The 112,667-nt window shown below is 64.4% G+C and carries 98 protein-coding genes and 6 pseudogenes (1 of these 104 cut by a window edge); 46 read left to right on the top strand and 58 right to left on the bottom strand.

Annotated elements, in window-relative coordinates; translation table 11 throughout:
• Positions 1–94: 94 nt before the first annotated feature.
• Positions 95–1,114 carry a class I fructose-bisphosphate aldolase gene (locus OKW44_RS05075; RefSeq protein WP_018425134.1) on the top strand — a complete coding sequence of 340 codons (1,020 nt, stop codon included), beginning with the start codon at positions 95–97 and terminating at the stop codon, positions 1,112–1,114.
• 121 nt (positions 1,115–1,235) lie between these two features.
• Here OKW44_RS05075 and OKW44_RS05070 read toward each other — a convergent pair whose 3' ends face one another.
• Together OKW44_RS05070 and OKW44_RS05065 are read right to left on the bottom strand one after the other, a co-directional pair.
• Positions 1,236–1,517: a hypothetical protein gene (locus OKW44_RS05070; protein ID WP_018425135.1), complete on the bottom strand. Its 282-nt coding sequence runs from the start codon at positions 1,515–1,517 to the stop codon at positions 1,236–1,238.
• Positions 1,518–1,668: 151 nt separating this feature from the next.
• Entirely contained in the window at positions 1,669–3,813 is a 2,145-nt protein-coding gene (locus OKW44_RS05065; RefSeq protein WP_026226645.1) for a hybrid sensor histidine kinase/response regulator family protein, read from the bottom strand.
• A 266-nt stretch (positions 3,814–4,079) separates the two neighbouring features.
• On the opposite strand from OKW44_RS05065, the gene OKW44_RS05060 reads away from it, so the two are divergent.
• From OKW44_RS05060 to OKW44_RS05040, 5 genes are all read left to right on the top strand, one after another.
• Positions 4,080–5,705, top strand: coding sequence for an FAD-dependent oxidoreductase (locus OKW44_RS05060; RefSeq protein WP_026226646.1), 1,626 nt, complete (start codon positions 4,080–4,082; stop codon positions 5,703–5,705).
• 39 nt (positions 5,706–5,744) lie between these two features.
• Positions 5,745–5,918, top strand: coding sequence for a hypothetical protein (locus OKW44_RS05055; protein WP_018425138.1), 174 nt, complete (start codon positions 5,745–5,747; stop codon positions 5,916–5,918).
• 138 nt (positions 5,919–6,056) lie between these two features.
• Positions 6,057–7,286: an HlyD family secretion protein gene (locus OKW44_RS05050; protein WP_018425139.1), complete on the top strand. Its 1,230-nt coding sequence runs from the start codon at positions 6,057–6,059 to the stop codon at positions 7,284–7,286.
• The gene (locus OKW44_RS05045; protein WP_018425140.1) at positions 7,283–8,896 is read left to right on the top strand and encodes a DHA2 family efflux MFS transporter permease subunit; all 1,614 of its coding nucleotides are present in this window, start codon (positions 7,283–7,285) and stop codon (positions 8,894–8,896) included. Before OKW44_RS05050 ends, OKW44_RS05045 begins: the two co-directional genes overlap by 4 nt.
• Positions 8,897–8,966: 70 nt before the next feature.
• Positions 8,967–10,559 (top strand): efflux transporter outer membrane subunit, encoded by a 1,593-nt coding sequence (locus OKW44_RS05040; protein WP_084754495.1) that lies wholly within the window; start codon positions 8,967–8,969, stop codon positions 10,557–10,559.
• Positions 10,560–11,587: 1,028 nt separating this feature from the next.
• Here OKW44_RS05040 and OKW44_RS05035 read toward each other — a convergent pair.
• From OKW44_RS05035 to glgX, 3 genes and pseudogenes are all read right to left on the bottom strand, one after another.
• Positions 11,588–12,508: pseudogene (locus tag OKW44_RS05035) on the bottom strand (AI-2E family transporter); the annotation flags it as partial.
• Between the two features lie 236 nt (positions 12,509–12,744).
• Positions 12,745–12,921 (bottom strand): DUF2934 domain-containing protein, encoded by a 177-nt coding sequence (locus OKW44_RS05030; protein ID WP_018425143.1) that lies wholly within the window; start codon positions 12,919–12,921, stop codon positions 12,745–12,747.
• A 151-nt stretch (positions 12,922–13,072) separates the two neighbouring features.
• Positions 13,073–15,286: a glycogen debranching protein GlgX gene (gene glgX, locus OKW44_RS05025; protein ID WP_018425144.1), complete on the bottom strand. Its 2,214-nt coding sequence runs from the start codon at positions 15,284–15,286 to the stop codon at positions 13,073–13,075.
• Between the two features lie 296 nt (positions 15,287–15,582).
• On the opposite strand from glgX, the gene OKW44_RS05020 reads away from it, so the two are divergent.
• A complete protein-coding gene (locus tag OKW44_RS05020; protein WP_018425145.1) occupies positions 15,583–16,005 on the top strand; it encodes a PRC-barrel domain-containing protein in 423 nt (140 codons plus the stop codon).
• Between the two features lie 71 nt (positions 16,006–16,076).
• On the opposite strand, the gene OKW44_RS05015 is transcribed toward OKW44_RS05020, so the two are convergent.
• The 8 genes and pseudogenes from OKW44_RS05015 to OKW44_RS04980 form a co-directional block, all read right to left on the bottom strand.
• A complete protein-coding gene (locus OKW44_RS05015; RefSeq protein WP_018425146.1) occupies positions 16,077–18,338 on the bottom strand; it encodes a xanthine dehydrogenase family protein molybdopterin-binding subunit in 2,262 nt (753 codons plus the stop codon).
• Complete coding sequence (locus OKW44_RS05010; RefSeq protein ID WP_018425147.1) at positions 18,335–19,342, bottom strand: FAD binding domain-containing protein; 1,008 nt, start codon at positions 19,340–19,342, stop codon at positions 18,335–18,337. Before OKW44_RS05010 ends, OKW44_RS05015 begins: the two co-directional genes overlap by 4 nt.
• A complete protein-coding gene (locus OKW44_RS05005) occupies positions 19,339–19,899 on the bottom strand; it encodes a (2Fe-2S)-binding protein (RefSeq protein ID WP_018425148.1) in 561 nt (186 codons plus the stop codon). The genes OKW44_RS05010 and OKW44_RS05005 overlap by 4 nt, the downstream gene beginning before the upstream one ends.
• 155 nt (positions 19,900–20,054) lie before the next feature.
• The gene (locus OKW44_RS05000) at positions 20,055–20,369 is read right to left on the bottom strand and encodes a hypothetical protein (RefSeq protein WP_018425149.1); all 315 of its coding nucleotides are present in this window, start codon (positions 20,367–20,369) and stop codon (positions 20,055–20,057) included.
• 87 nt (positions 20,370–20,456) lie between these two features.
• Positions 20,457–21,323, bottom strand: coding sequence for a glucose 1-dehydrogenase (locus OKW44_RS04995; protein WP_018425150.1), 867 nt, complete (start codon positions 21,321–21,323; stop codon positions 20,457–20,459).
• A 270-nt stretch (positions 21,324–21,593) separates the two neighbouring features.
• Positions 21,594–22,070, bottom strand: a complete 477-nt coding sequence (locus OKW44_RS04990; RefSeq protein ID WP_018425151.1) for a response regulator — start codon at positions 22,068–22,070, stop codon at positions 21,594–21,596.
• Positions 22,071–22,514: 444 nt separating this feature from the next.
• Positions 22,515–24,188 carry an ATP-dependent DNA ligase gene (locus OKW44_RS04985; protein ID WP_018425152.1) on the bottom strand — a complete coding sequence of 558 codons (1,674 nt, stop codon included), beginning with the start codon at positions 24,186–24,188 and terminating at the stop codon, positions 22,515–22,517.
• Positions 24,189–24,198: 10 nt separating this feature from the next.
• Positions 24,199–25,282 (bottom strand): annotated as a pseudogene (locus OKW44_RS04980) (ligase-associated DNA damage response exonuclease).
• Between the two features lie 173 nt (positions 25,283–25,455).
• Here OKW44_RS04980 and OKW44_RS04975 point away from each other — a divergent pair.
• From OKW44_RS04975 to OKW44_RS04950, 6 genes and pseudogenes are all read left to right on the top strand, one after another.
• Complete coding sequence (locus tag OKW44_RS04975) at positions 25,456–26,358, top strand: YihY/virulence factor BrkB family protein (RefSeq protein WP_018425154.1); 903 nt, start codon at positions 25,456–25,458, stop codon at positions 26,356–26,358.
• A gap of 99 nt (positions 26,359–26,457) precedes the next feature.
• Entirely contained in the window at positions 26,458–28,293 is a 1,836-nt protein-coding gene (locus OKW44_RS04970) for a thiamine pyrophosphate-requiring protein (RefSeq protein WP_018425155.1), read from the top strand.
• 229 nt (positions 28,294–28,522) lie between these two features.
• Positions 28,523–29,625: pseudogene (zapE, locus tag OKW44_RS04965) on the top strand (cell division protein ZapE).
• A 224-nt stretch (positions 29,626–29,849) separates the two neighbouring features.
• A complete protein-coding gene (locus OKW44_RS04960; RefSeq protein WP_026226649.1) occupies positions 29,850–30,956 on the top strand; it encodes a hypothetical protein in 1,107 nt (368 codons plus the stop codon).
• Between the two features lie 198 nt (positions 30,957–31,154).
• The gene (locus OKW44_RS04955) at positions 31,155–31,583 is read left to right on the top strand and encodes a VOC family protein (protein ID WP_018425159.1); all 429 of its coding nucleotides are present in this window, start codon (positions 31,155–31,157) and stop codon (positions 31,581–31,583) included.
• 173 nt (positions 31,584–31,756) lie between these two features.
• On the top strand, positions 31,757–32,044 hold the full coding sequence (locus OKW44_RS04950) for a hypothetical protein (protein ID WP_018425160.1): 288 nt from the start codon (positions 31,757–31,759) through the stop codon (positions 32,042–32,044).
• A gap of 1,058 nt (positions 32,045–33,102) precedes the next feature.
• Here the strand turns inward: OKW44_RS04950 and OKW44_RS04945 are convergent.
• On the bottom strand, positions 33,103–33,798 hold the full coding sequence (locus OKW44_RS04945) for a phosphatase PAP2 family protein (protein ID WP_018425163.1): 696 nt from the start codon (positions 33,796–33,798) through the stop codon (positions 33,103–33,105).
• Positions 33,799–34,522: 724 nt separating this feature from the next.
• On the bottom strand, positions 34,523–35,434 hold the full coding sequence (locus OKW44_RS04940) for an AraC family transcriptional regulator (RefSeq protein ID WP_018425164.1): 912 nt from the start codon (positions 35,432–35,434) through the stop codon (positions 34,523–34,525).
• 154 nt (positions 35,435–35,588) lie between these two features.
• On the opposite strand from OKW44_RS04940, the gene OKW44_RS04935 reads away from it, so the two are divergent.
• Positions 35,589–36,422 carry an oxidoreductase gene (locus tag OKW44_RS04935; RefSeq protein ID WP_018425165.1) on the top strand — a complete coding sequence of 278 codons (834 nt, stop codon included), beginning with the start codon at positions 35,589–35,591 and terminating at the stop codon, positions 36,420–36,422.
• 327 nt (positions 36,423–36,749) lie between these two features.
• On the opposite strand, the gene OKW44_RS04930 is transcribed toward OKW44_RS04935, so the two are convergent.
• From OKW44_RS04930 to OKW44_RS04915, 4 genes are all read right to left on the bottom strand, one after another.
• A complete protein-coding gene (locus OKW44_RS04930) occupies positions 36,750–37,001 on the bottom strand; it encodes a DUF1488 family protein (protein ID WP_018425166.1) in 252 nt (83 codons plus the stop codon).
• Positions 37,002–37,070: 69 nt separating this feature from the next.
• A complete protein-coding gene (locus tag OKW44_RS04925; protein ID WP_018425167.1) occupies positions 37,071–37,388 on the bottom strand; it encodes a hypothetical protein in 318 nt (105 codons plus the stop codon).
• Positions 37,389–37,498: 110 nt separating this feature from the next.
• Positions 37,499–37,636: a hypothetical protein gene (locus OKW44_RS04920; RefSeq protein WP_018425168.1), complete on the bottom strand. Its 138-nt coding sequence runs from the start codon at positions 37,634–37,636 to the stop codon at positions 37,499–37,501.
• A 126-nt stretch (positions 37,637–37,762) separates the two neighbouring features.
• Entirely contained in the window at positions 37,763–38,368 is a 606-nt protein-coding gene (locus OKW44_RS04915; RefSeq protein WP_026226650.1) for a TetR/AcrR family transcriptional regulator, read from the bottom strand.
• A gap of 130 nt (positions 38,369–38,498) precedes the next feature.
• Here OKW44_RS04915 and OKW44_RS04910 point away from each other — a divergent pair, with 130 nt between their 5' ends.
• Together OKW44_RS04910 and OKW44_RS04905 are read left to right on the top strand one after the other, a co-directional pair.
• A complete protein-coding gene (locus OKW44_RS04910; protein ID WP_018425170.1) occupies positions 38,499–39,422 on the top strand; it encodes an NAD-dependent epimerase/dehydratase family protein in 924 nt (307 codons plus the stop codon).
• Positions 39,423–39,424: 2 nt separating this feature from the next.
• Positions 39,425–39,769, top strand: coding sequence for a DoxX family protein (locus tag OKW44_RS04905; protein ID WP_035471879.1), 345 nt, complete (start codon positions 39,425–39,427; stop codon positions 39,767–39,769).
• Positions 39,770–40,055: 286 nt separating this feature from the next.
• Here the strand turns inward: OKW44_RS04905 and OKW44_RS04900 are convergent, their stop codons facing one another.
• Positions 40,056–40,241: a hypothetical protein gene (locus tag OKW44_RS04900; RefSeq protein ID WP_162634108.1), complete on the bottom strand. Its 186-nt coding sequence runs from the start codon at positions 40,239–40,241 to the stop codon at positions 40,056–40,058.
• On the opposite strand from OKW44_RS04900, the gene OKW44_RS04895 reads away from it, so the two are divergent.
• On the top strand, positions 40,240–44,061 hold the full coding sequence (locus OKW44_RS04895; protein ID WP_280785278.1) for an autotransporter outer membrane beta-barrel domain-containing protein: 3,822 nt from the start codon (positions 40,240–40,242) through the stop codon (positions 44,059–44,061). The genes OKW44_RS04900 and OKW44_RS04895 overlap by 2 nt on opposite strands.
• Positions 44,062–44,557: 496 nt before the next feature.
• Here OKW44_RS04895 and OKW44_RS04890 read toward each other — a convergent pair whose 3' ends face one another.
• Both OKW44_RS04890 and OKW44_RS04885 read right to left on the bottom strand, forming a co-directional pair.
• Positions 44,558–45,706 (bottom strand): WD40/YVTN/BNR-like repeat-containing protein, encoded by a 1,149-nt coding sequence (locus tag OKW44_RS04890; RefSeq protein ID WP_018425173.1) that lies wholly within the window; start codon positions 45,704–45,706, stop codon positions 44,558–44,560.
• An 83-nt stretch (positions 45,707–45,789) separates the two neighbouring features.
• Positions 45,790–46,059, bottom strand: coding sequence for a MoaD/ThiS family protein (locus OKW44_RS04885; RefSeq protein ID WP_018425174.1), 270 nt, complete (start codon positions 46,057–46,059; stop codon positions 45,790–45,792).
• A gap of 715 nt (positions 46,060–46,774) precedes the next feature.
• Between OKW44_RS04885 and OKW44_RS04880 the strand changes: the two genes are divergently transcribed.
• The 3 genes and pseudogenes from OKW44_RS04880 (at position 46,775) to OKW44_RS04870 (ending at position 51,422) form a co-directional block, all read left to right on the top strand.
• A complete protein-coding gene (locus tag OKW44_RS04880) occupies positions 46,775–49,513 on the top strand; it encodes an autotransporter family protein (RefSeq protein ID WP_084754441.1) in 2,739 nt (912 codons plus the stop codon).
• A gap of 518 nt (positions 49,514–50,031) precedes the next feature.
• A pseudogene (locus OKW44_RS04875) lies at positions 50,032–50,406 on the top strand (EamA family transporter); the annotation flags it as partial.
• 56 nt (positions 50,407–50,462) lie between these two features.
• Positions 50,463–51,422, top strand: coding sequence for a tyrosine-type recombinase/integrase (locus OKW44_RS04870; RefSeq protein WP_239499266.1), 960 nt, complete (start codon positions 50,463–50,465; stop codon positions 51,420–51,422).
• Positions 51,423–51,630: 208 nt separating this feature from the next.
• Here OKW44_RS04870 and OKW44_RS04865 read toward each other — a convergent pair whose 3' ends face one another.
• The 6 genes from OKW44_RS04865 to OKW44_RS04840 form a co-directional block, all read right to left on the bottom strand.
• Entirely contained in the window at positions 51,631–52,266 is a 636-nt protein-coding gene (locus tag OKW44_RS04865) for a hypothetical protein (protein WP_162634110.1), read from the bottom strand.
• On the bottom strand, positions 52,244–52,780 hold the full coding sequence (locus tag OKW44_RS04860) for a hypothetical protein (RefSeq protein ID WP_162634111.1): 537 nt from the start codon (positions 52,778–52,780) through the stop codon (positions 52,244–52,246). The genes OKW44_RS04865 and OKW44_RS04860 overlap by 23 nt, the downstream gene beginning before the upstream one ends.
• 109 nt (positions 52,781–52,889) lie before the next feature.
• Positions 52,890–53,483 (bottom strand): hypothetical protein, encoded by a 594-nt coding sequence (locus OKW44_RS04855; protein ID WP_239499267.1) that lies wholly within the window; start codon positions 53,481–53,483, stop codon positions 52,890–52,892.
• A 57-nt stretch (positions 53,484–53,540) separates the two neighbouring features.
• On the bottom strand, positions 53,541–53,945 hold the full coding sequence (locus OKW44_RS04850) for a lysozyme inhibitor LprI family protein (protein WP_084754443.1): 405 nt from the start codon (positions 53,943–53,945) through the stop codon (positions 53,541–53,543).
• A gap of 89 nt (positions 53,946–54,034) precedes the next feature.
• The gene (locus tag OKW44_RS04845; protein WP_026226653.1) at positions 54,035–56,950 is read right to left on the bottom strand and encodes a hypothetical protein; all 2,916 of its coding nucleotides are present in this window, start codon (positions 56,948–56,950) and stop codon (positions 54,035–54,037) included.
• Positions 56,951–57,471: 521 nt separating this feature from the next.
• Positions 57,472–57,699 (bottom strand): hypothetical protein, encoded by a 228-nt coding sequence (locus OKW44_RS04840; RefSeq protein ID WP_026226654.1) that lies wholly within the window; start codon positions 57,697–57,699, stop codon positions 57,472–57,474.
• Positions 57,700–57,779: 80 nt separating this feature from the next.
• Between OKW44_RS04840 and OKW44_RS04835 the strand changes: the two are divergent.
• Positions 57,780–58,154, top strand: a pseudogene (locus OKW44_RS04835) (EamA family transporter); the annotation flags it as partial.
• Here OKW44_RS04835 and OKW44_RS04830 read toward each other — a convergent pair.
• The 5 genes from OKW44_RS04830 to OKW44_RS04810 all read right to left on the bottom strand — a co-directional run bounded on the left by OKW44_RS04830 (position 58,151) and on the right by OKW44_RS04810 (position 62,282).
• Positions 58,151–58,609: a ferritin-like domain-containing protein gene (locus tag OKW44_RS04830; RefSeq protein ID WP_018425186.1), complete on the bottom strand. Its 459-nt coding sequence runs from the start codon at positions 58,607–58,609 to the stop codon at positions 58,151–58,153. The pseudogene OKW44_RS04835 and the gene OKW44_RS04830 overlap by 4 nt on opposite strands.
• A 162-nt stretch (positions 58,610–58,771) precedes the next feature.
• Positions 58,772–60,853 carry a transketolase gene (gene tkt / locus OKW44_RS04825; protein WP_018425187.1) on the bottom strand — a complete coding sequence of 694 codons (2,082 nt, stop codon included), beginning with the start codon at positions 60,851–60,853 and terminating at the stop codon, positions 58,772–58,774.
• 265 nt (positions 60,854–61,118) lie between these two features.
• Positions 61,119–61,664, bottom strand: coding sequence for a cupin (locus OKW44_RS04820; RefSeq protein ID WP_018425188.1), 546 nt, complete (start codon positions 61,662–61,664; stop codon positions 61,119–61,121).
• A gap of 53 nt (positions 61,665–61,717) precedes the next feature.
• Entirely contained in the window at positions 61,718–61,894 is a 177-nt protein-coding gene (locus tag OKW44_RS04815; RefSeq protein WP_018425189.1) for a hypothetical protein, read from the bottom strand.
• 61 nt (positions 61,895–61,955) lie between these two features.
• The gene (locus tag OKW44_RS04810) at positions 61,956–62,282 is read right to left on the bottom strand and encodes a hypothetical protein (protein ID WP_026226655.1); all 327 of its coding nucleotides are present in this window, start codon (positions 62,280–62,282) and stop codon (positions 61,956–61,958) included.
• 196 nt (positions 62,283–62,478) lie between these two features.
• On the opposite strand from OKW44_RS04810, the gene OKW44_RS04805 reads away from it, so the two are divergent.
• Entirely contained in the window at positions 62,479–62,715 is a 237-nt protein-coding gene (locus OKW44_RS04805) for a hypothetical protein (protein ID WP_018425191.1), read from the top strand.
• 47 nt (positions 62,716–62,762) lie between these two features.
• Here the strand turns inward: OKW44_RS04805 and OKW44_RS04800 are convergent, their stop codons facing one another.
• The gene (locus tag OKW44_RS04800) at positions 62,763–63,008 is read right to left on the bottom strand and encodes a DUF6723 family protein (protein ID WP_026226656.1); all 246 of its coding nucleotides are present in this window, start codon (positions 63,006–63,008) and stop codon (positions 62,763–62,765) included.
• A gap of 176 nt (positions 63,009–63,184) precedes the next feature.
• Here OKW44_RS04800 and OKW44_RS04795 point away from each other — a divergent pair, with 176 nt between their 5' ends.
• The gene (locus tag OKW44_RS04795) at positions 63,185–63,553 is read left to right on the top strand and encodes a hypothetical protein (RefSeq protein ID WP_026226657.1); all 369 of its coding nucleotides are present in this window, start codon (positions 63,185–63,187) and stop codon (positions 63,551–63,553) included.
• On the opposite strand, the gene OKW44_RS04790 is transcribed toward OKW44_RS04795, so the two are convergent.
• Positions 63,470–64,147: a MarC family protein gene (locus OKW44_RS04790; RefSeq protein WP_018425193.1), complete on the bottom strand. Its 678-nt coding sequence runs from the start codon at positions 64,145–64,147 to the stop codon at positions 63,470–63,472. The genes OKW44_RS04795 and OKW44_RS04790 overlap by 84 nt on opposite strands.
• A gap of 349 nt (positions 64,148–64,496) precedes the next feature.
• Here OKW44_RS04790 and OKW44_RS04785 point away from each other — a divergent pair, with 349 nt between their 5' ends.
• The 3 genes from OKW44_RS04785 to OKW44_RS04775 all read left to right on the top strand — a co-directional run bounded on the left by OKW44_RS04785 (position 64,497) and on the right by OKW44_RS04775 (position 66,995).
• Positions 64,497–64,712 carry a DUF3311 domain-containing protein gene (locus OKW44_RS04785; RefSeq protein WP_018425194.1) on the top strand — a complete coding sequence of 72 codons (216 nt, stop codon included), beginning with the start codon at positions 64,497–64,499 and terminating at the stop codon, positions 64,710–64,712.
• Positions 64,709–66,184, top strand: a complete 1,476-nt coding sequence (locus tag OKW44_RS04780; RefSeq protein ID WP_018425195.1) for a sodium:solute symporter family protein — start codon at positions 64,709–64,711, stop codon at positions 66,182–66,184. The genes OKW44_RS04785 and OKW44_RS04780 overlap by 4 nt, the downstream gene beginning before the upstream one ends.
• A gap of 160 nt (positions 66,185–66,344) precedes the next feature.
• Entirely contained in the window at positions 66,345–66,995 is a 651-nt protein-coding gene (locus OKW44_RS04775; protein WP_018425196.1) for a glutathione S-transferase family protein, read from the top strand.
• A 12-nt stretch (positions 66,996–67,007) separates the two neighbouring features.
• On the opposite strand, the gene OKW44_RS04770 is transcribed toward OKW44_RS04775, so the two are convergent.
• Together OKW44_RS04770 and OKW44_RS04765 are read right to left on the bottom strand one after the other, a co-directional pair.
• Positions 67,008–68,204, bottom strand: coding sequence for a GGDEF domain-containing protein (locus tag OKW44_RS04770; protein WP_026226658.1), 1,197 nt, complete (start codon positions 68,202–68,204; stop codon positions 67,008–67,010).
• Positions 68,161–68,940 (bottom strand): hypothetical protein, encoded by a 780-nt coding sequence (locus OKW44_RS04765; protein WP_018425198.1) that lies wholly within the window; start codon positions 68,938–68,940, stop codon positions 68,161–68,163. The genes OKW44_RS04770 and OKW44_RS04765 overlap by 44 nt, the downstream gene beginning before the upstream one ends.
• Positions 68,941–69,522: 582 nt before the next feature.
• On the opposite strand from OKW44_RS04765, the gene OKW44_RS04760 reads away from it, so the two are divergent.
• Complete coding sequence (locus OKW44_RS04760) at positions 69,523–70,590, top strand: aromatic acid exporter family protein (RefSeq protein ID WP_026226659.1); 1,068 nt, start codon at positions 69,523–69,525, stop codon at positions 70,588–70,590.
• Positions 70,591–70,617: 27 nt separating this feature from the next.
• Here the strand turns inward: OKW44_RS04760 and OKW44_RS04755 are convergent, their stop codons facing one another.
• The 3 genes from OKW44_RS04755 to OKW44_RS04745 all read right to left on the bottom strand — a co-directional run bounded on the left by OKW44_RS04755 (position 70,618) and on the right by OKW44_RS04745 (position 73,099).
• Complete coding sequence (locus tag OKW44_RS04755; RefSeq protein WP_026226660.1) at positions 70,618–70,998, bottom strand: cupredoxin domain-containing protein; 381 nt, start codon at positions 70,996–70,998, stop codon at positions 70,618–70,620.
• 36 nt (positions 70,999–71,034) lie between these two features.
• The gene (locus OKW44_RS04750; protein WP_018425202.1) at positions 71,035–71,979 is read right to left on the bottom strand and encodes a metallophosphoesterase family protein; all 945 of its coding nucleotides are present in this window, start codon (positions 71,977–71,979) and stop codon (positions 71,035–71,037) included.
• A 160-nt stretch (positions 71,980–72,139) separates the two neighbouring features.
• On the bottom strand, positions 72,140–73,099 hold the full coding sequence (locus tag OKW44_RS04745) for an aldo/keto reductase (RefSeq protein ID WP_026226661.1): 960 nt from the start codon (positions 73,097–73,099) through the stop codon (positions 72,140–72,142).
• 22 nt (positions 73,100–73,121) lie between these two features.
• Between OKW44_RS04745 and OKW44_RS04740 the strand changes: the two genes are divergently transcribed.
• Entirely contained in the window at positions 73,122–73,292 is a 171-nt protein-coding gene (locus tag OKW44_RS04740) for a hypothetical protein (protein ID WP_162634112.1), read from the top strand.
• Between the two features lie 125 nt (positions 73,293–73,417).
• On the opposite strand, the gene OKW44_RS04735 is transcribed toward OKW44_RS04740, so the two are convergent.
• Positions 73,418–74,593, bottom strand: coding sequence for an epoxide hydrolase family protein (locus OKW44_RS04735; protein ID WP_018425204.1), 1,176 nt, complete (start codon positions 74,591–74,593; stop codon positions 73,418–73,420).
• 117 nt (positions 74,594–74,710) lie between these two features.
• Here OKW44_RS04735 and surE point away from each other — a divergent pair, with 117 nt between their 5' ends.
• Entirely contained in the window at positions 74,711–75,487 is a 777-nt protein-coding gene (surE, locus tag OKW44_RS04730) for a 5'/3'-nucleotidase SurE (RefSeq protein WP_018425205.1), read from the top strand.
• A gap of 27 nt (positions 75,488–75,514) precedes the next feature.
• On the opposite strand, the gene OKW44_RS04725 is transcribed toward surE, so the two are convergent.
• Positions 75,515–76,309, bottom strand: coding sequence for a DUF4148 domain-containing protein (locus tag OKW44_RS04725; RefSeq protein ID WP_018425206.1), 795 nt, complete (start codon positions 76,307–76,309; stop codon positions 75,515–75,517).
• A 211-nt stretch (positions 76,310–76,520) separates the two neighbouring features.
• Here OKW44_RS04725 and OKW44_RS04720 point away from each other — a divergent pair, with 211 nt between their 5' ends.
• Positions 76,521–76,904, top strand: coding sequence for a hypothetical protein (locus tag OKW44_RS04720; RefSeq protein WP_162634113.1), 384 nt, complete (start codon positions 76,521–76,523; stop codon positions 76,902–76,904).
• 47 nt (positions 76,905–76,951) lie between these two features.
• On the opposite strand, the gene OKW44_RS04715 is transcribed toward OKW44_RS04720, so the two are convergent.
• Together OKW44_RS04715 and OKW44_RS04710 are read right to left on the bottom strand one after the other, a co-directional pair.
• Positions 76,952–77,587 carry a carbonic anhydrase gene (locus OKW44_RS04715; RefSeq protein WP_018425208.1) on the bottom strand — a complete coding sequence of 212 codons (636 nt, stop codon included), beginning with the start codon at positions 77,585–77,587 and terminating at the stop codon, positions 76,952–76,954.
• Positions 77,588–77,904: 317 nt separating this feature from the next.
• Positions 77,905–78,180, bottom strand: a complete 276-nt coding sequence (locus tag OKW44_RS04710) for a DUF1488 family protein (protein WP_008923225.1) — start codon at positions 78,178–78,180, stop codon at positions 77,905–77,907.
• Here OKW44_RS04710 and OKW44_RS04705 point away from each other — a divergent pair.
• On the top strand, positions 78,179–79,879 hold the full coding sequence (locus tag OKW44_RS04705; protein WP_275426106.1) for an MDR family MFS transporter: 1,701 nt from the start codon (positions 78,179–78,181) through the stop codon (positions 79,877–79,879). The two genes, OKW44_RS04710 and OKW44_RS04705, sit on opposite strands and share 2 nt — an antisense overlap.
• A gap of 37 nt (positions 79,880–79,916) precedes the next feature.
• On the opposite strand, the gene OKW44_RS04700 is transcribed toward OKW44_RS04705, so the two are convergent.
• The 6 genes from OKW44_RS04700 to OKW44_RS04675 all read right to left on the bottom strand — a co-directional run bounded on the left by OKW44_RS04700 (position 79,917) and on the right by OKW44_RS04675 (position 86,095).
• Complete coding sequence (locus OKW44_RS04700; protein ID WP_018425210.1) at positions 79,917–81,092, bottom strand: alpha/beta hydrolase family protein; 1,176 nt, start codon at positions 81,090–81,092, stop codon at positions 79,917–79,919.
• A gap of 2 nt (positions 81,093–81,094) precedes the next feature.
• On the bottom strand, positions 81,095–82,114 hold the full coding sequence (locus OKW44_RS04695; protein ID WP_018425211.1) for an AraC family transcriptional regulator: 1,020 nt from the start codon (positions 82,112–82,114) through the stop codon (positions 81,095–81,097).
• Between the two features lie 171 nt (positions 82,115–82,285).
• On the bottom strand, positions 82,286–83,014 hold the full coding sequence (cobM, locus tag OKW44_RS04690; protein WP_018425212.1) for a precorrin-4 C(11)-methyltransferase: 729 nt from the start codon (positions 83,012–83,014) through the stop codon (positions 82,286–82,288).
• Between the two features lie 20 nt (positions 83,015–83,034).
• Positions 83,035–83,775, bottom strand: coding sequence for a cobalt-precorrin-6A reductase (locus tag OKW44_RS04685; protein ID WP_018425213.1), 741 nt, complete (start codon positions 83,773–83,775; stop codon positions 83,035–83,037).
• Positions 83,772–84,872 carry a cobalt-precorrin-5B (C(1))-methyltransferase gene (locus OKW44_RS04680; RefSeq protein ID WP_018425214.1) on the bottom strand — a complete coding sequence of 367 codons (1,101 nt, stop codon included), beginning with the start codon at positions 84,870–84,872 and terminating at the stop codon, positions 83,772–83,774. Before OKW44_RS04680 ends, OKW44_RS04685 begins: the two co-directional genes overlap by 4 nt.
• Positions 84,872–86,095: a bifunctional cobalt-precorrin-7 (C(5))-methyltransferase/cobalt-precorrin-6B (C(15))-methyltransferase gene (locus OKW44_RS04675; RefSeq protein WP_018425215.1), complete on the bottom strand. Its 1,224-nt coding sequence runs from the start codon at positions 86,093–86,095 to the stop codon at positions 84,872–84,874. Before OKW44_RS04675 ends, OKW44_RS04680 begins: the two co-directional genes overlap by 1 nt.
• Positions 86,096–86,403: 308 nt before the next feature.
• On the opposite strand from OKW44_RS04675, the gene cobG reads away from it, so the two are divergent.
• From cobG to cobJ, 4 genes are read left to right on the top strand one after another with little or no spacing between them, the layout of a single operon-like run.
• Complete coding sequence (cobG, locus tag OKW44_RS04670; RefSeq protein WP_026226663.1) at positions 86,404–87,843, top strand: precorrin-3B synthase; 1,440 nt, start codon at positions 86,404–86,406, stop codon at positions 87,841–87,843.
• Entirely contained in the window at positions 87,836–88,462 is a 627-nt protein-coding gene (locus OKW44_RS04665; RefSeq protein WP_018425218.1) for a precorrin-8X methylmutase, read from the top strand. Before cobG ends, OKW44_RS04665 begins: the two co-directional genes overlap by 8 nt.
• Positions 88,463–89,206, top strand: a complete 744-nt coding sequence (locus tag OKW44_RS04660) for a precorrin-2 C(20)-methyltransferase (protein WP_018425219.1) — start codon at positions 88,463–88,465, stop codon at positions 89,204–89,206.
• Positions 89,203–90,957, top strand: coding sequence for a precorrin-3B C(17)-methyltransferase (cobJ, locus tag OKW44_RS04655; protein ID WP_018425220.1), 1,755 nt, complete (start codon positions 89,203–89,205; stop codon positions 90,955–90,957). Before OKW44_RS04660 ends, cobJ begins: the two co-directional genes overlap by 4 nt.
• A gap of 34 nt (positions 90,958–90,991) precedes the next feature.
• Here the strand turns inward: cobJ and OKW44_RS04650 are convergent, their stop codons facing one another.
• Together OKW44_RS04650 and OKW44_RS04645 are read right to left on the bottom strand one after the other, a co-directional pair.
• Positions 90,992–93,613 carry an AAA family ATPase gene (locus OKW44_RS04650; RefSeq protein WP_018425221.1) on the bottom strand — a complete coding sequence of 874 codons (2,622 nt, stop codon included), beginning with the start codon at positions 93,611–93,613 and terminating at the stop codon, positions 90,992–90,994.
• Positions 93,610–94,815 carry a metallophosphoesterase family protein gene (locus OKW44_RS04645; RefSeq protein WP_018425222.1) on the bottom strand — a complete coding sequence of 402 codons (1,206 nt, stop codon included), beginning with the start codon at positions 94,813–94,815 and terminating at the stop codon, positions 93,610–93,612. Before OKW44_RS04645 ends, OKW44_RS04650 begins: the two co-directional genes overlap by 4 nt.
• Positions 94,816–95,009: 194 nt before the next feature.
• On the opposite strand from OKW44_RS04645, the gene OKW44_RS04640 reads away from it, so the two are divergent.
• From OKW44_RS04640 to OKW44_RS04620, 5 genes are all read left to right on the top strand, one after another.
• Positions 95,010–96,290 (top strand): DUF445 domain-containing protein, encoded by a 1,281-nt coding sequence (locus tag OKW44_RS04640; protein WP_018425224.1) that lies wholly within the window; start codon positions 95,010–95,012, stop codon positions 96,288–96,290.
• A gap of 218 nt (positions 96,291–96,508) precedes the next feature.
• Entirely contained in the window at positions 96,509–97,696 is a 1,188-nt protein-coding gene (locus tag OKW44_RS04635) for a hypothetical protein (RefSeq protein WP_429409568.1), read from the top strand.
• Positions 97,697–97,727: 31 nt separating this feature from the next.
• Positions 97,728–98,183, top strand: a complete 456-nt coding sequence (locus OKW44_RS04630) for a hypothetical protein (protein ID WP_429409566.1) — start codon at positions 97,728–97,730, stop codon at positions 98,181–98,183.
• A 291-nt stretch (positions 98,184–98,474) separates the two neighbouring features.
• On the top strand, positions 98,475–98,762 hold the full coding sequence (locus tag OKW44_RS04625) for a hypothetical protein (protein ID WP_018425227.1): 288 nt from the start codon (positions 98,475–98,477) through the stop codon (positions 98,760–98,762).
• A gap of 306 nt (positions 98,763–99,068) precedes the next feature.
• The gene (locus OKW44_RS04620) at positions 99,069–101,054 is read left to right on the top strand and encodes an AI-2E family transporter (RefSeq protein WP_018425228.1); all 1,986 of its coding nucleotides are present in this window, start codon (positions 99,069–99,071) and stop codon (positions 101,052–101,054) included.
• A gap of 64 nt (positions 101,055–101,118) precedes the next feature.
• Here OKW44_RS04620 and OKW44_RS04615 read toward each other — a convergent pair whose 3' ends face one another.
• A complete protein-coding gene (locus OKW44_RS04615; RefSeq protein ID WP_018425229.1) occupies positions 101,119–102,024 on the bottom strand; it encodes a LysR family transcriptional regulator in 906 nt (301 codons plus the stop codon).
• Positions 102,025–102,138: 114 nt separating this feature from the next.
• Between OKW44_RS04615 and OKW44_RS04610 the strand changes: the two genes are divergently transcribed.
• Positions 102,139–102,549 (top strand): (R)-mandelonitrile lyase, encoded by a 411-nt coding sequence (locus tag OKW44_RS04610; RefSeq protein ID WP_018425230.1) that lies wholly within the window; start codon positions 102,139–102,141, stop codon positions 102,547–102,549.
• Between the two features lie 134 nt (positions 102,550–102,683).
• Positions 102,684–103,385: a carboxymuconolactone decarboxylase family protein gene (locus tag OKW44_RS04605; RefSeq protein WP_018425231.1), complete on the top strand. Its 702-nt coding sequence runs from the start codon at positions 102,684–102,686 to the stop codon at positions 103,383–103,385.
• A gap of 282 nt (positions 103,386–103,667) precedes the next feature.
• Here OKW44_RS04605 and OKW44_RS04600 read toward each other — a convergent pair.
• Together OKW44_RS04600 and OKW44_RS04595 are read right to left on the bottom strand one after the other, a co-directional pair.
• Positions 103,668–104,130 (bottom strand): annotated as a pseudogene (locus OKW44_RS04600) (SDR family NAD(P)-dependent oxidoreductase); the annotation flags it as partial.
• Positions 104,131–104,241: 111 nt separating this feature from the next.
• A complete protein-coding gene (locus OKW44_RS04595) occupies positions 104,242–104,994 on the bottom strand; it encodes an SDR family oxidoreductase (protein WP_018425233.1) in 753 nt (250 codons plus the stop codon).
• A 190-nt stretch (positions 104,995–105,184) separates the two neighbouring features.
• Here OKW44_RS04595 and pdxR point away from each other — a divergent pair, with 190 nt between their 5' ends.
• The 3 genes from pdxR to OKW44_RS04580 all read left to right on the top strand — a co-directional run bounded on the left by pdxR (position 105,185) and on the right by OKW44_RS04580 (position 108,783).
• Positions 105,185–106,711 (top strand): MocR-like pyridoxine biosynthesis transcription factor PdxR, encoded by a 1,527-nt coding sequence (gene pdxR / locus OKW44_RS04590; RefSeq protein ID WP_026226664.1) that lies wholly within the window; start codon positions 105,185–105,187, stop codon positions 106,709–106,711.
• A gap of 128 nt (positions 106,712–106,839) precedes the next feature.
• A complete protein-coding gene (locus OKW44_RS04585; RefSeq protein ID WP_018425235.1) occupies positions 106,840–108,576 on the top strand; it encodes an FAD-dependent oxidoreductase in 1,737 nt (578 codons plus the stop codon).
• 21 nt (positions 108,577–108,597) lie between these two features.
• The gene (locus tag OKW44_RS04580) at positions 108,598–108,783 is read left to right on the top strand and encodes a hypothetical protein (RefSeq protein ID WP_018425236.1); all 186 of its coding nucleotides are present in this window, start codon (positions 108,598–108,600) and stop codon (positions 108,781–108,783) included.
• A gap of 116 nt (positions 108,784–108,899) precedes the next feature.
• Here the strand turns inward: OKW44_RS04580 and OKW44_RS04575 are convergent, their stop codons facing one another.
• From OKW44_RS04575 to OKW44_RS04565, 3 genes are all read right to left on the bottom strand, one after another.
• A complete protein-coding gene (locus tag OKW44_RS04575) occupies positions 108,900–109,883 on the bottom strand; it encodes a 2-dehydropantoate 2-reductase (RefSeq protein ID WP_018425237.1) in 984 nt (327 codons plus the stop codon).
• Positions 109,884–109,954: 71 nt separating this feature from the next.
• Positions 109,955–110,749, bottom strand: coding sequence for a class II aldolase/adducin family protein (locus OKW44_RS04570; RefSeq protein WP_026226665.1), 795 nt, complete (start codon positions 110,747–110,749; stop codon positions 109,955–109,957).
• Positions 110,750–110,847: 98 nt separating this feature from the next.
• On the bottom strand, positions 110,848–112,047 hold the full coding sequence (locus OKW44_RS04565; RefSeq protein WP_018425239.1) for an amino acid aminotransferase: 1,200 nt from the start codon (positions 112,045–112,047) through the stop codon (positions 110,848–110,850).
• A 192-nt stretch (positions 112,048–112,239) separates the two neighbouring features.
• On the opposite strand from OKW44_RS04565, the gene OKW44_RS04560 reads away from it, so the two are divergent.
• On the top strand, positions 112,240–112,667 hold the start of the coding sequence (locus OKW44_RS04560; RefSeq protein ID WP_026226666.1) for a LysR family transcriptional regulator. 514 nt of this gene lie beyond the right edge of the window; only the first 428 of its 942 coding nucleotides appear in the window; the start codon lies at positions 112,240–112,242; the stop codon falls past the right edge of the window.

Genomic DNA, 112,667 nt, shown 5'->3' with positions numbered 1-112,667 from the left:
CCGCTTTCGCACCCACTCGTCACGCAAAGGAAACTGTCACCGGCACTTCTCCGCACACCGCATCGAACGGAGCCTACCCAAGGGAGCACACCTCATGGACACCCGTAGCGAGCTGCAAGCCACCGTCAAGGCGATGGTTCAACCGGGCAAGGGTCTTCTCGCCGCCGACGAAAGCGGCCCGACCATCGCCAAACGCTTCAAGACGATCGACCTCGAGTCGACCGAGGAAAACCGTCGCGCGTATCGCAACCTGCTGCTGACGACGCCCGGTCTCGGCGAGTTCGTGAGCGGCGTGATCCTCTACGAAGAAACGCTCGGCCAGAAAGCCGACGACGGCACACCGTTCCCGCAGGTGGCCGCAGCGAACGGCATCGTGCCCGGCATCAAGGTCGACCTCGGCAAGGTGCCGCTCGCGCTCGCTCCCGGCGACGAGATCACCGAGGGCCTCGACGGTCTCGCCAAACGCTTCGTCGATTACAAGCGGCAAGGCGCGCGCTTCGCGAAGTGGCGCGCGGTCTACAACATCACCGCGAACCTGCCGAGCCGGCTCGCGATCGAGGCGAACGCCGATTCGCTCGCGCGCTACGCGGCGATCAGCCAGGAAGCCGGCATCGTGCCGATCGTCGAACCCGAGGTGTTGATGGACGGCGAGCACACGATCGAGCGTTGCGCGGAAGTCACCGAGGCCGTGTTGCACGAGGTCTTTCATGCGTTGCATCGGCATCGCGTGGTGCTCGAACATATCGTGCTGAAGCCGAGCATGGTGCTGGCCGGCTCCGAGCATCAGCAGCAGTCGAGCACGGCGCATATCGCGGCGGCGACCGTGCGCGTGCTGATGCGTACGGTGCCCTCTTCGGTTCCCGGTCTCGTGTTCCTGTCGGGCGGACAGTCGCCCGAGGAGGCCACCGCCAACCTCGGTGCGATGAACCGGCTCGGCGCGCTGCCGTGGAATCTGAGCTTTTCGTACGGGCGCGCGTTGCAGGAGCCGCCGTTGAATGCGTGGCGCGGACAGCCGGCCAACGTGAAGGAAGCGCAGCAGGCGTTGCTCAAGCGCGCGCGTCTGAACGGCGCGGCCGCGCTCGGCAAGTACGACGCGGCAATGGAAAAGGATTGACCGCTGGCGAGCGATTGCAAATCGCCAGTAATCACGTTTATGTACAAAATGGCAGGAGCCGACACGCCGGGTCACACCCGACGCGCGACTCCAGCCGCCCTTCTGCCTTGATACGCTGCGCTTACTGCCCCTTCGTATCGCTGCTCGCGTCGGCGCCCGGCATATTCGTCGAGTCGGTCATGGGCTTCTTCGACTTCGAATGCTTCTTCATGTGATGGTGAGTCGAAGGCGTGGTCATCCCGGTTGCGCCCGCATCCCCGCCCTCACGTGTCGAGGTCGCGGCGTTGGTGTTCGGGTCGTTGCCGGCCGGCCCTCCGCCGCCGCCTGCGCCACCGCCTTGCGCCATTGCGAGCGAAGAGGCCGCGAGCAAGGTGGAAACGAGCACTGCGTGTCTGATCTTCATGGCGATTCTCCTGGGTGTCGAGAGTGTCGAAAGGAAGTGGGCGCGCGGTGACCGCACGCGCAAACCTCGCGCTCTTTTCAGCAAGGGCTGTGCCGCAGCACAGCACGCCAGGAAAAGCCCAGGAACGCGATAGACGAACGGTGCCGCGGCTTCAGGTGCCGCAAGCGACCAGCGCATGCAGCTCGTCGATATTGAACGGCTTCGCGAGTATCGCGATGCCGAGCCGACGCGCGCGGTCGAGCTCGTCGGCGTAACCGGTCATCAGTGCGATCTTCTGCGACGGCCACGCGCTGCGGATCTTCTCCGCCAGGTCGATACCGTTCAGCTTGCCCGGCATCTGGATGTCCGACAGCACGAGCTCGAAGCGCTCGCCGGCGCTCAGCACGTCGAACGCCTGGTCGGCGGTCGGCTCGTGATGCACCTCGCAGCCGAAGGTTTCGAGCACCGCGGTCACGCCGGCCGCGACGTCCTCGTTGTCCTCGACGAGCAGCACGGCCCCGGCCGCGGTCGGCAGCGGCTGGCGCGCATCGGCGCCGGCCAGCGCGGCGCGCTCACGATAGCGCGGCAGAAACATCCGCACCGTCGTGCCGCTGCCCAGCACGCTGTCGATCTTCGCGGTGCCACCGGCCTGCTCTGACATCGACAGCACCTGGGCGAGCCCGAGGCCGGTGCCCGAGCCGCGTAGCTTGGTCGTGAACAGCGGCTCGAACGCGCGTCGCGCGACCGATTCGGGCATCCCTTCGCCGTCGTCGGAACAGGCGATCAACACGTACTCGCCGTCCGGCAGCAGCGTATCGCTGCTGACCAGCCGATTGTTCTGGCAGCGGATCACGAAGCGCCCGCCGCGCGGCATCGCATCGCGCGCGTTCATGGCGATGTTCACGATCGCGAACTCGAGATCGGTCGGGTCGACGAGCACCTGCCACAGGTTCTCCGGAATGCGCAACGCCAGTTCGATCGTGTCGCCGAGCGCCGCGTTGATCAGCGGCACGGCGGCCGGCAGCCAGCGCGCAAGCTCGACGGGCTCCTGCTTCAGCGGCTGCTTGCGCGCCACGCTCAACAGACGCCGCGTCAGCGCTTCGGCCGTAGCGGTGGCACGCTCGACCGCATGCACTTCCTTCTCGAGATCGTTGTAATGCTTGAGGCGCGCGAGCTCGGTGTTCGCCGACACCACCATCAGCAGGTTGTTGAAATCGTGCGCGACATTCGCGACCAGATTGCCGAGCGCGCCCATGCGCTGCAGTTGCCGGCTCGACGCCTCGGCCGACAGACGCATCGCGACCTCGCCCTGCCAGCGCTCCCACGCGCGCCGCTCCGCCTCGAGCTGACGCAGCGAATACAGCACGAGCCCCCAGATCGCGATGCAGGGCACCGCCGTCAGCGCCGCGATGAACATAAAGTGCGTGCGCCACGCCGCCACGATCGATGACATCGCGTACGCGCTCATCACATACAACGGATAGTCGTCGACGCGGCGAAACGCGAGCAGCCGCTCGACACCGTCGACGGTCGAATTCAGATGCACGTGCCCGAACAGCTGTTTGTCGCGCAAGGCGGACATGAACGCGCTCTGCATCGACGGTCGCGCGCCGGCCGGCCATGGCGGATAGCGCACCAGCAGATTGCCGTCCTGCCGGTACAACGCGAGCGCGAGCGACGGATCGCCGTTGGTCAGCTCGCGATAGAAGCGCGAAAAATATTCGTTGCGCAGAGCCACCGTGACCACGCCGAGAAACCGACCGTCCATACCCGAGCGGCCGATCGCGGTCGTGAACACGTCGGTCTTCGACAGCGGGCCGAACATCGGCAGCGAGAAATACGGCTGCGGACGCATCGCCTTCGCGGCGAGAAAGTCGTCGCGCAAACCGATCGTCACTGCCGGCGCCGGATACGCGAGGCTCGACGCAAGTAACTGGCCGTTCACGCCGAGCAGTGAGATCGACGCCACCTGCGGAAAGTCGCCGCCGATGCTCTGCAGACGTTCGTGCAATTCGCGCTCGCGCGCGCGGATCTGCGCGTCGTCGGAATTGCCGAGCAGCTCGATTACGCGCGAGGCCATCTGCCGGTTCAAATCCAGCACCTTGACGGCCTGCTCCTGCGCCACGCGCGCGAGGCGGTCGAGCATATCGTTCGCATCGGAGATTCGGCGCTGGTAGTCGAAGTAGCCGTAGCCCACGAGGCAGGCCAACGGAAACATGATCGACACGGCCAGCAAGATCAGCAGCATGCGCCGCGTCGCCGCGAAGTTGCGTGACGGCATCGGCACATCGACTGCGACACGTTCTGCACGCTGCACGGTCACCTGCTCCATCAAAGTTGCATACGGTCAGGGAAGGCATTGCCTGTGAATTCGCACGCCGCTGTTCGCGCGCTAATTCCCCTGTCTCGAAATTTACAGCAACTCGGCCCATCTTCCCAAGCGGGTTCGCGGCGTCCCTCCGCCGGCGCGTCCGGGCACGGCGATTGCTGCCTTATCGCTGTTTGATGGCAAGCCTGCTTCCGTCACCGCTCGCGACGCGTTTGCGTGCGCTGCGCGAGTTCTTTCTTGCGCGAGGCCTCACCATGTCCACGACTGCCCGCCGCGTCGCGCGGCTCTCGGAATTACCAGCGGACCGCGCGGTGCGCGTGATGGTGGACCGCACGCCGATTCTGCTCGTGCGCGACGGCGAAACCGTGCGCGCGTACTCGCCGGATTGCCCGCATGCCGGGGGCCCGCTCGAAGAGGGCGCGCTGTGCCACGGCCGCATTATCTGCCCGTGGCACAAGGGTACGTTCGACGTCGCGACCGGCAACGTGCTCGAACCGCCCGCGCTGCTGCCGCTCGATCGCTACCCGGTCACGCTCGATGGCGACGACGTGCTCGTCTCGGCGGAAAAGATCGCAGCGTCGGAACCGGCGGCGCACCCATCACCGCCCGATGCCACCGCGCAAGGCAAGCACTACGTGGTAATCGGCGCGGGCGCGGCCGGCGCCGCTGCCTGTGCCGCGTTACGCGAGTTCGGCTTCGAGGGCCGCATCACGCTGATCGGCGACGAAGCGCACGCGCCCTATGACCGCACCTCGCTGAGCAAATTCGTCCCCTCGTTTGAAATGACGCCCGCCGACGTGCCGCCGCTGCTGCCGCCCGACTGGCTGCACACGCACGGCATCGAGCGCATCGTCGCGAAGGTCGCGCGGCTCGACGTGCCTGCGCACACGATCCATTTCGAAGCCGGCGCCGGTAGTAGCGAGCAGAGCATCGAACCGCTGAAATACGACACCGCGCTGCTCGCGACCGGCAGCGTGCCGAAAGTGCCCGACATGCCCGGCTGCGAACTCGGCGGCGTGCATGTGCTTCGACACCTCGACGATGCCGCCGCGTTGATCGACGCGCTCGGCGACGATGCATCGCAAACCCGTGTCGCGATTCTCGGCAGCAGCTTCATCGGCCTCGAAGTCGCGTCCGCGTTGCGCAAGCACGGCGTGCCCGTCACCGTGATTTCGCGCGACAAGGTGCCGTTCGAGAAGCAGTTCGGCGAGCGCGCGGGCCAGATGTTTCGCGCGCTGCACGAAAGCAATGGCGTGAAGTTTTATCTCGACGCCAAGGTCGCCTCGCTCGAGGGCGAGGAAGGCAATGTGCACACGGTGATGCTTGCTGGCGGCGAGGCCATCGCGGCCGATGTCGTGCTGCTGGGCACGGGAGTTGCACCGGCTACGGGGTTTGTCGAAGGACTGCCATTGCAGAAGGACGGCGGCGTGGTCGTCAATGCCGGAATGAACGCCGCGTGCGGTCTGTATGCGGCCGGCGATATCGCCGTGTTCACGCTGCATGAGAATCAGGAGCCGGTGCGTATCGAGCATTGGCGCGTCGCGCAGCAGCATGCGCGCATCGCCGCGCAGAACATGTGCGGTTTGCGCAATCGCTATGTCGACGTGCCGTTCTTCTGGACCTATCACTACGGCAAGAACTTCGAATACCTCGGCCACGCGAGCGAGTGGGATGAGATCGTCGTCGATGGCGACTTCGCTCATCACCAGTTCATCGCGCTGTACGTGCGCGACGGCCAAGTCGACGCGGTGTTCGCCTGCGAGCGCGAAGCGCTGACCGCGCGGCTTTCCGACGCGATGCGCGGCGGGCTGTCGCGTACCGACGCGCTCGCGATCATCGGCGCAACGGCGCGCGGCGCGCCGGAAGCGGCGGCGTCGTGACCCATCGTGTTGCCGTTCAACCTTGACCAAGGAGTCACCATGACGACACACAAGGAAAAACATCCTCACTCGGAAAAGAGCGAAAAGCAGATCGACAAGCAGGTCGAAGACAGCTTCCCGGCTAGCGACCCGCCGTCGACGGGCGGCACCACGAGGATCGAGCCGGAGCAGGACAAGGCAAAAGCCGGGCACGACAAGCCCGCCGGTCAATAGCCGCGTGGCAGCGGTTCGCGCTGCCCGCGCTTCCCGAGCGCCCGCGGCCTCGCCCATCACTGAGTTCGCGGCGGCCGCGGATGGCATCTATTGCACTCCCCCATTCTCAACCCACTGGAACGACGGAAACGACTCACCATGTCAGACGAGACCGGCTCGGCCAGCACCGGGCAGGAAGCATTCGGGCGCGATGCGCCGCACGGCGATGATCGCCGCGACGGCAACGACGAACGCGATGGCGTCGGCAAACGCGGCGACCAGGGCCGCGCTGACGGCAAACATGGCAACGGCAACAACGACAAGGACAACGGTGACGACGGTCAGCAGAAAAAGACGCCCGGCAAGAAGCCGCTGATCATCCTCGGCGCGGTCGTGATCCTGATTGGCATCGTCGGCTTCGTCTGGTGGTTCGCGACGCGCAACGAGGTGACGACCGACGACGCCTACACCGATGGCAACGCGATCACGATGGCGCCGAAAGTCTCCGGCTACGTGGTGACGCTCGCGGTCGACGACAACCAGTTCGTCCACAAGGGCGATCTGCTGCTCGTGATCGACAAGCGAGACTACCAGGCGCAGGTCGATCAGGCGAAGGCGCAGCTTGGTCTTGCAAAGGCGCAATTGAACGCCGCGCAGGTGCAGCTCGACATCGCGCGCGTGCAGTATCCGGCACAGTACCGCCAGGCGAAGGCGCAAACCTCGTCGGCGGAAGCGAATCTGCGCGAGGCGCAAGCCTCCTGGCAACGTCAGCACACGGTCGATCCGCGCGCGACCACGCAGCAGAACGTCGATACCGCCGACGCACAGCGCCAGTCGGCCAACGCGAGCCTCGAGCAGGCGCGCGCGCAGCAGCGGACCGCGAGCCTCGTGCCGCAGCAGTTGCGCGAGGCCGAGGCCGCCGTCGACGAACGCCGCCAGCAGGTGCATCAGGCCGAGGCACAGCTCGAACAGGCGCAACTGAATCTGTCGTACTGCGAGGTGCGCGCGCCGTCGAATGGCTGGATCACGCGGCGCAACGTGCAGCTCGGCAGCTTCCTGACCGCGGGCTTGTCGCTGTTCTCGATCGTCACGCCGCAGGTGTGGGTCACCGCGAACTTCAAGGAGTCGCAGCTCGAACGCATGCGCCCCGGCGACAAGGTCAAAGTCGACGTCGACGCGTATCCGAAGCTCGATCTGCGCGGCCATGTGGATAGCGTGCAACTCGGCAGCGGCTCGCGCTTCTCGGCGTTCCCGACCGAAAACGCAACCGGCAACTTCGTGAAGATCGTGCAGCGGGTACCGGTCAAGATCATCATCGACGAAGGTCTGCCGCGCGATCATCCGCTCGGGCTGGGCTTGTCGGTCACGCCGAAGGTGTACGTGAAATGACGGCGTCCGACGCGCCCGGCGAGGCGTCGCCCGGCGATGAGTCGCCCGGCGAGGCGTCGAACTGGAAGCCATCCGCGAATCCGTGGCTGATCGCGATCGTCGTCACGCTCGCCGCGTTCATGGAAGTGCTCGACACGACCATCGTCAACGTCGCGCTGCCGCACATCGCGGGCACGATGTCTGCCAGTTACGACGAAGCGACGTGGACGCTGACCTCATATCTGGTCGCCAACGGCATCGTGCTGCCGATCTCGGGTTTCTTCGGTCGGCTGCTCGGGCGCAAGCGCTATTTCCTCGTCTGCATCATTGCGTTCACCGTGTGCTCGTTTCTATGCGGCATCGCGACCGATCTGTGGCAACTGATCATCTTCCGCTGTTTGCAGGGCTTTTTCGGCGGCGGACTGCAACCGAACCAGCAATCGATCATTCTCGACACGTTCCCGCCGCAGCAGCGCGGCCGCGCGTTTTCGATCTCGGCGGTCGCGATCGTCGTCGCGCCGGTGCTGGGACCCACGCTCGGCGGCTGGATCACCGACAACTTTTCGTGGCGCTGGGTGTTCCTCGTGAACGTGCCGTTCGGCGTGCTGACCTCGCTCGCGGTGATGCAACTGGTCGAGGATCCGCCGTCGAAACGCAAGGGCGATCTGCGCGTGTCGGTGGATTACGTGGGGATCCTTTTGATTGCGATCGGCCTCGGCTGCCTGCAGGTGATGCTCGATCGCGGCGAGGACGACGACTGGTTTTCGTCGAACTTCATTCGCACGTTCGCGGTGCTCGCGGTGTCGGGCATCGTCGGTGCGACGTACTGGCTGCTGTACACGAAGAAGCCGGTCGTCGATCTGCGCTGTCTGAAGGACCGCAACTTCGCGCTCGGCTGCGTGACGATCGCCGCGTTCGCGACGATTCTGTATGGCAGCGCGGTGCTCGTGCCACAGCTCGCGCAACAGCAGCTCGGCTATACGGCGATGCTCGCGGGCCTCGTGCTGTCGCCTGGCGCGGTGCTGATCACGATGGAAATTCCACTGATCAGCAAAATGATGCCGTACGTGCAGACGCGTTTTCTGGTGGCCACCGGCTTCGGGCTGCTCGCGTGCGCGCTCGCGTATTCGCACATGCTGGTGCCGGACATCGACTACTTCACGCTGGTGAAGATGCGCAGCGCGCAGTCGCTAGCGATCGGCTTCCTGTTCGTGCCGATCACGACGCTTGCGTACCTGACGGTACCGCCGCGACTGAACGACGACGCGTCCGCGCTGTTCACGATGTTCCGCAACGTCGCGGGTTCGATCGGCATCTCGCTGTCGACCGCGATGGTTCGAGAGCGCACGCAGGCGCGCATGGCGCATCTGTCGGAGTTCATGTCGCCGCTTTCACAGAATTACAACGATACGTTGCAACGCAACGCGCAGACGATCGCGGACATCAATGGCATGCCGCTTTCTCAGGCGCTGCAAACGGCGAACGGTCATCTGTACACCACGTACATCTCGCAGGCGACGTTCCTCGCCTATGTCGACGTGTTCGCGTTCCTCGCGATTTTCTGCACGCTTTGCATTCCAATCACGATTTTCTTTTCACCGGCCAAGGCGTCCGGCGGCGGAGGACATTGAAGTGAAGCCTGGTTTGAAGCGCGGCATTCCCGAACCCGCCACGTGTTTGATTGCCTGTATCGTCGTCGGCATGGCCGCGCTGCTCGCGTCCTGCACGGTCGGCCCCGACTTTCATGCGCCGCACGCCGACGTGCCGGCGCAGTGGCACGATACGCAGCGCACCGCGGCGAACGCCGCCGCGAGCGACGCGTCCGCAACGAGGCCCAACGTCGCTTCGGTGCCCACCCTCGACACCGATCCCGACCCGCGCTGGTGGCGCAGTTTCAACGATCAGACGCTCGACGCGCTGATCACGCGTGCCGCGCTCGGCAATCTTGACTTGCAGCAAGCGGTGCTGCGCATCGTCGAAGCGCGCACCCAGGTCCAATCGGCGGCCGCGCAGGGTCTGCCGAACCTGCGCGCGACCGGCAGCTATCAGCGCGAGCAGCTTGGCCTCAAAGGTTTTCTGCAGGAGAACGGCGCCTACGACAAGGTCGATCAGCTCGGCGCGCCCAATTCGCCCATCAATGCGATCGCACCGGGCGCGGGCGCCGCGTTGCAAAAAGGCGCGAACAACGTGCTCGACCAGCTGACCGCGCCGATCAATCTATGGCAGGTCGGCTTCGACGCAACCTGGGAGCTCGATCTGTTCGGCCGCGTGCGTCGCTCGGTCGAGGCCGCGAACGCGCAAACCGAGGCCGCGTACGAGAGCCGCAACGACGCGTTGCTGTCGCTCGAAGCCGAGGTCGCGCAGACCTATATGCAGCTGCGCGGCGCGCAAACCTTGCACAACATCGCGATGAGCCTCGTCGAGCAGCAAGCCGAGACCGTCGAGTTGACGGAGAGCAAGGCGAAGGTCGGGCTCGCGAGCGAGCTCGACGTGCAAAGCGCGCGGGCGCAGCTCGCGGAAACGAAAACGCAGTTGCCGCAATACGATCAGCAGATCGCCCAGTCGCTCAACGCGCTCGCGTATCTGATCGGCGAGCCGCCCGGCGCGCTCGAAGCGCAGCTGAGCACGCCGCAAACCGTGCCGCCGGTGCCGCCCGTCGTGCCAATAGGCTTGCCGTCGACGCTCGCGCGGCGCCGGCCCGACATCCGCCGCGCCGAGGCGAATCTGCATGCGGCAACGGCCAGTGTCGGCGTCGCGGTCGCGCAGTTCTACCCCGACGTGTCGCTGACCGGCCAGGCCGGCATGCGCGCGACGAATGCCCGCGATCTCGCGCGCTGGTCGCACCTGTTCTATTCGTTCGGGCCTACCGTCTCTCTGCCGATTTTCCAGGGCGGCGCGCTGGTAGCCAATCTGCGCATGTCGGAGGCCCAACAGGCCGAAGCCGCGCTCGATTACCGCAAGACCGTGCTGACCGCGCTGAGGGACGTCGACAACGCGCTGGTCGTCTACCGCACCGATCAGGCGCGGCGCGATGCGCTCGCGGACAGCGTCACCGCGCAGCAGACCTCGTTCGATCTGTCGCGCGATAGCTATCGCAAGGGCCTGACGAGCTTCATCAACGTGCTCGATGCGCAGCGGCAGCTCGCGCAGGCACGAGAGCAATACGCTCAGGGCACGACCCAGGTCAGCACCGACCTGGTGGCGCTGTACAAGGCGCTAGGCGGCGGCTGGCAGAGCGATGCCGATGCGGCGGGAGCAACGGGCGCGGCGACGCCGTCAGGCAGCGGCGGATAACCAGCCACGCTGCCGCAAGGCTTCAGCCATGCTCGAACTGCGGCTCCGCGATCACCGTTCGCGTCGCATCGAGACGACGGCACGCGGCCAGCATCTGCTGCAACGACGTCACGGCGCGCTCCGCTTCCAGCGATTCCTGCTGTTCCGCGCTCCATTGCTGCAGTTCCTCGGGTGTCCAAAGGCCGACCACGATCGACACATTCGGCAAGCGCGTGCGGATGCGCCGGATCAGATTGCGCAGATGCGACGGTATGCCGTCGATCTGCAGATACAGAAGGCAGACGATGCCCACGTCGTCCGCCACGAGGCTGTCGATCGATGCGCGCGACACCGCCTCGTGCGGCAGCGAGCGCGCCGCGAAGCCGTGCTTGCCGAGCAGCTGCAGCAGAATGATCGTCGCGAGCGCATCGAACGGGCCACGGCCCGGCAGGCACAACACGCGGCTCGTCGGCGCATGCCAGGCGAATACGGGCGCGGGCGGCGGACGGTTGGCTGAACGCCCCCTGCTCCGGGCCGTGGATCTGTTCAGGCGTGACCGCAGTGGTGCTGATGCCGCTGTTCGCGACGTCGACCGATCGTGGCATCGCCCGCGCGGCCTGCGTTTCGTCGGAGGACGCCAGCGGCCCCACTGCGCCCCGGTTCGCCTGCGTCGCGAGCGGCGCGGGCTCGCGATCCTCGTAGCCGTCGAGGCCGTCGACCAGGTCGTTGGTCGTCGACTCGATGCGCGCGAGTTGCGCGCTGGTCACGCTGCCGCGCGTGAGGTCATTGGCCGCGAGCCGCAAGCCCTTGATCGCGACTTCGTCGTAGTAGGCCGACAGCGAGCGGTCGCGCAATAGCACTTCGGCCTGCTCGATCGCTTCATCCGGATCGCCGGCGAGCGCGCGTTGATAGAAGTTTTCGACTGGCGTCAGCGCGGGCTGATCGCCGAGCAGCACGTCGAGAAACTCGAGACGCCGCACGTGCCGGCCGAGCACCAGCAGACACAGCGTCAACGGTGTCGACAGGATCAGCCCGATCGGCCCCCAGATCCAGCTCCAGAAGATCGCCGCGACCACCACCGAAAACGGCGACAGGCCGGTGCTGCGCCCATACAGCAGCGGCTCGACCACCTGCCCCACCGCCAGTTCCGCGACCACGAACAGCACCAGCGACCAGATCGCCATCGCCCAGCCGGGACTGACCGCGGCGGCGAGCGCGGTGGGCAGTATCGCCGCGATCCAGATGCCGACGTAGGGCACGAGCCGCAGGAGCGCCGCGAGAATGCCCCACAGGATCGGGCTCGGCACGCCGATCAGAAATAGCCCTGCCCCGATCACGACACCGACGCCGGTGTTCACGCCAAGTTGCGACACGAAGTAGCGGCTCAGGCGCCGCGCGGTCTCGTCCATCACCGTGGTCGTGCGGTGCAGGTCGCGCGAGCCGAACAGCCGGATCGCGCGATCGCGCAGGTCGTCGCGTTGCAGCAGGATCACGATCGTGACGACGAAAACGATGAACGCGGTTTCCAACGGACTGATGGCCGGCGACAGCACGCGTCGCGCGAGCTCGAACGGCGTCGGCACCGGCTCGCGCACTTCCACCGGCACCGCCGTCGACGCCTGCGGACTCGCCGCGGCCGCCGCGCCGTTCGGCCCTCGCGGCTGCGGCGGCTCGATCGTCGCGCGCTGCAATGCCTGCCCTGCCTCGCTCGCGAAACGGTTCAGCTTGCCGATCGTCAGACTGTGCACGGTGTCGATCTTGTGCTGGATGGTCGCCTGATAGCGCGGCATGCCGGCCGCGAGATCGGTCAGCTGTGTGGCGATGACCGCGCACAGCAGCGCGATGACCGACACCGAGATCAGGACCGCCGCGCACACCGACGCGACATGGCCGAGTTTGAGCCGGGACAGCGCATCGGCGAGGGGTGCGACGAGAAAGCTCAACAGGATCGCGAGCGTGATCGGAATCATCACCGCGCTCGCGACGTACAGGCATGCGACCGCGATTACGCCGACGCCGAACGTGACGAGGCCCTCGATACCGAGTGCGGTGGAGGCCGCCTGAATGCGCGCGGCGGGGCTCGTGCCGCGCGGCTCGGGTGTGTCGTTCATGTTGCGGAGCGAAAATCGGGCGTGGGAAAACAGTCCCTGAGCCGCACGCGGTTCGCCGGCTCGGGGTCTTATTGCTCAATACCGTTGAGCGATGTCTATTTCATCGTATCGCCCGACACCGGCCCGCTCTCGACCGGTGGTGTCTCCTTCTCGATCTCACTGCGGGCCTGCTCCCAGTATTGCTCGGGCGTGCCCTTCGGCTCGGCCGCCTGCTCCCACAGATAGTAGGCGCGCATGCGGATCTGCTCGTCGACGCTCGGTTCCTGTTCCATTTGTTCACTCCAGCTTGGCCGTTTGCGTGCGCACGCCTGCCGTGGCGAAGATCGGGGACGCGTGCGTATCGTCAACAACAGAACGAGCAAACCTTGTACCTGTGCTGCGGCCCGCTTTTGCAACGGGGCTGGCGTCGCTCGCCAGCCTGCACTAGCCTGGCGCGGAGTCGCCTTCGTCGGAAGTCAACTGCTCTTCGAGGCGGTCGAACACGCGCTGCGTCGCACGGCTCGGCGCTTCGAGCGCGAGCAGCAGCAGCGAGCGGCCGGTCACCTGGTAGGCATCGCCCGCGCTGAATTGCGGCAGCTCGGCGCGCACCGGCATGTTGGTGTCGACGAGGCAGGTCCAAAAATCGCCCTCGGGAATGTCGGGCAGCGTGAAGTTGACGACGTCGTGATACGCGTTCAGCACCAGCAGCAAGGTCGCGTCGGACGCGAGACGGCGAATGCCGCTCGCCTGCGCACGGCCGTCGATCACGAGGCCGAAGCAGCGCATCGCCGGATCGGCCCACTGCTCGTCGGTGATGTCGGTGCCGTCCGGCGATAGCCAGCGCGTGTCGGTCACGTCGAGCGTCTCGTTGTATTCGCCAGTCAGAAAACGGCCGCGCCGCAGCACCGGCAAACGGTGGCGCAATGTTGTCAGATTGCGCACGAACTCGCTCAGCGCGCGACCGTCGTCGTCGATCGCATCCCAATCGACCCAGCTGATCTCGTTGTCCTGGCAATACGCGTTGTTGTTGCCCTGCTGCGTGCGGCCGAATTCGTCGCCGGCGAGGATCATCGGCGTGCCCTGCGACAGCAGCAGCGTCGCGAGCAGATTGCGCTTCTGGCGCTCGCGTTGCTGGCGGATGTCGGCGTCGTCGGTCGGTCCTTCGACGCCCATGTTCCACGACTTGTTGTCCGAATGGCCGTCGCGGTTGTCCTCGCCGTTTGCCTCGTTGTGCTTGTCGTTGTACGAGACCAGATCGTTCAGCGTGAAGCCGTCGTGCGCGGCGATGAAGTTCACGCTTGCCCACGGCCGCCGGCCGCGATGATTGAACTTGTCGCCCGACGCGGTGACGCGCGTCGCGAGATCGGCGGCGGTGCCCTCGTCGCCCTTCCAGTACGCCCGCGCGGTGTCGCGGAAGCGATCGTTCCATTCGGCCCAGCCCGGCGGAAAACCGCCCACCTGATAGCCGCCGGGGCCGCAATCCCACGGCTCGGCGATCAGCCGGATGCTGGAGAGCACCGGGTCCTGGCGGCAGCTGTCGAGAAAGCCGCCGCCCTCGTCGAAGCCGTGATCTTCGCGGCCGAGGATCGTCGCGAGATCGAAGCGGAAGCCGTCCACTTTCATTTCGGTGACCCAGTAGCGCAGGCTGTCGGTCACCATCTGCAGCACGCGCGGATGCGACAGGTTCAGCGTATTGCCGGTGCCGGTGTCGTTGATGTAGTAGCGGGGCTCGTCGGGCATCAGCCGGTAGTACGACGCGTTGTCGATGCCCTTGAACGAGACCGTCGGGCCGCGTTCGTTGCCTTCGGCCGTGTGGTTGTACACGACGTCGAGTATCACTTCGAGATCGGCCTGGTGAAAGCGGTCGACCATCTCCTTGAATTCGCCGACCGACTCGGTCGACGACGCGAAAAAGCGCGGATCGGCCGCGAAAAAACCGATCGTGTTGTAACCCCAGTAGTTCGTGAGACCCTTGTCGAGCAGATGGCTGTCGTTGACGAAAGTCTGGATCGGCATCAGCTCGACCGAGGTCACGCCAAGGCTGCGGATATGGTCGAGCACCGGCTGCTGCGCCAGACCCGCGAACGTGCCGCGCAAACGCTCGGGCACCCGCGGATGACGTTTCGTGTAGCCGCGCACGTGCGTCTCGTAAAGAATCACGCGCTCCCACGGCAGCGCGTTGCGCTCCGGATGGCTCCACGAAAAATTCGCGTCGACCACCTTGCACTTCGGCACGAAAGGCGCGCTATCGCGTTCATCGAATGACAGGTCGAGCTCTTCCGAGCCGAGCGTATAGCCGAAGATTTCGGGCGCCCATCTGAGCTCGCCGATGTGCGCCTTCGCATAGGGATCGAGCAGCAGCTTGTTCGGATTGAAGCGATGCCCGTTTTCGGGCTCGTAGGGACCATGCACGCGATATCCGTAGATGGCACCCGGTTTCAGATTCGGTACGAACACATGCCATACCTCGTCGGTGTATTCGGGCAGTTCGATCCGTTCGAGTTCGTGTTGGCCAGTTTCATCGAACAGACACAGTTCGACTTTGGCTGCGTGCGCGGAGAACAACGCGAAGTTGACGCCACTGCCGTTCCATGTCGCGCCGAGCGGAAAAGGCGTGCCTTCGGAAATGCGCGTCGAGTAGCTGGGTGGGGATGACATAGGTGTTCTCAGTGGCTGCAAGGAGGTTGCTATCTCAGGATCATGCACGTGTTTTTTTCAACTGCCTTTCCACGTGTTCTTTGCTGCGCATTGTTCCAGTGTAGGCATTCGAGGCCCGCGCGCCGGACATTGCACCGCGCGCAAGCAGCAGGCCGGTTCGTGGAGCAACTTCTGGGCCTGATCTGCCTCGCTTTCCCTCAGATCAAAGTCGCGGCATGAGATTTGCAGCATTGCGGCAAGGCGCAACGCATCGGCGCGCCGTCGAAACGCCACGACAGTAAACAGGGAGAACACAGATGATGCGCAACACGCAGATCAAACCGCTGGCCGCTTCCGCATCGCTTCTCGCCGCGATTACGCTGATTTCCGCGTTGGGCACGTGCGGCAGCGCGTTCGCGCAAGGCGCGCCCCAGGCGATCACCGAAAAACGCACGGACGTCGTGCAGCTCGCGAGCGGCTATCGCGCGTCGAAGCTGTCGGGCGCGGACGTGTACAACCGCAACAAGGAGAACATCGGCACGCTCGATGATCTGATCGTGTCGCCGGGCACCGAGCGCACCACGTATGCGATCCTGTCGGTCGGCGGCTTTCTCGGCATGGGCAAGCATCTGGTCGCCGTGCCGTTCAACGATCTGCAGATCGACAACCGGCGCATCGTGCTGCCCGAGGCGACGAAGAAATCGCTCGAGGCGTTGCCGGAGTTCAAGTACGCGGATTGAGCGCGGCGTTGCCGCGTCGAATCGATCGACGCGGCAACGGGCCATCCATGCACATGCGTTCAGGGGCGTAGTCAGCCGAGCAGCTTGTCGGGCGTAATGGGCAAATCGCGGATGCGTTTGCCGGTCGCATGCCAGATCGCGTTGCACACTGCCGCGGCCACGCCCACCACGCCGATTTCGCCGACACCTTTGACGCCGAGCGGATTGACGATGTCATCGCGCTCGTCGACGAACAGCACGTCGATCTCGTGAATGTCTGCATTCACCGGCATGTGATATTCGGCGAGATTGTGATTCATCTGCCGTCCTAGCGCGTGATCGAACTGGCCGTGCTCGTGCAGCGCCATGCTGATGCCCCACACGACGCCGCCCGCGACCTGATTGCCCGCCGTCTTCGGATTGACGATGCGTCCTGCCGCGACCGCGCTGACCACGCGCGTCACCCGCACGGTGCCGAGCGCTTCGTCGACGCGCACTTCGGCGAACACCGCCGAATGCGTGCCCATCGAATACGCCTGTTGCTTTTCGTGCGGCTTCACGCTGGCCTGCTCTTCGAGTTCGTCCAGCCCGGCGCGCTGCAACAGCGTCGCAATCGCGATCGAGTCGTCCTCGTGTGGGCCGCACACGAGCCGGTTGCGCTCGCGCCGCACATGTTCGCGAGTTGCCGACGCGAACCGTGCCCCACCATGTTCGCGCGCCAGTTCAACCAGACGGTTGTGCAGGCGCGTACACGCGGCATCGACTGCGCTGCCCACCGACGACACCGTCCACGATCCGCCCTCGATCGGCGCCTCCGGCAGCCGGGTGTCGCCGAGTTCGAAGCTGACGTCGCCTAGCGGCACGCCGAGCGCGTCGGCGGCGATCTGCGTCATCGCGGTGTAGGTTCCGGTGCCGATATCGGCGGTCGAGCTCGACACCTTGACGCGGCCATCGGGCGTCAATACCGCGCGTGCGGCCGCTTCGTTCTGCATCGCGTCCCACGCACCGGTCGCCATGCCCCAGCCGATCAACTCGTTGCCGTCGCGGCGTGCGCGCGCCTCGAGCGGCCGCCCCGCCCAGCCGAAGCGGGCCGCGCCTTCGCGATAGCACTCGCGCAGCGCCTTGCTCGAAAACGGCAGATCCTTGTTCGCGTCGCGCTCCGCATAGTTGACGAGCCTCAATTCGAGCGGGTCCATCCGCAATGCCTCGGCCAGTTCGTCCATCGCGACTTCGAGCGGAAAGAGCCCTTGTGTCGCGCCGGGCGCACGCATGTCGGCCGGTGTCGGCACGTCGAGCTTCACGACCTTGTAGCCCATCGACACGTTGTCGCATCGATACAACTGCCCCGCCCAGTTGACCACCACGTCGCAGTAGTCCTCGTAGCGCGAGGTTTCCGACACCGCCTCGTGGATCACCGCCTGCAGGCGGCCATCCGCCGACGCGCCGAGCGCGACGCGCTGCACCGTTTGCGGACGATGCGCGAAGGTGAACATCTGCTGCCGGGTCAGCGTGACGCGCACGGGTTTCTTCAGTTCGCGCGCGGCCATCACCGCGAGCGCCAGATGATATTGCGGCCGCAAGCCGGAGCCGAACGCGCCGCCGACGAACGGCGACACCACGTGCACTTCGTCGTCTTTCAAACCGAACACACGCGTCAGATAGCCCTTCGTATTGACGACGCCCTGAGTCTTTTCATAGACGGTCAAGCGTCCTTGCGCATCGGGCACCACGGTGCATCCGTGCATTTCCATCGGATTGTGATACTCCGGTGGTGTCGTGTAGAAAGCGTCCACGCGCGCCTTTGCATCGGCCAAGGCCTTGCGTGGGTCGCCACGCGAGGGCGGAGGCGGATCGAAGCCGCCCTTCTCGGCCGACGGCGCTACGGCGCTCTTCAACGCGGCCTCGATATCGGTCTGATGCGAGCCGGCCTCGTAACGCACCTGCACCAGCGACGCCGCGTAGCGCGCCAGTTCCAGCGATTGCGCGACCACCAGCGCGACCGGCTGCCCGCTGTACCACACGCGCTCGTCCCACAGCGGCCTCAATGGCGTGCCGCCGGGCGCAATCATGTCCTTGAACGCGTCGACGTCCGACGGCAGCGCCGGGCGCTTGCGATGCGTGAGCACGAGCAGCACGCCGGACAGCGCCTCGGCGGCCGAGGTATCGATCGACACGATCTTGCCCGTCGCGATCGTGCCCGACACGACGACGCCATACACGAGCCCTTCGGCGCAGAACTCGGCGGCATATTGCGCTGCGCCGGTCACTTTGACGGGCCCGTCCACACGCGAATGCGGCACGCCGGTGGCAGGCTTCGGGCTGCCTGTCGACGGCAGGGTTTCGGCACGGTTCATCGCGCGGCCTCCTCGAACGAACGTTGTGTGGCCTCGCCGAAGGCGCGCACGATCACGCGCGCCGCGAGTTCGATCTTGAACGCGTTGTCGCGCTGAGCGCGCGCACCGCGCAGCAGCGTCGCCGCGAAATCGCGCAAGCTTCGCGCGTTCAGCGTCTCGCCGCGCAGTGCGGCTTCGGCGGCGGGATCGCGCCACGGCTTGTGCGCGACGCCGCCGAGCGCGCAACGCGCGTCGACGATCCGCGACTCGTCATCGAGTTCGACACCGACCGCGGCCGACACCAGCGCGAACGCATACGATGCGCGGTCGCGCACCTTCACGTACGCGTGATGCGCGGCAAAGCCTTGCGGCGGCAGTTCGATCGCTGTCACGAGTTCGTCGTCGCGCAGGTTGGTGTCGATATGCGGCGTATCGCCGGGCAGCCGGTGAAAATCCGCGAACGGCAGCGTGCGTGCGCCGTCGTTGCCGATCAGATGCACGGTGGCGCCGAGTGCCGCCAACGCGACGCACATATCGGACGGATGCACGGCGATGCAGTGCTCGCTCGCACCGAGGATCGCGTGAATGCGGTTCACGCCGTGCAGCGCCGGACAGCCGCTGCCGGGTTCGCGCTTGTTGCACGGCGTGCCAATGTCGTAGAAGTAGTAGCAGCGCGTGCGTTGCAGCAGATTGCCGCCGACCGTCGCGACATTGCGAATCTGCGGCGACGCGCCCGCCAGGATCGCCTTCGCGAGCAGCGGGTAGCGCGTCGCGACGGTATCGTCATACGCGAGCGCGCTATTGGTTACGAGCGCGCCGATCTTCAGGCCGCCTTGCGCCGACGCTTCGATCTGCCTGAGCGGCAAACGGTTGATGTCGACGAGCAAAGCCGGGCGCGCCACGTCTTCGCGCAGCAGGTCGACGAGATTCGTGCCCCCCGCGATGAACGCGGCGCCCGTGTCCGAACGATGCCGTTCGAGCGCATCCTGCACCGCATCGGCGCGCGTGTACGAGAAGCGGTTCATGGCCGCGCTCCAGATTTATTCGCGAGCGCACTGTCTTGCCTTGCGTCCTCATCACCGAAATGCGCAGCGTCGAGAATCGCGGCGACGATGTTGGTATACGCGCCGCAGCGGCACAGATTGCCGCTCATCTGCTCGCGCACATCGTCCGCGCAGCGCGCATGTCCTTCTTCGAGCATCGCGTGCGCCGAGCAGATTTGTCCGGGCGTACAGTAGCCGCACTGGAACGCGTCGTGATCGATGAACGCCTGCTGTAACGGATGCAACGTGTCGCCGTTCGCGAGACCTTCGATCGTCGTGATCGATGCGCCGTCGTACACGACCGCGAGCGCGAGGCAGGTATTGATCCGCTGGCCATTGACGATCGCCGTACAAGCGCCGCATTGACCGTGATCGCAGCCCTTCTTGGTGCCGCTCAGGTGCGCGTGCTCGCGCAGCAGATCGAGCAGCGAGGTCCACGCTTCGACGTCGAAGCGCCGCGTCTCTCCGTTGATCTCGAACGTCAATGCATGCGACGCGGGCGCGTCGACCCGGGCGGTTTCAGCATCGGGGATAGCCATCGGATTTCCTCCTCACAAGGCATCGCGCAAGCAATGCGACACGCGACGGAACTCAACGCAACTCAAACCCATGCAAAGCGGCGACAGCGCGCGAGCGCGATGCCGCCGCGGCGTCCGGCGCGTCGCGAGGCAGGCCGACGCGCTCGACGGATCGCTTATTGCCCCGCCCCACTACCCGTGCGCGGCGGCGTCGCGCCTTTGAAGCGCTTGTTGGTGGTTTTCCCATTGCCGCCGCCGGCGACGCCATTGGTGGCGCCCCCCGATTCGCCGACATTGCCGTTCGCATTGTTCGCGCTGGTCGTATCCGGCGTGCGCGACTCTTCCTGGCTTCCGCCGGGTTGCGCGGCAGACTTGCCGTGTTGCATGGACGGATTGGTACCGGTCTGCGCGAAGCCCGCCTGCGCAAAGCCTAGCGCGAGGCAGCCTGAAACGAGCGCGGCAGCCAGTTTGACGGATACATCGATCTTCATGGCACTCTCCCTTATGACGTTATGAAAACCCACTGCGCGAACCTCGTACGTGAGCGCAGGCGGCCATGCCGCCATCAGTTCGACAACCTAAATAATCGGCGCGCCGCCCGTTACCGCAATCGTCGCGCCCGAGATGTAGCTCGCTTCATCCGACGCGAGCATCACGTACGCGGTGGCCAGTTCGGCCGGTTGGCCGGGGCGCTTCATCGGCACCTGCTTGCCGAACTGCTCGACCTTGTCGGCCGGCATCGTCGATGGAATCAACGGCGTCCAGATCGGTCCCGGCGCCACGCAGTTCGCGCGAATGCCCTTTTCCGCGAGCAATTGCGCGAGGCCACCGGTGAAGTTCTGGATCGCGCCCTTGGTGGTCGCATATGCGATCAGGCCAGGATTCGGATGATCGGCATTGATCGACGACGTATTGATGATCGCGCCGCCCGGCTTCATATGGCGCACCGCCGCGCGCGTGATCCTGAACATCGCGCCGATGTTGGTATCGAAGGTCTTGTCCCATTCTTCGTCGCTGATCGCATCGAGCGACGGATAGCTCATCTGATACGCGGCGTTGTTGACCACCACGTCGAGCCGGCCGAATGCCTCGATCGCCTTGTCGACGACCGCATCGCAATGCTTGCGATCGCGGATATCGCCGCCGACCAGCACCGCCTTGCGACCCGCGTCCTCGACCCAGCGCGCGGTCTCGCGCGCATCGTCGTCTTCGTCGAGATAGGCGATCAGCACATCCGCACCTTCGCGCGCGAACGCGATCGCGACCGCGCGGCCGATGCCACTGTCGCCGCCGGTCACGATCGCCGCCTTGCCTGCGAGACGCCCTGATCCTTCATAGGTTTTCTCGCCGTGATCCGGTCGCGGGTTCATGTCGGCCGTGCGGCCGGGCCTCTGGTCCTGCTGCTGTTCAGGAAACGGCGCTGCCGGACGTTGCGTGTCGCTCATGTCGGATCTCCCTCAATGCGAATAACCATGGGCGGCGCGCACGAACGCGCCGCATCATCGGTCTTTCAGCAACGAGTGGGCCTGCATGCAATAGCGAGAGGAAACTCCTGCGCTCCGGGCAGCGCAGGGGCACGCGTGGCGTAAGAAATCGCGTTGGACAGAACGGTGGCGGATAGATGGCAGATTGATGACAAACGGATTCGCAGAGCGACGAGTGCGATTTTCTGCCGACGACCGTGCAGAAATAACAGAACTGTCAGTGAGTTTTCGCTAACAACGTGATTCAGATGATGGCTCCGCCGCATGCAACGCCGCCGCCGATTCGAGCACGCGCAACAGACGCTCGGGTGTCAACGGTTTGGCGCAGTGCGCATCGAAGCCGGCGGCCTTCGCGAGCGCGCGATCGTCGCGCGACGCAAACGCGGTACACGCGACCAGCAGCATGTGTGAAGTCTGCGGATGCGCGCGCAGCCGCCGCGCGAGTTCGAGCCCGTCGAGTCCAGGCATCTTGATGTCGAGCACCACCGCGAACGGCTGCCATTCGCGCGCGGTCTCGCACACGGCAAACGGATCGTCGAGCGCGCGGCATTCGAAGCCGTCGGCCATCAGTAGCATTTGCAGCGCATCGGCCGCTTCCCGGTAATCGTCGACTACCAGCACGCGACGATGCGCGGCCATCGCATAGCGGATCGGCCGCCATACGAGCACGTCGTCGCTGCTGTCCACGTTGTCGTTGAACACAGTCATTTTTTCTCGCCGTTTTTACATTGGCCCTGAAGGGCATCCGCGCCACCCGTGCAAGATTCGATCCCGTTGCGTCTGCCGAACTACCACCGGTTTTTTGTTATTTCTGCTTCGCTCGGACGATGCCGCGGCCAGCACGCCTGGTCGCGCATTCCGACGTTGCAAGCACCTGGAATGCGGGATTCAGCGTGCCCATATATCACGGCGTTTGAATGACGGCGCCTGCGATGTGCGCGCTGCGCAACATCGATCGACGCACTGTCCTTGTGCGGTCCGTCTCGTTCAGAGGCGTCGCACGATATCGGTATTTCAACGGATTGAGGGGTCCACGCAATGCAAGCCGCAATCACACTTATGGCGCGAATCGATGACGCGGTCTTATCCAAAGAATAAGCGACGATGCCGATAAAAAAATGCTCGACATGTTAGGGGTTTGTGCTCTGCGGGTTATCCCGCACGATTATCGATGAAGCCTTTCAGCATCGCAAGCGTATCGGCGTCGTCGATATGTTTGTCCGTGCGCCAGCGCAGCATGCGTGGAAAACGCACGGCCACGCCGGACTTGTGACGCGAACTCGCTTGTATCCCTTCGAAGCCGATCTCGAACACGAGCGTTGGCGTCACGCTGCGCACGGGGCCGAATTTATCGACGGTGGTCTTGCGCACGATCGCATCGACCCGACGCATCTCTTCATCTGTGAGCCCTGAATAGGCCTTCGCGAACGGCACCAACGTGCGCACGCCGTCGGCCTCGTCCCACACCGCGAACGTATAGTCTGTGTAAAGACTCGCGCGACGGCCATGACCGCGCTGCGCGTAAATAAGTACAGCGTCCACCGCATAAGGCTCGATCTTCCATTTCCACCACGTGCCCGACGCCTTGGTACGACCGACGCCGTACATCGACTCGCGCTCCTTGAGCATCAAACCTTCGACGCCGCGCGCGCGGCTCTCGTCGCGCAACGCCGCGAGCGCGGTCCAGTCCGCTGCAAGGACGAGCGGCGATACGCGCAGCAGACCACGCGCGAGCGTGCCATCGACGGAGCTGGCCAGCGCATCGAGGCGTGCGCGCCGTTCAGCGAGCGGATTCATGCGCTGGTCCTGTCCGTTCGCTTCGAGCAGGTCGTATGCGAGCAGCGCGGCGGGCGAATCCGCGAGTATCTTGCGCGTCAGCGTCTTGCGCGCGATGCGCGGTTGCAGCCGCGCGAACGGCAATGGCGCTGCCGCGCCGGGCTCCCACGCGAGAATCTCGCCATCGATCACGTAGCCATCGGGTAATGACTCGCCCAATGCCGCGACTTCGGGAAAACGATCGGTAATCAGATCCTCGCCGCGCGACCACAACCATAGGCGGCCGCCGCGTTTGACGAGTTGCGCGCGTATGCCGTCCCACTTCCACTCGATCAGCCAGTGCGCGGGATCGCCGAGCGTCGCCGGATCGGTCTGCAAGGGATGCGCGAGAAAGAACGGATACGGCAGGCCGAGGTCGCTATCGTATTCAGGCGCGTGCGCTTGCGGATCGTCGTCGGTCTGCGGCGCGATCAGACGCAGATAGCGCGCCGCATCGGGCTTCTGTTGCGAATCGGTCCAGCCGACCATTCGTTGCGCGATCCGCTTGTGATCGACGCCGGCCACTTCGGCGAGCGCACGCACCACCAGTTGCCGCGCGACGCCGACACGAAAGCCGCCGCCGATCAGCTTGGTCAGCAGGAAACGACCGCCCCAGTCGAGTTCGTCCCAGTAGCCAAGCAGGCGCCTGCGCAACTCGTCGGGCGGCAGGCCGCGCAACGGCAGCATGCGTTGCTCGATCCATTGCGTGAGACCCAGCTCGGAGTTGCGCGACGCGGGCGGCAGGATATGCGCGATCGTCTCGGCCAGATCGCCCACCGCGTGATACGACTCGTCGAACAGCCACTCGGGCAAGCCGGCGCGCTCGCGCGCGATTTCGGTCAGCAAACGCGTCGGCACGAGTTGACGCGGCTTGCCGCCCGCGAGGAAATACGACGCCCATGCCGCGTCTTCGGGGTCGGCCACCGAGAAATAACTGGTCAGCGCCGCGAGCTTGTCGTGCGTCGACGTGGTCGCATCGAGCGCGGTGTAGAGAGCCGCGAAGCGTTTCATACGGTGCCCGTCATGATTCGCTCGCCGCCGGCGCTTCGTCGGCGCCGGCCGCGTCGGCTTCGACGGTATCGTCGCCGTATTGCGTTTCGAACGCGCTGGCGTGCAGGCCCTGCTCGTTGAGCCAGCGCACCATCGGTTCGATCGAGCCATGCGTGACGATCACGCGCGAGGCGCCGCTCTCGCGTATCGCCGTTTGCAAACCCGGCCAGTCCGCGTGATCCGACAGCACGAAGCCACGATCGACGCCGCGCCGGCGACGCGCGCCGCGCAGGCGCATCCAGCCCGACGCGAACGCATCGCTGTAGTCGCCGAAGCGCTTGAGCCACGCGCTGTTCTGCGCGGAGGGCGGGCGCGACGATCAGCGCCTGTTTGAATACGCCCTTGTCTTTCGCGGCAATCTCGCCGACCAGACCGAGCGCCGGCAGACGCACGCCCGCGTCGCGATACGCGCGATTGAGCGGTTCGAGCGCGCCGTGGCAGAAGATCGGCCCGATCGCCGCATCGACGCTGGCGAGCACGCGTTGCGCCTTGCCGAATGAATAGCAGAACAGCACCGACGCGCGCCCTTCGGAGGCGTTGTGACGCCACCATGAATCGATCGAATCGAACACGCTTTGCGGCGTATCCCAGCGATAGATCGGCAGACCGAACGTCGATTCGGTGATGAACGTATCGCAGCGCACCGGTTCGAACGCGGCGCAGGTCGGATCGGCCTCGAGCTTGTAGTCGCCCGACGCCACCCACACGCGGCCCGCGTGCTCGATGCGCACCTGTGCCGAGCCGAGCACATGTCCGGCCGGATGCAGCGACACGCGCGCCGCGCCAATCGTCAGCGGCTCGCCGTAGTCGAGCGTGTGCAGCGCGATGCCGGGCAGCCGCGACAGCAGCACGCTCGCGCCCGCGCGCGTGGCCAGGTAGCGTTGATGACCGAAACGCGCGTGGTCGGAATGCGCATGCGTGATCACCGCGCGTTCGACCGGCCGCCACGGATCGATGTAAAAATCGCCGGGCGGGCAATACAGTCCCTCCGGCCGCGCGATCACCAGATCGTTGGCTTGCGGCGCGGTGTTCGTCTGACGCGACGACTGATCCATCGGCTGTCCTCGGGAAAGGAACGCGATCTTGCGAACGCGGCCAAGCAAACTATATGCCGCGCCATCGATGCCGCGCCATCGATGGCCCTGTTTCTGCTTACGGTATATAAAGCACACAGGCGTGTCGTGAGCGGCTGCCCTCCGGCAGTGCCCGGCGCGCACCGCGAGGCCTCATGCCGATCCTGCTCGACCAGCAAGCGCTGAATATCGCCAGACATCCCTGGCGCTTCCTGCTGCAAACGCTGAAAGCGTTTCGCGCGAACCAGGGGCTGCTGCTCGCGGGCGCGGTCGCGTACTACGCGTTGCTGTCCATCGTGCCGCTGCTGATCCTGGTCGTCATCGTGTTGTCGCGCGTGGTGCCGCAGCAACTGGTGCTCGACGCGCTTGCGCATCTGCTGCGCTGGCTCGTGCCCGGGCAGTCGGCCGCGCTCGTGCGCGAGCTGTCGAACTTCCTGCTGCACCGCGCGGTAATCGGCTGGGTGCTGCTGCTGACGATGATCTTCTTCAGCTCGCTCGCGTTCACCGTGCTCGAAAACGCGATGTCGCTGATCTTCGTGCATCGGGTCGTCGTGAAGCGGCGCCACTTCCTGATCTCGGCGCTGCTGCCGTACTGCTACATCCTGTTTCTCGGCTTGGGGCTGCTGATCGTCACGTTCGTGTCGAGCGCGCTCGACACGATCGGCGCAGAAGGACTCCGACTGTTCGGCCTGCACGTGTCGTTGCAGGGCTTCTCGCGAGTGATGCTGTATCTGTTCGGGCTCGCCGGCGAAATCTTCGTGCTGACCTCGGTGTATCTGGTGATGCCGGTGGGACGGCCGTCGCTCAAACACGCGCTGATCGGCGGCGTGGTGGCCGGCGCGTTGTGGGAGATCACGCGGCACGTGCTGGTCTGGTATTTCGCCACGCTGTCGCAGGTTAGCGTAGTCTACGGTTCGCTGACGATGGCGATCGTGATCCTGCTCAGCTTCGAATGGCTCGCGACACTGCTGCTGTTCGGCGCGCAGGTGATATCGCAATACGAGCGCTTCGGCCACGAACCGCTCGACGCGCCGCAACCGAGGATCAAGACCGGCTAAGCAAGCCAGTCGCAAGGAACAACCCTTGCTCGCTCGATACCGACCATGGCCGCCGATTTTGCTCGGCGGCATCGACTGGCTATCGAGGGAGCGAGGATCATGGCTGAAACCGTCGGCGATTTCATCATCGGGCGGCTGCATGCATGGGGCGTGCGGCGTATCTACGGCTATCCAGGCGATGGCATCAACGGTGTGTTCGGCGCGTTGAACCGCGCGCAGAGCGAAGCGAAAAAACGCCACAAAAGCACGGATCAGCCGGGCCCGATCGAATTCATCCAGGTTCGACACGAAGAAATGGCCGCTTTCATGGCCTCCGCGCATGCGAAGTTCACTGGCGAGTTGGGCGTGTGCATCGCCACCTCAGGGCCGGGCGCATCGCATCTGCTGACGGGGCTGTACGACGCGCGCATGGATCACATGCCGGTGCTGGCGATTACCGGTCAGCAGGCACGCGCGGCGATCGGCGGACACTATCAGCAGGAGCTCGATCTGCCCGCGATGTTCAAGGACGTGGCCGGCTCGTTCGTCGGCTTTGCGACGATGCCCGCGCAGGTCCGCCATCTGGTCGATCGCGCGGTGCGCATCGCGCTCGCCGAGCGCGCGGTCACGGCGCTGATACTGCCGAACGATCTGCAGGACATCCCCTACGAGCCGCCGGGGCGCAAGCATGGCACGCTGCATTCGGGCATCGGTTACGCGCGGCCGCGCGTCGTGCCGAGCGACGAGCAGTTGCGCCAGGCCGCCGACGTGTTGAACGCGGGCCGCAAGGTCGCTATCCTGGTCGGCGCGGGCGCGCTGCACGCGACCGACGAAGTGATCGCGATCGCCGAGAAGCTCGGCGCCGGCGTCGCCAAGGCGCTGCTCGGCAAGGCCGCGCTGCCCGACGATCTGCCGTGGGTGACCGGTTCGATCGGCTTGCTCGGCACGAAGCCGAGCTACGACATGATGACCCATTGCGATACGCTGCTGATGATCGGCTCGGGCTTCCCCTACTCGGAATTTCTGCCGAAGGAAGGCGACGCGCGCGGCGTGCAGATCGACATCAAGGCCGACATGCTGAGCCTGCGTTATCCGATGGAAGTGAACCTCGTCGGCGATAGCGCCGAGACGCTGCGCGCGCTGCTGCCGCTACTCGAGGAAAAGAAGGATCGGCTGTGGCGCGAGCGCATCGAAGGCTGGGTGTCCGACTGGTGGAAGACGCTGGAAAAGCGCGCGCACGAACCCGCGAAAGATGGCCTGAATCCGCAGCTCTCGGTATGGGAGCTGTCGAAGCGCATTCCCTCGAACGCGATCGTCACCAGCGATTCGGGCTCGGTCGCGAACTGGTACGCACGCGATCTGCAAGTGCAGCGCGGCATGATGTGCTCGCTGTCGGGCGGGCTCGCGTCGATGGGTGCGGCCGTGCCCTATGCGATCGCCGCGAAGTTCGCGTACCCCGAGCGGCCCGTGATCGCGCTCGTCGGTGACGGCGCGATGCAGATGAACAACATGGCCGAGCTGATCACGGTCGCGAAGTACTGGCAAGGCTGGAGCGATCCGCGCTGGATCTGCATGGTGCTCAACAATGGCGACCTGAATCAGGTCACCTGGGAGCAGCGCGTGATGGAAGGCGATCCGAAGTTCGAGGCCTCGCAGGACATTCCGTCCGTGCCCTATCACCGCTTCGCGGAGATGATCGGTCTGAAGGGTATCTATGTCGACAATCCCGATCAGATGGCCACCGCCTGGGACGACGCGCTCGCGTCGAATCGTCCGGTCGTGATCGAGGTGAAGTCCGATCCGAACGTGCCGCCGCTGCCGCCGCATGTCACGCTCGCGCAGGCCAAAGCGTTCGCCGAGACGTTGATGAAGGGCGACCCCGATCAGGGCAACGTGGTGGTCGAAACGGCGAAGCAGGTGCTCGGTGCCGTGCTGCCGGGGCATCACGACAAATGACGCGGTAGCGGGTCGACGACGCGTGTGCGCGCCAACGTTCGACGCAGAACGTGGCTGGTAAAATGGCGCGCGCTCCGTGCATGCGCTCATTGGGTCTGCTTCGCCGCAGGCCATCACGTCGGCCGTTATCTCATGCTCACACACGTCCTCGCCGTTTTCGCGGCGGCCCACACTGCGTCATTCGCGCAAGTCGCATCATTCGCGTCATCAGGCATGGACCCTCTTGCCCATGCTTGACGAAACCCGCATCGCGCGCGCATTGACCGCGCGCGGCATCTCTGCCGATGCGCGGCAGCGCGAGGCCATCGGCGCGCTCGTCGCGTTGGTCGGCGGGCAGCAGCGTGCGCGGCAGGCATGGTCCACCGCCGCGTTCGGGCCGCAAGGCGTCTACTGTCACGGACTGCCGGGCCGCGGTAAGAGCCTCGTCGTCGATACGCTGTTCGAGCTTGCACCATGCCGCAAACGGCGCCTGCATTTCCACGAGTTCCTGCGCGAGATGAACCGCCGGCTCGTGCACGCGCCGCGTGGCGACGACCGGCTCGGCGACGTGTCGCGGCAATGGCTCGACGGTATCGAGCTGCTGTGCTTCGACGAATTCCATGTGCACGATATCGCCGACGCGTTCCTGATGGGCCGCTTTCTCGACACCGCGATCAAGCTGGGCACGCGCATCGTGCTGACGTCGAACTACGCACCGGACGATCTGTTGCGCGACCCCGAGTTTCACGAGCGCTTTCTGCCGACCATCGCACAGATCAAACGCGGCTTCACGGTGATCCATTTCGACGGCGTGCGCGATTACCGCTTCGGCGGCGAAGCGGCCGAGGTGCTGCGCTTTTTCGCGCCGCTCGATGAGTCGAGCGAGGCCGCGTTGCGCGATATCTTCACGAGCCATGAACGCGACGCTGCGATCGAGCCGGTCAGGCTGAGCGCGGCGGGCCGGCCGCTCGAAGCGCGGGCAGCCGGCCGCGTACTGCTGTGGGCGGACTTCGAGCAGCTGTGTGTCGCAAGCCGCTCGCACCTCGACTACCTCGATCTCGCCGAGCGATGGCAAGGCTTGATCGTCGATCGTCTGCATACGGAAGCGCTGAGGCAGTCGCATACGCTGCAGCGCCTCGTCTGGCTGATCGACATCTTTTACGACCGCAAGCATGCGCTCTTCATCGCCTCCGATCAGCCGATCGAGACCGCGTTGAGCGGCCTCGAAGGGGCGCACGATCTGTCGCGTACGCTGAGCCGGCTTGCCGCGAGATGCAGTCGCGCGCATATCGCAGCACGCTTGAACGAGACGGCGAGGACAACGCGCAACACGGCATCAACGCCAAGGCTTGATGGCCGGGCATCGCACCCGCGCGCATTTCTGCAATTCTTGCAAAGCGACGGTAAAGCGTGCCAACGCCGTTTCGCGTTGACGCACGCGCCACGGCGCCGCGCGATGCATCGGATCGATAACGAAGCGGCCCCGGGGGCCGCCCGCCGCTTGCGCGGGAATGGGTTCTGCTACCGCCGAGCGCGGACTCCATTGTTTGGCGGATTGCTTCCGCTCGCGCCCGCCCATGCTCAGAACCGCTTCGGTGGCCGCCGCGTTGTGCGCGGCCTGCCTCACGTCCGCCTGCGTGCATATCGGCCCCTCGCGTCTGAAGGCCGACCAGGTCGACTATGCGCGCGCGCTCGGCGACGCGAAGAAGCGAGCGATCCTCGCCGCCGTGATCGGTCTGCGCTACGGCGATGCGCCCGCGTTCCTGACCGTCAGCAGCATCATCGCCGCCTACACGTTCGACAGCACCGGCGGCGCGACCGTCAACGCCGGCTCGGGCAGCATGCCGAACTACGCGCAGGCGACCGGCAGCGTGTCGTACGCGAACCGGCCGACCTTCACGTTCACGCCGACCACCGGCGAAGCGTTCGCGTCCGCGTATATCCGGCCGCTCGCGCCGGCACTCGTGTTGCCGCTTGCCGAGGGCGGCGTGCCGATCGATCTGCTGTTGCGCATCACCGCCCAATCGATCGGCGGGCTGCGCAACGGCGATGCGCTCGGCGGCGACAACAGCGCGGGCGCCCCGGGCTTCTTCGAATTGCTGCAGGCGTTGCGTCGTCTGCAAATGGCTGGCGAGTTGAATGTCGAGACGCGTCAGCTCGATACGAAGGCCAATCTCAGAGGCGGCCAAAGCCCCGCATTGGCCGTGTTTCTGTCGATCGGCGCGACCGCCAGCGGCGAGTCGCCGAGCACCGCCGCCGACGTCGCGCGTGTGCGCAGGCTGCTGCATCTGTCGGCGAAGACGCGTAGCTATGAGGTCGTGTATGGGCCTTCGTCGACGTCGCAGAAGAGCGAGCGTATTCCGATGGTCACGCGCTCGGTGCTCGGCATCCTCAGCGATCTCGGCGCGCAGGTGCAAGTGCCGCAGGAGCGCATCAGCGATGGTTCGACGAAGCCGACCGTCGGGTTGATCGGCGGCGAGACGCGGCCGACGATCATCGTGCACTCGGGCAAGGTCGCGCCGGCCGACGCTTATGTGTCGATCGCGTATGGGCCTTCGGTGTATTGGGTCGAGCGCAATGACTTCGATTCGAAATACGCGTTTACGGTCGTGCAGAATCTGATGGCGCTCGCGGAAGCGGATACCAGCAGCAAGGCGCCGGTGGTGACGATTCCGGCGAATTGAGGAATGAATGAAAAGCCAATCGCGCCCGCTCGCCATTCGCTGACGGGCAGGGATACCTGCCGGCCACCTCAAACAAGCCTACACTCAACCATGCCATGCCCGGCGGTACTGGAAAACTCGCCGCCAGATCAATTCGATGGGCGTGGGCGAACACGTTCGTTCTTCATCGCGCCGCTCTTTCGCGGCAAAGGAGAAGCCATGGAAAAGATCTCAAAAGCCACGGCCTTATTCATCGCAGGTTTTGGCCCGATTGTGATTGAAGCCCCGGCAAGCCGCGATCTCTACGGTCGGGCCTTCGGTATCCCCTTCAAGGAAGAGAACGGCGGCTATCTCCATACGGAGAGTCTGAACGGCGCAAACTCTTTCGCCTTGTGGCCCCTCTCCCACGCTTCTCAGTCGTGCTTCGGCACGGATTCGTGGCCTCCCGACGTACCCATCCCGCAAGCCTGGATCGAGTTCGATGTCGACGACGTCGAGGCGGCAACGGCGGAACTTGAATCGCAAGGGTATCGGATGCTGGTCAGGAACCGGAATGAGCCGTGGGGCCAGACGGTCAGTCGCTTCATCGGGCCGGAAGGATTGCTGGTCGGAATCACGTTTACGCCATCGATGCGGGAAGGGAAATGATGGCGGCCGTCAGGTTACCCGGTTAGCGCCGAAAATCGATATTCACCATTGTGAATAATGCGCGTAACTATCAGCCACTGCTTTCCTAAACTTGGCATTACGCGACCGCGACGGAAACAGTATGAAAGCATCGTTTGCGTCGAAATCGCAGTCCAACCAAGGAGAAGCGTGTCATGAACAAGGCAACCAGCAAATCGATCGCGGCCGTCGCCGCACTCACGCTGTCGGGCAGCGTCTATGCACAAAGCAACAACACGCTGGCGACTCCGACCACACAGTCGCCGGCCGCTGCAACGAGTGGCTACGGCGCGCCTGGTGCCACCAACACGGACAGCGGCGCCGGGTCGCCGACCTCGGGCCAGCCGAATAACGCGAACAGTAGCTCGACGTCCAGCCCCCCCGCTTACGGGGTTAACAACTCGCTGGCGACCCCAACCACAAAGCCGCCAGCCGGCCAATGAGAGCAATCAAGGCTGGCAACCGGGCGCAAATGAGCGCAAGCGACCAAGCGGTTCAATTTCGTCGGGCGTAGCGTGACCGAATAGCAGCGACTGGCAACACAGATCGCGACGGTAGAAAAAAGTTGGTGTGACTGGCCGGTCATAACGCGCCAGAAGGCCGGGTTCGCCCCAACGTGTCGGCCCTGATTGCCACGACGTCTCGATCGCAACGCTACTGAACCAACCGGGGCATCATGATCGTCCCATAGTTGGGCCCGATGCCGTCCGTCTGGTTGTTTTTGCAGTAGTTGGGATCGTTGCCCATCTGAACGGTGATGACTGCGTTGGAGCCGCTGCCCATCTCGTTCAGGATGTGCAGGCACCCGAATGCGACTATCGGCGGAGTACTCCCTTGTCCCCCCGTGACGTTACTCACTACAGCTACGGTCACCCAGGCACAAGTACCCGCCGAACCCGCCGGGATCTGACTACACGTTGCAACACTGTGGAACGCATTGCTATTCCGCTCGTCATCGACCCGACTATGTCGCTGGAACCAAGCCGGCTGTTCGCAGATGAGAGGGAAATCCATTGCCCTGCGTTGCGGTGTCCTCCGACGCTGAGTGCCACACTCCGCATCTGATTGCTGAATGCGAGCGGCCTCGAGAAGCCATCTGGTTGTCATTTTGGCTTCGCTTATAGCGCTAAAGCATACGAGGCGTATCGGGGGAATCTGTGCGCTTCCGGACAATTCTTCAGCAATAAAGGCAAAACGGCTATTGAAGACAACACATTGGATTAGTTTATCTCGCTACGCTTTATCCTGGCCGCGTGCCTTAAACGCACGCCGAATTGCATCATGCGTGCTGTCGGGCACGCGAATCGCGGCCATTTGATGGAGTATGCCAACCTGCTCGGCTTGCAGTCCCTGGACCGGCGAAACCGGCATGCCATGAGGAGCCTGTGCGATTGCCGACCATCAAGCACTCGCTGCGCTCCATCAAATGACAAGGGACTGGCGGTATCGATCAGATACGCGTGGTCGATCTCAGCCTGGCGCGCGCGTTTTCCCCGCGTGATCATTGGCCTTGTAATACCGACCGCCCCAGAACCAGTAACTCGTTGAACTGGGTTACCAGTTCAAAACACAAGACAAACAACACGGTATAAAAGGGCCCGGGAAATTTGTGCATCCACCCCAAAATCGGCACTGAAAAGCGCGTTCTAACGGCGTCCCGAGTCATTATCCCGGTGATGGTCGCTCCAATCGCCGCCCCCGCAAGTATGTCGGTCGGATAATGCCAGCCGAGATAAACGCGCGGCAGACAAATGAAGATCGCGGTGTATAAAAGTGCGAGCATGCCGACGCCGCGCCAAACCAGAAAGATCCCAGTTGCGACCGAAATCCACAGCATTGCGTGGTCACTCGGAAAGGAGCTCCAGGCTGGCAGCACGGCCGCTTCCAGACCACCCGATGGAAAATTCAAGTGCAGCTCAGGATTAAAGAGAGGCCGCATACGGAATGGCAAATAATGGGCAATGAGCCTGAATATTGCGAGCGCAAGAAGGCCGCTCGCGATCGTCGCGACGACCATTTCACGCTCCCATTCGCCACGCTGGCTGGGTTTGAACCATATCCACCACAATACGGGCATGAGCACCAAACCTTTGAATGTGTATAGGTCCGCGATGATTCTTATCGCGTGGTTCAACATGGCGCAACTCAAAGCAATGTGCGTCAGGAAAGTTTGGATTGCGGTATCGAAAAGGTCCATTCTGCAATTTCTCTAAATTTTTTAGTTATAGAGTTTCTGAGCAGCGGGAGCGGGCACGGGTTGTGTCGCGATAGTCATTCCACCAATCGCATCTGCCCGCGGGCTTCGAGTCGTTGCTGCGCAAGAACTTTAGCCTTGACGTTTTCGCGAACCCTCACGCAGGCACATGGCCCGACGAGTTCGTGCTTCGTCATCCACACACGCACAGCCATCTGGGCGCGTGACCGCGATTGTGTATTCGTCGTCAAGAGAAGTGGTCAACACGGGGCCTTTACCAGGCCGCTCGAAAAAGATTTTGGGCATGGGATTGTTTCCATTTGGTTTCTACGTCGCGCAGCCGAGCGACCAGCGGTGTGTTGTTGATTGAGCTCTTCATGCAGTCAGTTAATCCGTTGGCTGGGTGATTTGCATCGTCGCTTGAAAACGGCCGCCGTCCCAGTATCCCCCCTAACTTTCGGACAATCGGTGTGACATCGAACGTTCGCGCTCATCGGTGCCGGTTGTGATCCAGCGCTGCCCTGATTACGACGCGGGGCCGGCGGTCTCGCAACCCGCAGCCAGCGAAGACCGTTACTCGCGATGGGTTTCAACCTGCGCTGAAAGCCTCCCTCGTCAAAAGTAACCGTCCTCCATGACGACGTTGCGGGCGCATGCTTCTCACCGTCTAGCAGACATTTGGGGATGTCCGATCACTGATCTACGACCGAACCGAACCGCGGCAAATTCAGTGCGACGAGACATAAGCCGTATCAGCGAATACTGCCGGGATCGCGAAGCTCTCGCGCATACGCTTTGCCTCCGCGGCCGGCGTCAAGCCAAACAGACGCCTGAATTCCCTGCTGAACTGGGACGGGCTCGCATAACCCACAGCATGTCCCGCCGCCTCCGCGGTTAGCTCATTGCGCACCATTAACAGGCGAGCCTGATGAAGGCGCGTCGACTTCACATATTGCATCGGCGACACCTGCGTAATTGCCTTGAAGTGGCTGTGGAAACTCGGAATGCTCATACCCGCTTCGTCGGCCAGTTGCCTCACGTCGAGGGGCTGCGCATAGCTTGCATGAATCAGGCGGAGTGAGCGGCCTATCTGGCCGAACTGTCCTCGCATCGCCAAAGCCTCGCGCAACGCGCCTCCCTGGGCTCCGGTGAGCACCCGGAAATACAGTTCACGCAGCAGCCCGGCGCCCAACACAGCAGATTCGAGTGGCCGATGCATCGCCTCGAGGAAGCGCAGCACGGACGCTTGCATTGCGTCATCCATCGGCGTCGACATCATGCTTTGAGGTGCTGGTGCGCACTCCCCCACGCCTTCGCGGTCGATCCGCTCCGCAAGTTCGGCGGCCAATGCGAAATCGAGGTGCAGATACAGCGCGAGCAGTGGGCGCTCCTCGGTTGCGTCGGTCTCCATGCTGAACGGCACGGGCACGGACACCGCCAGGTAGTGACGCTCGTCATACAGGTAGAGCTGGTCGCCGAAATATCCTCGCTTGCGGCCCTGGCAGACGATCACGATACCCGGGTCGTACAGAACGGGCGTGCGCGATAGCGCCCGGTTCGACCGCAAGATGCGGACGCTCGGCAGTGCCGTCAGGTTGTAGCCCTCGTCGGGCGCCAACGCGCGTAGCAGGACAATCATGCGTTTCTGGCTTCGAGAGGACAGAGCTGGATGCTGGGTCGAAGCGCGTATCGTGTTCATAGTTTTATGCAAGAAAATTAGCGGAATGCGGCTTAGTTTGCCTCGCGCGTCAGAGTATTATGCACTCTCCAATCGACATTCGGGAGAAGCTTCAATGGCAACCAGCAAAACTCTGCTCATCACCGGCGTCAGCAGCGGCTTTGGCCGCGCGCTCGCACAGGAAGCGCTGGCGGTGGGTCACAAGGTCGTCGGCACGGTGAGAAGTGCCCAGGCGAAGCATGAATTCGAGTCCTTATCCGCGAATGCCGCTTGGGGACGTGTGCTCGACGTGACCGACTTCGACGCGATCGACGGCGTCGTGGCGGAAATCGAGGCTGGCGTCGGACCAATCGATGTGCTGGTCAACAATGCCGGCTACGGCCACGAGGGCATCATGGAGGAATCGCCGCTCTCGGATATGCGCCGACAGTTCGATGTGAATGTATTTGGTGCGGTCGCCATGATGAAGGCCGTCCTGCCGTTCATGCGTGAGCGCCGCCGCGGCCACATTCTGAATATCACATCGATGGGCGGCTACATCACGATGCCGGGAATCGCTTATTACTGCGGGAGCAAGTTCGCGTTGGAGGGCATCTCCGAGGCGCTTGGCAAAGAGGTCAAGCCCTTCGGTATTGCCGTGACGGCCGTGGCGCCGGGCTCATTTCGCACTGACTGGGCAGGTCGCTCGATGACGCGGACCCCCCGCTCGATTTCGGATTACGACGATATTTTCAATCCCATCCGCCAGGCCCGCGAGGAAAAAAGCGGCAAGCAATTGGGAGATCCCAGGAAAGCGGCGCGCGCAATGCTGGCCGCCATTGCAGCGGATCATCCGCCCACGCGTCTTTTGCTCGGTAGCGACGCACTCGGGCTCGTTCGAGACAAGTTGTCGGCATTGAACGCGGAAATCGATGCCTGGGAGGCTACCACCGTTTCGACGGACGGCTGATGACCGCCGAGGCTGAGAATCTGTCGAGAACCGTATCCCGCGGCGTCGGGTGCGAACGAAGCGATGCTTGCCCGATCTGAAAGTCCGTTGGCAATGCGTAGCAGCCCTTTATTCGTGACACACCGAACGACGGCTCGGGGTCCGATTGCCGCTCCGGACTTGGCCAAGGGATCGATGGATCTTTCGAGGCTTCATCGCATAAGTTTCTCGAAGCAAGTCGAAGCGAGCGTGCGCTTTCTTCTGCATCCTCGCCTCGAGCGCAACCCTCGGCGGATGCCTGCGCGCCCGATGCGGCGGGTGTGTCGCTCGCGGCCTGCCCAGGCTTCTTCAGTGCAGCGTGTAGAGAGTCTGCGGCCCCTCGGCATAGAGGGTCATGGCGACCTTCAGGATCTCATTGCGATTCCGGTCAAAGGAGGCCAGCACCTCGGCTTCGTCAGTACCGAGGGCGGAGTCGAAATGCTTCAGTACGCGGTCTTCCACAAAGAAGGTAATCTCGCGTGCCTTGTCGTATCCCCAGAACCACACGCCATGCCTGATCCCATCATAGCTGCGGCTGGGGTTGGAAAAACTGAGTGCCATGTGTCGTCCTTCGTTCTACGCCTTGGATGGACCGGGTTGCACGCTCACTACCTGCGCTGAGCGCTCCCGCTAGTGCGGATCGCCTTTCATGCTTTCGGCTTCCATCGCGGCATGCAATTCCTCGTACGCCTCGATTGGTTCCATGTCCTGATCGACGAACGCGGCTGCGCGCTCAGCGGCGGTCGACGCGTCGCCCGGGATATCGCTCCCGCTGTCGTCTTCGGTACTTGGCGGCAGCAGCATGTCCTCGAGCATCCCGCGCAGTTCGGGCGTATTCCATGGCTTGCCCAGCTTGGCCTTCCTGTTCAGGTAGTGACGAATTTCCGAGTCTTGCTCGGCCGTAAGCGGAAGCCCACGAAAAGTGGGGTCCGAGTTGTGGTGGATCATGATGCGCCTCCCGAAGCGGTTTGCGCCTTCAATGTGGAGATATCAATTTCCTGCGGTGAACATTACAAATTGCATGTGATCGCTCTGCCGCATGTCCGCGGCCAACCGATTTACTTCTTCTTCTTGGCGACACCTTCGTTCGCAACCCGCGAATGAACCGTGCTGAACGGATTTGCCGGCACTGACGGCTTCGTGGGTTGCTTGGGCTTTTTCGCTTCGCGAGTGCTGCGTAATTGACTCTTGGCCATGGTGTTGCTCCTGATGCGTTGCGTGACAAGGTGGTATTCCCAGCATACGCGCTTAGCTTGGTCGCGGCGTCAAAATGAACTGATGTGCAGTGTCGCTACGCGGAAAACTGCCAAGATTGGCCCATTTTAGCGAAGTGCAGCCGCTACCGCCTCGTCAATCTGCAGCGCAAAGCGCGCTTCAACATCGGGCACCGTGTAGCCAATTGACAGTTCCAGATACGCGTCGCCTAGCACCAACTGAACGAATGTCGCTGCCCGCAATACAGCAGTCGATTCGTCAAATCGCTTTCGCAGAATTTTTGCCGCGAAGGCACGCACGACCTTTGCGCCATTTTCGTAAAACACCTGGCCGAGTTCCGGAAGACGCTCCGCCTCAGCAACGATGGCCCGGTAAAGCCGCAGATTGTCGAGCGCGATAAGGTTTCGTGCCAACACCCACCCCAATTCGCGCAACTCGACTTCGGGCGATCCATCGGATTGCTCGTCCCGAGCGCTGGCAAGAAGTCCACCCACCTGAGCGCACATCGAGCTCACCAGTCCAACGAAGAGCGCCTCCTTCGACTTGAAGTGGCGGTAGACCGTCTGTTTGCCGACGCCAGCGGCCGCGGCGACATCGTCCATTGTTGCCAGGCCGAAACCTTGGCTTAAAAAGACGGCTTTCGCGCCTTCGAGGATGGCGGACCGCTTACGGCGTTGCAGCGGGCTTAGGTCGGGCAGAGAGTGCGTGTTCATCCGAGATAAATAACAGATCGCCGACCAGTTGACAAGACTGGTCAGTCTCGTTTAGATTCACCAAAACGAGACCGGCAAGTCTCGTTCATGTGACTTATCAACTTCGCAGGCAATCATTGAGGATGACGCTATGGAACTGTTCATTACAGGTGGTACTGGCTACATCGGGCAAGCGGTCGCGCGCAAGGCAATCAGCCGCGGCCATCAGGTGACGGCGCTGGTGCGCCAGGACAGGTCGGCGGCCGCCAGCGCGCTGGCACGTCTCGGCGTGAAACTGCATTCCGGCGACCTGCGTGAGCCGCAGTCTTTCGCTGCGACTGCCGGTGTCGCTGATGGCGTGGTGCACATGGCGTCGACCGGTGATGCTTCCGCCGGTGCCGTTGACGAGGCTGCGGCTGTAGCGATGCTTTCGCATTTGCAGCCGGGCGCGGCGTTTATCTATACGTCGGGCACCTGGGTCTACGGCAATACGGAGGGGGAGCCCGCGACTGAAGCTTCGGCGCTGAACCCGACACCACTTGTCGCCTGGCGGCCCGCAGTGGAGCGACATGTGCGGGCGCTAGCGGCGAGCCGCTCGATTGCCGCAGTGATTCTCAGGCCGGCGATGGTGCACGGCTACGGCGGCGGCGTCTTCGGCATGCTTGCGGGGATGGTCCGTCAGACCGGCAGTGTGAGGATCGTCGGCGATGGTCGCGATCACTGGCCTGCCGTTCACGTCGACGATCTCGCCACGGCTTACCTGAGCGCGGTGGAACAGGCGGCAAGCGGGGACGATCGAGTCACGGGACAGATCTTCAACGTGGTCGCGGAAGATGCCGTTGCCGTTGCCGAAATGGGTGAAGCGATTCGGGCCTCGGTCGGCGCCGATCGCGTCGAACTCTGGTCGCTCGACGATGCTCGCAAATCGCTTGGACTGTTCGCTGACGCACTGGCGCTCGACCAGACAGTAAGCGGCCAGCATGCCCGGCGAGTTCTTGCGTGGGAGCCCCACGGCCCCGGTCTGATTGCGGACCTCTCTGCACAAAAACACTTTCAGCAAATCAACGGAGCATGACGATGGCGTGGAACAGTGCGTCTTTAGAATCGATCCTCGCGACGATCGTAGCGGTTCTGTTCGCGGTTGCTGGGGTGGTCAATCTCGTAAGACCCGGCGCGGTGAAGCGCGACTTCGCACGCTGGGGTTATCCGGCATGGTTTCAGTGGCTCTGTGGCGCTCTCGAGTTGTTGAGTGCGGCACTTCTTCTGGGACAACAAACCAGAGTCTTCGGCCTAACGCTGGCCGGTGCGATCATGATCGGTGCGCTCTTCACGTTGCTACGGAATCGGGAGCCGTTCCGGCATCTCGCCCCGGCGCTGATCTTCTCGGCTCTCATTGTGGTTACTGTGGCGGTCCGCGGTTGAGGCTTCCTTGTCACCAGGCGAGTGAGCCCGGGACGCTAACAGGCCGCGCGGGCAATCCGTGCTGCAGGTACTTGAAATACGCACACGGATAGCTGCATTGGACCAACTCCGGTTTGATAACGTGCGTCATGCGTCCGCTTTTTGTAGCGAAGCCTTCCGGGTTAATTCTTGACAAATCAATCTGCCTACCTACCCTTAGCAGAACTTGGCAACAGCTCAATCGCGTGCAACGACTGTTCGGGGAGATGCTGTCCAGAATCAACGTCGATGGGTCGGTCTCCCAAAGTCAAGCTCGCTTGACCTGGCAAACGTCCACCGGCAGGTAACGGAGGGTCGTCGTGGCGGCAAGATCGATGCACCGCGCATCGTTAAGCACGTTGGCCGGCAGCGCGCGCGGTCGATTGACGATTCCGCTGACGACGCGGCACCAGCGACTCAACTCTTTTTGCATCCTCCATGCCATCTGGCTCATGGGCCTGTCACCCGTGCCGGCATTGGCGCAGACGGTGACCGAACGGCCCAATCTCTCCGGGAGCGAAACGATCGACACTCCCGCCAACAACGTCCTGTTCGTTGGCACCGATAACACGAGCACCAGCTTCTCCGGCACGATCAACAATGCTGGCGTTGCGAGCGATCCAACGTCGCAGCAAGGCCAGTTTGTCAAAACGGGAGGCGGAACACTGACGCTCGACGGCGCAAGGATCCGGGGGGGCTCCGCATTCGTGATTGGCGGTGGACTGGCGGTGACGAGCAGCGACGCCGCCATCGACTATCTTTCGCTGGGCTTGGGCAATGCCCCAACTCTTCCCGGATCGACGTCGTCTGGCACGTTGAACGTGAGTGGCGGCACGCTCACGTTCAGCTCCGCGCTCCAGGTCGGCGACTTCGGCGGCACGGGCACGGTTACGCAGACTGCGGGCAACGTCGTCTTCGGTATGCCGGGCACGCCGGTGTCGCTGAACATCGGCAACCAGGGCGGTACGGGCACCTACAACCTGGCGGGCGGAACGGTCACATTCGGCAACAGCACCACCGACTTCATGACGCTCGGCCGCAATACGCAAGGCAACCCGAGCAGCGGCACGCTCAACCTGAGCGGCGGCACCTTCAAGGTGGCTAACGGGACGCTGTTCATCGGCTCGAACGTCACGTCCACGGGTAGCCAGGGCACCGGTACGATCAACCAGACCGGCGGTACCCTTGCAATCGGCAGCGCGTCGAGACTGTTCCTCGCGGCGGCCGGCAACGGCACGTATAACCTGTCGGGCGGCACACTGCAGATTGGCGGAAGTTCGCTGTTCGGCGACTTCAACAATCTGGGTGGCACCTATGCATTCAATCTCGGTGGAGGAACGATACAGGTGGTGGGTTCGGCGCTGAGCACAGGCGTCAACGCAACGCTGGTCGGAGGCACGACGTCGACCATCGACACCAACGGCACGGGCGCGACATGGTCCGGCGTGCTCTCCGGAAGCGGGGCACTGGCCAAGGCCGGCAACGGCGTGCTCACGCTGACCGATGCGAATACCTATACCGGCATGACGACCATCTCTGCTGGCACGCTGGCGCTGACGGGAAGCGGCAGCATCAATTTGACCAGCGGGATGTTAAACAACGGCACCTTCGATATTTCGGGCGTCACAACCGCTCCGATTCCGGGGGTCGCGACGGGCGTCGTGCCGCTGCCGAACCTGTCGGGCAGCGGCACCGTGATCGACGGCACGAACATACTGGTGGTTGGCACCGATAACACGAGCACCAGCTTCTCCGGCACGATCATCAATGCCGGCACGGCGAGCGACGCGCTGCACGGCATCTTCGTCAAGACTGGCGCGGGGACGTTCACGATCAACGGTGCGCGAATTCAGGGCGGCTCGGCTTTTGTGGTGGGCGGTGGACTAGCGGTCTCCAGCGGCAGCACCGCGATCGACTATCTTTCGCTGGGCCTCGGCAATACCCTGGCGACGCAGGTCCCCGGATCGACGTCGTCTGGCACGTTGAACGTGAGCGGCGGCACGCTCACGTTCAACTCCGCGCTCCAGGTCGGCGACTTCGGCGGCACGGGCACGGTTACGCAGACCGCGGGCAACGTCGTCTTCGGTATGCCGGGCACGCCGGTGTCGCTGAACATCGGCAACCAGGGCGGTACGGGCACCTACAACCTGGCGGGCGGAACGGTCACATTCGGCAACAGCACCACCGACTTCGTGACGCTCGGCCGCAATACGCAAGGCAGCCCGAGCAGCGGCACGCTCAACCTGAGCGGCGGCACCTTCAACGTGGCTAACGGGACGCTGTTCGTCGGCTCGAACGTCACGTCCTCGGGTAGCCAGGGCACCGGTACGATCAACCAGACCGGCGGTACCCTTGCAATCGGCAGCGCGTCGAGACTGTTTCTCGCGGCGGCCGGCAACGGCACGTATAACCTGTCGGGCGGCACACTGCAGATTGGCGGAAGTTCGCTGTTCGGCGACTTCAACAATCTGGGTGGCACCTATGCATTCAATCTCGGTGGAGGAACGATACAGGTGGTGGGTTCGGCGCTGAGCACAGGCGTCAACGCAACGCTGGTCGGAGGCACGACGTCGACCATCGACACCAACGGCACGGGCGCGACATGGTCCGGCGTGCTCTCCGGAAGCGGGGCACTGGCCAAGGCCGGCAACGGCGTGCTCACGTTATCCGGCCAGAACACCTTTACCGGTCCGACCAACGTTCGCAATGGCGTGCTCAATCTGACCGGCTCGTTGCAGTCGCCGGTCAATGTGGAGGCGAACGGAACCCTGGGCGGTACAGGAACGGACTTGAACACCGTCACTAATGCCGGAACGGTTGAGCCGGGCTTCGGGCTCACGGCAGGGCAATTCGGTGCGATGACTGTCAAAAATTTCGTGGGTGCCGGCGGCACGCTCGCGCTGCGGACGTTCCTCGGTCTGGATGGCTCGCCGTCGGACAGACTCATCATCAACGGCGGCAGCGCCGACCCTTCAGCCGTACGCATCACGAACGCAGGCGGCTCCGGTGGGTTGACGACAGGGAACGGCATTGTCGTCGTCGAGACAGCCAACGGTGGCACCACGGCGTCGGACGCCTTTATGCTCGTCGGCGAGGCGCGCGGTGGCGCCGAAGACTATCGTTTGTTTCGCGGTGGCCTCAACAGCAGCAATCCCGAGGACTGGTTTCTGCGCTCGTCGTTCGTCGTGCCGCCCCCACCGGAGGGAGGCGAAGAGGAACCGGGAACTGGACCTGGCACCGAGCCCCCACCGGATCCGCTGCCGCCAGGCGTCTACCCGATCATCGGGCCGGAACTGGCCACCTATGGCGTAGTTCAACCGGTCGCCCGGCAGATGGGTGTCGAGATGCTCGGGACGCTCCATGAGCGCATCGGCGACACGCTCACGACGGCGAGCGGCGGCGCGGGCGGCTCGGGCTGGGCAAGCTCCGCCTGGGGACGCGTGTTCGGCGGCCAGATCGACAACCGCTACGGGGCTTACGCCGATCCGCGCGTGAGCGGCGGAGTCGGAGGCGTGCAGACCGGTCTCGACATATGGCGTGGAAGCGTCTGGCCCGGTCATCGCGACGCTGCGGGCGTCTACTTTGCATACGGCTACGGCAGTGCAGATGTCGACGGCCTGGTCACCAACGCAACGGCAACCGGATACGTGCTGGAGCACACCGGCTCAATGCATCTGAATGCATATACAGGCGGAGGCTACTGGACGCACTACGGCCCCAGTGGCTGGTATGTCGATGCGGTTGTGCAGGGTACACACTACGACGGCGCCGCGACCACTCAGTTTGCGAATCTGCCGGTCCGGGGTACGGGCTTCGCGACATCACTCGAGGGGGGCTATCCGATCCCGCTGCCGCTCGGCCCGGGTTTCGAGCTGGAGCCGCAGGCGCAGATCATCTGGCAGCACGTGTCGTTCTCCGACGCGAACGATGGTCTGGGTGAAGTCTCCCTCGGCTCCACTTCGGGCGCAAGTGGCCGCCTCGGCGTGCGCGGGAAGTGGACCATCGAAGGCAGCCAGGGAGCGGTGTGGCAGCCGTATGTGCGTGCCAACCTGTGGCGGGATTTCAATGCCCAGGCCACCACGACCTTCGCCAATGACCGGGTGCCGCTGAATGTGCAGGCCACGCGACTGGAGCTCGCCGGCGGCGTCACCGCCAGGATCAAGGAGCGGCTGAACCTTTACGGACAGTTCGGCTACCAGTTCGCTGTGAGTGGAGACAGCAATGTCCGCCGTAGTGGCGTCGAGGGCGACCTCGGCGTGCGCTACCAATGGTAGGGCCTCTAAACGTGCAAGGTGTCCTGCATCCCGACCTTCCTGATCGTAGAGCATCAAAAACGGCCTCAGGATGCGGAAGCCATCGACCGCCAGCAACGGGGAGCGTGCTGCCGATCGATGCCATGCGGTGTGCAAGCTGTGTGTGCAAATCGCGTGAGGCGGCGACCGGCCATGAAGGTCATTCTTCAGAATCATTCTCTGGACGTACAGGGGGCGGCTCCGCACCGGCAAACGGCCGTTCGATTGGCGAAAATGAGCTGCGTCCTCCGCCAACAGCTGTCTCTCGCGCAGGGACGTCCGCGTGACTGCTGGTGCTGATCAGACGTTCGGCGAAGTGTCAAAAAGTCTCTTGTGACAAGCCGAGCTACACAAAGCGGTTCGCCGGCGCGTACGGCTCGAAGTATCGATCCATCACGCCGATGCACGCATTCAGGCTATGTCCGGCGCATGAATGGCAATGTAGGCGTTTCATGTCTCACCAGCCCGCCCCGCGCCCTCATCCAAACCGAACACAATAAGCAGGCGGCAAATGCGCTGAAATCAAATGCCAGCTTTCGCCGCCGTCGTCGGACGTCCATAGCGCGCCGGTGGTAGACGCCATTGCGAGGCGCGTGCCGGAGTCGTCTACAGCGAGCCCGTGCCGATACACGAGGTCATACGCCGGTGCAGGCGGCAACCCGTTCGAGAAACGCTCGAACGTGCGGCCGCCGTCGCGTGTGCGCGTGACGACGAACTGGCCGTCCACCGGGATCCGGCACTGGTCTTTCACGGCGGGCACAAACCACGCGGTGTCCGGCTCGCGCGGATGCACGGCAACCGCGAAGCCGAAGCTCGATGGCTGCGCTTCGATCCGCTGCCAGTGCGCCGCGCCGTCGGTCGAGCGGAAGATAGCGCAGTGATGCTGCGTCCACAGCGCTTCTGGATTTGCGGCGCATTGCACGACGCGGTGCGGGTCTTGCACGTTGGCATCGCCGCGCCGCTCCGGCGGCATGTAGTCGGCCTCCATGCCTTCGGCACTAACGCGCCAGGTCGCGCCGCCGTCGGCGGTTTGCCAGACGCCGCCACACGACACGCCGATCGTCACGTGCCGGCTGTCGCGCGGATCGACCATCACGGAATGGATGCCCGGCGCGTCGTAGCCGCCTCCGAACCATTCTCGGCGCTCCGGGCGATCCCACAGCGCCCGGTTGAGCAGCCATGTGTCGCCGCCGTCGTCGGAACGGAAGAGCCCGCCGGGAATCGTGCCGGCCCACAGGACGCCCGGCTCGTCCGGGCCGCCGGTTTCGAGCGACCAGATTTGCTGGAGCGTCCAGGGAGGAGCCGGCGGGCTGGGCACGGCGGCGCTCGCATTGTCCGCGCTCGTGTCCGCGCCGTCACCGGTATGCGTCTCGTCGGCCGGCTGCGGCGGGTAGACGGGGACCGCGCACTCTTCCCAATCCTCTATGCCCGCGCGCCGGCGATGCAGCTTCACGCCGAAGTGGCCGAGATTGAGCGCGGCATACAGCGAACCGTCGCGCGGATCAGGCAGCACCATGCTCACCGGCTCGCCGACGAAATACGGCTCACCGAGCGTCCAGCCGCCCTCGCCGTCGGCTTGCAGAACGAACAATCCCTTGCGGGTTGCAACAAGCAATCGATCGCTCATGTGAGGTGTCTCCTGTCGACCAGAGTTGGCGCTTTAGCGCTTACTCTGGTCCCATGCAAAGCTCGAGTAAGAGTGGAACCTTCTTATCCGCCCGACAACGCCTGTATGACGTAAACGCGGCTTTCCTCGCCGAGCGCATCGGCCAAATGTTGTCGGTCGCGCACCGGCCGGCCGTCGACAAACACGGCGAGATGCCTTCGCAGTGAGCCCTGATCGTCAAGGATGTAGCCGCGCAGTCGAGGTTGCTCGGCGAAGACGGCCGCCAACGCTTCACCGAGCGTGCGCGCGTCGATCTCGCGCTCGGGCGTTGCGATATGCCGTTGAATCGAAGCAGCGAAGAAGATGTGCGCCATGGCGGGGTAGCCGAGCGGGAATGGCCTGTTCGTCGATTCTGCAGTTTAGACGATCCGCAGGGTGCTTCGGGGCATCGCCATACAACAGAGGACAGGTTGCGCCTCCGAAGCGGCCGTTGCGGTGTCGCGAGTCCGAAAGGCGGCTCGGGGTCGCGGGCCGCCGATCGTGACCACGAACGTTTCGGCTGAGCATGCCCGTTGCATGAGGCGGCACGCGGCCACATCCGGTCGTTCAAGCCATATCGCGCAATGACATTCAAGCGTCCGGGGACAGCTCTTAGCGGACGTGGAGCTGCGTCAAGCGTTGAATACTACTGGCGCGCGCAGCCAATTTCATTCGCTTGTCTGGTCATTCGGTACTACAACAACAGAAGCAAACGCAAGCGGCTTGCTTCCGCGACTTCAAACTTGCCGTGTCAATCTCTAGAGGGGGCACGCAATGCAGATAGAGGGATGCACGAAAGCGGCGCAATCCTGGCCATCGCTGACCGAGCACAGCGTCACGGTCCCAATGACCAGGCCCAATGCAGATTGCTGGCACGGCAAGTTCCGCCAACTCATGCAACGCGGTCCGATTGCCGCAGCAGCGTCGCCGAACCATTCATTTCCATGTCAGCGTCCCTCCACATTGGGCAGCCAGGCATTCAGGTCAGGCGCACCGCCGTCTGCCTTCGACAACTTCCTGTATCACCCGGCAAAGATAATGCGGGTGGGGATGGCAAACCCCGACGCGTCAGACGAAGGCGCACCGAAAAGCGCTCTAACAACGTTCCGGCTTGTAGTTTTCCCCCTTCTGGCTGCCCTGGGCGCTACCGGCGCTGCCGATCTCGTTCATGCACAGTCAATAACGACCACGGGCAACGTGACCCCCACGGCGCAATTGCCGTCTACCTCGACCATCACGGGCCCCGTCCAGGCGCCCGCGGCCGTTGGCGTCGGCAACGGCACAAACGGCAGTCTTACCATCGAAGGCGGCGCAAGCGTCACATCCAACACCGGGTCCGTCGACAGAAACATATGGGGCGTGGGTGCCGGAAACATGGCCACGGTGATCGTGACCGGTCCGGGGTCGACTTTTACGAGTTCGCCGGCCAACGCCAGCAATCTGGAGCTCGGTCAGAACGGGGGAATGGGCAATCTCACCATCGAGAACAGCGGGACAGTCAACGCACCATTTCTGCGCGTTGGTTCCGGCGTCAACGGACCGCCCGACACCACCGGCGGCACGGGCTTCATCGCGATCACCAGCGGCGGAGCGCTCAATATCACGGGGAGCCCCTTTGCCACCGCCGATCAGATCGGCTGGCTTTCCAACTCCGTGGGTACGGTGACGGTAAACGGCACTGGCGGCGGGGCCACTTATACCAGCGGCCCTCAGATCAGTGTCGGCTGGGCGGGGGTGGGCACTCTGAACATCATCAATGGCGGACTGACTACGGCCAACGGCGGAATGGACGTCGCAGTTCTGGCCAACAGCACGGGCACCGTCAATGTAAATGGCGGCGGCACACTGGCGACGACGTTCCTGACAGCCGGTTGCGATCCGGTTCGCATCGGCCAGCAGGGATGCACCAGCGTCCAGAAGGGCAATGCACAGCTTAATTTCAACGACGGCACCTTGCGTGCGCTGACGAGCAATTCAGGCTTCCTCACTGCCTTTTCCGGCACAGAACTCAACATCATGGCGGGCGGCCTGAGCATCGACAGTCAAGACTTCACGGTCGCCACCGATACCACCTCGGCCTTCACCGGCGCGGGCGGGCTGACCAAGATCGGCAGCGGCACGTTCATTACGAATGCAGCCAACAGTTACAGCGGTGTGACTACGGTGACGGCCGGCACGCTTGCAGCGGGCGCGGTCGATGTCTTCAGTCCGAATTCCGCGACCGTGGTCAATCCTGGCGGAACGCTCGCCCTGCAAAGCTTCAACCAGACGCTCCCCAGCCTTTCGAACGCGGGCGCGGTCGTGCTCCCGGCAATTGCGGGTGAATCCAGTCCAGCCACGACGCTGACCGTCAACGGTAGCTACTCCGGTAGTGGCGGCCACCTCGTGCTCAACAGTTTTCTTGGCGGCGACGGCTCTGCGTCCGATAAGTTGATTACTGGCTCGGCCTCAGGCACCACGAGTATTTTCGTCAACAATGTCGGTGGACCGGGCGCGTCGACCCCGGGCAACGGCATCCTCGTAGTGCAGCAAGCAAGCGCGGCGACACCCGGTGTTTTTGACCTTGATAACCCGGAGCTGCGCGCGGGCCTGTTCGATTATCGCCTGTACCCGGGGGGCCGCAACGGTACGGACCCCACCAGCTGGTTCCTGCGGTCGTCCTTCATCGTGCCACCGCCACCTGGACCACCACCCGAGCCTCCAGGACCACCTGGACCACCTCAACCGCCGGGGCCGGAGGAGAACGTCGGCACCGAACCGCCGCCTCAACCTTCACCGCCGGGCGTGTGGCCCATCATTGGACCGGAGCTCGCGACCTACGGCGTCGTCCAGCCCATCGCCCGCCAGATGGGCCTGACGATGCTCGGCACGCTGCATGAGCGCATCGGCGACACGCTTACGGCCGCCGGTGGCGGCACGGACGGTTCGGGCTGGGCGCAGTCCGCCTGGGGCCGTGTGTTCGGTCAGCAGGTCGATAACCACTATCAGGCGTTCGCCGATCCACGTGCGAGCGGTTGGGTCGGGGGGCTGCAGACTGGCCTCGACCTGTGGCGCGGCAGCATCTGGCCGGGCCATCGTGACACCGCTGGCGTGTACTTCGCCTATGGCTATGGCAATGTCGATGTCGACGGTCTCGTCACCAACGCGGCGGCCACCGGCTACGTCCTTGAGCACACCGGTTCGATGCACCTGAATGCGTATTCGGGCGGTGGCTACTGGACGCATTACGGCCCGAGCGGCTGGTATCTCGATGCGGTGCTGCAGGGCACGTACTACGACGGCAACGCGGGTACGCAGTACGCCAGCCTGCCGCTGCGCGGCTCGGGCTTTGTGACCTCGCTTGAAGGGGGCTATCCGGTGCGGTTGCCGCTAGGGCCTGGCTTCGTGCTCGAGCCGCAGGCGCAGATCATCTGGCAGCACGTATCGTTCAGCGATGAGAACGACGGCCTGGGGCCGGTTGCGCTGGGCTCGACTTCGGGCGCCACCGGGCGGCTCGGCCTGCGAGGGCGGTGGACCATCGAGGGCAGCAACGGTGCCGTATGGCAGCCGTATGTGCGGGCGAACCTGTGGCGGGACTGGGGCGCGCAGGCGAGCACGGCCTTCGGCACCGACCCGGTGCCACTGAACGTGCAGGCCACGCGCGTGGAGTTCGCCGGCGGTGTCGCCGTGAAGATCAAGGAGCGTTTGAGCCTGTACGGCCAGTTCGGCTATCAGTTTGCCGTGAGTGGAGACAGCAACGTCCGCCGCAACGGCGTCCTCGGAGATCTCGGCGTGCGCTACAGCTGGTAGGCATCGCGGTGCGGAACGGCGTAGTCAGGGCCTTTTGCTTGTTCGATCGCTTGCCAATGCTGCGCGAAATTGCGTCGCTGCAACGTTCCCGCAGCATGGGGTGTGACGATAAAACCATTCAGCAGTAAGCACTGCCGCGACCAGAGCAACGGTGCAAAAGGCCACGTCAGCTAACGGCCGTTCCAGTATCCAAAGCGGCCGTTGTTTGTGTCTTTGATCGAACGGCAGAGATGGGTCGAGATGGATGTGAAAACGCAAGGGTACTCAGTTTTCGGGTGTCGCTTTACCCTTGGCAAGTTGCTGCCAGCCATACGGCGCGGTCTGAACGGTCGGCTTTTCCCAACGCCGCACTGAGTGTGCGTTTCCACACTGCCTCGGCCACTTCATTCAGGAGTCTTGGCTACATCGGTGACAATCCGTCTACAAGTTAACTTTTTGCTGCGCTCGGCGAATTTCGTCCGTCACCCCAGCGATGGTCTGTAATCTGTCCCTTCTGCTGCGGACAAGAGGTCGGAGTTGTGAGATCAGGATACGGCGCGATATTCACCGCCTTAATCGCCGCGGCGCTGTTCGGTGCCGCGACGCCGTTGGCCAAGTCGCTGCTCGGCTCAGTCAGCCCCTTCATGCTCGCGGGACTGTTTTATCTCGGTAGCGGCCTGGGGCTTGGCGTCGGCATCGCGTGGCGAGCCTTCCGCGCGCGCGGGCTTCAGTCCGCCGCGGACCACCGCATCACCAAAGGCGAGTTGCCTTGGCTGATCGGGGCGATAGCGATGGGTGGCGTCGCCGGCCCCGCATTGCTGATGCTGGGCCTGTCCACCACACCAGCGGCAACGAGTTCGTTATTGCTCAACCTTGAGGGTGTGTTGACCGCAGTGATTGCCTGGGTCAATTTCATGCCGCACCAGTCTACAATGTTCCGGCGCTATCCGGCTTTCGCCGATGGGCTGAAATGGCACTCACTGACAGGCAGGCAAGAGCACTGCAACCCGGCGACAAACCGGTTTTTGAAGGCAAGGTAACGGGGTTGTTGCTCACGCCCGGCAAGACGGGCAGCAAGTGGACGCTACGCTTTACGAGTCCGATAACGGGCGAGCGCCGCGACGCGGGCAAAGACCCCATTGCGGAACGCGACCGCGACCAGCAGGCCGCCAGCATCACGGCGGCGGCACTGCCTTTCGAAAAGGCCGCGCGCAAGGTTCACGAAGAACTCAAACCCGGCTGGCGAAAAGCGAAGCATGCGGACGATTGGATCAGATCGCTTGAGGCTTACGCGTTTCCGCTGCTTGGCCAGAAGAAGCTCGACACCGTGACGGCCGCCGACTGTGCCGACGTGCTACGTCCGATCTGGCTAGGGAAGGCAGAGACCGCTAGCCGTACCCGCCAGCGCATGCACGCCGTCATGCAATGGGCTTGGGCGCACGGCCATATCACGTCGAACCCGGTTGCAGTGGTCGATCACATTCTCCCGAAGCAGAACGCAAAAAAGGAACACCAGCCCGCGATGCCGTGGCGCGACGTGCCCGCCTTCGTGAAAACGCATGTTGCCAGATTCAAGCAGGGCGAAGCCACCCGCGCCGCCCTGCATTTCCTGATATTGACGGCGGCGCGCAGCGGCGAAGTGCGCGGCGCGGTGTGGGATGAATTCGACCTCGAAGCAGGCATCTGGACCGTTCCCGACGAGCGCATGAAAGCGAAAGAGCCGCACCGCGTCCCGCTATCATCGCCCGCGCTTGCGCTTGTAAAAGCGCTCAAGGAACAGAAACTACACGACACGCTGATCTTTCCGTCGCCGCGCGGGAAGGTTGTGAGTGACATGGTGCTCACGTCGTTTCTGCGCCGCGTTGAAGCTAAGAGCGACACGCCGGGACGCGTGGCGGCCCGCCCACGGTTTCCGCAGCAGCTTCCGTGACTGGGCCAGCGAACACGGCTATGCGCGTGACCTTGCCGAACGGGCGCTCGCGCACACCGTGTCGAACAAGGTTGAGGCGGCCTATCACCGCACCGATTTGATGGAACAGCGCCGCCCGATGATGGAAGCGTGGATAAAGTTTGTATGTAGCTTGGGGGATTAATTGGAGTCCGGTGCGAAACCGCAAAGCGACCGGACTCTGGAAGTCTCAGTTAGGCTGCTCGTCGTGCCATGTTTGGAACACCTGAATCAGCTTTTTGACGCGCTGTCTTGTCCGATCGGAGGCATGCCCTGAAAAATAGGTTCTGTCGGTAGCACTGACGGTCCCCGTATTGGTATCCAACCGAACGCCGCCAACTGACGAACTCAGATACGTAATGTCGTAACAGTAAGAATCTCCAGTTTCATCCGGTCGCTTGTACAGCAATACAAATGTGCTCTTCTGCAGCTTCTCCAAGTTCGCTGGAACGCAAACGGGCACCTCGCCGAATTTGTCAGGCACCGGCGCAGCAGGGTTCTGTTGCAGGAAGTTAATTTTTACGTAGCGACCATAATTTAGGCCCACCACATCGCTCTCATTAACTATATAGCTTACGTTGTCCTCCCCATCAGTCGCGGAACCCACGCACTGCAACAAAATCGGCTTGGAATCTTTTCTCCATGCGATAGATGTGATCCGCTCGCCACAGAGCGCTTTCGCTTCAGACAATGAACGGCTGAAAATTGCGGAGCACTCTCCGTTGCTGTCGCAACTTCCAAACAGCGAGGGTGTTGCCGCGAGCGCGCTCATTGATGCAGTCAGAGTAAGCGCCGCAGCGAGCCTAAATTTGACAAACATATGCATGTGCATCCTGGGAAATGAGATTGAAATTCGCATTCGTTCGTTGGCTTGTATGCCCGTAGGCGGTGTACGAGTACGGCGATTGCTGAAGAACTCCGATTCGCCTACTCATACAATCTGCCACATATACATGCTTTGCCGCTTTCGCTCGCTCTTCCACTGCAATCCGGACAAGAGCAGATTGACTTGCCGGATGTTCGCTCGCCACTCTGGCCTTGATTGCGGCAACGGCTGGCGTAAGCGACTGCTGCTGAACCGCAACATCGAACAGTGCACAATATGAGACGAGTTCAACCTTCTTCATCAAATCCGACGACAAGGACCGAAGAAACTCGATCATAGACATCACATGCTGGTGTCGTTCACGCACGGCAGTCGCGATCTGAATATCCTTAAACGCCCGAATATTGGCCAAGCTTTGGAAGGGTGCTTTCCAGCTACTTGGATTCGTTGATTGCTGATTGATTGCCCAATTATATAAGTCACCACTATTGCCGCTCGTTATCGCGTTATCCAAAGTGTTGTAGTTCGATGCCGGTGGGAATGCGGCTTAAAGGAAGCAGGATCAGCGCTACGCATTGCTGATAAGACTGGAGCTAATGTCCCGGAACCAGCGTTCCACTGGATCAGACCATATGACATGCCCATACCGTCAAAATTGCCAGCGGTAGCCGCATAGTCCATTGGATGATTCCCCTGAGTGCAAGCAGTTGCGCCTTGGACAAGGGAATGCAAACCGACGCATCAATAAAATTCCCCACCAATCCGATCGGGTGCATATGCCAAACGTCGGGGCTAGCGGGAAAGCCCTTGACCGCGCTCATCTTTTCCCACCATTGCAGCTTCTTGATCCGCTCCATCTCGGTGGTCCAGGTGGGCTTTCCGAGCTTCCCCATCAGCGGCATCAATTTTTCCCACTTGCCCATGTCGCCGCCCCATTCGCTTTCGTAGCGAAAGATCACATGCGAGACGGCCTCGGCCAGCCACGGCACGGTTAGCGCCTTCCGCAGGTCAGCCGGAACCACGTTCCCCCTGCCGCTACCCTGTCGCTTTGCCGCCTTCTCCAGCTTAGCGATGAACTGCCCCGCGTTCACCGTCGCGGCAACGGTACTGAGTTCCTTCTCATCGACTTGTGTGTAATGGAATGGGGTGAAGCGGCCTATCACCGCACCGACCTGTTGGAACAGCGCCGCCCGATGATGAAAGCGTGGGCGGCGCACATCGTGAACTATTGATTAGTTGCTAACGCAAACGCCCACGATTCAAAGCCATAAATTTTAATTCCCCCCCATTTCTTCTAAAATCATCTCAAGTTCACTTGCCCTATCAAACACCGACCGCAACAAGAAATCGAGGCTCGTTCCCCGTGTGGTACCGAAAGAGCCTGGCACGTGCTCCGCGAGGAAATTATAGTTATCATCCCGCCACGTGATCCATTCGTGCTGCACCTTGTCTAAATATGTCTTGTCCTCGGGTGCGAGTTTCTTGACCACATTCGCATAAGCGATATTTAGCCGCTTCTTTTGCACCGAAATCTCAGAAGTGACGCAATCAGCTTGAGCATCACCATTAGATGCCGCTTTAGTACACCGTGCGAATTGTTGTGAATAATTTCGCTCATCAGCATTGGCGGCAGAGGATAGCAAAATCATAAAAAAAACGAAAAATTTTAAATATTTCATATTCAAAATAAATTTTATTAAATTGGGAATCTCGGTGAAGTTAGTTTAATTTGATTGGTGCGTGCAATATATCGCAAAACATTAAATTATTAAGCTCCGCCCTTTATAGAAAGCAATATATCACGAAGGCGATTCGTTGACGGCATAAATGCGTGGTTGGCTGAAGATTCATAATACGAGAGAGTCCCATCCGATATCCTGCTGCCTTGTATTGCGCGCCCGCTAGGCGCGGCAATTGACGCCCATTCTTTGGCAGCCGCGTATTGCGCGTCATCCGCAGTGCCAACACCCTTTTTCACAAATGCTGCAAGTGCGCCCCCTCCAGCTTTGTTTATCAGATACTCTCTAAAGACGCGCTCCTGCATATCTGCATCGTATTTCTCATCGCCGGTCAGGTTCATTGCGGCCTTTGCCGTGCGCAAGGTGGAAATGACGGTCTGATATTTTCCGGTTGCGAAGAGCCTGTTGTGGTCAGTGCCTGACAGGGACTCAGTTCCAATTATTTCATTAATCGTCTTGTCAGTAACCGCACCTGGCAACGGATGCCTAGGCGAATAGCCCACCCTTCCGCCGGGAACGTCCTTAGTGCCAGAATTATACGATTCGTATCCACCTTCCCCCCCTGAAATGATATCTCCGATCTTTCGAATCAACTCATCAAGACTGCTCCCTGATTTAAAGAAGTTCCCCACCAGCCCAATCGGGTGGATGTGCCAAACGTCGGGGCTGGGGGGAAAACCCTTGACGGCCTTCACCTTGTCCCACCATTGCAGCTTCTTGATCCGCTCCATCTCGGTGGTCCAGGTGGGCTTTCCGAGTTCCCCCATCAGCGGCATCAATTTTTCCCACTTGCCCATGTCGCCGCCCCATTCGCTTTCGTAGCGAAAGATCACGTGCGAGACGGCCTCGGCCAGCCACGGCACGGTTAGCGCCTTCCTCAGGTCAGCCGGAACCACGTTCCCCTTGCCGCTACCCTGTCGCTTTGCCGCCTTCTCCAGCTTGGCGATGAGCTGCCCCGCGTTCACCGTCGCGGCAACGGTACTGAATTCCTTCTCATCGTCGCCTTCGATCAGCCGCTTCACTTCAAACAGGGTGCGCCGGTACATGTCGAGCAGCGGCACGCTGGTCGTATCGACCGTATCGAATCCCGGCCATGCCCACGGGCTTTCCCAGAGCGTATCCGGGTGGCTCTTCTCGCACACCCATCGCGTCATCGTTCTGCCCTCGTCGTCGCCCGCCGTAATTGACCACCATTGCGTACCTTGATCGTCAGTCGCCCGGTCGATTTCGCGCCCCTGATCAAGCTGGGCGCGCGAAAGTACCTGCTGGTAGCCGACAGCCGGACCCTGGGCATCGGCAAGCTGCAACGGGAATGTTGCCCAGGTCGGGACCGTTGCACCGGCAACCTTAGCCGCATACTTGGTGCGCTCAACCCAGAGCGGTTCGCCGACGGGCGTCCCGCTGGCGGGATGGGTTTGCCCATGTCCATGACCGTGGGCATGCGCACCTGATTGCGCCGCAAGCCGCGTCGGCTGAACCTTCGCCCATAGTCCCTTGCTCGGATCGCCCTGTTTGCCCGTCGCGAGAGCAAGCGTAAGCCCCGCCAGCCCGGCATTACTTTGCGGATCGGATGGTTTGACAAGCTTCGCCCCCTGCTGGATCAGCAGAAGCGGTTTATCCGACAGTTTCTTCGCCCGCTCCTGGCTCTTGCCAATAAAGTCCTTGATCTGCGCCCCGGTAAAGACCTCGACGTGAAGCAGCGGATACATCCGTTTGGGCGGCAGCATGCTCGTTTGGGTGGAATTCTGGTATTCGCCCAGATAGCCCACCACGTCGCCCGCCTTGATCGGAAACGGCTTGTCGAGCACGACCACCGTATCAAGCGGCTTCGGATCGATAACCGCGTCAAGTTCATCAAGATTTACCCAGCCTGTGACGGCGCGCGGATCGGGTGTCCCGCCAGCGATAGCGGCCACGGGCGTACTCTTGACGATCTTCGCAATCTGCGCCCAGCCATTCGCGACGTTGCCCACAATGGTCAGTTCGCCGCCGTGAGGCAGCAGGCCAATCACCGTCCCGTTGGCGCGGTCGCAGATACGCACGCCGCTCTGGGGCGCACCGGCATTCTGGGAAGCGTCTGCCGGGCTGGCTGGCGGCACGGTATATCGCACCTGGTCCGGATACTGTGACAGCGCATCAACGCTTTCCGGGATCGGTCCTGATGCCGCGCCGCCAAGCAACGCGCCCCCGCCCAGCGTGGCCTCATTCAGCAGGCCCGAAGGTGAACCAAGGTTCAGCGGCGCATTGAGTTGCCGGGGCTGGGCCTGGTGGTCGTTCGCTTTGCCACCCACACGAAAATGCCTGTCGCCCTGCCAGAAAGGCAGCGGGTGAATCGGCGGCGCGGATGGGTTGCCGCCCTCCGTCTGCGCGTCCTGATAACCCTTCCAGTCAAGCTGGTGCATGTAAAGGCTGTAGAACTCCAGCACTTCATCGGCGGGCGGCTGGTAGCCCTGTGGGCTGCTGCTGGCGGTCGTTGCGGATGCACCCGAAGCAGGAGTTGCCGCCGATGATGATGCGCCGGATGCTCCCGATGTGTTCGGCGCGGGTGGCAGCACGAGCTTGTGGCGAATCAGCACGAAGCCTGTCGAGTAGAGCGCGTATTGCGGCGGCGTGGTGGGATACGTCAGTTCGGGATAAGTGGAATCCAGCCGATAAGCCACCACCTCGCCATCGGCAATAGCCCTGACGCCATCGCCCTGCTTGAGCTTGCCGCCCGTGCCCGCGTCGAAGTGGATGCCGCCGTGGTACATGCCATTCAGTCCGAGCGGATAGAACCCGCCATCCGAACCGGCCAGGGCGCTGAGCCAGGTTTGCGGATCGGCGTCATTGCCGCTGATGGGCACGAAAGGAAAGCTCCAGTTTAGGGGTTGCCATTGCGGCGGTGGTGGGGTGGCTGGTGCTGCCGGTGCTGACGGATGATGGGCGTGACCGTGATGTGTCGTCATGGACAGGCTGGCCTCCTTGCTGGTTTCATGGGAGACGCGGCCCGGTACATTGGGACTGCAAAGATGGTGAAAGGCCGCGATGCGGAACTAATTTCGTCCCTGAACGCTTTTACCCTGCGAGCCGCCCCGATTCAATCCAGCAAAGTCTGAAAATTTGTCATTTATTGTCAGGGCGCAATGTCGCTCGCGGACCATCCGCCTGGCTCGTCGTTTGGGTCGTCCCCATTGCCCCTACGGCTGGCGGACGCGCATGCGAACCTGTCCGCGACGCGCATAAAGGTCCGCAAAGTTCGCATTTTGTCCTGGGACATTCGCACATGGTCCGCACCCTCAAGCGGCATGAACGGGAAGGCGTCGGCCTCGGGCGGATGCGAACCCCCTCGCGTAGTGCGGACACCTTTTCGGACCCTTGGCTACGGTCATTTCGCGGGTCTTCGCGCCGCGTCGCGAATGCTCGCAGGAAGGACCCGCGCCGCCGATCTACGGCTTTTCCAGCCGCTGGCGGCACTCGCGCAGCGAGGTTATTCACGCGCCGCCGTCTGCGTCAGTGCTGCGCGTATGTCGGCGAGCGCATCCTCGAACAGACCAAAAATGCAAACTTGGGCAACGGTTGAGAGACCGGAGAACTGTTCCGCGACTTCTTCCAGACTCAGCAGCGCCGCCAGTGCGTGCAGTTGATCGACGAGGATAACGGCGGTGTCAGGCATCGCGGTATCCGGTTGTACAGAGGCGTTCAGAAAGTCAGGCATGACGCTACCCCCGTCACATTGTTGTACGCCTGGATGAAAGCGGGCGTGGCGACGCGTAGCGTGCCGATGATACGGAATGAGTCAGCCTCGTGCTGTTCGTTGTTGCACTTCGCCATCTCGGTACGGCGCGTACAGGCGCGTACTTTTCCGTCGCGCCGCTTTTCGGTGTCATGCTTTCGCTGATCATATGGCCCGCGCTACCCGATCTGTCTTTCTGGATTGCCGCCGCTCTGATGGTGCTGGGCATCTGGCTACATGTGCGCGAGCGGCATCAGCATGAGCACAGCCATGAGTTACTTCAACACGCGCACCGGCATCTCCATGACGCGCACCATCAGCACGCGCATGATTTTCCTTATGCCGGTGAGGAGCCGCACACGCACCCCCACGTGCATCTGCCTATTACACATTCGCACGCGCATTTCCCCGATATCCATCATCGGCATCAGCACTAGCTGTCCTCCGACGTCGTCATTTCCCCAGGGCGGCGCAGCATCTTGTCGACTTCGCCCGCGTGCATCTCCTCGACGTGGATCATCTGACGGGCGAACTCCTCGAGTGCAACCGAGCGGTCCTCGACGAGCGCCAGCAGGTCGCGATACAACTGCAACGCAAGATTCTCGGCTTGCAGCGACTCGCGGAGGATCGAAGAAATATCGAAGGTGTGCGAGTCGAGCAGAGGACCGATCGCCAGCGACGGATAGGCGCCCAGAGTCGTGATCCATTCGCCGGCCTGCTGTGCGTGCAACAACGATTCATCGGCCTGCGCGCGCAACCACGACCTGATCGGAATGCGTCCGAATCCGAAAACAAGGAACGAATAGTGCGTATATCGGACGACGCCGGCCAACTCGGATTCGAGAATCCGGTTCAGCACCGCAACAACGTCTTCCTTATTGATCTCGGCCATTTGAAATCTCCTTTCATGGCGCGGCGAGGCGTCCGGCCTCGCGACCGAGCAGGCCGGCGAGCGGCCGCAAACCGTGGCCGCACGCCTGATCGAAACGGATAGATCCCGCCGGCCCACCGCTTTTCGCATCAAGCGTTCACGACGTCGACGAGCGCCGCACGCTCAAGTGCCCTTCCCCTTCTTCACCCGCTCGATCTGCTGCTTCGCCGCCTGATACACGGCTTCCGGCGTAAAACCGAATTTCTTCTTCAGATCCGCGATCGGCGCCGACGCGCCGAACGTATGCATGACGACCTGCGCACCGAGCCGTCCTGTATACCGATCCCAGCCGAGCGACGCAGCCTGCTCGACCGCGACGCGCGCCTCGACGTCCGCGGGCAGCACCGACTCCTGATACGCGCCGTCCTCGCGCTCGAAGATGTCCCACGAAGGCATCGACACGACGCGCGCCGCGATGCCCTCGCTCTTCAGCTTCTCGTACACGTCGGCGCAGATCGATAGCTCGCTGCCGGTCGCCATCAGGATCACCTCTGGCTTCTTGCCAGCGGGCGCATCGGCGAGGACATACGCACCGTGCCTGACGCCGCTCGCGGACGCATAGCGGCTCCGGTCGAGCGTCGGCAGCGGCTGGCGCGACACGACGATGCACGCCGGCCGATGCGGCTGCGTCAGCGCGACACGCCATGCCTCGGCCGCTTCGTTCGCGTCGCCGGGACGCAGCACCGTGAGGCCGGGCACGCCGCGCAACGACGCGAGCTGCTCGATCGGCTGATGCGTCGGACCGTCTTCGCCGAGCCCGATCGAATCGTGCGTGAACACAAAGATGGCAGGCACTTCCATGATCGCGGACAGGCGGATCGGCGGCTTCATGTAGTCGCTGAAGATCAGGAACGTCGAGCCGTACGCGCGCAGATTCGATATCGCAAGACCGTTGACGACCGCGCCCATCGCATGCTCGCGAATGCCGAAGTGCAGATTGCGGCCGGCGTAGTTATCCGCCTGGAAGCTGCCGGCGCCTTCGAACTTCAGGTTGGTTTTCGTCGACGGCGACAGGTCCGCCGCGCCGCCGATCATCCACGGCACACGCGCGGCAATCGCATTGAGCACCTTGCCCGACGATTCGCGTGTCGCGATGCCCTTCGGGTCCGCGTTGAAACTCGGGATGTCGCTGTCCCAGCCCTGCGGCAATTCGTGCGCCTCGATCTGCGCGAATTCGCGCGCGAGCTCCGCATACTGCTTTTTATAGCTGTCGAACTTCGCCTGCCATTGTTCGCGCGCCGCCTTGCCGCGCGCGCCGATGCCTTGCGCGAAGCGCTCGTGCACGCCCTCGGGCACGTAGAAGAACTTGTCCTCGGGCCAGCCGTAGAACTTCTTGGCCAGCGCGACTTCCTCGACGCCGAGCGCTTCGCCATGCGCGGACGCGGTGTCCTGCTTGTGCGGCGCCCCCCAGCCGATGATGCTGTGGACCACGATCAGCGTCGGCCGGTCGGTCACGCTCTTCGCTTCGACCAGCGCCTTTTCCAGCGCGGCGGTGTCGTTCGCATCGCCGACGTGCAGCGTGTGCCAGTTGTAGCCGTGAAAGCGGCTTGCCACATCGTCGCTATACGCGAGGTCCGTATGGCCTTCGATCGTCACGCGGTTGCTGTCGTAAATCCAGATCAGGTTCGACAGCTTCAGATGACCCGCGAGCGATGCCGCTTCGTGCGAGATGCCTTCCATCATGTCGCCGTCGCCGCAAATCGCGTACACGCGGTAGTCGAACAACGACGCGTCCGCGCGATTGAAGTGGCTCTCGTACCAGCGCGCGGCCATCGCCATGCCGACGCTATTGCCGAGCCCTTGCCCAAGCGGTCCCGTGGTGGTCTCGACGCCGGTCGTCATCCGGTACTCGGGGTGGCCCGGCGTATTGCTGTCGATCTGGCGGAAATGCTCGATGTCGTCGAGCGACACGGCCGGCGCGCCGGTCGGCTTGCCGTGTTCGTCGACGGCTTTCACGTTGGCCAGATGCAGCAGCGAATAAAGCAGCATCGACGCATGCCCGGCCGACAGCACGAAGCGGTCGCGATTCGGCCACAGCGGCTCGTCAGGGTCGTAACGCAGATGGTGTTGCCACAGGTGATAGGCCACCGGCGCGAGCGCCATCGGCGTGCCGGGGTGGCCGGAATTGGCTTTCTGCACGGCGTCCATCGACAGCGTGCGGATCGTATTGATGCACAACTGATCGAGGGCGGAATCGTTTTGCATGGGACGCTCCTTATTCGGCAATTCGGCAGACGGCCGACGCGCGCCGCGGAGCGCGCGGACGGATCGGCGCATCGTGTCGACATGGAATCGCGCGCGTCCGGGCATGTCGATAAGGACGCGAAACCGCACGTGGAACCGCACACGTGCCAGGGTCACCGCCGAAAGCGCGCGGGGAAATCGCGGCGAAGCCCACAGATGATGCGCCTAACCGCGCAAGCCTGCACGCCACGCCGCCGCAGGCCGGTTGCTTCGCGAACGACGAAGTTCAGGCCGACTGCAGCCAAAGCTCGACGACCGGACCATGCTTGCCGTCGATCGGATCGAGCGGCGGAAACGGCAACGCCAGCATCTCGGTGAGTTCCTGCGGCGTCAGCGCTTCGCGGCGAATGTCCCATTGCTGCCCCAACGGATAGCCCGCCACCACCTGAAAATGCCGCTCGAACGATTGCAGACAATGGCCGGTGCCGGCCGGCAGCAGCAGCACGTCGCCCGCGCGCACCGTCACCACGCGTCCGCCCGGCCCGCCGACGATCACCTCGGCGCTCGCGTCGGTCACGCCGAGCACCTCGTGCGCGGTCGCGTGAAAGTGATGAAAGTCGAAGATGCTGTTGCGCCACTGCGCCGGCCATGCATTGCGCTCGAACAGGATTTCGAACCCGGCGGCCAGATTGCCGCTGCGGGGCGACAGCGCGCGCCGGTACAGCACCACCGGCAGCTTGCTGTTGTTCGGCACCCAATCATGCGGCTCCAGCATGAACGCTTCGTATTCGGTCTGCGCGGCGTCGAAGCCGTGCCTGGACTCGTTGAACATGGTTGCTCCTGGCTTGTGATGCGGTTGCCGCGAACCCGCGGACGAGCAGCCGGCTAGCCTCCGCCGATGCCCTGCAGCACCTTGCCCGTGCCGCCGCACACCGCGCAGCGAGCGCCCTCGACCTTGCCCGTGCCGTGGCAGGCGGCGCACAGGTCCTCGCCAGCACCCGGCGTGTTGGGCGGCGCTTCGTCGCCGGGGTTCATCGATTCGGTTGGATTGTCCGGTTGCATGCGCTTTCTCCGGTTGGATGTTGACGGATTCGAGGCGCGGGCTGGCACGCATCGCGCTGCGTCATTGCTCGCCCGGCTGCTTGTGATGCGATTCGCGCCCGCCGCCCCCCGGCGGCTCCGCGTGCTCGCCGGTGCCGAGCGGCACTTCGGCGCCGTGGCGCGGCCGCTCGCTCGACCGTGGCGGATTGGTCGCTTTGTCCACGCCGGTCTGCACGACCGGTTCGATGCCGAGCGGACTCGGCTCGACGTAGTGCGTGCCGCTCGGCTTGTTGCGGGCTTTGACTTCGTCGGACAGCGTGGGTGCGGCGCGGTTCTCTGGCGGCGCGGACTTCTCGCCGCCCGGCGTCGCGCTCTGCGGCGGGGTGTCGGTCGATTGGGGATCTTGCATCGCGCCCTCCTCGTTTGTTCTGCCGTCGATTCGCGTCATTACGCGCCATCTCGAACGGGCACCTGGTTCATGCAGCAACATTCGAGCCTTGCCGGAGAAGTCCGCGCGCAGCGCAACAGGCACGGCCGTTGCGGCCTCGAAGGCAGTAGCACGGCACGTTCGCTTTGTAAAAAAGCGCCCCCGAAAGGAGAATCTCATGAGCATTACGACAATTCGCGTATCCGATACCGAGGTGCAGGTCGAGCGCACGCTGTACACCTTCGCGCAAAAGAGCGACGCCGATGCGTTTCAGAACTGCGTTGTCGACGGTTCGATCGACACCTGCTATCGCGATCATCCGCCGCTGTCGGCGCGCCCCACCCTGCCCGACGAACATCTGGACGATCCCGCGCGCGGCAGCACGATTTCGCCGTCGCTCGGCGGTATGCCTTGAGGGCTCTGCGCCTCTCACGGAAGCACTGCCAAACCGGCTGCGCCCGCTCAGCCTTCGGGCGCGGCACGATCGGCCGCGACGAGCTGGCGGCCGTACGCAATCGCGGCGCGGCGTGCTTCGTCGGCGGTCGCATAGGGGCCGATCTGCGGTGCGCCCTCGAACGGGAACAGAATCCGCTTGTCCGCTTTCCTCACAACCTTCAGTCCACCTATGTATCGGCCGTCGCCTGTTCCGTGATAGCTGGCGAAAATCTCGAAGTCGTCGTCGGCAACGTCGGCCTTGTGTCGCGCCATATGCGCTCCTCGTCCTGTGCTTTGCGTGGCGATGTCCACTGTGAGCCGGGCGCGCGCGGTCATCGCGATGCGGCGCGCGTGCCGCATTCCAGCAATTGACGTTCCACGCGAACGACATCCGTCGGCATGCGGCACGAGCATTGCGCGTCTGAATGAAGACTATGGGGAGAGGACTGATGGATTTACCTGACACGAGCCGGCAAGCGCCCAGTGCAATCGGCACATTCGACCTGAACCCGACAACCCACGCGCAAATTTCGATGCAGTCGCTGTCGCTGCCGCTGCATCCGCATACGCCGATGCCGCCCGAAGTCGACCCCGACATCGCGCCGAACACGCCGCCGCCGAACATCGACCCCGATCCGATCCCGGACGATCCGGTCGACGTTCCGCACGAACCACCGGAAGGCGATCCACCTGCGGCGCCGCCGCCACAGCATGCATGGCGCAGGCGTGCGGCGCTAGCCCGCCGGCGGGCGCATCGTCGCGATCGGAATCAGGAATTCGGACACGCCGGTCAGAATGATCTGTACGCCGATGCATAGCAGCAGGAACGCCGACACCCGCAACGCGACCTTGGTGCCCTCGACGCCGAGATAGCGCGCGAGGATCGTCGCGCGGCTGTAGATCAGATACACGCAGACGGCCACCGCGAACGTGATGGCGACCGACGCGATGCCCGACATCACGAACGCCGACAGCTTGTGCGTGCGATTCGCCGACAGCGCGATCGCGGTCGCGATCGAGCCGGGCCCAGTTGTCAGCGGCACGGTCAGAGGAAAGAACGCGCGCGATTTCGCGGTTTCGGCGTCGACTCGCTTGACTTCCGTCTGCTCGACCGCCGGCGTGTCCGGCGCATTGAGCATTTGCCAGCCGCCCACGGCAAGCGCGAGCCCGCCGCCGATGCGCAGCGCCTCCATCGAGATACCAAAGAAATGCAGGATCGGCGTGCCGATGAAGAATGCCACCAGCAGCACAACGGCGGCGTTGATCGCGATCTTGCGGGCGAGTAGGGTGCGCTCGTCGAGGGTCAACGACGCGGTCCGGTCCAGAAACACAAACGCGCCGCTGAACGGATTGATGATGCTGATTAAGCCGATAAAGCCAAACATGATGTCCGAGATCAGACTTTCGACCATGTGCGTGTCCGTGTGTCTGCTTGTCTGCGTGTGCTCGCGCGAGTTCGCGCCTGGGCGCGCTGCCGGTCATGAACCCGGTTGGAATCGCCCGGTCCGGAAAATGCTGCAATGCTCGCAGATCATATCGCGGCGCGCCAGTCGGCCTGCAAAAAAGCCGCGCGATGCCTTGCGCGCGACGGCGCGTCCCGCTTTGCACTGCAGCAATCCGGGCTGGAAAGATGCAAGTGCAACGGTCGAAACTCCGACATTTATTTTGACCTGCTTTACGGGACCGAAGTATCCGGCATACAGTCCTCAGCGAAGCCGGAATTTCAACGACACATCCCTACTGGTTCGAGGAGTTGTCCACATGCTGCTTCGTGTACTTGCCGCGTTGCCGTTCGTCGGCATCCTGGTCGGCGTTTCGTTTGTCAATCGCGTCGAGCCGATCGTGCTCGGCATGCCGTTCGTGCTGGCCTGGATCGTCATGTGGGTGGTGTTGAGCGCGATCATCATGGCGATCATCTATAACCTCGATCCGTCCAACCGACACGTCGCCGCCGATGGCGAGGAGGTTCGCCCATGAGCGCCCTCGTCATCATCGCCGCCGTTACGCTATTCGCGCTGTTCCTCGGCGTGCGCGCAAGGCGCGGCCACGACATGAGCCTCGAGCAGTGGACCGTGGGCGGCCGCAGCTTCGGCACCGCGTTCGTGTTCCTGCTGATGGCCGGCGAAATCTATACGACCTTCACGTTCCTCGGCGGCAGCGGCTTCGCGTACGGCAAGGGGGCGCCGGTCTACTACATCCTCGCGTACGGCACGCTCGCGTACATCCTGTCGTACTGGATGCTGCCGCCGATCTGGCGCTACGCGAAGACGCACCGCCTGGTCTCGCAGCCGCACTTCTTGAGGCGCAAATACGAGAGCCCGGCGCTCGGCACGCTGGTCGCGCTGGTCGGCGTGGCCGCGCTGATCCCGTACCTGGTGCTGCAATTGAAGGGCCTCGGCATCATCGTCGCGACCGCGTCGTACGGTGCGATCTCGTCGACGGCGGCGATCTGGATCGGCGCGATCGTCGTGACCTCTTACGTGATCGTGTCGGGCGTGCGCGGCTCCGCCTGGAACTCGGTGGCCAAGGATCTGCTGATTCTCGCGATCGTGCTGTTCCTCGGCATCTATCTGCCGCTGCATTACTACGGCGGCATCGGCGCGATGTTCCGCACGATCGACGCCGCCCGTCCCGGCTTCCTGACCTTCCCGGCGCGCGGTTCGAGCGTCGTGTGGTTCCAGTCGACGGTGCTGCTGACCGCGCTCGGCTTCTTCATGTGGCCGCACACGTTCGGTTCGATCTTCACGGCGAAGGACGAGCGAATCTTCCGCCGCAATGCCGCGATTCTGCCGCTCTATCAGCTGATCCTGCTGTTCGTGTTCTTCGTCGGCTTCGCGGCGACGCTGCGCGTGCCGGGCCTGAAGGGCGCCGACATCGACCTGTCGTTGTTCCGCCTGTCGCTGCAGACGTTCGATCCGTGGTTCGTCGGCGTGATCGGCGCGGCCGGTATCCTGACCGCGCTGGTGCCGGGCTCGATGATCCTGACCTCGGCGTCGACGCTGCTCGCGAACGACGTGTATCGCGGCATGGTGAACCGCAACGCGTCGGATGCATCGGTCGCGGTGATCGCGCGCGTCCTCGTACCGGTCGTGGCGCTGGTCGCGGTCGCCTTCACGCTGAACGGCGGCGAAACCATCGTCGCCCTGCTGCTGATGGGCTACAGCTTCGTCACGCAATTGTTCCCGGCCGTGCTCTGCAGCCTGTTCCCGCACAACCGCGCGACCAGGCAAGGCGCGTTCTGCGGCATCGTCGCGGGTGTCGCGGTGGTCACACTGACCACGACGCTGCACTGGAGCGTCGGTCAACTGATGCCGTTCCTGCCCGATGCGCTGAAGGACGTCAACATCGGCTTCCTTGCGCTCGCGGTGAACGTGATCGTGTTCGTGATCGTCAGCGCGGTGACGCAGCCGAGCGTAGCCGAGCAGGAGAAGCACGCGTCGGCGCATTGAAAGACATGGCCGCGGCGTGATTCGAGGCTTGCTGTTTCGAGCGCCCGCATTTGCGTAGCTGGCGCCTGACGCATCTGAAGGGGCTGTTCGTTTCGGCGACAGCCCCTTATTCTTTCTGTTCACGGCTCGACCGCGCTCTCGACGATCCACGGAGTCCCGAATGTCCTACGTTCTCTACTACTCGCCCGGCGCGGCCAGCATGCCCGTGCACTGGATGCTGCTCGAAATGGGCGTGCCGTTCGAAGCGCACCTCGTCGATATCGACGCGGGCCAGCAGCGCGATCCCGAGTATCTGCGTCTGAATCCGGCCGGGCGCGTGCCCACACTGGTCGTCGATGGCGTGCCGCGGCATGAATCGGCCGCGTTGCTGATGCTGCTCGCCGAGCGCCACGCCGAGGCCGACCTCGCGCCCGCGCCAGGCTCGGCCGCACGCGCGGAATGGCTCGAATGGATGATCTACCTCGCGAATACGCTGCTGCCCGCGATGCGCGACTGGTTCTACGCCGGCAGCGACGGTGACCCTGCGGGCGCCGAGGCGGTGCGCGCGCTCGCGCAACGCCGCATCGAAGAAGCGTGTGCGCGGCTCGACAGGCATTTCGCCGACGGCCACGCATATCTCGCGGGCGGCAAGCTCAGCACCGCCGATCTGCTCGCGCTCGTGCTGATGCGCTGGACCCGCAACATGCCCCACCCGGCGACGGCGGGCTGGCCGCATCTCGCGAGCTATATCCGCAGGCTGCGCGCACGGCCGGCGTTCATCGAACTCAACGAGCGCGAAAAGCTGACGGAGTGGCGCAACGAAGCCCAGTGACGTTCAGGCGGTTCACAACGTCGCTTCCCTGCCCGTCTGCGTCGCGAACGCGAAACCGTTCTTGCCGTCGCGCTTGACCTGATACATCGCGGCATCGGCGGCGGCGACCAGACGGCGGTGATCGTCGACGTCGTCGGGATAACTCGCGATGCCGACGCTCGCGCGCACGCCGCCGATTCCCATCTGTTCGTCGGTGTCGACCACGCAGGCCATCAGCCGGCGTGCGATCTCGGCGAGCTCGTCATCGCCCGCAAAGGTGCGCACCAGCACCGCGAACTCGTCGCCGCCGATGCGCGCGACCAGATCGCCTTTGCGCACCGAGGCGCGAAACCGGGCGGATACCGCGGCGAGGAATTCGTCGCCGGTGCGATGCCCGAACGAATCGTTGACCTGCTTGAAGCCATCGAGGTCGATATACAGCACGGCGAAGCGCTGCTCGACGGCTGCGGTCCGCGCGTGCCTGGCGGCGGAATCGAGCGCGGCCAGCAGCTTGCGGCGGTTCGACAGGCCCGTTAGCGAATCGTGCAGCGACGCCAGCTCGAACTCGTGCGACTGCCCCGCGAGCTGCCGGTTGCGCTTCGCGTACATCCCGAGCGTCGTGATCAGCATGCAAAACAGCAGCGCGGCGAGCGCGATCAGCGTGCGCGCGACGTGCGCGACGCGCAGCCGCACGTCGGCGCTCGACGCGTCGCGTTGCGCGCGCCAATAGGCCGATACGCTGCCGAGCACCGTCGCTATGGCTTCGGGCGTCGCCTGTGTCGGCGACATCGACGGAATGGGCGGTGCCGGCGACGGACTCGCGTTGACGAGCGCCGCGAGCGACGCGAAACGCCGCGCGAGTTCGGCGCGCGCCGCGTCATAGGCCGGCACGAACGACGCGTCGTGACTCGCCGGGGTGTCGGCCATCCGCTGCCACGCGGCCAACTGTTCGCGCGCGCTGTCGACGCGCCCGGCGGCTTCGAGCACGAGGCCCGCGTACTCCTGCTTCAACTGATCGGAAAACACCGTGCGGATCTGCATCGCCACATACAGCAGGCCGAACAGCAGACACAACAGCGCGGCCACGCCGACGCTCGCGGGCCCCGGCCGGAAGCGCCACACCGGCACGCGCGCGCGCGCGGCGCCGCGCAGCCCTGCTCGCCCCGCTGGTCCGACGACCGCGTCCTCAGGGATGGGAGTAGGTATCTTGTTGCCGTCGGCCGTTGTCATGTTGACGATAGCTCACGCGTCGAAAGAACTGTCCGATCCGCGCAAACAGACCGCCCTTGTGCTGCGACGACGCGCGCCGCTCCTGCTGTGCGAGCCGCGTTTCTTTCGCGTCGTGACCGGCCGCGGGCTTCGCGGTGGAATTGGCGGCATTGGCGACGTGCCGCGTGTAGCCCGGCGGTGGCGTGGGAACGATGGGGGCTGTGGGTGGGTTGGCCGTCATATCCGCGGACATATCCGCCGACATATCCGCCGAGGTATCGACCGGCGTATCGGCCAGCGTGGCGGTGAGATTCGGGTCAGGCGTACTCGGACGGATCTGCCCGGACCACGCGGCCGGGTTGGTGTCCTCGAAGCCGCCGTTCGCGCCGGCCGCTTCGAGCGCTACTGGCGCGGCGCGCTGCCTGGCTGACGGCATGACAAAGGGCGCGGCGGCCTCCTCCGGCGCGTGCGCGACGGCCACCGTCGGCACCCCGGCCGATGTCGATGAACCGAGCGCCTGGCGCGCGCCCGCAATGGCATCCGCGTATGTCTGCTGATCCTGGTTGAACCAGACGCCGTAGGCGACGGTGCCCATCACACCGAAGGTCAGCGCGCCGGCCGCCGCGAGGCACAGGGCGAGGCGGCCGAAGCGCGGGGGCGGCACGCCCGCTTCGTCCGGGCCGTCGAGATCGAAGCCGGAGGACCGGCTGTCCGTTGCGAAATGACGCAAGTCGGTATCGTCGGGATCGGTAACCATCGCAATACGCTCCGGGTATGCCACTTCCTGCTGACGAGCTGGCGCGCTGACGAGCCGGTGCGTAAACCGAGCTCGCGGGCTGCCGCTGCACGCAATGCTCAATGAATGTAATCCTGTCGCGAACGGCAGACAACACGGCAGCGTTGCGTTTCCGCCTCGCTTCCGGTGGTCCTTCGAACGACGCCGCCAGAGACCGCGTGAGTTGGCAAAAAAGCGTGCAAAGCCGGTAAAAACTCCAACCCGGCAAAGCGCCCGATAGCCAGCCGTGCGCCTGCCGTGAGCCGATGCGACGCGGATTCTGCGAAACGCGCCAACGCGGTCGCCGTTCTGCATGCAACAACCGGGCCTGGCGGCGAACGCGCGCGCGACGCCGAACCGCCGCTTGGAACCCCGTTGGACTGCGGGCGCCGCGCGCGCCTCGAGGAGCATCCCGCGATGCCGGCTACCGTGCGAATTCCCGAAGCCGTCCGTGCCGGATGGTAAGGTCACGTGCGCGCATGTCGCGAACGCCGCGCCGTTCCGGGCCCAACGGGGCCCGGCCCACCGGTGCCCGGCCCAACGTCATCGGTCAGCAAAAAAATCATGTCGAACAGGTATCAGCACCAACCACTCACGCCGTTGCGCCGAGCGCTCGCGCGCTTTTCTCTGTCGGAAACCGCCAAGTACACGAAGCTGACGCTCGGCCTGTGGATCGGTTTCGGCATCCCGTACCTGCTCGGCTACCCGGACGCGGCCGTGCCGCTCGCCGGTTCGACGATGTTGACGCTGGCGCTCGGTAGCTCGATTTCGGCGGCTCGAAGCTACTTCTACAAGCGCGTGTTTTCGAACGTGGTGGCGATGCCGATTGGCACGCTGCTGATCTGGCTGACCGCGCCACACCTATGGATGGGCGCGGCGCTGCTGCCGGTCGTGATCTTCAGCATCGTCGCGCTGCGGCCGTCGCTGTTCCAGATGACCAGCATCACGGTGCCGATCACGCTCGTCCTCTATACCGGCGAACATCTTCCGCTGCTCGAACAGCGCCTGATTGGCGTGGTACTCGGCATGTTGCTCGGCTTCGTCATCCAGCAGATCGCGTTTCCGCCCGATCACGGCTACTGGGCGAACACGCTCGTCAACGACGGCAACGAACAGGCCACCGATGTAGTCGCGCAACTGGCCGCGGGACAGCTCGACAAAGCGCAGATCAGGCCGGCGGCCTCCAGGCTGCGCACGCTGAGCACGAACCTGAAGCAGGCGCACCTGCTGCTGAAGACCGACCTCGAGCAGGCGTGGGTGTCGCCGCATCTGAAGCGCAACGCGGCACGGCTGCCGGTCTTCGCGAGCTATCAGGAGACCTTCGATTCGCTGGTCAATTTTCTTGAAACGATGGACACGTTTCACGATCAGTTCGCCGCGCTCGACGCCGCGTGGCGCGAAATGTTCCTCGCGCGGCTCGCGCGGCTCGTCAACGCGCACCGGCAACTGGCCGAGGCGGCGGACCTGCGCGTCGAGCGTCCGCCGCTCGACGCGCCGCCGCTGCATATGGAGGACCTGCGTCAACTGACCGGGGACCTGCCCGCGTCGAACGTGTTCACGAGCGTGTACCTCGGGCATCTGACCGGCTATGGGATTCTGCTATGCCGGTTGAGCGAGCTGCATACGGCGTGAGGGGTGCGGGTTGCCCGGTTTCACCGCTTATTGCACGGTAATGGTCGCCTTCATGTTCGGATGGATGCCGCAAAAGATCTTGTACACGCCCGGTTTATCGAATTTGAACTGATAGGTGTCGTCCTGATCGAGCGCGGCCGAGCGGAACAGGCCCGCGTCGTTGACCACGGTGTGCGGCTCGCCGTCGAGATTTTTCCATGTGACCGTCGTGCCCGCCTTGATGGTCAGTTCCATCGGCGAGAACATGAAGTTCTTGATGACGATCGCGTTAGGCGTCGACGCGACGGTCTGTTTTTGCACCTGCATCGGCATCGTCGTTTGCGCAAGACCGAGCCCCGCCGACACCGCCAGAATCGCGACACTGCCGAGCAGAATCGCGAGCGCGCGGCCCATCATCCTGGTTAGCATCATTGACCTCCTCGAGCGTAAAAGTAGCGCGTGTCGTCAGGCGAGCGTCGTGTCGTCGAGCGTCGCCTTCAGCGGATGACGCGCGATACTGACGCTCGTCACGCCGAGCATCTTCGGCAGCTGGTCGCTCGCGACCTTCAGCGGCCCCGGGCCATCGCCCTGGCCGGCGGTCGGCTGCGGATAGGCGGTCGAGCGCGCGGTGTGGAACGTCACGTTGCCCTCGACCTTCGTCACGATCTGATGAATGTGGCCGTTCAACACCGTCACGGAACCGAAGCGCTTCAGATAGCTCATCGCCTGACCCGCGTCGCCGGTGCCCCAGCCCCACGGCTCGTAGATGGTCCACATCGGCATGTGCGCGAACACGACGACCGGGGTGCTCGACGAGCGGCCTTTCAGATCGTTTTCGAGCCATTCGAGCTGTTCGTCGCCGAGACCGCCGAGGCCGTTCGGTTTGAAATGCATCACGTTCACGAGCCCGACGAAATGCACGCCCTGGTGATCGAAGCTGTAATAGCCGCGGTTATCCGAAGCCTTGCCGAAACGGCTGAAGTACTCGGTGCCGGGGCCGTCGGTGACGTCGTGCTCGCCGGGGACCGTGTGCAGCTCGGCGATCTTCAGTCCCGACATAAGCTGCGCGGCCAGATCGAATTCCGCGGGCTTCGACAGATGCGTGATGTCGCCGGTGTGAATCGCGAGCGGCGGACGCGCCGGCATCGCGTTGACGTAATCGATCGTCTGTTTCAGCGTGCCCGCGACGTCGCGATTCGCCTCTTTGTTGAAGCCGATATGCGTGTCGCTGATCTGCAGGAAAAGCGGCGTGCCAGCCGCTGGCGTCGCGGTGTTCGAGTCGGCCGCGAGCGCGAGTTCGACCGGCGTCAGCACGCCGCCCGACAGCATGAACACGGTGCCGAGGCCGCCGAACGCAAGACACTTCAGCGCGCCGCGACGCGCCGGATCGAATGAATGATGTGACGACATGATGACCTCACGATAGGGATTCGCCGAACCGAACCCGGTTCGTGAGGCATGACTGGCGTGGGGCGGGTTTTATTCCCGTGTTGTGCGGCGTTTGTGGGAGGCGACACCTGTACGCGAATAGAAAGCGGCAAGTAATCGCCGTGATGGATTGCGCATCACGTCAGCCGCCGACCGCCGCGATGATCCGCGCGCGCATCGCGTCGTCGGGCAGCGGTCCCGCTCCCGCGCGCACGTTGTCCGCCATGTATTGCGGCCGCCCGGTGCCCGGAATCACGACGGTCACCGCCGGCTGCGCGAGCACGAATTTCAACAGAATTTGCGCCCAGCTCGTGCAGCCGATTTCGCCCGCCCATGCGGGCAACGGCGTTTTCATCACGCGCGCCAGCAAACCACCGCCGCCGAATGGCTGATTGATCACGACGCCAATGCCGAGATCGACCGCGAGCGGCAGGATGCGCTGCTCGGCCGCGCGATCGTCGGCGGCGTAGTTGATCTGCACGAAGTCGGGCTTCTCGCTGCGCATCACCGCCGCGACTTCGTCGAACGCGCTCGACGTGTAATGCGTGATGCCGAGATAGCGAATCCGGCCGCGCGCTTTCCAGTCGCGCAAGGTCGCGAGCTGCGTGCGCCAGTCGAGCAGATTGTGGATCTGCATCAGATCGACATGCGGCTGCTGAAAACGCCGCAGCGATTCCTCCATCTGCGCGATGCCGGCCTCGCGTCCCTCGGTCCAGACCTTGGTGGCGACGAACGCCTTGCGATGCGCGTCGAGCTGCGTGAGCAGCGCGCCCGCGACCGCTTCCGACGAACCGTACATCGGCGAAGAATCGATTACCGAGCCGCCCGCTTCGAACAGGATGCGCAGCACCTCGGCGAGTTGGGCGTGCGCGGCGGCATCGTCGCCGACGTCGAAGGTGCGCCACGTGCCGCAGCCGATCACCGGCACCGCTTCGCCGGTGGACGGGATCGCGCGGCGGCTCATGCGGGGTAAGGGGGTGACGGATTGCGCGTGCGCCTCAGTTTGCGCGGACGTGACGCGCGACAACGCAAGCGCTGCCGGCAGCCCCAGCGCCGTGCGCAGAAAACGGCGGCGGTGATCGTGGTTCGACGCATGTGCCATAGCGTGTATGGTGCTCTCGTTCATGAAAGTTCGACCACCGTCCACGCTGGCCGGGCTGTCGTCGATGAATAGCGTGTCCGTTGCGGCCCGCGCCGAGGCGTTCGACGCAGCGCGCAGACAGGTTTGCGTGGCGGGCTTCGCCGCGCCGAACGCCGCCGAAAGGACCACGGTCAACCGCTTTAAATCGGGATAAGCCGGTTTTGACAAACCTTGACGGTGATCATTTCGGGCATTTCATTTCTATTGCATATTCCTGCTGGCGCCGGATGAATAAGAAAGGCGGCATGAGCCGCCTTCGCCGTTAGTGATCGACGCTGGTTAGCGCGCTCTCTGCCGCAACGGCCTGAAGAACTTTCGAATTTCGGCCGCGAGCAACGCGGGCTTTTCCATCGCCGCGAAGTGCCCGCCGGCTGGCATTTCGCTCCACTGCGCGACGTTGAAGGTTCGTTCGAGCCAACTGCGCGGCGGATGATTGATCTCCTTCGGAAACAGCGCGAAGCCGACTGGCGTGTCGATGCGCTCGCCGTCGGAGAAACGCATCGGCTGCAGGCGGTTTTCCCAATACATCTGCATCGCCGGGCCGATGCACTGCGTGAACCAGTACAGCGAGATATTGATCAACAGATCGTCTTTCGAGAACACGCTTTCCACGTCGCCGCCGCAATCGCTCCACGCGCGAAACTTCTCGCCGATCCACGCGGCGAGTCCCACCGGCGAATCGTTCAACGACGCGGCGACGGTCAGCGGCTTGGTGCTGTGCTGATGCGCGTAACCGCCTTCGAGTGCGGCCCAGTCGTTCTTCTCGCGCAGATAGTCCTGCTCGGCCGGCGTCAGCTCCCGCTGCGCCGCGCCGATCGCGGGCTCATAGGAACTCGGCAGGAAGTTCAGATGGATGCCGTCGACCACCCGCGGATGATGCGCGGCCAACGCGATCGACACGCCCGCGCCAAGATCGCCGCCCTGCGCGCCGAAGCGCTCGTAGCCGAGCCCGCGCATCAGCGACACCCACAGGTCCGCGACCTGGAACGCGGATATGCCGGCCTGCGCGGGCGCAGGCGAAAACGCGAAGCCCGGCAGCGACGGCGCGACGACGTCGAAGGCGTCGGCGGGATCGGCGCCGAACGCGACCGGATCGCACAACTGATCGAGCAGCGCGCGAAACTCGAAGAAGGAACCGGGCCAGCCGTGCGTGATCACCAGCGGATAAGCCTGAAAGCCGGGCGCGACACTGGCGGCGCGCCGATGTGCGAAGTGCACGGTCTGGCCGTTCACGTCGGCGAGAAATTGCGGCAGCTGGTTCAACCTGCGTTCGGCCGCGCGCCAGTCGAATTGCCCGGCCCAATAGGTCGCGAGTTCGCGCAGCCAGGCGGGGTCGGCGCCCTGCTGCCAGGCGGGCGCGGGCGTCGTGGGCGCCCAGCGGGTGGCGTGGATGCGGCGGCGCAAATCGTCGATGTCCTGATCGGCGATCGCAATCTCAAAGGGGTCGATCTGCATGGCGGGTCGTCCTGGGTCGTTGGCGGCTCATCGTCATCGTACGCGCGTCGGACGAAAGCCGGATAATGGGCGTCCCTTCCCCACCATTCATTCACCGACCCACAGGAGATTGACGCGATGTCCGCTGACGAATCCAAGCTGCCGCGAGTGCTGCTGACGAACGACGACGGTATCGACGCGCCCGGCCTCGCCGTGCTCGAAGCCGTAGCCGCCGAGCTCGCGCACGAAGTCTGGGTGGTCGCGCCCGAGCACGACCAGAGCGGTACGTCGCATTCCATCAGCCTGCATTCGCCGCTGCGCGTGAGCCGCCAGGGCGAACGCCGTTTCGGCGTCACCGGCACGCCCGGCGATTGCGTCGTGATGGGCGTGCGTCATCTGATGCGCGAGGCGCCGTCGCTGGTGCTGTCCGGCGTCAATCGCGGCGGCAACCTCGGCATCGAAACGATGTTCTCGGGCACGGTCGGCGCGGCGATGACGGGTCTGCTGCTCGGGCTGCCGTCGTTCGCGCTGAGCCAGGCGTTCAGCGATCGCGAGCGCGTTCGCTGGGACACCGCGCGCACGCTCGCACCCGGTGTGATCCGTCAATTGCTCGCGATCGAGCATGCGGCGCCGACCTGCCTGAACATCAACTTTCCCGATGTCGATGCCGCCGACGCCGGTCCGCTGACGCCGACGCGCCAGGGCGTCGGGCTCGTCAGGGACATCGAGGTGCTGCCTGAAGTCGACCCGCGCGGCATCGCGTATCACTGGCTGCGCTTCGATCGTGGCCCGCGCGAGAACGATGCCGACAGCGAAACGGCAACGGTCGCGGCGGGTCGCGTATCGGTCACGCCGCTTGCGTTCGATCGCACCGACGAAGCCACCTTTGCGCGGCTCGCCGCGTCATTGATCTAACGGTTGGCTAGGGCGCGGCGCCCTGCTTCAGTGCGCCCCAGGTCCCGATGGCTCGGGTCTGCCGAAGGCGGGCATCGTACCGTTCTCACGCGCGCGCACGAGTTCGGCCTCTACTTCGGCGCGGGTTTTGGGGCCGTTGCTGGCGACCGCCGGATTTGCGGCCTGGTTGGTCAGCCCCGCGCGCGGCATCGACCATGGCGACTCGACGCCTTGCGTGGCATATTGCGACGACGGCCGCGCCTCTGGCACGACGCTGGCCGCTTTCTTCCCAGACCGCTCGGCAGTAGAACTTTTCCGGTGGCTGCCGCCCCGCGCATGACTACCCGATGTCGTCGCAACGCTTTGCGCTGAGCGCGGTTTCGTCGTAGTACCCGACGCAATGTGGCCATGGTGTGCGTGCCCGGTCTTTGCCGTGGGTGGCGCCTGGGTCCGGTTCGAAGTCACCGCAGGCTGCGGCGGCAAACTCGTCTGCTGCGGCTGCGGCTGTTGCTGCAGCTGTTGCTGCGCCTTGTTCGACTCCCGCGCGAACTGTAGTGCGGCGATGGCCAGAGCGTCGCCCGCCTGCGCTCCAATCGACGCGGCCGGCTGACCCCGCAAGGCGGTCACGTCGTCGCGCAGCGCATGGCGGCGGGTTGCCGGCGCGACCGTCGCCACGCCGGGCTGGCCTTCGCTCTGCCCCGCCGCCGCGCCCATCGTGCTGACACCCCGCTCGCCATAGGCGACGAGACTCACGTCCCGACCGGACGACCAGTCGTTGTCCAGTTGCGACACATAGGCCCCAAGCGTCACCGCGCCGAAGACGAGGCCCGTCAACACGATCATTCTCGGTTCGCTATACAAGGCACGCTCCCCATTCCAACCGATCGACCGCCGAAGTCGACGCACGCGCATGCGATCGACCCATTAGTCAAAGTGTGGGCGATACGAATGACAGTGTTTTCCTTTTTAGACCCAACAAGCTGCGAATCGGCGGATCTGGTCGGGGATGTGTCCGAAATCGACGGGTATTCCTCCGTTCAAACGCGCTCTGAAGGTGACGACGAGCGGCAACGCGATCCTCGTCGACCTGGACGGCCAGCGCGTGGTGAGCGCCAACGACGCGACCAATGCGCTGCCCGCGGCGTTCCAGTCGGGCAGCTTCGGCGTGCGGCGCTTCGGTGTCGGCGTATCGCACGACGCCAGGCAGCGCGACCGGCAAGGTCCATCTCGCCGCGAACCAGAGCGCGTCGATCAAGGTCGAGTACGTGCACGGCACGGGGACCGCGAGCATGCATCTGTTGTGGTCGAACCCGGCTGCGAAAAGCCCTGGTGTGTTGAAGATCGTGCCGTCGGATTCGCTGGTGACGTCGATCTGATAGGGATGGTTGTGGCGGGCGGCGCGGTGGGGTTGAAACCGCGCCGCCGCGCCGGCTTTTAGCAAGCCGGGTGTTAATCCCTCAAACTAAAAACCGTTTTAATGCCGCTTTAACCCGCACAAATTTCCCGATTATCCGCAAGCGGCAAGAAGTTACCGGTCTTGCCATCGAGCGCAAGCATTTCACCGCTTTCGATATTGAAGATCCAGCCATGCAGCCGCAGCGTCTTGTTCACGAGTCCGACCGCCACCGACGGATGCGTGCGGATGTTGCTGAGCTGCGCGATCACGTTGTCCTTGACCAGCGCCTCGAGACGCTCGGCATCCGAGCAGTAGTGGCGCGACGCGTTGATCGCCTTCGCCGCATCCGCGTGACGCAGCCAGCTCGCGACCGCCGGCATGTGCTCCAGATTCGTGCAGCTCGATATCGCCGTCATCGCGCCGCAGTTCGAATGCCCGCAGATCACGATGTCGGTCACGCCGAGCACGGCAATCGCATATTCGACGGTCGCCGACACGCCGCCCGGCTCCGGGCCGTACGACGGCACGATGTTGCCCGCGTTGCGGATCACGAACAGCGACCCCGGTTCGGTCTGCGTCAGCAGTTCCGGCACCACGCGGCTGTCCGAACAGGTCACGAAGAGCGTGCTGGGATTCTGCGCGGTCGACAACCGCTTGAAGAGCGCGCTTTGCTGTGGAAAGACCTCGCGTTGAAAGCGGATCAGACCTTCGATGATTTCCTGCACGATATTCTCCAGAGAATCGAAGAGACGGATTGGAAGTTGCCGCGACTATACCGCAGCCTTTCAATCGTCGCGCGAATCACCGTGCTAATCGTCGGACGCTCCTGCCGCGAATTGCCAGCGAAATCATGGCGTGCCTGCACGTGCCATAAAAAAGACCCGGCTGCCGGCAGCCGGGTCCAACTCTCTCGCTCACACGCGTTAAACGGTGTGCGCGTCGATACTGTAGCCGCGCCGGCGTCGCGGATCAGTCGCCGCGATGGAAGAGTCCTTTCCACCGCGGCACGAATGGCTTGACCCGATACGAGCAAGCGGGCCGTTCAATCGAAGTCGCGCGTCTCGAGCTCCACGGACCGTCCCCCGTTGCGTTCGAGCACCCGCCGCGTAGCATTTTCAATGCGGGCGCGGTTCGCCTCGAACGCTCCCACCAGATCGTGAGCAGACGGGGCGCCGTTGCCGAGGCTGCCATTGCCGAAATGGTCGTTGAGCGCGTCGAGCGATACGCTGCACCATACGTCCTTCCCGTCCACATTGGCCTCGTAGGCGACGCGCGCAGCAGCCACCACTTCCCGGCGTCCGGTGAATTCGATCCTCATGATTGTCCTCCGTGTGTCAAAGGGAAATCCGAATACGCAACGGTCGTGCCCAATCCGGCCGGCTCGCCGGCTGCCCAGGCGCGAGCACGCATTCTCCGCAAGGTGCATACTCCTGACCGGCCGCCACGCGCGGCCGCGCCGATGCGTCGCAGCAAGGCCTCCTCCGGGCCGTCGACGCATTCAACATATCGATACTACGCCCTTCATGTCCCGCAATACTCAATCTTCACGCCCGCTCGTGATCGCCGCCGTGATGGCCTCGATGGCGATGGTCGCGATCGAAGCGACCATCGTGTCGACCGCGATGCCGCAGATCGTCTCGCAACTCGGCGACCTGCATTTATACAGTTGGGTGTTCTCGTCGTTCCTGCTCACGCAGACCGCGATGACGGTGGTGTTCGGCAAGCTCGCCGACCTCTATGGGCGCAAGCCCGTGATCCTCGCGGGCATCGCGATCTTCCTCGTCGGCTCGGTGCTCGCCGGCTTCGCGTGGTCGATGCCGGCGATGATCGTGTTCCGCCTGATCCAGGGGATCGGCGCGGGCGCGATCCAGCCGGTCACGCTGACCGTCGTCGCCGATCTGTACCCGGCGCGCGAACGCGGCAAGGTGCAGGGTTATCTCGCGAGCGTGTGGGCGATTTCGGCGGTCGTGGGTCCGATGGTCGGCGGCTTCATCATTCACAACCTGTCGTGGGCGTGGATCTTCTGGATGAACGTGCCGATCGGGCTCGCGTCGGCGGCGGGCTTCATCGCGTTCCTGCGCGAATCCGAACGGCACGCGCGGCCGTCCATCGACTTCGCCGGCGCCGCGCTGTTCATGACCGCGATCGCAGCCCTGATGATGGCGCTGACCTACGCCGGCGACGACGCGTTGGCGCCAGCCTCGCTCGCAGGCGGCGTCTTCGTGCTGTGCGTGCTGCTGTTCGTGCTGCAGGAGCGTCGCGCGGCCGAACCGATGATCTCGTTCGCGCTATGGAGCCGCCGCCCGATCGCCGCGTGCAACGGCGCGACGGTGCTGGCCGGCATGATCCTGATGGGCGCGACCACGTTCCTGCCGATGTACGTGCAGGGCGTGCTGCATCGTTCGCCCGTGGTGGCCGGCCTCGCGCTGACGATGATGATGGTCGGCTGGCCCACCGGCGCGACGTTCGCGGCGAAGTCGTTTCACCGGCTCGGTTTGCGGCGCATCCTGATCTGCGGCAGCGCGTTCGTGCCGCTCGGCGCGGTGCTGCTGCTGTTGCTGTCGCCGGGCGCGTCGCCGCTCGTTGCCGGGTTCGCGTCGCTGATCATGGGCTTTGGCATGGGGACCTCGAGCGTCAGTTCGCTCGTGCTGATCCAGGAGATCGTCAGAATGGACGAACGCGGCAGCGCGACCGCGTCGAACCTGTTTTCGCGCAATCTCGGCAGCACGCTCGGCGCGACGCTGTTCGGCGCGGTGCTGAACTTCGGGCTCAGTCATTCGCAGGGCGTCGCGACGGTTACGTCGGATCAGCTGAAGGCGCTGCTGCAGAACCGCGCCGCCGACCTCGGCGACAGCGATCTGGTCCGGCTCGTGCTGCACCAGTCGCTGCATCTGACCTTCGTGTCGATGTTCGTGATCGCGCTATTCGTGGTCGCGCTGCTCGCGCTGGTCCCAACGATCCGATTCGGCGACGACAAGCCGGCACCACTCAAGGCCTTGTCGCCGCTCGAGGACTGAGTCGCGCGGCGTCGCGAACCGCTTGCGTTCGCGAGCGCTACGAGCCGCCCGCCGGCAGCGTCGCCGCGAAGAAATCACGCACCTGTGCCGCGGTTCGCGCATGAATCGCGGCGCGATCGACACCCGGCCCGTCCTTGCAGATCGGCGCCAGACGCTCCATCGCCTCGGGCTCGCACACATCCATGAACGTATAGTGCGAGGCGCCCGGCACCATCGTCACCTTCGCTTGCGGCATGAAGCCCGCGATGCGGTGAATGTTGGTGTTGACTGGCGCGGTCGTGTCCGCCTCGCCCGCGAGCAGCGCGACCGGAATCGTCACTTCCCTGAACGACGCACTGCTGAATGCCTCGCCGAGCGCGGGTGCGATCGCGAACGCGGCTTTGACGCGCGGATCGCGATACGAGTCGCCCGAGCGCGCGCGCGACGCGTTCGTTTCCGCCGATAGCCCCTCGACCGTCAGCGCCTGCGCGCCCGGCGCGTGCGCGAGATTGGCGGCTTCGGGCGGCGAGCAGATCGCATCGGCTTCGGGCGACGTGCAAAAGCGCTCGAATGCGACGCGATCGGTCCGTGCGCCCGCGACTTCGAGCACCGTATAGCCGCCGAGCGAAAAGCCCAGCGCGCCGATCCGCGTGGTGTCGACGCGCGGACCGAAACGCGGGTCCGCGAGCACCCCGTCGAGCACTTCGCTCAAATCGGTCGCGCGCTCCCACCAGAGGATGAAGCCGTCGCGCGTGCGCGGCTCCAGCGCGTTGTTACCCGGATGGTTGACGCCCGCGACGACATAGCCCTGCGCGGCCAGCGACGCCGCGAGCCAGTCGAGACTGTCCGCGCTGCCGCCGGTGCCGTGCGATAGCAGCAGCAACGGGTATTTGGGCTGCGCGGCGGACAACGGCGCATCATCGGCGGCCGCGTGGCCGACGAACATCGGATGGCCCGGCGCGCCGATATCGTGAGGCGTCTCGGGTTGCGCCGCATCGGCCGGGTACCAGATGCGCGTGATCAGCGCCTGCGTTTGCGCGCCGCGCCAGTTGCGGGCCACGGCGGGGTGAAATACGCGGCTCGTTTCGCCGACATGCCAGCCGGCGGAGGCGGTTTGCGCGATGGCGTTCGCCGGCAACGAAGCCCACATCGCGCCAGACAGCGCCCCTGACAACGCCGCGGTCAACGACACCACCACCGCGCTCGACAGCGCGGCACAACCTCGACGCATCATGGTTAGTTCTCGCAAATGGGGATCAATAGATCGGTGACGCAGGGATGTTGCTCGCTGCGATCGGGCGTGCTTCGATACAGTTCCAGCCCCGGCCGCTGATCGCGCCGGTAGCCGCTGCGCGGCAGCCAGCCGCTGTACAGCGCCCTGAAAGTGGGCGAGATCAGCGCATAAGGGCCGACGAGGCGGTGCACCGCATACAGCCCGCCTTCGAGCCGCAGCGGCTCGATGCCCGGCGGCGGCCCGGCAACACGCGGGCGTTGCGCGGCTTCGTCGAGCCGCTCCATCGCACTGCTCAACGCCGCCTGCGAGCCCGCGACAATTGCCGCGTGATAGCAAAACCCGCCAGCCATCGACGGATCGCGCGCGCAAATGCCGACCCGCTGTTGCAACAGCGGGTTCTCGTCGCAGCGCAGCGTCGTCATCAGCGTGTGGAAGGTCTGGCCGATCGTCGCAATCGGGCCGTCATGGCGAAGGCACAGCACGTCGAGCGGCGCAAGCTCGGTGACTTCGACGGACGGCAGCGCAGGCGTGCTTTGGCTTTCGGTGCTTTCGTCACGGTTATCGTCGACGCCATCGTGAATGCGGGCGCCGTCGCCGTCGCCTCGCTGCGCGATGCGCGCTTGCGCCGTTCGCAGGGTCCGCGCCGAAGCTGTCGAAACCGCCGGATTCGCCACCAGATGCCGCTGCCGGGTCCTAAATTCGCTCGGCGACACACCGGTGAAATCGCGAAACGCGCGCGCGAATGCTTGGGGACTGTCGTAGCCGGCGTCGTGCGCGACCGCGGTGACCTGCGCGGCGTCGGTCAACCGCTGGGCCGCCTCGGCGAGCCGCAGACGCTTGACGGTGTCGCCGACGCTCTCGCCCATCAACGCCCGATAAATCCGGTGGAAGTGATACGGCGACATATGCGCGACGGCCGCGAGGCTGTCGAGCGTGTGTCGCGCGCCGGGCTCGACCAGAATGGCCTCGACCACGCGAGCGATCCGTCGACGGTAATCACGTTCGGTGCTGGGCTTCATCATGGCGCCACGATAGCGGTCTGCGCGCCGCGAGGCGGTGCAGAACTTGCTGATTTTCGCGTTTTCGCGCTTCGCGTTTTGCCAGCAGACGGGCGGCCAGGCTCTCGCGCTGCGTCACATTATGATCGACAATCCACGCGGCTCCCTGACGCCAGAACGGCTTTCACGGCGCCGTCAACTGCCCTTCGCATACAGCGTCGAATCGGCGAACCCTTCGGCGGCCAGCACCTGGCCGACCAGAATCAGCGCGGTGCGCTCGATCGCGCTGCCCTGCACCTTCGCGACGATATCGTCGAGCGTGCCAGTGATCTTTTCCTCGTCGGGCCAACTCGCGCGATAGATCACCGCGATCGGACACGCGCCGCCGTAATGCGGCCGCAGCTCATCGACGATGCGCGCGAGATGCCGCACGCCGAGGTGAATCGCCAGCGTCGCGCGATGGCGCGCGAGATCGCCCAACTGCTCGCCTTCGGGCATCGACGTTTTGCTCGCGTAGCGCGTGAGGATCAGCGTCTGCGACACGTCGGGCAGCGTCAACTCGCAGCCGAGCGCCGCCGCGCATGCGGCCGTCGCGGTCACGCCGGGCACGATTTCGTAAGGAATGGCCAGGTCGCGCAAACGGCGGATCTGCTCGCCGATCGCACCGTACAGCGACGGATCGCCCGAATGCACGCGCGCGACATGCTGGCCCTTCGCGTGCGCCGCCGCGAGCAGCGCGACGATCTGGTCGAGATCGAGCTCCGCGGTGTTGATCACCTGTTGCGCGCCATGACCTTCGAGCACCGCGGCCGGCACCAGCGACCCCGCATACAGGATCACCGGACAACTGCGCACGAGACGCTGCCCTTTGACCGTGATCAGTTCCGGGTCGCCCGGACCCGCGCCGATAAAAAACACTGTCATTCAGTACTCCAATTATTTGCTCACTTACCCGAATCCGCATTCGCCTGCGCGGACAACGCATCGAGAAGATCGGCAACGCTGGCGAACTCGCGATCGACCTCGGGCAACACCGGCCGTCGCAGCATGATCACCGGCAAGCCGCGTTCGCGCGCGACCTCGAGCTTCGCCTCGGTCGCGCCGCCGCCGCTGTTCTTGCTGACGACCACGTCGAACGCCTGCAGCGCGAACAGCGCGCGTTCGCCGTCGAGCGTGAACGGTCCGCGCGCCGCGAGGATGCGCGAGCGCGCCGTGTCCGGATGCGAATCGAGCACGCGCACGGTCCAGAATTGATGCGGCGGAATCTCGTCGAGATGCGCGAGCGGTTCGCGCCCGAGCGTGAAAAGCGGCCGCCTGAACGGCGCGAGCGTGTCGATCAGTTCGTCCCAGTCATCGACCATGCGCCAGTCGTCGCCGGCTTGCGGCTGCCACGCTGGACGCCGCAGCGCCCAGCACGGCACCTTCGCCGCGCGGCACGCGTCTACGGCATTCGCGCTGATCCGCGCCGCGTACGGATGCGTCGCGTCGATCACGAGGCCGATCGCTTCGCTCGCGAGGTAACGCGCCAGACCCGCACTGCCGCCGAAACCGCCGACGCGCACCGCGCACTTCAAGTCGTCGGGGACCTTGCCGAGTCCCGCGAGACTGTACACATGCGCGGGACCGAGTTGGCGCGCGATCTTCAGCGCGTCGCCAGTGCCGCCGAGCAGCAGGATGCGCGTCATCGCGCGACTCCGACGATGTTGCCCTGCCGGTCGATCGCGAAGATTTCGACGCTGACCTGCGGCGGCACGATATCGCGAGCAACGGCCAAAGCGTGCTGACAGACGATATCGCCGAGCGGCACCTGCCGCGCGTGAGCGAGCGCGAGCGCCTGCTGGCTCGTGTTGGCCGCGCGCATCGCCGCTTGCAGCGCGGCGTCGGCGCCATGCGCGGCAGCCCAGCCGGCGAGTTGTTCGAGATCGATGCTGGAGTTGCGGCTATGCAGATCGAGATGGCCGGCCGCGAGCTTGCTGAGCTTGCCGAAGCCGCCGCAAATGCTCAGCCGCTCGACCGGCGCGCGCTTCACATGCTTGAGCACTGCGCCCACAAAATCGCCCATTTCGATCAGCGCGATATCGGGCAGGCCGTAATGCGCGCGCATCGCGTCCTCGCTCGCGTTGCCGGTGCAGGCGGCCACATGCGTATAGCCGTTCGCGCGCGCGACGTCGATGCCCTGGTGGATCGACGCGATATACGCCGAGCACGAAAACGGCCGCACGATGCCGGTGGTGCCGAGTATCGACAGTCCACCGACAATCCCGAGTCGCGGGTTCATCGTTTTCAGCGCGAGCGCTTCGCCGCCTTCGACGCCGATCGTCACTTCGAAGCCGCCGCGATACGCGTGGCGCGCGGCGAGTTCGTCGAGGTGCTGCGTGATCATCTGGCGCGGGACCGGATTGATCGCCGGTTCGCCGACCGGCAGCGTGAGCCCCGCGCGCGTGACCGTGCCGACGCCCGGCCCCGCGCGAAAGATCACACCGGGCCCGGGCATGAGGCGCACGCGCGCGAACACGAGCGCGCCGTGGGTCACGTCGGGATCGTCGCCGGCGTCCTTGATCGTGCCGGCTTCGGCGATCCGCTCGCCGTCCGTCGCGGCAAGCCGGCAGAACGTGAGCCGCATCGGCACATGCTGGCCCTTCGGCAAGACGATCTCCGCGACCTCGCTGACCTCGCCCGCCAGCAGTAGACGAGCGGCCGCGAGCGACGTCGCGGTCGCGCAACTGCCGGTCGTATAGCCGCTGCGCAGCGGCGCCGGCTGTTCGGGAGTCTCGTCGCGCATCACGAATCGGCCGATGGTTTGGCGGGTTTGGTCACGTCGAGCAGTGTGATCGGCAACGCCTGGCGCCACGTATCGAAGCCGCCGAGCGGTTGCGCGTGAGCGAGCCCGATGCGCGTCAGCGTACCGCCATGCCGCTCGCGCCATGCGGCGAGCACCGCCTCGCCTTGCAGCGTCACCGCGTTCGCGACGAGCCGGCCGCCGTCGCGCAGTTGTGTCCAACAGGTGTCGAGCACGTCGGGCTCCGTCACCCCACCGCCGATGAACACCGCGTGCGGCGCCGGCAGTCCCCGCAACGCGTCGGGCGCGCGGCCGGCCACGAGTTGCAGCCCGGGCACGCCCAAGGCATCGCGATTCTGTTCGATGAAGCGCTGCCGCGCTTCGTTCGCTTCGATCGCGATCGCGCGACACGTGGGATGCGCGCGCATCCATTCGATTCCGATCGAACCGCTGCCCGCGCCGACGTCCCACAGCAATTCGCCGGGCGCGGGCGCGAGGCGCGCGAGCGTGATGACGCGCACGTCGCGCTTGGTCAACTGGCCGTCGTGGATAAAGGCGTCGTCGGGCAAACCGCAGGTCAGCGGCAGACGCGGCGCATGCGCCGACGCGCGGCACTCGAGCGCGATCAGATTGAGCGCGGCCATCTCGCCGGCCGGCCATTGATCCGCGCGGCCATCGACACGCCGTTCGCGTGCGCCGCCCAGATGTTCGAGCACGGTCATGGCAGTCGCGCCGAAACCGCGCGCATCGAGCGAGGCCGCCAGTGCCGCGGGCGTGCGCCCGTCCGCGCTCAGCACGAACAGACGCGCGCCGTCACGCAGATCCGCATTCAGCGCGGCAAGCGGTCGGCCGACCAGCGAGACGGTCGCGACATCCTGCAACGCCCAGCCGAGCCGCGCGGCCGCGAGCGACAAGGACGACGGCGCCGGCAGCACGCGCAACTCGCCGGCCGGCAACTGCCGCGCGAGCGTCGCGCCGACGCCGAACAGCATCGGGTCGCCGCTCGCGAGCACGCACACCGCGTGCGGACGCTCGGCGAGCAACGGCGCGAGATCGAACGGACGCGGCCACGCGGCACGGCGCGCGGCGAGCCGCGCGGGCAGCATCGCCAGATGGCGCTCGCCGCCGTACACGACCGACGCGCCCAGCAACGCACGCCGCGCGGGCCGCCCCAAACCGGCGAAGCCGTCGTCGCCAATGCCCACTACGGTCAGCCATGCCGGCATGCATCCATCCTCATCAGTTGCGTCGATTCTTTAGCGATTGCACTGCGTCACGCATGCGCCTTTGCGCAGGCTCGGAGCGCGGGGTTGCGAAAGTCCGCATGATACCGCCGCCATGCGGCCCCCGGGTTCGTGGCAGAGCGCCATGCTGCCGGGATCTCCGGCATCGCGCGATGGCCGGCAAACAGGCGCTGCGGCCACAGCGTAAAGATATAATGGCCGCTTTCATTGCCCACGGTCAGCCCGCAGCGCTTTTCGGCCGCACAGCTCACGCCGGCCCTCGTCGGGCAGCATGCAGCGAGGCCGCAGCCATGCCGTCGCGCGACGCTAAACCCGGTGCCCCTTTGAATCGAGCTTCATCTCCCACCGTTTCGTCCCACGCGGTCACGACACCTCGGCCCTCGGCATGTCCGGGGTTGCTGCGCATCGTCCCCGCGCGCGACGGCGGCATCTGCCGCATCAAACTGCCCGGCGGCGTCCTGAGCGCGGCGCAGGCACGCGCGATCGCCGATGCGAGCACGCGGCACGCGAACGGCGTCGCCGAGCTGACCAATCGCGCGAATCTGCAACTGCGCGGCGTGCGTAACGGACACGAAGCGGCGTTGAGCGCGGCGCTGATCGGCGCGGGGCTTGGACCGGCGGGCGCGCTCAGTTCCGCCGACGACGTCCGCAACGTGATGATCAGCCCCGCCGCCGGCCGCGATCCGCACGCGCTGATCGACACGACGCCGCTGTGCGGAGAACTGCTGACGCTGCTGCAAGGCGATGCGCGCTTCGTAGCGTTGTCGCCGAAATTCGCGCTGCTGCTCGACGGCGGCGAACAGCTTGCGCGGGTCGATCATCCGCATGACGTGTGGCTCGCGGCGTCGGCTGACGAAGAAGGCGTGCGCTTCGTGTTCGGCCTCGCGGGGTGCCCGGCTCCGGCAGGCGAGAACTCGAACCCGCGCGACCATCGCGATTCCAACGGCACGGGCGCGCTCGCGGCGGTGCCGCCGTCGCGCGTGCCCGCGCTCCTGCGCGCGTTGCTGCACACGTTCCTCGACCTCGCCGCAGCCGACGCGACCCGCATGCGCGACCTGCTCGCCACGCATTGCGCCGACGCGCTGCTGCAGCACGCGCAGCGCTACGTCGATTTCCCGCTAGCGCGCGACGCATCGCTGAGCCACTGGCAACGGCACATCGCCGCCGACCCATCGCTGCGGCTCGGCGCGCACGCGCAGCGCGGCGACGGCAGGTCGCATGTCGGCGGCCATCCACCGCTCGGCAGGATCGATGCGGCCACGCTGCGCGCCCTGGCTGCGCTCGCGCAAAAACACGGCAACGGCAGGTTGCACGCGACGCCATGGCAAAGCGTGCTGCTGCCCGACATCGCGACGACAGCGGTGCCCGCCGTGCTCGCGAAGCTGATCGCACTCGGTCTCGCGTGCGATCCCGCGCAGGCCATCACGCACGTGATCGCCTGCGCCGGTTCGGCCGGCTGCGCGAAGGGCCTCGCCGACACCAAGACCGACGCGCTGCAACTCGCCGAGCGCTTGCCCGCCGGCGTCGACGTGCATCTGACCGGCTGTCCGCGCTCCTGCGCGGCCGCCCATCGCGCGCCCTATACGCTGCTCGCCGCCGCACCCGGCCTCTACGACCTTTATCGACGCGACGGCCGCCCCGGCTTCGGCCAATGCGTCGCGCCCCACCTGACGATCGACGAGGCCGCCGCGCTGCTCGCGCGCCTCGCCCGGAGTACTCCACATGCTTGATTACATTCGCGACGGTCAGGAAATCTATCGCCAATCGTTCGCGACGATCCGCGCGGAGGCCGACCTCGCGCGCATCCCCGCCGACCTCGAAAAGCTCGCGGTGCGCGTGATCCACGCGTGCGGCATGGTCGACGTGATCGACGACCTCGCGTTCTCCGACGGCGCCGGCAGCGCGGGCCGCCGCGCGCTCGCGCAAGGCGCGCCGATCCTGTGCGATGCGGGCATGGTCGCGCAAGGCATCACGCGCGCGCGGCTGGCCGCGAACAACGAAGTGATCTGCACGCTCACGCGCCCGGACGTGCCCGCGCTCGCGCGCGAAATCGGCAACACGCGCTCGGCCGCCGCGCTCGAATTGTGGCGCCCGCATCTGGCGGGCAGCGTCGTCGTGATCGGCAATGCACCGACCGCGCTGTTTCATCTGCTCGACATGCTCGATGCCGGCGCGCAGAAGCCCGCGCTGATTCTCGGCTTTCCGGTCGGCTTCGTCGGCGCGGCGGAATCGAAAGCGGCACTCGCGCAAAACAGCCGCGGCGTCCCCTATGTGGTCGTGCACGGACGGCGCGGCGGCAGCGCGATGGCCGCCGCCGCGGTCAACGCGCTTGCGACGGAGGTCGAATAAATGGCGAGCCAGCTAACGAGTCGCGGACGGCTGTACGGCATCGGCGTCGGTCCCGGTGACCCGGAATTGCTGACGTTGAAGGCGCTGCGGCTGCTCAAAGCGGCGCCGGTGGTCGCGTATTTCGTCGCGAAGGGCAAGAAGGGCAACGCGTTCGGCATCATCGAGGCGCATCTGCACGACGCGCAGCAGCATCTGCCGCTCGTCTATCCGGTCACCACCGAAGCGCTCGAACCGCCGCTGTCGTACGAAGCGATCATCGCGGACTTCTATGACACCGCCGCCGAAATCGTCGCGGGCCATCTCGACGCGGGCCGCGACGTCGCGGTGATCTGCGAAGGCGATCCGTTCTTCTATGGCTCGTACATGTATCTGCACGACCGGCTCGCGGCGCGCTACGACAGTGAGGTGGTGCCCGGCGTGTGCTCGATGCTCGGCGGCGCGGCGGTGCTCGGCGCGCCGCTCGTGTATCGCAACCAGAGCTTGTCGGTGCTGTCGGGCGTGCTGCCCGAAGATGAATTGCGCCGCCGTCTGGCCGACGCCGACGCGGCGGTCATCATGAAACTCGGCCGCAATTTCGACAAGGTACGGCGCGTGCTCGACGAACTCGGACTCGCGCACCGCGCGCTGTACGTCGAACGCGCGACGATGCGAAATCAGCGCATCGTGCCGCTCGCGGAAGTCGATCCGATGGCGTCGCCGTATTTCTCACTGCTGGTCGTTCCGGGGCAAAAATGGCAAGGATGAACGCGCCCGCCATCGTGATTCTCGGCACGGGCGCGCTTGCGACCGCGCGGCAGATTCAGGCGTCGTATGTCGAGCGTGGCGCGCATGCCGCGGCCGGCGTTGCCACGGACTGCCAGGTCCATGCGCTGCAGGGGCGCGTCGACGCCGACGTCTCGTACAGCGAACTCGGCGCGCATCTGCGCGAGCTGTACGCGCGCGGCATGCCGATCGTCGCGCTGTGCGCGGCCGGCATCGTGATTCGCTGCCTCGCGCCGCTGCTGTCGAACAAAGGCGCCGAGCCGCCGGTCCTCGCGGTCGCCGAGGACGGCAGCGCGGTCGTGCCGCTGCTCGGCGGCCTCGCGGGCGTCAACGTGATGGCGCGCGACATCGCCGCGGCGTTGGCCGTGCAGCCCGCGATCACGACGAGCGGCGAGCTGCGTTTCGGCACCTGCGTGCTCAATCCGCCCGATGGCTATGCGCTCGCCGACCTAGGTCAGGGCAAGCGCTTCGTGTCGGATCTGCTCGCGGGCGAAAGCACGCGCATCGAAGGCGACGCGCCGTGGCTCGACGACGCGCAACTGCCGCGCTCGGAGTCGGCGCGTCTCGCGATTCGCGTGACGCCGCGCGCGTGGGATGGGCGTGAAGACGAACTCGTGATTCATCCGCGCAGTGTGGTGGCGGCTGTCGCCAGCGGCGATGCCGATGCCGCCGACGCGATCGTCGCGTGCGTGCGCGCGGCACTGAACGCGCAGCGTCTCGCGATGCTTTCGCTTGCTGCCTTGCTCGCGCCATCGACGAGCATGGCCGACCCGGCGCTCGCGCAAGCGGCAAGGCTTCTCGAGGTGCCGCTGCGCTTCGCCGATGCCAGCGCCGAACAGGGCGAATCGAGTGCCGCAAGCTTGCTGCATACCGCGCTGCGCGTCCCCCACGAAACGCTGCACGACGACGCACAACCCAACGTCGCGCTCGCCCTCTCCCCGCTCGCCATCGACCCCGCGACGCTCGGCCGTGCCCGCGGCCGTCTGACCGTGATCGGCCTCGGCCCCGGCCGGGCCGAGCTGATGGTCCCGGCCGCGCGCACCGCGTTGAACGAAGCCACCGACATCCTCGGCTACGACACCTACGTGAAAATGGCCGGCCCGCTGCGTGCCGGTCAGCGCGTGCACGGCACCGACAATCGCGAGGAAACGCAGCGCGCGCGGCACGCGTTCGAGCTCGCGAGCGAAGGCCGCTCGGTCGTGATGGTGTCGTCGGGCGACCCCGGCGTGTTCGCGATGGCGGCCGCCGTGCTCGAAGCGCTCGAAGCTTCCCGGAACGACGCATGGGCGGCCGTCGAACTATCGATCGTGCCGGGCGTGTCGGCCGCGTTCGCGACCGCCGCGCAGGCCGGCGCGCCGCTCGGCCACGACTTCTGCATGCTGTCGCTGTCGGACAACCTGAAGCCGTGGACGATCATCGAAACCCGCCTGCGCCATGCGGCGCAAGCCGATCTCGTGATGGCGTTCTACAACCCGATTTCGCGCGCGCGTCCGTGGCAACTCGACAAGGCACTCGACATCGTGCGGGAGTATCGCGTGCCATCGACCCAGGTGGTGCTGGGTCGCGATATCGGCCGGCCCGGCGGCACGCTGCGCACGCTGACGCTCGGCGAGCTTCGCTCGGCCGATGTGGACATGCGCACGATGGTGATCGTCGGGTCGTCGCTGACGAGAAGATTCGCTTGCGGTCATCACGGCGCGCAGTGGGTGTACACGCCGCGGTGGTACGAGTAAGCGGACCGTACCGGGTGGTACCAGCCCGCCCCGCTCACGCCACCTTCAGATCCTGCACCGCCCGCTGCCTCACGCCCAGGTCGTCCCACAACTCCGGATGGCACGTGAACACCAGAATCTGATGCCGCGTCGCCGCGTCGATCAACGCGCGTTTGAGCGCGTCGCGGCGCGCGGCATCGGTGTGTACCGCGGCGTCGTCGAGCATCAGCAGAGTCGGCCGGCCTGAGGCCTGCAAGAGATCCGCGTACGCGAGCCGCGTCAGGATGCCGAGCTGTTCGCGCGTGCCGAAGCTGAGCGCATCGAGCAGTTCCGCGCGGCCGTCGCGATCGAGCATCGCCGGAATCAGATCGTCGCCGAGCGCGAGGCTCGACTGCGGAAAAAGCCGCTTCAGGTAGTGACCGACCCGCTCGGTCAACGGCGCACGCAGTTGGGCGAGCGCGGCGTCGCGTTCGTCGACCAGCACTTCGTCGAGCAGACTCAGCGCGCTCGCGCGCAGGCGCAGTTCGTCGTTGCGACGCGTGGCCTGCTCAACCTGGGCTTCGAGCGCGGCAAGCCGTTCGCCGAGGCCCGATGCGCCCATCGTTTCGAGCTGGCTACGCAACTCCGCGATCCGCAGTTGACGCTCGCGCTGCTCGTTGCGCGCGAGGTCCGCCGATGCGCGATAGCGCTTCGCCTCCGCCACGGGGTCGTCCAGACGCGCCGCATCGAGTTCGCGCTCGCGCTCGCCGCGCTGGTTCTTCAGCGCATCGACCTTGACGCGTTGCTCGACGATATGCGCCTGCCACTGCGCGCGCTTGCGCCGAAACGCTTCGTCGTTCAACTGCGCTTCTTTACGCTGCAACTGCGCCGTGAGCGAATCGGCCTTCGCAACGCCGCTGGATTGCGCGCCCGCCGCCTGCGCGAGCACCTTGCGCGCGGTCTCCAACGCGTCGCGCGCGATGTCGGCGTTGCGGCGCGCGTCGTCGAGCGGCGGCGCCGCGGACACGTCGGGCAGACTGGCAAGGCGCTCGCTCGACGCCTGCAAGCGCGCCGCCGTCGATGCCAGCGCCGCGCGCAATGCATCGATGCCTTGCGGCGCATGGACTTCGAGTATCCTGGCCTGGCTCTTCTGTTGCGCGACCAGCGTTTTCCATTGCTCGTGACGCGCCTGCGCATCGCCCACCGACGCGACGCCGAGCGACCGCAGCAACTGCGCGTGCTTCGCCTCGAGCGACGCCAGCTCCGACAACCGCGCGGACAGATCGGACACGCCCGGAATCACGCGCAATTCGCCGAGCTTCCCGAGACCGATGCGCTTTTCATCGTCGACATGCAGCACGCCCGTGCCGCTGATCGTCTGATCGTCGACGCTCAACTCGCCGTTCAAGCTGTACTCGATGCGCGTCATCGCCGCTTCGGTCCGTGCGCGCAACACGGTCCGTTCGCCGTCGAGCGCGACGAGGCGCTTGAACTGCGCGTCGTCGAGTTCGAGCGCCGCCGCGTCGCGCGCGGCCTGCAACACCGCCGCGTTCGCCTTGTCCGCCTCGCCGATCGACGCTTCGAGTCGCTGGCCCTCTGCCCGATAGAAATCGACCTGGCTGCGCAGATCGGCGGCGGTTACGGCCGCGTTCGCGAGTTCGAGCGCGCGGTTCGCCTCGGCCGATGCCTGCTCGAACTGCACCACACGGCTTTGCGCCTGCGCATGCGCGGTTTGCGCGGCCGCGACCTCGGCGCGCGCCGCGTCGAGCTGCTCGCGTTCGTGCGCGATGGCCGCTTCCAGTTCGAGCGCGCCCTGCTCGTGCTGCACCGACAACGCGAGTTCGGCCTCGCCGATCTTCAGCGAGTGCGCGAGCCCTTCGAGACCGCGTTCGAGTTGTTCGACCGCCGCGGCACGTTGCTGCGCGAGCGCGGCCTTCTGCTCGTGAAGCTCCCAGGGACGCCTGCGCTCGGCTTCGTCGAATGCCTGCTGTTGGGCGGCGAGGCGCGCGATGTTGTCGTCGAACTGCTGGCGCTGCTGTTGCAGCTCGTCGCGGCTCGCGATCAGCGAGGCGAGCTTCTGCTCCGCCTCGGCGAGCGGCCCGGTCGACTTCTGCGTGCGCGCGGTCAGCAGTTGCCGCAGTTCGCGCTGCACGGCCGCGATCAGCGCGTCCTCGCCGCCCGCTTCGCGGCCGCCCGACAGTTGCGTGAGCGCGTCGCGCAGATACTGTGCCGCGTGCCCGGTCGAATCGCGCATCTCCTGCGTGCCGCCTTGCTGCACCCACAACAGACCCGGCACGCCGGCGTTCTCGGCTTTCATCGGACCGCGCGCCGCGCGCGAGAAGCCGAGCAGCGCGGCGAGCTTGTCTTCGGCTTCGTCCTCGCTATACACGGCCTGGCCGATCCTCAGCTCGCAACGCTGACGCGACACGAACTGCTTCGACAGACGGCACGCCACACCATCGAGCTCGAAGCTGACCTCGACGGACGGCTGCCCGCTCGCGAGCCCCCACGGCAACAGGTCTTTCAGATGCGACGCCTTGTAGCGTTCGAGGAACACCGTGCGCACCGCCTCGGCAATCGTGCTTTTGCCGGCCTCGTTCGGGCCGATGAACAGATTGAGACCGGGCTGCAGATCGTCGATCACGATCTGGCCGCCGAACTGCCTGAATTCCTGAATCGCGATACGTTGCAGCTTCATGCGGGAGCTCCTTCACGCGGCGCTTCAGGTTGCTGCCGCTCGCGCATCTGCGCGGGTGGTGCGGCCTGCGAATCGCGTTGCCGCTGGTCGCGCTGAAAACGCGCCAGCAGCAGCAACGCCTCGGCCGCGCGCCGCGCCTCTTGCGGATCGGCCTGCGCGTCTTCCTGCAGGCCGCGCAGCCGCGCGACCACCTTCGCGAGATAGCCGCTTTGCGCGCCGAGTTCGGCGAGATCGTCGGCGGTCGGCAGCACGTGCAGACTGCCCAGATCGGCACGCAACGCGCGCACGCGCGCGCGCGCCTGTTCGACCGCGACATGCAGCGCCTCGGCATCGGCGAGCGCCGCGGTGCCGCCGACCTCGATGCGCAGCACGTCATTCGCGCCGAGTTCGGCGAGGCGGGTTTTCAATGCATCGACATCGGTCGGCACCGAAATCGTCTCGTCCCAGCGATGCCACCGGTATTGCCCGACCCGCACCGCGTCGACCTGCGGCACCGCGCCGGGATCGCTGACGGTAACGTCGAGCACGAAGCCCGGCTCGTTCGCGCGGAAACGGTCCTGCTCGTGCGTGCCCGCGTACCACGTGCGTTCGTCGACACGCAGATGGCCATGCCAGTCGCCGAGCGCCAGATAGTCGAGCCGCGCACTGGCGGCGCGCGTCGGCGCGATCGGATTCGACGAATCGATGCCGTCTTGCAGAATGCCGCCGACGCTGCCATGCGCGAGCCCCACGCGGTGATAGCCGGGCGGAGTATCGGTGGAATCGAAGAACGCGGTGGTGTCGTCGTAGGTGATGCGCTGCGTGAGCGGCGCGCACAGCAGCGTGCAACGGCACGCGTCGAGCAGCACGACGCCGGCTTCGAGCACGAGCCGCACGTTCGGCGGCACGCAATCGAGCCGCTGCGCGCGGGTCCACACGCTTTCGACGAGTGCCGCGTCGTGATTGCCCGGCAGCATGATCCACGCTCCGGAAAACGCTTGTAGCGCGGCGAACAACCGTCGGATCACGGTGTCCGACACCGTCTGCAGATCGAACACGTCGCCCGCGACGAGCACCGCATCGACGTTGCGCGCGGCCGCTTCTTCGGCGATGCGGCGCACCGTGTCGAAGCGCGCCTGGGCGAGATGCGCGGCCTCGTCCGGTTCGAACTGACCGAATTGCGTGCCGATCTGCCAGTCCGCGGTGTGCAGAAACCTGATCACTGTGCCTCCATTCCGATTGCGTTGCGTCCTCTTGCGTTGATTTCGCCGAGGAGCCCAATCGCGAATGTTACCTTGCCGAAGCGCCGGCGCGTATCCAGGCTGGACGCGCGCGCGGGCCGTACCGCATCATTGCAACCGAACCGGCTGAGCCCGCCAACTTTCCAGCCGCCGCCCGACACGATCAACCGCGCCCGATGGACAAGACCACCGAACTGAAGAAGGCCAAGCGCACGCCTTTACTGCTGCTGCTCGCGGCCGCCTGCGTTTTCGTCGTCGCCGCATTCCTGCCGCGCGGCCTGTGGGTCGACGGCATCAAGGCCGTCGCCGAGGCCGCGATGGTCGGCGCGCTCGCCGACTGGTTCGCGGTCGCGGCGCTGTTTCGCCGCGTGCCGATTCCGCTCGTGTCCGCGCACACCGCGATCATCCCGCGCAACAAGCACAAGATCGCCGACAACCTCGCTCACTTCGTGCAGGACAAGTTTCTCGACGTGCCGTCGCTGGTCGGTCTGATCCGCCGGCACGATCCGGCGCAGACCATCACCGCATGGCTCAGCGAATCGGCCAACACCGCGCGCCTCGGCGACTACGTGGTGCGGCTCACCGGCGGCATCCTCGACGTGGCCGACGACGCGCGCATTCAGAACTTCATCAGGGACGGGTTGCGCGACGTGCTCGCGAAAGTCGATCTGTCGCAATCGCTCGGCGCGATTCTCGACACGCTGACGCGCGACGGCCGCCATCAGGAACTGCTCGACACCGCGATCGATCAGGTGATCGCGGTGCTGCGCGAGGCGCCGGCGCGCGAATTCATTGCCGCGCGCATCGTCGATTGGGTGAAAAGCGAGTATCCAAGTATGGAGAAGTTTCTTCCGTCGGTATGGCTCGGCGAGAAGGGGGCGGAGGCGATCGCGAGCGCCGCGAACCGTATGCTCGAACAGATCGCGCAGAACCCCACGCACGAGCTGCGCGACAAGTTCGACCAGGCGGTGCAGAAGCTGATCGTGCGGCTGAAGACCGATCCTGTGTTCCTGCAGCAAGGCGAAGCACTGAAGCGCTATCTGGTCGAAGGCGATGCTTTCGGCAGCTACGTGAAGGACATGTGGGGGGAGTTGCGCGCGTGGCTCAAGCGCGATCTGCAAAACGCCGATTCGGCACTGCATGGGCGTGTCGCCGCGATGGGCGCGTGGGTCGGCCGCGAACTCGCGCGCGATCCAGCGCTGCGGCAATCGCTGAACGATCACCTCGAGGACGCGGCGCGCGCGATGGCGCCGGATTTCGCGCGGTTCCTCACGCGCCATATCAGCGATACCGTGAAGAACTGGGACGCGCATGAGATGTCACGGCAGGTCGAGTTGAATATCGGCAAGGATCTGCAGTACATCCGCATCAATGGGACGATCGTCGGCGGATTTATCGGCTTGTTGCTGTATGTGAGTTCGCTGTGGCTGGAGATGCTGCGGGTGCATGTCGGCTAGCATGCGGATCGAGCAATTTTCTGACTCGTGCATGCCGCGTTCGCAAATCACTTCGCATTTCGTCACGCGCAAATCGGACAATGGTCTGTACAAAACGGAACTCATTCATCTTCCGACGTACCGTATCAAGTAGAAGCAACCTGTGTCCATATTCGGGGCCACGTTCCCTCGCCGCTTGCCCGATGTAATATCAGCCATCCTACTTACGTCGACTGGCTATGTCCGAGAACCTTACACACAGTGTCGAGGGAAGAGTTGGAGCCACCGGGTTCTTCTTCGTCGTCGCGTATGCGGCGCTTTCGTTGACAGCGATAGCGCTGGTCGGCCCTTATGGCTGGGACGACGGCGCCATCACTATTGCCTATGCGCATACACTCGGGCGACACGGGGTACTCGCGTTGACATCAGCTTCGGCGCCGGCCGAAGGTACGTCAACTTTGCTAATGACGGCGATGTTGGCGATAGGGCAGTGGATGATGCATCCAGGCTTTCTGGATGCGATCATGACGGCGCAGTTGCTCTCCTTCATCGCAATGAGCGCTACCTTGGTGCTCGTGTGGCGCGCACTTGAACCGTGCCTGCCGAGCCCAACCCATCGCCTCATCGTGGTGTGCTTGCTGGGGCTGCTGCCAGCCTGCCAGGCCGAGATCATCAATGGCATGGAAATGACGGTCTTTGCGTTGCTGCTGTTTGCGTTCGTGCTCTCCTGGCGCGCGCGATCGACACTCGCCTATGCACTGTTGCCACTTCTGATGCTGACTCGCTTCGAGGCGGTGTTCTATCTGGGATTCGCGCTTGGCTGGATGGTCGTGTTTTGCCCGCAGGATAGGCCGCATGCCATTCGAATGTGCGTCTGGCTCATGCTTTGCTTTCTGCTGATGACAATCTGGAGGTATCGTGTCTTCGGCACGCTATTGCCGAATACCATCCTGGCCAAGCTGCAAATGCCCTACAGTAAAAAAGGCTGGGACGGCGTATTGGTAAAGCTGCGCGGTCTCAAGGATTTCCTTTTCGTGAATGCCGCGTTTCTGGCTGGCATGTACCTGAGCCGGAAGGGAGAGAAAAAGCGCCGTCTGGATCCGATGCCTGTACTTCTAATATTTTCTTTTGCCGTATTCGCGCTTGTATCAGGAAAAAATTGGGGCTATACCGGGCGGATGTTCATGGCCGTGGTTCCCCTATTCGTCCTTTCTCTCGCAGAACGTTTTGCGAATATGCGTCAGCCATATGTATTTCGTGGGCTTTTGCCTGTGCCTCTCTGGAACTTTCCTGTTCAACATTGCGTTGCTGCGCGACAACGTCGACACGGTGATCCTTGGTGCGGCGACGCGTGGCGTGCTGCCCGCTGCGCTGAATGCGGCGGGAGACGCGGCCCGAAAAAGAGCGTGGCACGATTTCCCCGGTGACTGGCGCGGAATTACGCCAGCGAACTACGCGATGACGGGTGCTTCGGTTGATCATCTGCGCGAGTATCTGGGGCAACCGACGCTCAAGTTCATGACGCCAGACGTTGGTGGCGCCGCACTGTGCTGCGAACATCTGGACATTCTGGATTCGGCGCTGTTGACCAACCCATCGCTGGCGCGTCGCGGGTATGCAGGGTTTGCGGACTATCTGAGCAAGGAACGTCCGGAAGTCATCGAAACACATGGCCTTTGGAGCAGCAACAGCGGGATATACGCCGTCGCCGAATTCCAGACGGACTATCTGCCCGCGATTTACGATGGGACGCTTTTCTGGCTGCGTCATGACGTCCTGGAGCGTCTGATTGCTCGCGGCGTGGCGGCCGATCCTGTTCGCCCGGGGAGGTTGCTTGATATTCGCTACGTGGGAGACAGTCGAGACGCCTCGTATCTGATGCGATTTCCCGCTGTGACGGTACTCAGTCGGTGAACTTCTGTCGGCTTAGAAGCTGTTGCGCGCGCCCCCTCGGGTAGCAACGGTTCGACGAGGGACCACAGTTCGTCGGGTATGCATTCTCTGAGCTTCGCCTCATATCGCGACAAACCGAGACAGAATAGTACGGAAGGTCTGCTGAACCCGTTTCCTGACCGCTGCACCTTCAGGCGATCAATGCTTTGCAGAGCAGATCGCTTCGCATTTCGGCTTCTTCAAAGGCGTGATGGCGAGCACTCATTCGCATCGGCCTCGGGCTATGTTGCAGTGCTAGTCCTTGCGCTTTACATGAAATCCACCGACGTGACGGTGCTGTACAGCCATCCCCATCGGCTGTGGATTCTGTGTTGCCTGCTCCTGTACTGGATCAACCGCGTCTGGATGGTTGCATTTCGCGGTGAGATGCACGACGACCCGATCGCCTACGCAATAAAAAACTGCTCCAGCCTTCTGACCAATGCGCTGTGCGTAGTTGCAGTGCTCATTGCGATTAGCCCGCGATGCATGGTGCGTGACCGGCGCACGCGTTCATCGTGTCGCATGTCGGAATGTGTCGATAAGTTCCACAGCCGCTGACGCCATGTTGCCTTTGGTGACCCTGGCATGCGTCGCCCTTCGCTCACGATCTCGCCGTTGGGTGTTGGCGTTCTCGAATTCGAGCGGCAAACGGTAGCCAATCCTACTGTGCAGGCGGCGTACGTCGTACCAGCCCTCCAGGAACCAGACGATGCGCGGCCGGCGATCTGAATCGGCCTCTTACCGCTCGCGGCGACGTGGCAAAGCACCCCACCCCGCCAAACCACCTACAATTCGGGCATCTGTCTTGCTGACGACCAGTGCTCCGCTCGGCCGTCAACGCGTCCCAACCGGAATTCTGCTTACATGAAAATATCGCTACCGCCGCCGCATGGGCGGTCCAACCGCGTTTACCCGCCGGGCACGCCGGGCCTGCATGGCCTCGTGTCGCTGATCACCGGCGTGGTGGTCGTGTGCGGGCTGTACTTCGGGCGGGAGGTACTGATTCCGATCACGTTGTCGGTGCTGCTGAGCTTCCTGCTCGCGCCGCTCGTGCAGATGCTGCGGCGTCTGCACATGGGCCAGTTGCCGTCGATCTTCATCGCGGTGCTATTCGCTCTCGCCTCGCTGCTCGCGGTCGGCGCGCTGATCGGCGCGCAGCTCGTGCAGCTCGCGGACGCGCTGCCGCAGTACCAGGTAGCGATCGAGCAGAAGATCGAAACCGTGCAGGAAAAGACCGTGGGCCGCGCCGACTCCCTGATGAGCAGCGCTGCCAGCGCGCTGCAGCGCGTGGCGCCATCGCGCCCCGCGCCGCCGCGCCCGACCGGCCGCGCCGCGCGCAACGCGCCGCAGGTGCCGCAACAGGTCGAGGTGCACGAGCCCGCGCCGACGCCGGTGCAACTTGCGCAGCGCGCGCTGACGCCGGCCATCGCGCCGATCGAGACGACCTTCATCGTGCTCGTCGTGACCATCTTCATCCTGTTGCAGCGCGAGGATTTGCGCGACCGTCTGATCAGCCTGTTCGGTTCGCGCGACCTGCACCGCACGACTACCGCGATCAACGACGCCGCCGGGCGCCTGTCACGCTATTTCGTCGCGCAGCTCGGCGTGAATCTGAGCGCGGGCGGCATCATCGCGATCGGGCTCGCGATCATCGGCGTACCGGGGGCGCTGCTGTTCGGCGTGATCGCCGCGCTGCTGCGCTTCGTGCCGTACATCGGCATCTGGATCGCGGCGATCCTCGCATTCTTTCTCGCAGCCGCGATCCAGCCGCAATGGACGATGGCGGTCCTCACGCTGATCCTGTTCATCGTCGTCGACGTGGTCGCCGGGCAGATCGCCGAGCCGCTGCTGTATGGTCATCGCTCGGGCCTGTCGCCGCTCGCGGTGGTGGTCGCGGCGATTTTCTGGAGCTGGCTGTGGGGGCCGATCGGCCTCGTGCTGTCGACGCCGCTCACGCTGTGCGTCGTCACGCTCGGGCGCTACGCGGACCGGCTCAACTTCCTGACCGTGCTGCTCGGCGATCAGCCCGCGCTGACGCCCGCGCAGAACTTCTATCAGCGCCTGCTCGCCGACGATCCGCACGAGGCGATCGTGCAGGCCGAACGGCTGCTGCGCGAGATGTCGCTGATCGACTACTACGACAAGGTCGCGCTCGAAGGCCTGCGGCTCGCGCGCAACGACGCGCAGCGCGGCGTGCTGATGCCCGACCAGTTGCAGCGGATCAACGACGCGCTCGTCGATATCGTCGAGAACCTCGATATCGCCGAAGGGCTGCGCGATTCGCTGTCGCCTGCCGAACCGGCGGACGCGGGTAACGCGCTGCTTGCCGGGGCGCCGGACCTGGCGTCGCCGGGCGCGGGTGCCACGGAGCGATACCGCAGCGATCTGCTCACGCGCTCGCAACAGCCGGACGGAGCGGGCAAAGCCGCGGTGTTGTGCGTGCCCGGCCGCGGCGCGTTCGACGAAGTGACGACCGCGATCGCCGTGCAACTGCTGAACCGCCAGGGCTTCGCGCCGCTGATGGCGACGCACTCGGGCTATCGCAGTGCGCGCGCCGACGAGCCGAGCTTCAAGGACACATCGATCATCTGCATTGTGTCGCTCGACGCGCCCGAGTCGCCGCTGTACCTGCGCAACATGCTGCGGCGCACGCGCGAATGGCGGCCACGCGCGACGCTGGTTGTCGGCGTCGGCGTCGGCGTCGGCGACGCGCCGGACGGCAGCGTCGAACTCGATGCGGGCGGGGAGCTGCATGCGTCGCCGACGTTCCGCGCGATGATCGAGGCATGTCACGCGGCGACGGCTGGGCAGCCCATGCGGCAGCCGTCGCAGACGGCCAGCGCCGGCTGAGGCCGGGTGGGCTGACGCCGTGACCGGAGTGGTGAAAATCTGCGTCGTGATCGCCCTTTGCCGGTCACTGCGCTCGACGCTGATAACCGCTCTTCAATGCGTCCACTACAAGCTCGACTGCCCGGGATGATTTGCGGCGACCAGGGTAATAGACGTGATGTCCGACGAACGTGGGAAACCAGTCTTCCAGCACCCAATTCAGGCGCCCGGCCCGGACGTGCATCTCAGCCAGGTCTTTGGGCACGTATGCGAGCCCAAACCCGCCAAGCGCTGCGTCCATCATCTGGTAGACAGTATTGAAGGTGAGCTGCCCTTCGACCCGCACCTGCAGTTCTCGCCGCCCCTTCCGTAGCTCCCACGGCAGAAGTGAATCTCGCGTTGGCAATCGGAGATTGATGCAGTTGTGCAGCGTTAGATCCTGCGGCGTCTTCGCCGGTGCGGTCGATTGCAGGTAGCCTGGCGAGCCCGCGATTGCCATCGTCATGTCAGGCGCGATTCGCACCGCGATCATGTCTTTGGCCACCTGGTCGCCTAGCCGCACGCCGATGTCGTATCGATCCGCGACGATGTCGGCTAACCCGTAGTCATTGATCAATTCAATCTTCAGGTCCGGATACTGGCGCAGCAACGGTTGCAGACGCGGCCAAACGTACGAGTTTGCCGCGTAGTCGGTGGTCGTGATCCGGACAGTTCCGCCTGGGCGGCTTGTCATCGCGCGCAAAGAATCGACCTCCGCTTCGATTTCCTGAAAACGCGGCGCAATCGCGGCCAGTAGCCGTTCGCCTGCCTCCGTCAACGAGACACTCCGGGTAGTGCGCATCAGTAACTGAAGGCCCATCCGCTTTTCAAGGCCGGCAACCGTCCGGCTCAAGGCCGACTGCGAGACTCCCAGTTGCGCGGCCGCCCGCGTGAAGTTGCGCTCACGCGCGACGTTCATGAAGCCGACCAGATCGTTGAAATCCTCTTTCAATTAATCCTCCACAGCATAAGGGCATGCCGATATTGCGATCTAGTCGCATCAATTGCCAGGAGTTAGATTAGCAGCAGTGGCATATCACCCCGACGATACCGACGAGGATCAGTAATGGAATTGAAACGCGCGGGCTCCCAGCCTTCGAAGAAAGGCCCTGAAGAATGGTTTACGGGCACGGTGCGGCTCGACCCGCTGAACGCTCCGCCTCCGCCGGCACGCGTTTCGTGCGCGAGCGTCACTTTTGAGCCGGGAGCGCGGACTAACTGGCATACCCACCCGCTCGGCCAAACTTTGATCGTTACGGCCGGCTGTGGCTGGACCCAGTGCGAAGGCGAGCCGCGCGTCGAAATCCGGGCTGGTGACGTGATCTGGTGCCCGCGTGGCCACAAGCATTGGCATGGCGCAACTTCGACGACCGCGATGACACATATCGCCATTCAGGAAGCGCTCGACGGCAAGAACGTCGAGTGGCTGGAGAAGGTCACGGACGAGCAGTACCTCGGCAGCGGCGAGCAGGTGTAATGCGGTTCATGAGGCCGCACGCGTGCACTTTTGTGCGCGGCAAATCCAGAATGCGGCTGCTGGCGCGCGTCGTTACGGCGACAGCCGTGGCGCTTATCTTCGCTGCCTGTACCTCAATGGAAAGGACTGGAAACATGCAAGATTCATTGTCACAAGTTGATTTCACTCCCGTTTCTCCGGCATTCGCGCGTCATACGGACCAGACCGTGCTCGGCGGCCTCTGGAAGAGGCCGCAACTGTCATCGCGAGACCGAAGCATCGTGACGCTGTCGGTGCTCATCGCCCGCAACCAGACCATCGAGATGCCGTTCTATTTCCGGTTGGCGCTGGATAGCGGTGTGAAGCCTGCCGAGATTTCGGAAATGATCACGCACCTCGCCTTCTATTCCGGCTGGGGAAATGCGACCGCAGCGGCTGTCGTCGCGAAGTGTATCTTCGATGAACGTGGCATCGGTATCGATCAGATCCCTCGGGCCGATGTCGAGCCGCTACCACTGAACGAAGTCGCAGAGCAACAGCGTGCGCTGGCGGTCGAGCAAAGCTTCGGCTCGGTCGCTCCCGGCGTTGTTCAGTACACGACCGATGTGCTTTTCCGCGACCTTTGGCTGCGTCCAGGACTCGCTCCACGCGACCGGAGCCTGGTCACCGTGAGCGCCCTGGTTGCCAGCGGTCAGGTCGCTCAGATTCCGTATCACCTCGGCCGTGCGATGGACAACGGTCTGACGAAGGACGAGGCGTCCGAAATGCTGACGCAGCTCGCGTTTTACGCAGGCTGGCCGAACGTCTTTTCGGCGATGCCCGTGTTCAAGGATGTATTTGCGAAGCGAGCGGCATAAACGTCGATGCCGGATCGTCCACCGGTTGGGAAACCGCGCTTTTCCAACCGAGGTGGAAGCTCGTCGGCCCGGATGCTGCACTGGCACCGCGGAAGCTCGAACAAACATCAGTGAGGGACCGCGTCTTCACCTCATAGCGGTTCTCGAACAGATTCACGCCACTGACCGAGAAAGGATCCGCAAAAAGGCGCTTGACGTGCAAGGCGCGATCCCGGGACCTGGCGAATGCTGTATTCGCTATCGGGAGACGAAAGGGCACCGGCTTACGGTGCCCGAGGAAGGCTAGCGACCGGCGCTCTGACCGCCGTCGACGTGCAGGATTTCTCGCATGATGAACGGTGCGGATTCAAGTAAGAGAATCGCGTCGGCGATATCGCTCATCTCGCCCATGCGCCCCAGCGGATGAAAGGCGCCCAGCGCCTCACGTGTTTCCGGCGCGTGCATCGGCGACTTGATGATCTCCTGCGCGACCGCATTCACGCGAATTCCTTTCCTCGCGTACTCGATCGCCAGTGACTTCGTGGCGGCGTTCAGCCCGCCTGTCGTCAGGGCTACCAGTACCGAAAACACACCGCTGACCACGTGCCCGTTGGATTGCTTTTCCATTTCGGCGACGGCGAGTTGCGTGACGTGATAGACACCCCGCCATGTTCACGTTCATCACCGCCGCGTAGTCTTAAGCGGTGTATTGAGCGAAAGGCTTTCCAAAGTAAATGCCGGCGTTGTTGACCAGCGTATCGATCCGGGCCATGCTTTGCCCGGGAAATTTTTCGCTCGGCTTCAACGCCAACCGAGTCGATAGCCAATATCAAGCAAAACGCAGACATGCTGATTCTGGTTTCGCATCGACCTGAAATCACCGCTTTTCAGTTTGCGCCAGCCACTGGTCCAGGCTCACGCGGCCAATCCGCGCGTCGCCGAGCGGTACGAGCGACTGTTCCTCGACGCGGCCGCCGTAATAGCGGGCACCTTGATCCGTCACAACAGGGCGCGGGTCGCCGACAGACTTCAGATAACGTCTGATGATGGCGGCAAACGGTTCACGGTCCGGGCCCGCGATATCGACTGTACCGTTCAGTGGCGTGGCGAGAGCGACCTGCGCGAGGATCGCTGCGACGTCATCCGCGGCTATCGGCTGGAACAGTCCGTCCCCAACGCGCACCGTCCCGCCTTCTGTGCCGGAATCAGCAATAGCGCCGATGAATTCCATGAACTGGGTCGCGCGCACGATCGTATAGGGCACGCCCGCCGCTTCAATCGCCTCTTCCTGCGCGACCTTGGCAACGAAATACGCATTTTCCGGCGTGCGGTCGCAGCCGACGATGGAAAGCGCGACGTGATGGCGTACCCCTGCAGCCACTTCGGCTTTGCCGAGGTTGCGCGTCGACGTGCGGAAAAAGTCGAGCACCGCCTGAGGCTCCCAGGAAGGCGCGTTCGCCACATCCACTACGACGTCCGCGCCCGCTAGCGCGTTGCTCAGACCTTCCCCCGTCACGGCGTTCACACCGGTACGCGGCGACGCAGCAAATGCCTCGTGACCCGCCTCGCCGAGCAGCGTGACGAGGCGCGATCCGATCAGGCCGGAACCACCGATTACGACGATCTTCATGGCACATCCTCCAGATGAGAGTCAGTTGACACGGGCAGGCGGCTGGCGGCCGTTGCATCGCGGCAAAGAACTCGCCGCCGTCGCATCGTGTGAGGCTATTGTGAGAAGATCATGAACTATCGAAAAGTGCCAAGAATTGTCGATCGGACCAGGACATCCTGATTCCGGTCTGCTTGCCGGCAAGACCGTGATGACCGTACCGCCTACCGCATTCACCGTCGATATCGATCGGCAGCTCCAGTTGCCGATCTACCTGCAGATCTGCGCGCGCTTCAGAACCGCGATCGCCGCAGGGCATCTGCGTCCAGGCGATCGCGTGCCCGCGCTGCGCAGCCTCGCTACGCAACTGAACATGGCGCGCGGCACGGTTGAACTGGCGTATACGGTCCTCGTCGACGAAGGCTACCTGCAGATGCGCGGTGCGGCTGGCACGTTCGTGTCGCCCTCGCTGCCAGCTTCAGTGACGCGCTCGCGTACGCAAAGCACAAAGAGTTCGAACGGCACGCAGAGCGTAAAAGCGGCTACCGCACCTCGGACGCCAGGCGAATCGCACGGCGCTCAACCGGCGCCGCGCCAGCTTGCCATTGCCGCCGCCATGAGCGGCGAGCCTCGGCCGTTGCAACCCGGGCTGCCCGCGCTTGACGCGTTTCCGGTCAAGGCTTGGAACCGTCTCGTTTCGCATCGCGCGCGCAGCGGCGAGCGCTCGATGCTCGCGTACCCGGATCCTGCCGGCTACCGGCCGCTTCGCGAACACATCGCCACGTATCTTGGGCTGTCGCGCGGGGTGACCTGCCTGCCGGACCAGGTGTTCGTGACGGGCGGCTACCGTGCGACGCTCGAGCTCGTGTTGCGCAGTCTCGCCCGCCCGAACGACAGCGTGTGGTACGAAGATCCGGGTTATCTGCTCGCGCGCGGTTTTCTTGCCGAAACCGGCGTGCAGCTCGTCGCAGTGCCGGTGGACGAAGAAGGGATCGACGTCGAACACGGCATACGGCTGGATGCGCAGGCGCGCTTCGCGGTGGTCACGCCGTCGCACCAGAGCCCGCTCGGGCACACCTTATCGCTCCCCCGACGCATGGCGTTGCTGGGCTGGGCAGAGCAAGCGTCCAGCTGGATCGTCGAAGACGATTACGACAGCGAGTTCCGCTATCTGGGCCGGCCATTGCCGGCATTGAAGAGCCTCGATCGTCACGATCACGTGATCTATTGCGGCACATTCAGCAAGGTGATGTTTCCCGGCTTGCGGCTCGCGTATGCGGTGGTGCCGGAGCGGGCCGTCGAGCGCGTCGGGCGGGTGGCGCGCAGCATGAACGCCGGATCGCCAACCTTGTTGCAGGCCGCTTTGGCGGACTTCATCGAGCGGGGGCATTTTGCGCGACATCTGAAGCGCATGCGTGCGTTATACGCCGAGCGGCGCGTGCTGATCGTGCGCGCGTTGGAGCAGGCGTTCGGCGAACGGCTGAGCGTCGAACTGCCGCCAGGGGGAATCCAGTTCGCGGCACAGTTCGTCGAGGGCCCTGATGGCCCGGTCGACGACGTCGCGGTTGCGGCGCGCGCCCGCGAAGCGGGGCTCGCCGTTCTGCCGCTCTCGGTCTGGTACGCGAATGGTCGCACCCGTCGCACGCCGCGTGGCGTTGTGATGGGCTTCGCAAACATCGCCAATGCAGGTGAAGCGGGCCACCTCGCGCGGAGCTTGCGCGCCTGCCTGGACGGCTAACGAGCGGCGAAGGTCCCGGTCTCTACCACTCGTCACGTTCGCGCGCGGTGTTGTACCCAAAATGAGGACAGCCGCGCGCGAACGCTGACGCATACTGGTCCGATAACGCAAGAAAACTGGAGACACGCATGACCCGCCCGTTCAAGCCCTATCCGTTCGCCCCGCGCCGCTATCCGGCCGCGGTGCCGCCGCTCATCGACGGACGCGATCCACAAGCGCGCGCCGTCGCGATCGTCGGCGGCGGTCCGGTCGGCATGACGCTCGCGCTTGCGCTCGCGCGCCAGGGCGTGCGCTCGGTGCTGATCGAGGCGGATGACAGCGTGTGCACCGGCAGTCGCGCGATCTGCATTTCGCGACGCAGCCTCGAAATCTTCAAGCGGCTCGGCGTAGTCGACGGCTTTCTGCAAAAGGGGCTGGCGTGGACCGGCGGGCGCAGTTTCTATCGCGACACCGAGGTGTTCCGCTTCGCGATGCATCAGGACGACGAACAGTCGCTACCGCCGATGATCAATATCGCGCAGTATCAGATCGAGCAGTTGCTGCTGGACGAGATCGAACGGCACGCCGATCTGATCGACGTGCGCTGGCAAACGCGTGTTACGGGCCTCGAGCAACGGCCGCAGGGCGGCGCGACGTTGATCTTGCGCAGCGCCGATCCTGCCGATCCGCAAGGCAAAAGCTGGCAGATGGACGCTGCGTGGGTCGTCGCCTGCGACGGCGGACGCAGCACGATCCGCGACCTGCTCGGGCTGAAGCTCACAGGCACGACCTACGAAGGCCGCTACGTGATCGTCGATATCGAACTCGACAGCACGCGCGCGACCGAACGGCTCGCGTACTTCGATCCGCCGTCGAATCCGGGCTCGACGGTGCTCGTGCACAAGCAGCCTGACAACGTGTGGCGCATCGACTATCAGTTACGCGACGACGAAGACCCCGACGACGCCGTGCTGCCCGGGAAGGTGATACCGCGCGTGCAAAACTTGCTCGACTCGATGGGCGAAGCCGGCGCGTGGTCGCCGATCTGGATCACGATCTACAAGGCCAATGCGCTGACGCTCGAACGCTATCGGCATGGCAGCGTGCTATTCGCGGGCGACGCCGCGCATCTGGTGCCGATCTTCGGCGTGCGCGGCGCGAACTCCGGCATCGACGACGCCGACAATCTCGGCTGGAAGCTCGGCTGCGTGATCAATGGCAGCGCGTCGCCAGCGCTGCTCGATAGCTATAGCGACGAACGTGTGTACGCGGCGCGCGAGAACCTGAGCTATGGCATGAAAAGTACCGAATTCATGGCGCCGCCGACCTTCGCGTTCGACTTGCTGCGCACGGCCGTGCTCGGGCTCGCCGAACGGCATGCGGCGGTGCGGCCGCTGATCAATCCGCGCCAGACGCATGCGATCGCGTATCGGCAATCGCCGCTGAACTTCGCAGGCGACGGAGCCGATGCGTTCGATCGCGGCCCCGCGCCGGGTACCGTGCTGCCCGAGAGCAGGCTGCTCAAACAATCGCAAGATGGCGCACGGCTCGGCATTCATCTAACCGATCTGCTCGGACCGTGCTTCACGGCGCTGCGCTTCGACGCAGACCTCGCGAACGATGGTGACGCGTGGCGGCAACTGCAAAGCACGCTAGCCCACCAAGGCGTTCCGTTCAACCTGATCGATATCGTCACGGCCGAAGCGCAATCGGCAAACAGCCCGCGAGCGATCGACCCAACCGGCCGCCTGCACGACATGCTCGACGCACAGCCCGGCACCGTCTATCTGATCCGCCCCGACGGCCACGTTCTCGCGCGTTGGCGCAACGGCAGCGCGGCGGCAGTTCTGCGCGCGCTCGATGCCACGCTGACACGGCAGAACTAACGCGCAAGGACCTTCGACATCATGACCGATTCCGATCTCGACCTCGTCTATACGACGCTGTGCAACACGCTGACCCACGAAGGCGAGGCGCAGGCGTCGCTGTATCTCGCGCGCCTCGCGCTCTTATGCCTGACCGAACTCGACGATTCGCGGCGCGCGTTGTCGTTGATCGAAGCGGCGAAGCTGCCGGCTGCCGCCACGGCCTAGCGCGGGCAAAAAAACCGCCTCCCTGGAGGCGGTTCGCTAGAGGCGGTAACGGCAATGCCGCAGCAGTGCGAGGGAATTACAGCCATCACAACAAAACGGGCGCTGGCAGACCGACCTCACTGCCTCGGATACAAGCCCAACGTACTCGCATGCAGCCGCGCGAGTCCGAGCAACGCATCCGTATAGGGCGTCGGCACGCGCGTCAGTTGCCCGAGTTCGCGCACCGCGCCGACCAGCGCATCGAGTTCGACCGCCTTGCCGGCCTGCACGTCCTGCAACATCGATGTCTTCATCGCGCCGAGTTTCAGCGTGACCGCGTGACGGTCGTCGGGCGCCTGGTCGATCGGGATGCCGAAGCGCGCGCCGATTTCCTTCGCCTCCAGCATGATGTGCGTGACGAAACCGCGCACGAGTTCGTCGCCGAGGATCCGGTCGGTCGTTGCGCCAGTGATCGCGCTGACCGGGTTCATCGTCATGTTGCCCCACAGCTTGAACCACACGTCGCGCTGGATCTGCGCCGAAGCCGTTGCATGGAAGCCCGCCGCCTGCAACAGCGCGGCGAGCAGCTCGATACGCTCGCTCGGCTTGCCCGACGCCTCGCCGACGATCAGTCCGTTGCCCTGGTGATGCCGGACCACGCCGGGCGCGTCGATCAGGCAACTGGCATGCACGACGCAGCCGACCGTCTGCGCGGCGGGGATCGCGGCGGTGATCGCGCCGTCGGGATCGATCGTCTTCAGGCGCTGGCCGGCGAGTTCGCCGCCCAGGCCGTCGCAGAACCACCACGGCACGCCGTTCATCGCCGTCAGCACGATCGTCTCGGGGCCGAGCAGCGGTTTGATATGCGCGGCCACGCTCGCCATCGCCGGGCCCTTCACCGCGATCACGACGAGTTCCTGCACGCCGAGATCGGCCGGCTTGTCGCTCGCCTTCACCTGCTCGGCGTAGATCACGCCGCCTTCGATCAGCCGCAGACCATGCTGGCGCACCGCGTCGAGCGTCGCGCCGCGCGCGACCACGCTGACCCGATGGCCCGCCTGCGCGAGCTTCACTCCCATCCAGCCGCCGATCGAGCCGGCGCCGTAGATCGCTACTTTCATCGCCTGAATCCTTGCCTGTTGCTGTGATTATTGCAGCGTTGATTGTCGCGCTCTTTGACGCGTGGCTTCAATCATTGCCGGAAACTCGCATCGATCCGGTCGACCCGCCGCACCAGCGCATCGAACACGTCCTGTCCGGCGCCGTGGCGCGGATCGAACTGCAGCGCGTCGCGCGAGCAGCGAATCGCGACCTCCTCCGGCACCGGCCGAGCGCGGCCCATCGAGAACGTCGCCACCTGGACTTCGCACGCGCGATTCAGCGTCCACAGAATCGCGAAGGTCTGCGGCAACGTCCGGCCCCACGATAGCAGACCGTGGTTGCGCAGGATCACTGCCTGCCTGTCGCCGATATGCGCGAGCAGCCGCGGCCCCTCTTCCGCATGAATCGTGATGCCTTCAAAGTCGTGATACGCGATCCGGTCGTGCAACTGCGCGCTATAGAAGTTGGTCTGCTGCAGGCCCTCTTCGAGGCAGGCGACCGCGACGCCCGCCGTCGTATGCGTATGCATCACACAGTGCGCGTCGGGCAAGCCCTCGTGAATCGCCGCATGCACCACGAAGCCAGCCGGATTCACCGGATACGGCGAGCCGTCGAGCACGCGCCCCTGCGCGTCGATCTTCACCAGATTGCTCGCGGTCACTTCGCTGTAGTGCAGCCCGAACGGATTGATCAGGAACTGGCGCTCGGCGCCGCTGACGCTTTCGGGCACGCGCAGCGTGATGTGGTTGTAGATCATCTCGGTCCAACCGAGCAGATCGAAAATCCGGTAGCAGGCGGCGAGTTGCACGCGCGCCTGCCATTCGTCCGGATGCATCGCGGCCGATCTGGGCGGGCTCGCCGGTTGCGCTTCGAGGGTCGTGGCCATCGTCGGTGTCTCCATGATTGTCGTTGTGACGGCGCGCCCGTGCGCGCCGCCCATCATATTCGCGCGTGCCGCAACAGCGGCCCGAGCGCCGGACCGCTTCAGGCGCCCGACACAACCGCCGCTATCGACGACGCGACATAGTCCGCGTTACGCGCGTTCAGCCCGGCGACGCACATGCGGCCCGAGCGCAGCACGTACACCGCGTATTCGTTGCGCAGACGCTCGACCTGGCTTTCGGACAGGCCCGTATACGTGAACATGCCGCGCTGCGCGACATAGCGCGCGCGCATCACTTCATCGACGCGTCCGTCGAGCCCCGCGTGGATCACCTTGCGCATCGCCAGAATGCGCTCGCGCATCGCGCCGAGCTCGGCCTCCCACGACGCGCGCAGCGTCGCATCGGCGAGCACGTTGGCGACGAGGCGCGCGCCGTGCGTCGGCGGATTGCTGTAGTTCGCGCGCACCGCCGACATCAGCTGGCCCGCCACGCGCGCCGCTTCGTCGGCGCTCTTGCAGACCACGCTCAACGCGCCGACGCGCTCGCCGTAAAGCGAGAAATTCTTCGAGAACGAGTTCGCGACGATCAGCGCCACGTTCGCGTCGGCGAGCAGCCGCACCGGCGCGGCGTCTTCTTCGAGGCCCGCGCCGAAACCCTGGTAGGCCATGTCGACGAACGCGATCAGCTTGCGGCGCTGCAAAACCGGCACCAGTTCCGCCCATTGCGGCGGACTCAGATCGACGCCCGTCGGGTTATGGCAGCACGCGTGCAGCAGCACGATGCTCTTTTCCGGCAGCGCGTCGATTGCGGCGAGCATTTCGGCAAAGCGCAGGCCGCCCGTTTGCGCGTCGTAGTACGGATAGGTGTTGACCGTGAGGCCCGCGCCTTCGAACACCACGCGATGGTTTTCCCAGCTCGGATCGCTGATCCACATCTGCGAGCCGGGGAAGTAGCGCTTCAGGAAATCGGCGCCGACCTTCAGCGCGCCCGAGCCGCCGAGCGTTTGCAGCGTCGCGATCCGGCCTTCGGCGCGCGCCGCGCTGTTGGCGCCGAACACGAGCGCCTGCGCGGTGTCGCGATAGAGCGGCAGACCCGCCATCGGCAGATACGAGCGCGGGCCGATCGCGTCGAGCAGCGCGGTTTCGGCGCGGCGCACCGCGTCGATCACCGGCAGCTTGCCGGCGTCGTCGAAATAGATGCCGATGCTGAGGTTGACCTTGTTCGGCCGGGGGTCCAGCTGAAAGTCTTCGTTCAGGCTCAGAATCGGGTCGCCCGGATAGGCGGGAATATGGTCGAACATGACGGGTCCTTGAAGACGGCCTCTGCAGGCCTGTTGTAGCGGTCGTCCGCGCGCCTCGGGACGACAGGGCAAACCTTGAGTCTAAGCGGGTTTGCCGGGCTAAGTCGACCCGCACGAGTGTCGGTCGTCGGCGTGCCGCGCACAATCAATCGATTTTTCACGATTCGTAAGTTTTTCTTTAGAATCGATCGTATGCCTCTTACCCGCGTCTCGATCCGTCAACTCGAAGCGTTCCTCGCCATCGTCGATCTGCACAGCATCGGCGCGGCGGCGCAGCGGCTCGGGCTGACCTCGTCGGCGGTCAGCCAGTTGCTTGCCGAACTCGAAACGGAGCTCGGCTTCCGGCTGTTCGATCGCACCACGCGGCGCGTCGCGCTGTCCAGCGCGGGGCGGGACTTTCTGGCGTCGGCCGAATCGGTGCTGCGCCACGTGCGCGCAGCCGCCCAATCCGCCGACGATATCCGCAACCGCGCGGCCGGCATCGTGCGGGTCGGCGCGCCGCTCGTTATCGCGTCGACGGCGCTGCCCGCGGCGATCGCCGAATACGCGCGCGACAGGCCGAAGGTGGTCGTGCGCGTCTGCGATACCGTGGTCGAGCAACTGGTGGAGCGCGTCGAGAG

The sequence above is a fragment of the Paraburkholderia lebeckiae genome (assembly GCF_050436325.1).
Taxonomy (GTDB): domain Bacteria; phylum Pseudomonadota; class Gammaproteobacteria; order Burkholderiales; family Burkholderiaceae; genus Paraburkholderia; species Paraburkholderia tuberum.
This window is presented reverse-complemented; position numbering and strand designations above follow the sequence as displayed.

What these genes read in the sequence shown, in the direction of transcription:
- OKW44_RS05075 (WP_018425134.1), top strand. Translation starts at nt 95, where the DNA reads ATGGACACCCGTAGCGAGCTGCAAGCCACCGTCAAGGCGATGGTTCAA.
- OKW44_RS05070 (WP_018425135.1), bottom strand. Translation starts at nt 1,517, where the DNA reads ATGAAGATCAGACACGCAGTGCTCGTTTCCACCTTGCTCGCGGCCTCT.
- OKW44_RS05060 (WP_026226646.1), top strand. Translation starts at nt 4,080, where the DNA reads ATGTCCACGACTGCCCGCCGCGTCGCGCGGCTCTCGGAATTACCAGCG.
- OKW44_RS05055 (WP_018425138.1), top strand. Translation starts at nt 5,745, where the DNA reads ATGACGACACACAAGGAAAAACATCCTCACTCGGAAAAGAGCGAAAAG.
- OKW44_RS05050 (WP_018425139.1), top strand. Translation starts at nt 6,057, where the DNA reads ATGTCAGACGAGACCGGCTCGGCCAGCACCGGGCAGGAAGCATTCGGG.
- OKW44_RS05045 (WP_018425140.1), top strand. Translation starts at nt 7,283, where the DNA reads ATGACGGCGTCCGACGCGCCCGGCGAGGCGTCGCCCGGCGATGAGTCG.
- OKW44_RS05040 (WP_084754495.1), top strand. Translation starts at nt 8,967, where the DNA reads ATGGCCGCGCTGCTCGCGTCCTGCACGGTCGGCCCCGACTTTCATGCG.
- OKW44_RS05030 (WP_018425143.1), bottom strand. Translation starts at nt 12,921, where the DNA reads ATGGAACAGGAACCGAGCGTCGACGAGCAGATCCGCATGCGCGCCTAC.
- glgX (WP_018425144.1), bottom strand. Translation starts at nt 15,286, where the DNA reads ATGTCATCCCCACCCAGCTACTCGACGCGCATTTCCGAAGGCACGCCT.
- OKW44_RS05020 (WP_018425145.1), top strand. Translation starts at nt 15,583, where the DNA reads ATGATGCGCAACACGCAGATCAAACCGCTGGCCGCTTCCGCATCGCTT.
- OKW44_RS05015 (WP_018425146.1), bottom strand. Translation starts at nt 18,338, where the DNA reads ATGAACCGTGCCGAAACCCTGCCGTCGACAGGCAGCCCGAAGCCTGCC.
- OKW44_RS05010 (WP_018425147.1), bottom strand. Translation starts at nt 19,342, where the DNA reads ATGAACCGCTTCTCGTACACGCGCGCCGATGCGGTGCAGGATGCGCTC.
- OKW44_RS05005 (WP_018425148.1), bottom strand. Translation starts at nt 19,899, where the DNA reads ATGGCTATCCCCGATGCTGAAACCGCCCGGGTCGACGCGCCCGCGTCG.
- OKW44_RS05000 (WP_018425149.1), bottom strand. Translation starts at nt 20,369, where the DNA reads ATGAAGATCGATGTATCCGTCAAACTGGCTGCCGCGCTCGTTTCAGGC.
- OKW44_RS04995 (WP_018425150.1), bottom strand. Translation starts at nt 21,323, where the DNA reads ATGAGCGACACGCAACGTCCGGCAGCGCCGTTTCCTGAACAGCAGCAG.
- OKW44_RS04990 (WP_018425151.1), bottom strand. Translation starts at nt 22,070, where the DNA reads ATGACTGTGTTCAACGACAACGTGGACAGCAGCGACGACGTGCTCGTA.
- OKW44_RS04985 (WP_018425152.1), bottom strand. Translation starts at nt 24,188, where the DNA reads ATGAAACGCTTCGCGGCTCTCTACACCGCGCTCGATGCGACCACGTCG.
- OKW44_RS04975 (WP_018425154.1), top strand. Translation starts at nt 25,456, where the DNA reads ATGCCGATCCTGCTCGACCAGCAAGCGCTGAATATCGCCAGACATCCC.
- OKW44_RS04970 (WP_018425155.1), top strand. Translation starts at nt 26,458, where the DNA reads ATGGCTGAAACCGTCGGCGATTTCATCATCGGGCGGCTGCATGCATGG.
- OKW44_RS04960 (WP_026226649.1), top strand. Translation starts at nt 29,850, where the DNA reads ATGCTCAGAACCGCTTCGGTGGCCGCCGCGTTGTGCGCGGCCTGCCTC.
- OKW44_RS04955 (WP_018425159.1), top strand. Translation starts at nt 31,155, where the DNA reads ATGGAAAAGATCTCAAAAGCCACGGCCTTATTCATCGCAGGTTTTGGC.
- OKW44_RS04950 (WP_018425160.1), top strand. Translation starts at nt 31,757, where the DNA reads ATGAACAAGGCAACCAGCAAATCGATCGCGGCCGTCGCCGCACTCACG.
- OKW44_RS04945 (WP_018425163.1), bottom strand. Translation starts at nt 33,798, where the DNA reads ATGGACCTTTTCGATACCGCAATCCAAACTTTCCTGACGCACATTGCT.
- OKW44_RS04940 (WP_018425164.1), bottom strand. Translation starts at nt 35,434, where the DNA reads ATGATTGTCCTGCTACGCGCGTTGGCGCCCGACGAGGGCTACAACCTG.
- OKW44_RS04935 (WP_018425165.1), top strand. Translation starts at nt 35,589, where the DNA reads ATGGCAACCAGCAAAACTCTGCTCATCACCGGCGTCAGCAGCGGCTTT.
- OKW44_RS04930 (WP_018425166.1), bottom strand. Translation starts at nt 37,001, where the DNA reads ATGGCACTCAGTTTTTCCAACCCCAGCCGCAGCTATGATGGGATCAGG.
- OKW44_RS04925 (WP_018425167.1), bottom strand. Translation starts at nt 37,388, where the DNA reads ATGATCCACCACAACTCGGACCCCACTTTTCGTGGGCTTCCGCTTACG.
- OKW44_RS04920 (WP_018425168.1), bottom strand. Translation starts at nt 37,636, where the DNA reads ATGGCCAAGAGTCAATTACGCAGCACTCGCGAAGCGAAAAAGCCCAAG.
- OKW44_RS04915 (WP_026226650.1), bottom strand. Translation starts at nt 38,368, where the DNA reads ATGAACACGCACTCTCTGCCCGACCTAAGCCCGCTGCAACGCCGTAAG.
- OKW44_RS04910 (WP_018425170.1), top strand. Translation starts at nt 38,499, where the DNA reads ATGGAACTGTTCATTACAGGTGGTACTGGCTACATCGGGCAAGCGGTC.
- OKW44_RS04905 (WP_035471879.1), top strand. Translation starts at nt 39,425, where the DNA reads ATGGCGTGGAACAGTGCGTCTTTAGAATCGATCCTCGCGACGATCGTA.
- OKW44_RS04895 (WP_280785278.1), top strand. Translation starts at nt 40,240, where the DNA reads ATGGGCCTGTCACCCGTGCCGGCATTGGCGCAGACGGTGACCGAACGG.
- OKW44_RS04900 (WP_162634108.1), bottom strand. Translation starts at nt 40,241, where the DNA reads ATGAGCCAGATGGCATGGAGGATGCAAAAAGAGTTGAGTCGCTGGTGC.
- OKW44_RS04890 (WP_018425173.1), bottom strand. Translation starts at nt 45,706, where the DNA reads ATGAGCGATCGATTGCTTGTTGCAACCCGCAAGGGATTGTTCGTTCTG.
- OKW44_RS04885 (WP_018425174.1), bottom strand. Translation starts at nt 46,059, where the DNA reads ATGGCGCACATCTTCTTCGCTGCTTCGATTCAACGGCATATCGCAACG.
- OKW44_RS04880 (WP_084754441.1), top strand. Translation starts at nt 46,775, where the DNA reads ATGGCAAACCCCGACGCGTCAGACGAAGGCGCACCGAAAAGCGCTCTA.
- OKW44_RS04870 (WP_239499266.1), top strand. Translation starts at nt 50,463, where the DNA reads ATGGCACTCACTGACAGGCAGGCAAGAGCACTGCAACCCGGCGACAAA.
- OKW44_RS04865 (WP_162634110.1), bottom strand. Translation starts at nt 52,266, where the DNA reads ATGCATATGTTTGTCAAATTTAGGCTCGCTGCGGCGCTTACTCTGACT.
- OKW44_RS04850 (WP_084754443.1), bottom strand. Translation starts at nt 53,945, where the DNA reads ATGAAATATTTAAAATTTTTCGTTTTTTTTATGATTTTGCTATCCTCT.
- OKW44_RS04845 (WP_026226653.1), bottom strand. Translation starts at nt 56,950, where the DNA reads ATGACGACACATCACGGTCACGCCCATCATCCGTCAGCACCGGCAGCA.
- OKW44_RS04840 (WP_026226654.1), bottom strand. Translation starts at nt 57,699, where the DNA reads ATGCCTGACTTTCTGAACGCCTCTGTACAACCGGATACCGCGATGCCT.
- OKW44_RS04830 (WP_018425186.1), bottom strand. Translation starts at nt 58,609, where the DNA reads ATGGCCGAGATCAATAAGGAAGACGTTGTTGCGGTGCTGAACCGGATT.
- tkt (WP_018425187.1), bottom strand. Translation starts at nt 60,853, where the DNA reads ATGCAAAACGATTCCGCCCTCGATCAGTTGTGCATCAATACGATCCGC.
- OKW44_RS04820 (WP_018425188.1), bottom strand. Translation starts at nt 61,664, where the DNA reads ATGTTCAACGAGTCCAGGCACGGCTTCGACGCCGCGCAGACCGAATAC.
- OKW44_RS04815 (WP_018425189.1), bottom strand. Translation starts at nt 61,894, where the DNA reads ATGCAACCGGACAATCCAACCGAATCGATGAACCCCGGCGACGAAGCG.
- OKW44_RS04810 (WP_026226655.1), bottom strand. Translation starts at nt 62,282, where the DNA reads ATGCAAGATCCCCAATCGACCGACACCCCGCCGCAGAGCGCGACGCCG.
- OKW44_RS04805 (WP_018425191.1), top strand. Translation starts at nt 62,479, where the DNA reads ATGAGCATTACGACAATTCGCGTATCCGATACCGAGGTGCAGGTCGAG.
- OKW44_RS04800 (WP_026226656.1), bottom strand. Translation starts at nt 63,008, where the DNA reads ATGGCGCGACACAAGGCCGACGTTGCCGACGACGACTTCGAGATTTTC.
- OKW44_RS04795 (WP_026226657.1), top strand. Translation starts at nt 63,185, where the DNA reads ATGGATTTACCTGACACGAGCCGGCAAGCGCCCAGTGCAATCGGCACA.
- OKW44_RS04790 (WP_018425193.1), bottom strand. Translation starts at nt 64,147, where the DNA reads ATGGTCGAAAGTCTGATCTCGGACATCATGTTTGGCTTTATCGGCTTA.
- OKW44_RS04785 (WP_018425194.1), top strand. Translation starts at nt 64,497, where the DNA reads ATGCTGCTTCGTGTACTTGCCGCGTTGCCGTTCGTCGGCATCCTGGTC.
- OKW44_RS04780 (WP_018425195.1), top strand. Translation starts at nt 64,709, where the DNA reads ATGAGCGCCCTCGTCATCATCGCCGCCGTTACGCTATTCGCGCTGTTC.
- OKW44_RS04775 (WP_018425196.1), top strand. Translation starts at nt 66,345, where the DNA reads ATGTCCTACGTTCTCTACTACTCGCCCGGCGCGGCCAGCATGCCCGTG.
- OKW44_RS04770 (WP_026226658.1), bottom strand. Translation starts at nt 68,204, where the DNA reads ATGACAACGGCCGACGGCAACAAGATACCTACTCCCATCCCTGAGGAC.
- OKW44_RS04765 (WP_018425198.1), bottom strand. Translation starts at nt 68,940, where the DNA reads ATGGTTACCGATCCCGACGATACCGACTTGCGTCATTTCGCAACGGAC.
- OKW44_RS04760 (WP_026226659.1), top strand. Translation starts at nt 69,523, where the DNA reads ATGTCGAACAGGTATCAGCACCAACCACTCACGCCGTTGCGCCGAGCG.
- OKW44_RS04755 (WP_026226660.1), bottom strand. Translation starts at nt 70,998, where the DNA reads ATGCTAACCAGGATGATGGGCCGCGCGCTCGCGATTCTGCTCGGCAGT.
- OKW44_RS04750 (WP_018425202.1), bottom strand. Translation starts at nt 71,979, where the DNA reads ATGTCGTCACATCATTCATTCGATCCGGCGCGTCGCGGCGCGCTGAAG.
- OKW44_RS04745 (WP_026226661.1), bottom strand. Translation starts at nt 73,099, where the DNA reads ATGGCACATGCGTCGAACCACGATCACCGCCGCCGTTTTCTGCGCACG.
- OKW44_RS04740 (WP_162634112.1), top strand. Translation starts at nt 73,122, where the DNA reads ATGAAAGTTCGACCACCGTCCACGCTGGCCGGGCTGTCGTCGATGAAT.
- OKW44_RS04735 (WP_018425204.1), bottom strand. Translation starts at nt 74,593, where the DNA reads ATGCAGATCGACCCCTTTGAGATTGCGATCGCCGATCAGGACATCGAC.
- surE (WP_018425205.1), top strand. Translation starts at nt 74,711, where the DNA reads ATGTCCGCTGACGAATCCAAGCTGCCGCGAGTGCTGCTGACGAACGAC.
- OKW44_RS04725 (WP_018425206.1), bottom strand. Translation starts at nt 76,309, where the DNA reads ATGATCGTGTTGACGGGCCTCGTCTTCGGCGCGGTGACGCTTGGGGCC.
- OKW44_RS04705 (WP_275426106.1), top strand. Translation starts at nt 78,179, where the DNA reads ATGATTGTCCTCCGTGTGTCAAAGGGAAATCCGAATACGCAACGGTCG.
- OKW44_RS04710 (WP_008923225.1), bottom strand. Translation starts at nt 78,180, where the DNA reads ATGAGGATCGAATTCACCGGACGCCGGGAAGTGGTGGCTGCTGCGCGC.
- OKW44_RS04700 (WP_018425210.1), bottom strand. Translation starts at nt 81,092, where the DNA reads ATGATGCGTCGAGGTTGTGCCGCGCTGTCGAGCGCGGTGGTGGTGTCG.
- OKW44_RS04695 (WP_018425211.1), bottom strand. Translation starts at nt 82,114, where the DNA reads ATGATGAAGCCCAGCACCGAACGTGATTACCGTCGACGGATCGCTCGC.
- cobM (WP_018425212.1), bottom strand. Translation starts at nt 83,014, where the DNA reads ATGACAGTGTTTTTTATCGGCGCGGGTCCGGGCGACCCGGAACTGATC.
- OKW44_RS04685 (WP_018425213.1), bottom strand. Translation starts at nt 83,775, where the DNA reads ATGACGCGCATCCTGCTGCTCGGCGGCACTGGCGACGCGCTGAAGATC.
- OKW44_RS04680 (WP_018425214.1), bottom strand. Translation starts at nt 84,872, where the DNA reads ATGCGCGACGAGACTCCCGAACAGCCGGCGCCGCTGCGCAGCGGCTAT.
- OKW44_RS04675 (WP_018425215.1), bottom strand. Translation starts at nt 86,095, where the DNA reads ATGCCGGCATGGCTGACCGTAGTGGGCATTGGCGACGACGGCTTCGCC.
- cobG (WP_026226663.1), top strand. Translation starts at nt 86,404, where the DNA reads ATGCCGTCGCGCGACGCTAAACCCGGTGCCCCTTTGAATCGAGCTTCA.
- OKW44_RS04665 (WP_018425218.1), top strand. Translation starts at nt 87,836, where the DNA reads ATGCTTGATTACATTCGCGACGGTCAGGAAATCTATCGCCAATCGTTC.
- OKW44_RS04660 (WP_018425219.1), top strand. Translation starts at nt 88,463, where the DNA reads ATGGCGAGCCAGCTAACGAGTCGCGGACGGCTGTACGGCATCGGCGTC.
- cobJ (WP_018425220.1), top strand. Translation starts at nt 89,203, where the DNA reads ATGAACGCGCCCGCCATCGTGATTCTCGGCACGGGCGCGCTTGCGACC.
- OKW44_RS04650 (WP_018425221.1), bottom strand. Translation starts at nt 93,613, where the DNA reads ATGAAGCTGCAACGTATCGCGATTCAGGAATTCAGGCAGTTCGGCGGC.
- OKW44_RS04640 (WP_018425224.1), top strand. Translation starts at nt 95,010, where the DNA reads ATGGACAAGACCACCGAACTGAAGAAGGCCAAGCGCACGCCTTTACTG.
- OKW44_RS04635 (WP_429409568.1), top strand. Translation starts at nt 96,509, where the DNA reads ATGTCCGAGAACCTTACACACAGTGTCGAGGGAAGAGTTGGAGCCACC.
- OKW44_RS04630 (WP_429409566.1), top strand. Translation starts at nt 97,728, where the DNA reads ATGACGGGTGCTTCGGTTGATCATCTGCGCGAGTATCTGGGGCAACCG.
- OKW44_RS04625 (WP_018425227.1), top strand. Translation starts at nt 98,475, where the DNA reads ATGAAATCCACCGACGTGACGGTGCTGTACAGCCATCCCCATCGGCTG.
- OKW44_RS04620 (WP_018425228.1), top strand. Translation starts at nt 99,069, where the DNA reads ATGAAAATATCGCTACCGCCGCCGCATGGGCGGTCCAACCGCGTTTAC.
- OKW44_RS04610 (WP_018425230.1), top strand. Translation starts at nt 102,139, where the DNA reads ATGGAATTGAAACGCGCGGGCTCCCAGCCTTCGAAGAAAGGCCCTGAA.
- OKW44_RS04605 (WP_018425231.1), top strand. Translation starts at nt 102,684, where the DNA reads ATGCAAGATTCATTGTCACAAGTTGATTTCACTCCCGTTTCTCCGGCA.
- OKW44_RS04595 (WP_018425233.1), bottom strand. Translation starts at nt 104,994, where the DNA reads ATGAAGATCGTCGTAATCGGTGGTTCCGGCCTGATCGGATCGCGCCTC.
- pdxR (WP_026226664.1), top strand. Translation starts at nt 105,185, where the DNA reads ATGACCGTACCGCCTACCGCATTCACCGTCGATATCGATCGGCAGCTC.
- OKW44_RS04585 (WP_018425235.1), top strand. Translation starts at nt 106,840, where the DNA reads ATGACCCGCCCGTTCAAGCCCTATCCGTTCGCCCCGCGCCGCTATCCG.
- OKW44_RS04580 (WP_018425236.1), top strand. Translation starts at nt 108,598, where the DNA reads ATGACCGATTCCGATCTCGACCTCGTCTATACGACGCTGTGCAACACG.
- OKW44_RS04575 (WP_018425237.1), bottom strand. Translation starts at nt 109,883, where the DNA reads ATGAAAGTAGCGATCTACGGCGCCGGCTCGATCGGCGGCTGGATGGGA.
- OKW44_RS04570 (WP_026226665.1), bottom strand. Translation starts at nt 110,749, where the DNA reads ATGGCCACGACCCTCGAAGCGCAACCGGCGAGCCCGCCCAGATCGGCC.
- OKW44_RS04565 (WP_018425239.1), bottom strand. Translation starts at nt 112,047, where the DNA reads ATGTTCGACCATATTCCCGCCTATCCGGGCGACCCGATTCTGAGCCTG.